Origin of the sequence: Mycobacterium sp. MAA66 (assembly GCF_041261665.1) — a bacterium.
Taxonomy (GTDB): Bacteria; Actinomycetota; Actinomycetes; order Mycobacteriales; family Mycobacteriaceae; genus Mycobacterium.
On sequence record NZ_JBGCCC010000001.1, the window covers coordinates 1,248,082 to 1,345,249 of the forward strand.

At 62.9% G+C, this 97,168-nt stretch carries 84 protein-coding genes, 1 tRNA gene, 1 rRNA gene and 3 pseudogenes (1 of these 89 cut by a window edge); 31 read left to right on the plus strand and 58 right to left on the minus strand.

Translation table 11 applies throughout. The features are described 5' to 3' along the window. Together ABIA30_RS06105 and ABIA30_RS06110 are read left to right on the plus strand one after the other, a co-directional pair. Nucleotides 1–88, plus strand: the 3' end of a protein-coding gene (locus ABIA30_RS06105; RefSeq protein WP_370063018.1) for a hypothetical protein. 206 nt of this gene lie to the left of the window's left edge; only the last 88 of its 294 coding nucleotides appear in the window; its start codon lies beyond the left edge, outside the window; it ends in the stop codon at nucleotides 86–88. Nucleotides 89–364: 276 nt separating this feature from the next. Continuing rightward, a complete protein-coding gene (locus ABIA30_RS06110; protein ID WP_370063020.1) occupies nucleotides 365–2,197 on the plus strand; it encodes a sulfatase-like hydrolase/transferase in 1,833 nt (610 codons plus the stop codon). A 37-nt stretch (nucleotides 2,198–2,234) separates the two neighbouring features. Here the strand turns inward: ABIA30_RS06110 and ABIA30_RS06115 are convergent, their stop codons facing one another. Then, on the minus strand, nucleotides 2,235–2,882 hold the full coding sequence (locus ABIA30_RS06115) for a TetR/AcrR family transcriptional regulator (RefSeq protein ID WP_370063022.1): 648 nt from the start codon (nucleotides 2,880–2,882) through the stop codon (nucleotides 2,235–2,237). Between the two features lie 139 nt (nucleotides 2,883–3,021). Between ABIA30_RS06115 and ABIA30_RS06120 the strand changes: the two genes are divergently transcribed. The 3 genes and pseudogenes from ABIA30_RS06120 to ABIA30_RS06130 all read left to right on the plus strand — a co-directional run bounded on the left by ABIA30_RS06120 (nucleotide 3,022) and on the right by ABIA30_RS06130 (nucleotide 5,046). Beyond that, entirely contained in the window at nucleotides 3,022–4,236 is a 1,215-nt protein-coding gene (locus ABIA30_RS06120) for an alpha/beta hydrolase family protein (RefSeq protein WP_370063024.1), read from the plus strand. A gap of 31 nt (nucleotides 4,237–4,267) precedes the next feature. After that, nucleotides 4,268–4,488 (plus strand): annotated as a pseudogene (locus ABIA30_RS06125) (nitroreductase/quinone reductase family protein); the annotation flags it as partial. Nucleotides 4,489–4,905: 417 nt separating this feature from the next. Continuing rightward, nucleotides 4,906–5,046 carry a hypothetical protein gene (locus ABIA30_RS06130; protein ID WP_370063026.1) on the plus strand — a complete coding sequence of 47 codons (141 nt, stop codon included), beginning with the start codon at nucleotides 4,906–4,908 and terminating at the stop codon, nucleotides 5,044–5,046. Here ABIA30_RS06130 and ABIA30_RS06135 read toward each other — a convergent pair. The 5 genes and pseudogenes from ABIA30_RS06135 to ABIA30_RS06155 form a co-directional block, all read right to left on the minus strand. Then, a complete protein-coding gene (locus ABIA30_RS06135) occupies nucleotides 5,043–6,071 on the minus strand; it encodes a hypothetical protein (protein WP_370063028.1) in 1,029 nt (342 codons plus the stop codon). The genes ABIA30_RS06130 and ABIA30_RS06135 overlap by 4 nt on opposite strands. Nucleotides 6,072–6,432: 361 nt before the next feature. Next, nucleotides 6,433–8,811: a sulfatase-like hydrolase/transferase gene (locus tag ABIA30_RS06140; RefSeq protein ID WP_370063030.1), complete on the minus strand. Its 2,379-nt coding sequence runs from the start codon at nucleotides 8,809–8,811 to the stop codon at nucleotides 6,433–6,435. Between the two features lie 383 nt (nucleotides 8,812–9,194). Beyond that, entirely contained in the window at nucleotides 9,195–9,836 is a 642-nt protein-coding gene (locus ABIA30_RS06145; protein ID WP_370063032.1) for a TetR/AcrR family transcriptional regulator, read from the minus strand. 67 nt (nucleotides 9,837–9,903) lie between these two features. Beyond that, nucleotides 9,904–11,834: pseudogene (locus ABIA30_RS06150) on the minus strand (fumarylacetoacetate hydrolase family protein). Between the two features lie 145 nt (nucleotides 11,835–11,979). Continuing rightward, nucleotides 11,980–12,951, minus strand: coding sequence for an NAD-dependent epimerase/dehydratase family protein (locus ABIA30_RS06155; protein WP_370063034.1), 972 nt, complete (start codon nucleotides 12,949–12,951; stop codon nucleotides 11,980–11,982). A 109-nt stretch (nucleotides 12,952–13,060) separates the two neighbouring features. On the opposite strand from ABIA30_RS06155, the gene ABIA30_RS06160 reads away from it, so the two are divergent. From ABIA30_RS06160 to ABIA30_RS06170, 3 genes are all read left to right on the plus strand, one after another. Continuing rightward, nucleotides 13,061–14,335, plus strand: coding sequence for a TetR/AcrR family transcriptional regulator C-terminal ligand-binding domain-containing protein (locus ABIA30_RS06160; RefSeq protein WP_370063035.1), 1,275 nt, complete (start codon nucleotides 13,061–13,063; stop codon nucleotides 14,333–14,335). A gap of 33 nt (nucleotides 14,336–14,368) precedes the next feature. After that, nucleotides 14,369–14,998 carry a TetR/AcrR family transcriptional regulator gene (locus ABIA30_RS06165; protein WP_370063037.1) on the plus strand — a complete coding sequence of 210 codons (630 nt, stop codon included), beginning with the start codon at nucleotides 14,369–14,371 and terminating at the stop codon, nucleotides 14,996–14,998. A 151-nt stretch (nucleotides 14,999–15,149) separates the two neighbouring features. After that, a complete protein-coding gene (locus tag ABIA30_RS06170) occupies nucleotides 15,150–16,313 on the plus strand; it encodes a lipase family protein (protein ID WP_370063039.1) in 1,164 nt (387 codons plus the stop codon). A gap of 93 nt (nucleotides 16,314–16,406) precedes the next feature. On the opposite strand, the gene ABIA30_RS06175 is transcribed toward ABIA30_RS06170, so the two are convergent. From ABIA30_RS06175 to ABIA30_RS06185, 3 genes are all read right to left on the minus strand, one after another. Beyond that, nucleotides 16,407–17,180: an SDR family NAD(P)-dependent oxidoreductase gene (locus ABIA30_RS06175; protein ID WP_370063041.1), complete on the minus strand. Its 774-nt coding sequence runs from the start codon at nucleotides 17,178–17,180 to the stop codon at nucleotides 16,407–16,409. A gap of 117 nt (nucleotides 17,181–17,297) precedes the next feature. Beyond that, complete coding sequence (locus ABIA30_RS06180; RefSeq protein ID WP_370063043.1) at nucleotides 17,298–18,092, minus strand: enoyl-CoA hydratase/isomerase family protein; 795 nt, start codon at nucleotides 18,090–18,092, stop codon at nucleotides 17,298–17,300. Then, complete coding sequence (locus ABIA30_RS06185) at nucleotides 18,089–18,568, minus strand: MaoC/PaaZ C-terminal domain-containing protein (protein ID WP_370063045.1); 480 nt, start codon at nucleotides 18,566–18,568, stop codon at nucleotides 18,089–18,091. Before ABIA30_RS06185 ends, ABIA30_RS06180 begins: the two co-directional genes overlap by 4 nt. Nucleotides 18,569–18,718: 150 nt before the next feature. On the opposite strand from ABIA30_RS06185, the gene ABIA30_RS06190 reads away from it, so the two are divergent. The 3 genes from ABIA30_RS06190 (at nucleotide 18,719) to ABIA30_RS06200 (ending at nucleotide 21,860) form a co-directional block, all read left to right on the plus strand. Next, nucleotides 18,719–19,903 (plus strand): acyl-CoA dehydrogenase family protein, encoded by a 1,185-nt coding sequence (locus tag ABIA30_RS06190; RefSeq protein WP_370063047.1) that lies wholly within the window; start codon nucleotides 18,719–18,721, stop codon nucleotides 19,901–19,903. A 170-nt stretch (nucleotides 19,904–20,073) separates the two neighbouring features. Further along, nucleotides 20,074–20,931: a TIGR03084 family metal-binding protein gene (locus ABIA30_RS06195; RefSeq protein WP_370063049.1), complete on the plus strand. Its 858-nt coding sequence runs from the start codon at nucleotides 20,074–20,076 to the stop codon at nucleotides 20,929–20,931. A 167-nt stretch (nucleotides 20,932–21,098) separates the two neighbouring features. Then, nucleotides 21,099–21,860: an SDR family NAD(P)-dependent oxidoreductase gene (locus ABIA30_RS06200; RefSeq protein WP_370063051.1), complete on the plus strand. Its 762-nt coding sequence runs from the start codon at nucleotides 21,099–21,101 to the stop codon at nucleotides 21,858–21,860. 8 nt (nucleotides 21,861–21,868) lie between these two features. Here the strand turns inward: ABIA30_RS06200 and ABIA30_RS06205 are convergent, their stop codons facing one another. The 6 genes from ABIA30_RS06205 to ABIA30_RS06230 all read right to left on the minus strand — a co-directional run bounded on the left by ABIA30_RS06205 (nucleotide 21,869) and on the right by ABIA30_RS06230 (nucleotide 29,903). Further along, nucleotides 21,869–22,729 (minus strand): SDR family oxidoreductase, encoded by an 861-nt coding sequence (locus tag ABIA30_RS06205; protein WP_370063053.1) that lies wholly within the window; start codon nucleotides 22,727–22,729, stop codon nucleotides 21,869–21,871. A gap of 91 nt (nucleotides 22,730–22,820) precedes the next feature. Continuing rightward, nucleotides 22,821–26,321 carry a carboxylic acid reductase gene (car, locus tag ABIA30_RS06210; RefSeq protein ID WP_370063055.1) on the minus strand — a complete coding sequence of 1,167 codons (3,501 nt, stop codon included), beginning with the start codon at nucleotides 26,319–26,321 and terminating at the stop codon, nucleotides 22,821–22,823. A 78-nt stretch (nucleotides 26,322–26,399) separates the two neighbouring features. Next, on the minus strand, nucleotides 26,400–27,413 hold the full coding sequence (locus tag ABIA30_RS06215) for an aldo/keto reductase (RefSeq protein WP_370063057.1): 1,014 nt from the start codon (nucleotides 27,411–27,413) through the stop codon (nucleotides 26,400–26,402). A gap of 34 nt (nucleotides 27,414–27,447) precedes the next feature. Further along, entirely contained in the window at nucleotides 27,448–28,086 is a 639-nt protein-coding gene (locus ABIA30_RS06220; protein WP_370063059.1) for a carboxymuconolactone decarboxylase family protein, read from the minus strand. Nucleotides 28,087–28,094: 8 nt separating this feature from the next. Then, a complete protein-coding gene (locus tag ABIA30_RS06225) occupies nucleotides 28,095–28,664 on the minus strand; it encodes a VOC family protein (protein ID WP_370063061.1) in 570 nt (189 codons plus the stop codon). Between the two features lie 24 nt (nucleotides 28,665–28,688). Beyond that, entirely contained in the window at nucleotides 28,689–29,903 is a 1,215-nt protein-coding gene (locus ABIA30_RS06230; RefSeq protein WP_370063063.1) for an acyl-CoA dehydrogenase family protein, read from the minus strand. Between the two features lie 652 nt (nucleotides 29,904–30,555). On the opposite strand from ABIA30_RS06230, the gene ABIA30_RS06235 reads away from it, so the two are divergent. Further along, complete coding sequence (locus ABIA30_RS06235) at nucleotides 30,556–31,752, plus strand: cytochrome P450 (RefSeq protein WP_370063065.1); 1,197 nt, start codon at nucleotides 30,556–30,558, stop codon at nucleotides 31,750–31,752. Nucleotides 31,753–32,138: 386 nt separating this feature from the next. Here the strand turns inward: ABIA30_RS06235 and ABIA30_RS06240 are convergent, their stop codons facing one another. Beyond that, nucleotides 32,139–33,428 (minus strand): PucR family transcriptional regulator, encoded by a 1,290-nt coding sequence (locus ABIA30_RS06240; RefSeq protein WP_370063067.1) that lies wholly within the window; start codon nucleotides 33,426–33,428, stop codon nucleotides 32,139–32,141. Nucleotides 33,429–33,708: 280 nt separating this feature from the next. Between ABIA30_RS06240 and ABIA30_RS06245 the strand changes: the two genes are divergently transcribed. The 4 genes from ABIA30_RS06245 (at nucleotide 33,709) to ABIA30_RS06260 (ending at nucleotide 36,107) form a co-directional block, all read left to right on the plus strand. Then, the gene (locus ABIA30_RS06245) at nucleotides 33,709–34,101 is read left to right on the plus strand and encodes a limonene-1,2-epoxide hydrolase family protein (protein WP_370063069.1); all 393 of its coding nucleotides are present in this window, start codon (nucleotides 33,709–33,711) and stop codon (nucleotides 34,099–34,101) included. A gap of 186 nt (nucleotides 34,102–34,287) precedes the next feature. Further along, nucleotides 34,288–34,782, plus strand: a complete 495-nt coding sequence (locus tag ABIA30_RS06250; protein WP_370063071.1) for a flavin reductase family protein — start codon at nucleotides 34,288–34,290, stop codon at nucleotides 34,780–34,782. 93 nt (nucleotides 34,783–34,875) lie between these two features. Beyond that, the gene (locus ABIA30_RS06255) at nucleotides 34,876–35,298 is read left to right on the plus strand and encodes a hypothetical protein (protein WP_370063073.1); all 423 of its coding nucleotides are present in this window, start codon (nucleotides 34,876–34,878) and stop codon (nucleotides 35,296–35,298) included. A gap of 125 nt (nucleotides 35,299–35,423) precedes the next feature. Continuing rightward, nucleotides 35,424–36,107: a TetR family transcriptional regulator gene (locus ABIA30_RS06260; protein WP_370063075.1), complete on the plus strand. Its 684-nt coding sequence runs from the start codon at nucleotides 35,424–35,426 to the stop codon at nucleotides 36,105–36,107. A 42-nt stretch (nucleotides 36,108–36,149) separates the two neighbouring features. Here ABIA30_RS06260 and ABIA30_RS06265 read toward each other — a convergent pair whose 3' ends face one another. Next, nucleotides 36,150–37,100, minus strand: coding sequence for a hydroxymethylglutaryl-CoA lyase (locus ABIA30_RS06265; protein ID WP_370063077.1), 951 nt, complete (start codon nucleotides 37,098–37,100; stop codon nucleotides 36,150–36,152). Nucleotides 37,101–37,552: 452 nt separating this feature from the next. Between ABIA30_RS06265 and ABIA30_RS06270 the strand changes: the two genes are divergently transcribed. The 3 genes from ABIA30_RS06270 (at nucleotide 37,553) to ABIA30_RS06280 (ending at nucleotide 39,938) form a co-directional block, all read left to right on the plus strand. Then, the gene (locus ABIA30_RS06270) at nucleotides 37,553–37,987 is read left to right on the plus strand and encodes a heme-binding protein (RefSeq protein ID WP_370063079.1); all 435 of its coding nucleotides are present in this window, start codon (nucleotides 37,553–37,555) and stop codon (nucleotides 37,985–37,987) included. 62 nt (nucleotides 37,988–38,049) lie between these two features. Continuing rightward, nucleotides 38,050–38,736 (plus strand): GntR family transcriptional regulator, encoded by a 687-nt coding sequence (locus ABIA30_RS06275; RefSeq protein WP_370063081.1) that lies wholly within the window; start codon nucleotides 38,050–38,052, stop codon nucleotides 38,734–38,736. Next, the gene (locus ABIA30_RS06280; RefSeq protein ID WP_370063083.1) at nucleotides 38,733–39,938 is read left to right on the plus strand and encodes a CaiB/BaiF CoA transferase family protein; all 1,206 of its coding nucleotides are present in this window, start codon (nucleotides 38,733–38,735) and stop codon (nucleotides 39,936–39,938) included. Before ABIA30_RS06275 ends, ABIA30_RS06280 begins: the two co-directional genes overlap by 4 nt. A 351-nt stretch (nucleotides 39,939–40,289) precedes the next feature. On the opposite strand, the gene ABIA30_RS06285 is transcribed toward ABIA30_RS06280, so the two are convergent. From ABIA30_RS06285 to ABIA30_RS06300, 4 genes are all read right to left on the minus strand, one after another. Then, complete coding sequence (locus ABIA30_RS06285; protein ID WP_370063085.1) at nucleotides 40,290–41,855, minus strand: AMP-binding protein; 1,566 nt, start codon at nucleotides 41,853–41,855, stop codon at nucleotides 40,290–40,292. Continuing rightward, nucleotides 41,852–42,721: an alpha/beta fold hydrolase gene (locus tag ABIA30_RS06290; RefSeq protein ID WP_370063087.1), complete on the minus strand. Its 870-nt coding sequence runs from the start codon at nucleotides 42,719–42,721 to the stop codon at nucleotides 41,852–41,854. The genes ABIA30_RS06285 and ABIA30_RS06290 overlap by 4 nt, the downstream gene beginning before the upstream one ends. A gap of 248 nt (nucleotides 42,722–42,969) precedes the next feature. Then, nucleotides 42,970–44,097 (minus strand): nitronate monooxygenase, encoded by a 1,128-nt coding sequence (locus ABIA30_RS06295; protein ID WP_370063089.1) that lies wholly within the window; start codon nucleotides 44,095–44,097, stop codon nucleotides 42,970–42,972. Continuing rightward, a complete protein-coding gene (locus ABIA30_RS06300) occupies nucleotides 44,094–44,633 on the minus strand; it encodes a MarR family winged helix-turn-helix transcriptional regulator (RefSeq protein WP_370063091.1) in 540 nt (179 codons plus the stop codon). The genes ABIA30_RS06295 and ABIA30_RS06300 overlap by 4 nt, the downstream gene beginning before the upstream one ends. A gap of 58 nt (nucleotides 44,634–44,691) precedes the next feature. On the opposite strand from ABIA30_RS06300, the gene ABIA30_RS06305 reads away from it, so the two are divergent. Further along, on the plus strand, nucleotides 44,692–45,315 hold the full coding sequence (locus ABIA30_RS06305) for a non-oxidative hydroxyarylic acid decarboxylases subunit B (protein ID WP_370063093.1): 624 nt from the start codon (nucleotides 44,692–44,694) through the stop codon (nucleotides 45,313–45,315). After that, nucleotides 45,312–46,784 carry a UbiD family decarboxylase gene (locus tag ABIA30_RS06310; RefSeq protein WP_370063095.1) on the plus strand — a complete coding sequence of 491 codons (1,473 nt, stop codon included), beginning with the start codon at nucleotides 45,312–45,314 and terminating at the stop codon, nucleotides 46,782–46,784. The genes ABIA30_RS06305 and ABIA30_RS06310 overlap by 4 nt, the downstream gene beginning before the upstream one ends. A 363-nt stretch (nucleotides 46,785–47,147) precedes the next feature. On the opposite strand, the gene ABIA30_RS06315 is transcribed toward ABIA30_RS06310, so the two are convergent. Together ABIA30_RS06315 and ABIA30_RS06320 are read right to left on the minus strand one after the other, a co-directional pair. Then, the gene (locus tag ABIA30_RS06315) at nucleotides 47,148–47,618 is read right to left on the minus strand and encodes a transposase (RefSeq protein WP_370063379.1); all 471 of its coding nucleotides are present in this window, start codon (nucleotides 47,616–47,618) and stop codon (nucleotides 47,148–47,150) included. Then, a pseudogene (locus ABIA30_RS06320) lies at nucleotides 47,592–48,251 on the minus strand (TetR/AcrR family transcriptional regulator); the annotation flags it as partial. The gene ABIA30_RS06315 and the pseudogene ABIA30_RS06320, both read right to left, overlap by 27 nt. A 281-nt stretch (nucleotides 48,252–48,532) precedes the next feature. Here ABIA30_RS06320 and ABIA30_RS06325 point away from each other — a divergent pair. Both ABIA30_RS06325 and ABIA30_RS06330 read left to right on the plus strand, forming a co-directional pair. Further along, nucleotides 48,533–49,543: an LLM class F420-dependent oxidoreductase gene (locus ABIA30_RS06325; protein WP_370063097.1), complete on the plus strand. Its 1,011-nt coding sequence runs from the start codon at nucleotides 48,533–48,535 to the stop codon at nucleotides 49,541–49,543. A gap of 99 nt (nucleotides 49,544–49,642) precedes the next feature. Continuing rightward, nucleotides 49,643–51,088 (plus strand): aldehyde dehydrogenase, encoded by a 1,446-nt coding sequence (locus tag ABIA30_RS06330; RefSeq protein ID WP_370063099.1) that lies wholly within the window; start codon nucleotides 49,643–49,645, stop codon nucleotides 51,086–51,088. A 179-nt stretch (nucleotides 51,089–51,267) separates the two neighbouring features. On the opposite strand, the gene ABIA30_RS06335 is transcribed toward ABIA30_RS06330, so the two are convergent. From ABIA30_RS06335 to ABIA30_RS06400, 14 genes are all read right to left on the minus strand, one after another. Next, nucleotides 51,268–52,101, minus strand: a complete 834-nt coding sequence (locus ABIA30_RS06335) for a class I SAM-dependent methyltransferase (RefSeq protein WP_370063101.1) — start codon at nucleotides 52,099–52,101, stop codon at nucleotides 51,268–51,270. Between the two features lie 197 nt (nucleotides 52,102–52,298). Next, nucleotides 52,299–53,780, minus strand: a complete 1,482-nt coding sequence (locus tag ABIA30_RS06340; RefSeq protein WP_370063103.1) for a diiron oxygenase — start codon at nucleotides 53,778–53,780, stop codon at nucleotides 52,299–52,301. Then, nucleotides 53,777–54,433 (minus strand): RsiV family protein, encoded by a 657-nt coding sequence (locus tag ABIA30_RS06345; RefSeq protein WP_370063105.1) that lies wholly within the window; start codon nucleotides 54,431–54,433, stop codon nucleotides 53,777–53,779. Before ABIA30_RS06345 ends, ABIA30_RS06340 begins: the two co-directional genes overlap by 4 nt. A 355-nt stretch (nucleotides 54,434–54,788) precedes the next feature. Next, on the minus strand, nucleotides 54,789–55,454 hold the full coding sequence (locus ABIA30_RS06350; protein WP_370063107.1) for a hypothetical protein: 666 nt from the start codon (nucleotides 55,452–55,454) through the stop codon (nucleotides 54,789–54,791). Nucleotides 55,455–55,551: 97 nt separating this feature from the next. Continuing rightward, nucleotides 55,552–56,823 (minus strand): MCE family protein, encoded by a 1,272-nt coding sequence (locus tag ABIA30_RS06355; protein WP_370063109.1) that lies wholly within the window; start codon nucleotides 56,821–56,823, stop codon nucleotides 55,552–55,554. After that, a complete protein-coding gene (locus tag ABIA30_RS06360; protein ID WP_370063111.1) occupies nucleotides 56,820–57,938 on the minus strand; it encodes an MCE family protein in 1,119 nt (372 codons plus the stop codon). Before ABIA30_RS06360 ends, ABIA30_RS06355 begins: the two co-directional genes overlap by 4 nt. Next, nucleotides 57,935–59,041: an MCE family protein gene (locus tag ABIA30_RS06365; RefSeq protein ID WP_370063113.1), complete on the minus strand. Its 1,107-nt coding sequence runs from the start codon at nucleotides 59,039–59,041 to the stop codon at nucleotides 57,935–57,937. The genes ABIA30_RS06360 and ABIA30_RS06365 overlap by 4 nt, the downstream gene beginning before the upstream one ends. Then, the gene (locus tag ABIA30_RS06370; RefSeq protein ID WP_370063115.1) at nucleotides 59,038–60,255 is read right to left on the minus strand and encodes an MCE family protein; all 1,218 of its coding nucleotides are present in this window, start codon (nucleotides 60,253–60,255) and stop codon (nucleotides 59,038–59,040) included. Before ABIA30_RS06370 ends, ABIA30_RS06365 begins: the two co-directional genes overlap by 4 nt. Before the next feature lie 15 nt (nucleotides 60,256–60,270). Next, nucleotides 60,271–61,305, minus strand: a complete 1,035-nt coding sequence (locus tag ABIA30_RS06375; RefSeq protein WP_370063117.1) for an MCE family protein — start codon at nucleotides 61,303–61,305, stop codon at nucleotides 60,271–60,273. Further along, on the minus strand, nucleotides 61,302–62,789 hold the full coding sequence (locus tag ABIA30_RS06380) for an MlaD family protein (RefSeq protein ID WP_370063119.1): 1,488 nt from the start codon (nucleotides 62,787–62,789) through the stop codon (nucleotides 61,302–61,304). The genes ABIA30_RS06375 and ABIA30_RS06380 overlap by 4 nt, the downstream gene beginning before the upstream one ends. 1 nt (nucleotide 62,790) lies before the next feature. Continuing rightward, a complete protein-coding gene (locus ABIA30_RS06385; protein ID WP_370063121.1) occupies nucleotides 62,791–63,609 on the minus strand; it encodes an ABC transporter permease in 819 nt (272 codons plus the stop codon). A gap of 39 nt (nucleotides 63,610–63,648) precedes the next feature. Continuing rightward, the gene (locus ABIA30_RS06390; protein ID WP_370063381.1) at nucleotides 63,649–64,518 is read right to left on the minus strand and encodes an MlaE family ABC transporter permease; all 870 of its coding nucleotides are present in this window, start codon (nucleotides 64,516–64,518) and stop codon (nucleotides 63,649–63,651) included. A gap of 47 nt (nucleotides 64,519–64,565) precedes the next feature. Beyond that, a complete protein-coding gene (locus ABIA30_RS06395; protein ID WP_370063123.1) occupies nucleotides 64,566–64,883 on the minus strand; it encodes a hypothetical protein in 318 nt (105 codons plus the stop codon). Between the two features lie 78 nt (nucleotides 64,884–64,961). Then, entirely contained in the window at nucleotides 64,962–65,315 is a 354-nt protein-coding gene (locus ABIA30_RS06400) for a hypothetical protein (RefSeq protein WP_370063125.1), read from the minus strand. Between the two features lie 101 nt (nucleotides 65,316–65,416). Here ABIA30_RS06400 and ABIA30_RS06405 point away from each other — a divergent pair, with 101 nt between their 5' ends. The 6 genes from ABIA30_RS06405 to ABIA30_RS06430 all read left to right on the plus strand — a co-directional run bounded on the left by ABIA30_RS06405 (nucleotide 65,417) and on the right by ABIA30_RS06430 (nucleotide 72,921). Then, nucleotides 65,417–67,012 (plus strand): acyl-CoA carboxylase subunit beta, encoded by a 1,596-nt coding sequence (locus tag ABIA30_RS06405; RefSeq protein WP_370063127.1) that lies wholly within the window; start codon nucleotides 65,417–65,419, stop codon nucleotides 67,010–67,012. A 5-nt stretch (nucleotides 67,013–67,017) separates the two neighbouring features. Further along, entirely contained in the window at nucleotides 67,018–68,973 is a 1,956-nt protein-coding gene (locus tag ABIA30_RS06410) for a biotin carboxylase N-terminal domain-containing protein (RefSeq protein ID WP_370063129.1), read from the plus strand. Between the two features lie 428 nt (nucleotides 68,974–69,401). After that, entirely contained in the window at nucleotides 69,402–70,226 is an 825-nt protein-coding gene (locus ABIA30_RS06415; protein ID WP_370063131.1) for an SDR family oxidoreductase, read from the plus strand. A 40-nt stretch (nucleotides 70,227–70,266) separates the two neighbouring features. Continuing rightward, complete coding sequence (locus ABIA30_RS06420; RefSeq protein ID WP_370063133.1) at nucleotides 70,267–70,458, plus strand: hypothetical protein; 192 nt, start codon at nucleotides 70,267–70,269, stop codon at nucleotides 70,456–70,458. Continuing rightward, nucleotides 70,458–72,257, plus strand: a complete 1,800-nt coding sequence (gene fadD11, locus ABIA30_RS06425; RefSeq protein WP_370063135.1) for a fatty acid--CoA ligase FadD11 — start codon at nucleotides 70,458–70,460, stop codon at nucleotides 72,255–72,257. The genes ABIA30_RS06420 and fadD11 overlap by 1 nt, the downstream gene beginning before the upstream one ends. Further along, nucleotides 72,238–72,921, plus strand: a complete 684-nt coding sequence (locus tag ABIA30_RS06430; RefSeq protein ID WP_370063137.1) for a TetR/AcrR family transcriptional regulator — start codon at nucleotides 72,238–72,240, stop codon at nucleotides 72,919–72,921. Before fadD11 ends, ABIA30_RS06430 begins: the two co-directional genes overlap by 20 nt. Before the next feature lie 216 nt (nucleotides 72,922–73,137). On the opposite strand, the gene ABIA30_RS06435 is transcribed toward ABIA30_RS06430, so the two are convergent. Both ABIA30_RS06435 and ABIA30_RS06440 read right to left on the minus strand, forming a co-directional pair. Beyond that, nucleotides 73,138–73,995, minus strand: a complete 858-nt coding sequence (locus ABIA30_RS06435) for an SDR family oxidoreductase (protein ID WP_370063139.1) — start codon at nucleotides 73,993–73,995, stop codon at nucleotides 73,138–73,140. A 102-nt stretch (nucleotides 73,996–74,097) separates the two neighbouring features. Then, on the minus strand, nucleotides 74,098–75,918 hold the full coding sequence (locus tag ABIA30_RS06440) for a DUF3556 domain-containing protein (RefSeq protein ID WP_370063141.1): 1,821 nt from the start codon (nucleotides 75,916–75,918) through the stop codon (nucleotides 74,098–74,100). 394 nt (nucleotides 75,919–76,312) lie between these two features. Between ABIA30_RS06440 and ABIA30_RS06445 the strand changes: the two genes are divergently transcribed. Beyond that, complete coding sequence (locus ABIA30_RS06445; protein WP_370063143.1) at nucleotides 76,313–77,599, plus strand: PucR family transcriptional regulator; 1,287 nt, start codon at nucleotides 76,313–76,315, stop codon at nucleotides 77,597–77,599. A gap of 1,644 nt (nucleotides 77,600–79,243) precedes the next feature. Here ABIA30_RS06445 and ABIA30_RS06450 read toward each other — a convergent pair. From ABIA30_RS06450 to ABIA30_RS06480, 7 genes are all read right to left on the minus strand, one after another. Further along, a tRNA-Pro gene (locus tag ABIA30_RS06450) sits at nucleotides 79,244–79,317 on the minus strand. A gap of 88 nt (nucleotides 79,318–79,405) precedes the next feature. Next, nucleotides 79,406–80,809, minus strand: a complete 1,404-nt coding sequence (der, locus tag ABIA30_RS06455) for a ribosome biogenesis GTPase Der (protein ID WP_370063145.1) — start codon at nucleotides 80,807–80,809, stop codon at nucleotides 79,406–79,408. After that, nucleotides 80,806–81,492: a (d)CMP kinase gene (cmk, locus tag ABIA30_RS06460; protein ID WP_370063147.1), complete on the minus strand. Its 687-nt coding sequence runs from the start codon at nucleotides 81,490–81,492 to the stop codon at nucleotides 80,806–80,808. The genes der and cmk overlap by 4 nt, the downstream gene beginning before the upstream one ends. Next, entirely contained in the window at nucleotides 81,489–82,232 is a 744-nt protein-coding gene (locus ABIA30_RS06465; RefSeq protein WP_370063149.1) for a pseudouridine synthase, read from the minus strand. The genes cmk and ABIA30_RS06465 overlap by 4 nt, the downstream gene beginning before the upstream one ends. A 1-nt stretch (nucleotide 82,233) precedes the next feature. Beyond that, nucleotides 82,234–83,028 carry an SMC-Scp complex subunit ScpB gene (gene scpB, locus ABIA30_RS06470; RefSeq protein ID WP_370063151.1) on the minus strand — a complete coding sequence of 265 codons (795 nt, stop codon included), beginning with the start codon at nucleotides 83,026–83,028 and terminating at the stop codon, nucleotides 82,234–82,236. Further along, nucleotides 83,025–83,864 (minus strand): segregation/condensation protein A, encoded by an 840-nt coding sequence (locus ABIA30_RS06475; protein WP_370063383.1) that lies wholly within the window; start codon nucleotides 83,862–83,864, stop codon nucleotides 83,025–83,027. Before ABIA30_RS06475 ends, scpB begins: the two co-directional genes overlap by 4 nt. 32 nt (nucleotides 83,865–83,896) lie before the next feature. Further along, entirely contained in the window at nucleotides 83,897–84,766 is an 870-nt protein-coding gene (locus ABIA30_RS06480; protein WP_370063385.1) for a ParA family protein, read from the minus strand. Between the two features lie 153 nt (nucleotides 84,767–84,919). Between ABIA30_RS06480 and ABIA30_RS06485 the strand changes: the two genes are divergently transcribed. Then, nucleotides 84,920–85,672 carry an O-methyltransferase gene (locus tag ABIA30_RS06485; protein ID WP_370063153.1) on the plus strand — a complete coding sequence of 251 codons (753 nt, stop codon included), beginning with the start codon at nucleotides 84,920–84,922 and terminating at the stop codon, nucleotides 85,670–85,672. Here ABIA30_RS06485 and xerD read toward each other — a convergent pair whose 3' ends face one another. From xerD to rrf, 12 genes are all read right to left on the minus strand, one after another. Further along, nucleotides 85,673–86,629, minus strand: a complete 957-nt coding sequence (xerD, locus tag ABIA30_RS06490) for a site-specific tyrosine recombinase XerD (RefSeq protein ID WP_370063155.1) — start codon at nucleotides 86,627–86,629, stop codon at nucleotides 85,673–85,675. After that, nucleotides 86,626–87,243 carry an NUDIX domain-containing protein gene (locus ABIA30_RS06495; protein ID WP_370063157.1) on the minus strand — a complete coding sequence of 206 codons (618 nt, stop codon included), beginning with the start codon at nucleotides 87,241–87,243 and terminating at the stop codon, nucleotides 86,626–86,628. Before ABIA30_RS06495 ends, xerD begins: the two co-directional genes overlap by 4 nt. Continuing rightward, nucleotides 87,236–88,987 carry a CTP synthase gene (locus ABIA30_RS06500; RefSeq protein ID WP_370063159.1) on the minus strand — a complete coding sequence of 584 codons (1,752 nt, stop codon included), beginning with the start codon at nucleotides 88,985–88,987 and terminating at the stop codon, nucleotides 87,236–87,238. The genes ABIA30_RS06495 and ABIA30_RS06500 overlap by 8 nt, the downstream gene beginning before the upstream one ends. Before the next feature lie 155 nt (nucleotides 88,988–89,142). Further along, nucleotides 89,143–90,084, minus strand: a complete 942-nt coding sequence (locus ABIA30_RS06505; protein ID WP_370063161.1) for a copper transporter — start codon at nucleotides 90,082–90,084, stop codon at nucleotides 89,143–89,145. Nucleotides 90,085–90,106: 22 nt separating this feature from the next. Next, complete coding sequence (gene steA, locus ABIA30_RS06510) at nucleotides 90,107–91,291, minus strand: putative cytokinetic ring protein SteA (protein ID WP_370063163.1); 1,185 nt, start codon at nucleotides 91,289–91,291, stop codon at nucleotides 90,107–90,109. A gap of 163 nt (nucleotides 91,292–91,454) precedes the next feature. After that, nucleotides 91,455–93,212, minus strand: coding sequence for a DNA repair protein RecN (gene recN / locus ABIA30_RS06515; RefSeq protein ID WP_370063387.1), 1,758 nt, complete (start codon nucleotides 93,210–93,212; stop codon nucleotides 91,455–91,457). Beyond that, nucleotides 93,212–94,135 carry an NAD kinase gene (locus tag ABIA30_RS06520; RefSeq protein WP_370063165.1) on the minus strand — a complete coding sequence of 308 codons (924 nt, stop codon included), beginning with the start codon at nucleotides 94,133–94,135 and terminating at the stop codon, nucleotides 93,212–93,214. The genes recN and ABIA30_RS06520 overlap by 1 nt, the downstream gene beginning before the upstream one ends. Then, nucleotides 94,132–94,941 (minus strand): TlyA family RNA methyltransferase, encoded by an 810-nt coding sequence (locus ABIA30_RS06525; protein WP_370063167.1) that lies wholly within the window; start codon nucleotides 94,939–94,941, stop codon nucleotides 94,132–94,134. The genes ABIA30_RS06520 and ABIA30_RS06525 overlap by 4 nt, the downstream gene beginning before the upstream one ends. Before the next feature lie 6 nt (nucleotides 94,942–94,947). Further along, nucleotides 94,948–95,109: a hypothetical protein gene (locus ABIA30_RS06530; protein WP_370063169.1), complete on the minus strand. Its 162-nt coding sequence runs from the start codon at nucleotides 95,107–95,109 to the stop codon at nucleotides 94,948–94,950. Nucleotides 95,110–95,117: 8 nt separating this feature from the next. Continuing rightward, nucleotides 95,118–96,137 (minus strand): HAD-IIA family hydrolase, encoded by a 1,020-nt coding sequence (locus ABIA30_RS06535; protein WP_370063171.1) that lies wholly within the window; start codon nucleotides 96,135–96,137, stop codon nucleotides 95,118–95,120. 1 nt (nucleotide 96,138) lies between these two features. After that, nucleotides 96,139–96,936, minus strand: a complete 798-nt coding sequence (locus tag ABIA30_RS06540; protein WP_370063173.1) for a tetratricopeptide repeat protein — start codon at nucleotides 96,934–96,936, stop codon at nucleotides 96,139–96,141. Nucleotides 96,937–97,076: 140 nt separating this feature from the next. Beyond that, nucleotides 97,077–97,168 (minus strand): 5S ribosomal RNA (gene rrf, locus ABIA30_RS06545); the annotation flags it as partial.

Below are 97,168 nucleotides of genomic sequence, written 5' to 3' on the forward strand. Positions count from 1 at the left end.
CCGGCGCTGGGCCGTCGCTCTCGATTCCGGGGAGCTGATATTCGCGGACTCCGACGATCTTCACGCGGTGGCCTCGACGCCGCAGTGATCGGCGCCGCAGCCCTGAACGAGAGGCTGTCTGTCTTCATTCGTGACATCGATGTGTGTGTTCGGGGACGCGGGGATCGTTCGGCATCGGGCACCACAGGTGATCCCACCCTGGTCCCGCACATTTTGCATTGACAACGACTCCGTCAAGGATGACGCGCGCAACACCACCACTTCGAACTAGGCTTCAGCACGACAGATCGGGGTTGCCTCGTCAGGAGGACGTCTCCATGTATGTGATCGCATCGACACGTCGCGGTACGACGATGGCCGTCAGATGACCGAAGGACCCGACGTTCCGGCGACGTCACCAGAGCCAACCGCGCGGCCCTCAGGGCAGGTGACTCGGCGGCACTTGCTCGGCGGCGCCGGACTACTCGGTCTGGGTGCCGCTGCGGGTGCCGCGGCCGCCACCGCAGTCCAGGGCTCTGATCGCGCAAATCGCAAGCAGCACTCCTCGCCCGACGTCAACGGTCCCGCGTCCCCGGCAACGCCTCGGCCGGCGAACCAGCCGCTGAACGTCATCCTGGTCATCCGCGACCAAACCCGGTTCGATTTGCCTGCGGCCGCCGGCTACAACACACCCGCACTGGATCGCCTTGCGCGGCAAGGGATCACCTTTCGTAACCACTACATCGCTTCGGCGATGTGCACCCCCTCCCGTGCGGCGTTCTACAGCGGGCATCCACCGCAAGTCAACGGGGTCTTCGATCAGATGGAGACGGGTTGGGTGCCGAACCTGTCCAAAGACCAGCCCAACATGGGTTCGATGATGAAGAAGCTCGGTTACCAGACCGCGTTCTTCGGCAAGTGGGAAATGGAAGCCGAGATCATCCCGCCCAAGCCGACGGTCAACTACAGCGAAGCGCTGCGGCCCTACGGTTTTGACATCTATCAGCCGGACGGCGATAAAGTCGGCGCGCCGAATCAGGGTTACGACACCGATGTGTATACCGCAGGCGAAGGAGTCCGCTGGCTTCGTCGCAACGTGCCCAAGTTTCGCGAATCCGGGCAACCATTCTTCTTGATCATGAGCTATCTGAATCCACACGACATCATGTATGCGGACGCCAACGTTCCCGGCACACCTCAAGTGCAGCAGGGTATCTCGAAAGAATCGATCGTCACGCCGCCGAAGAATTCGCTGTACAGCCAACGCTGGCGAACCGCCCCCTCGGCGACCTTGACCGAATCACTCTCTGCGCCAGGGATGCCTGCGGCCTTGGCCGAATACCACACCGGATGGGAAGGTGTTCTCGGCACCATTCCCACGAACCGTCCAGACATGTGGGAAGTCTTCAATGACTACTACCTGAACATGATTCGGGATACGGACCTTAGTCTGCAACAACTTGAGGATGCACTGGACGAACTTGCTCTCTGGGATGAGACCGTGGTGATCTTCACCGCGGATCACGGTGAGATGGCAGGCGATCATGGCGGTATTCGCGGCAAAGGTCCGATGGCTTACGAGGGCAACTCGCATGTGCCGTTGATCGTCGTGCATCCCGATTATCCCCAGGGCCAATCGTCCGATGTGGTGACCAGCCATCTGGACCTGATGCCGTCACTGCCCGGGCTCGCCAAGGTGCCGGAGAGTCAGCGCGTCGAGGCGGTGAAGGGTCTACCCGGCCACGACTTCTCCGGCGTGCTGGCCACGGCTGGGACAGCGGGTCCACAAGCCGTGCGCCGCGGCGCGTTGTTCAACTACGTCGGGCCCCTCACCATCGATTCCGACTACTGCGTGGCAGGGATGACTCAACTGCTTCAAGGTAAGCCGGCGCCCCCGTTGACCGAGCTGGGAAGCAAGCTCAACAAGCGCGGATTCTTGAGTTTCGCTTTTGACGGGCAGTACAAGTTCGCGCGTTACTACGCACCGAACAACTTCAATACGCCGATGACCCTCCAAGAGATTCTGCGCGACAACGACATCCAGCTATTCGACCTCAAAGTCGATCCGCAGGAGACGAACAATCTGGCGCTAGATCCGCGGAAGAACCGAGATCTCATACTGCGGATGAACGCATTACTGAACGAGCTGATGGCCACTGAAGTAGGCAAGAATGACGGCAGTTTCTTGCCGGAGCCGATTCGTCCGCGCCCTCGCTGAGTATCTCAAGACTGATGAGCCGTCGCTTGTACTGACATCACGCGCGGCGCGAGTTCGTCCGAGGTCGCGGTTGATCGGTTGCGCCGAAAGCTTTCAGGGTCCGCTGGACGGACCCCTCCAGTAGTTCGTCGTCAATCGGTCGGTCCAGCAGCAACAGGCGTACATAGGTTGGGGCGACGAGTAGTTCGATGACAGCGTAGGGATCGGTGTCGGCGGCCAGTTCGCCGCGTTCGATCGCGCGGTCAACGATGAGTGCTGCGCCGGTAAATCGATTCTGCCAGAAAGACTTTCGAGCCTCCGCGGATGCAGGGCTCCCGCCGTCCAGCGCCGCGGCCGCGCGCAGGATCCGCTCAACTTCCGGGCGGCGCACCAGCCTGATGATCTGCGAGAGCAGGGTGTGCAGATCGCCTTCCAGCGCGCCGGTGTCGGGCAGCGGATTGTCGACCTGGGCGAGATGAGCCAACGCGCCGCCGGCGAGGTCTGCCGGGGTTGGCCAGCGCCGGTACACGGTGGTCTCGGCAACCCCGGCCTCGCGGGCCACGTTTGCGACCGTCAGGCCGTCGTAACCGTGTGTGATCAGTTGATTCAATGCTGCGTCCAGCACAGCGATGCGCGCGCGCTCGGAGCGGCCCCCGGGGCGAGTCCTGACAGTTGCGGCATCGGACACGGCCTCGTCCTTGCGCATGGGCATACGCGCCTCCTTCATCATCCACAATCCGCCTCGGTAAGCCTGCACCTTAGGCGGTCACAAGGAGCCCTTGACGGCCCAACCCCCTAGAGCTATCCTCGTCTTAACGATATTTTTCTAGCGTTTAGGGTAAATCATGACATTCCTCATCAAGGACGAGGCCTACGCCTTCGAGACGCTGCGCGCTGCCGGCGCCGGTGTCTACTCGGGTGGCGACATCGGGGAAATCGTGGCGACGATGCGCGGTGTGCGTGCCGGACAGGACGCGTCGTGGTTGCGGGAGTGGTCTGCGACGGCCGACCGCGTCGCGGATATCGCCCACTCGGCCAGCAGCGCCGGTCACCGGGTCAGTGCCCGCGAAGCGTTCCTGCGGGCCTCCAACTACTACCGAAACGCCGAGTTCTTCCAGCGGGCCGCACCGGCGAACGACCCAGACGTGCAACGGCTTTCCAGGCTGTCACGCCAGATGTTCACGCACGCAATCGAACTCTTCGACACCCCGGCCACACCGGTCTCGATCCCCTACGAAGGCACCGAGCTTCCCGGCTATCTCTTTCTTGTCGACGACCGGCCCGTGCCGCGTCCCACCGTGATCTACACCAACGGCTACGACTCCACGGCCGAGGAGTCCTGGTTTGCCGTCGCTGGTGCTGCGATACGGCGTGGGTACAACGTCCTTGCCTACGACGGCCCGGGACAGGGCGCCGTCATCCGCGAGCAGGGACTCAGGTTCCGGCCCGATTGGGAGGCCGTCCTAGGGCCGGTCATCGACTACGCCGTCGCGCATTCCGCGGTGGATGCGACGGCGATCGTCCACTTCGGTTACAGCTTCGGGGCCTATCTCGTCGCTCGGACCGCCGTCAAAGATGACCGCGCTGCGGCGCTGATCCTCGACGACGGTTTACTCGACTGGCACCAGGTCTACGACAAGGCGATCCCGGGGCCGCTCATGCACCTCATCGACCGTGAGCGAGACCGCATTCCGAATCTGCTGATCGGGCTCATGACCCGGTTCAATACGCAGGCACGCTGGGGCTTGAACCACGGGCGATGGGCGGTGGGCGGGGCGAGTTACGCCGACTTCATAAGGCGCACCAGCGCGTACTCCCTCACCGATCTGGCACATCTGATCAAAACCCCCAGCCTCATCCTCGATGCCGCGGAAGACCAATTCTCAGCAGGTCAGCCTGATGCACTTGCCAAGGTCATGACCGCGCCGACCACCATCGCCCGATTCACCAGAAACGAAGGCGCAGCTGAACATTGCCACGTCGGCGCGCTCTCCCTCGCACACCAACGGATGTTCGACTGGCTCGATCGAACCCTGGCGCGGGACACGATTACCCGATGAACCCTGTCAAAGAGAACGAAGGATCAATCTGATTGCCCCGATAACACCGCCGCAGTGGTTTCTGAACTCGCCGTTGTTCCGTTACCTCACCAAGTGGCAGGCACGTATCAACACCTTCATGTACCACCGTGGCGGCGGAGAGGGTCTCGGCGGAACATTCCAGAACATTCCGGTCGCCCTGGTCACTAACACCGGACACAAGAGCGGCAAGGAGCGGTCAACCCGCTGTACTTCCTACGCGACGGTGGTCGCTGGGTCAGGTCCACGAATTCAGCGTGTCGATGGAATCGATACTCGTAACCCACATTTTTGATACGGAATCCCAATACGACGGTTATAACGTCTCGCACTGCGAGGGTGGGACAGTCTCGCTGAAGTTGATCGCCCCCGGTTCCCCCGACCGGGGGCGATCTTCAGCGTTACCTCGTCATCCACTGAGCCGCAACGGTCACCACAAACGGATTTCCACACGGGTCCGCTATGGACTGGATGCTCCCCCACACCCCAGCCGCGGGTTCCGCCTGCGTTCGAGCGGATTACTGAACCAGGTCTGAACAGTGCGCCGAACTTCCGGTAAGAATTGTCGAATTCGTTAATTTCTGGCAGGGGTGTGCTTACCCTCATCGTTGCCGCGGTTCGAGCGCGGATTTGTGTTCTACCGAGGCGCAGATGACCCAGCGCGGCGATGATGTCGTGCTGTTGGGCTTCTTCGACACACCGTTGAAACTGTCGCTGAACGCTGCCGTGTTGACCGGCATCACCATTGGATGCCGTTGGCGTTGCTATCCACCGCCGCTGGACCTTCACTAGCGTCCCGCCAAAGCCTCCCGGAACTGATCCGAGATGTAGAACGGGATGAGCCGACGCCGCAGTACCGACTCCAGATAGCCCCGCTCGTCGAGCAAGGCGATCACCGGAGGGCCGAAACGTAAGGCTTCCTCGAGCATGTCTTCACGCCCCACCCCGAGATCGAGCAGCAAATCGTAAAGGCTGACATCGCCATACTTTTCGAAGACCTGGTCAATGCCCTCATCGAGGAGAGCCCGGAAGTAGTCGGTGTCTCGGAAGGTGCGCCAGAACTCGTAGACCGGCACAACAGCGTCCTCGACGTCGTTGACCGAAATCACCGAAAGCGCCGACGACAACGGGCTGTCGAGGTTACGGCGCCACAGCTCGTTGACCGCCTCGACGAGCACGTTTTCGTCTGCATGAGTGCGGGCGAGTAGGAACCGGGCACCACGGCGCGCCAAACCCTCCGCACGAAGCTCCAACCGTTCGACCGAACCCTGTGGCATTCGGGCGCCGAGTCCGCCGAAAATGCGGCCCAGTCGACCACGGGTCAACGACTTGCCACCCTGCATGACAGATTCCGCCAACGCGTGTTGAACCAACATCACAAAGAAGTCAGCGAACGCCTCGCTGCTCAGAATTCGCTCCAGCACTCGCTGGGTGACGCCCAACTCGACCACCATCGCGCTGAGCTCACCGAAACGCCGCCCGTCGATAACCTCGCCGAAACTGATGTCAGTGGTCGCGGTGAGCGCAAACAGCCGCGAAGCAACCTCGCTGACTAGTTCCGCGATGCCACCTTCCACCGGCACCTGCACGGCGTACTTCGCGGCGGTGTTCTTGATCATCGCGGGTGTCACCGCCTCAGCCAGCGTGATCTGCGACGCCTCCGCCAACGCATGCTCAATCTCATCGAGCACCAAGCTGTTGTAGTTCTCGCCGCGCAGCTGTTGCATTGCGAACCTCACTTGCGCATCGAGGAGGCGAGCCGCGACCGGTTCGAGCGGCGGCTCAGGGCTGTTCGCCGGCTCAGGGGTGTGGGTCATTGGCAGCACCTTACTCAGCTCAAACTCATCGGCCACGCCATCGGAATGCAGCGCGATAGCTCGCCATGCTCGCCTGAAGTGCCACCCCTGCCGATGTTCCATAGCGAGCTTCGGAATGCGGTCCTCCAGAAACAGGAAAACCACCCGCACCAGGCGCGGGGCTCAGATGCGCTCGGCGGGGACGCAGCCCGAGATGCTGTTCGCCATCACGGACAGGCGTGGAACGCGGCAGCCTGTGTCAGAAGATCAGGCTGACGTTGAGACAGAGTCGACCAAGCACCGGTAGGCCGCCAACACAGAATCAGGCGTTGGCTCCGTCTCAAATGTGGTCTATTGCGAGACGGCGGTATCGCGACCGTGATTACTGGCGCGCCATTGCCACCCGGAAGCGTTCGTCGGGATCGATGTAGTGGTCGGCATTCTTGGCGTCCTCACCGAGGTCGATCCGCACCCAGTCGATCTTGCCGGTGAACCTGCTGCTGTGGGCGGTGTAGTCCGGGCTGACGGTGGTGCCGGATTCGTAGCCGACGTCGGTGGTTTCGTCGGCGGAGAAGATGAAGCCCTGGGTCTGCTCGACACGGCCCCGACCAACCTCGGTCCCGTTGTAATAAAGCGTGACCTCACCGCCCTTGCCCATGCCGCCGCCGTCATAGGTGAACTCCATGCGCACTTGAGTGGTGCCCGCCGGGATGGGGGCGACAGCGTCAACGCTGAATGACTTGATGCCCAGGACGTTGTAGTGGAACTTGGCCCGACCGTCCTTGGCATACAGGCTCCAGCCGCCGAATCGACCGCCCTGGGCGATGATTACCCCGTCTACCCCGTTCTCGGGCACCTGGACCTCCGAGGTGACGGCGAACGACTTGTTCTTGATGTCGACGACGCTGTTCTCCGACAACCGCCCCATGCCCGCGAACAGCAACTGACTGTTGCCTTTGATCAACGACGGTCGTCCGGCGGTGGCGGGGTTGATGCGTTCGATCTGGCGATCATCAAGCGGGAGCACGTTGTACTTGACCGCCTCGATCAGCCAGAGTCGTTGCAGCTCATGCAATTTGTCCGGATTCTCCTTCGATAGGTCGTTGGCCTGCGTCCAATCCACGTTGCCGTCGTAGAGTTCCCACACGTCATCATCGAAGGCAGGCATCACCTGACCGCCCATCGCCCACGGCGTGCGGTGCTTGGTCACCGCGCTCCACCCCTTGTGGTAGATGCCCCTGTTACAGAACATTTCGAAGTACTGCGTCGTGTGCCGCTCAGGCGCGTCGGCGTCATTGAAGCTATAGAACATGCTGGTGCCCTCGTACGGGCTTTGCAGGACGCCGTTGACCATCGTCGGCGCTGGAATGCCCGCCGCTTCGAGCACCGTGGGCGCGACGTCGATGACATGGCTGAACTGATTGCGGTGCCCACCCTTGTCCTCAATCCCTTTGGGCCAATGCACGATAGTGCCGTTGCGGGTGCCGCCCCAATGCGACGCCACCTGCTTAGTCCACTGATACGGGGAGTCCATCGCCCACGCCCAACCGACCGCGTAGTGGCCGTAGGAACCTTCCCCACCGAACTCATCGATCTTGGACGCCAGGAACTCGGGGGTCTCGATGTCGGCCATGCCGTTGAAATTGGCCATCTCGTTGAAGCAGCCCTGCAACGTGCCTTCTGCGGACGCACCGTTGTCACCGATGATCAAGTACACAAGCGTGTCGTCGAGCACCGGCCCGAGCGAGTCCAGCAGCCGACCGACGTGGTGGTCGGTGTGCTCCAAAAACGCCGCGTAGACCTCCATCTCGCGCTCCAGCACCGGGCGCAGCGCCGGGTCCATGTCGTCCCAGGCCGGGATCTCCGCATCGCGTGGGGTGAGCACGGCGTCCTCAGCGATGACTCCGAGCGCCTTCTGCCGCCCGAAGGTGATCTCGCGCTGGCGATCCCAGCCATGGGCGAACTTGCCCTTGTACTTCTCGATCCACTCCTGGGGCACCTGATGCGGGGCGTGCGTGGCACCCGGCGCGAAATACATGAAGAACGGCTTGTCGGGCAGCAACGCCTTCTGCTGACGCGCCCAGTTGATCGCCTTATCGGTCAGATCTTCGGTCAGGTGGTAGCCCTCGGCGGGTGTCTTCGGCGGCTCGATCGGCGTCGTGCCCTCGTACAGTGCAGGGTCCCACTGATTGTTCTCCCCACCGATGAAGCCGTAAAAGTACTCGAACCCGCCGCCGCCGGTCGGCCATGCAGTGAAAGGTCCCGCCGGGCTGGTCTGCCACACCGGAACCTCATGACACTTACCGAACTGAGCGGTGGCGTACCCATTGAGTTTCAACGTCAACGGCAGCGGGGCCTTGGTATTGGGCAGTACAGAAGTGTAACCCGGTGCAGCGGTGGCAGTTTCGGTGATGTTACCCATACCGACCGAGTGATGGTTGCGGCCCGTCAACAGCGCCTGGCGCGTCGGCGAGCACAGCGCCGTGGTGTGGAAACGGTTGTACTTCAACCCGCCCGAGGCCAGCCTCTCGAAGTTGGGGGTCTGGCACGGCCCGCCGAACGCGCTGCTAGCACCGAACCCCACGTCATCAATCAGGATGACCACGACGTTGGGCGCGCCATCGGGCGGACGGACATCCCTGATCGGCGGATAGCTAGTGTCCGGGTCCTTGGCGTCGTAGGTCGTCAACCCCACATGCGCCACATCAGGGACCGGCAGGATGTCGCGGCGAACAGGGTCTCGATGCTGTGCTTCTGCCATCGTGGGCGGACCTTCCGTTATCAGGAGGCCCCACACCGAACGGTTGAGCGCCGCCTCCTGGACGCACGCTCCCGATCGTAGACAGACCGCCACCTCACCACCCGCTTACCGATATGTCATTGACCCGAAGGAACGCGCCCCCTTCGTCAACCACCAAGCAGACATCGACGCGGGACACTGCTCGACGCTCGCCGCACCCGTCGAACATCGCGTGGACGAGCTAGTCAACGCTGGCCGCCCCTCGTTGACACAAAGTTGCGAGACTCTCGAATACGGTCGCATTCGAGACAACCCGCCAGCGGGATTGGTGACCAAGCCAGGACCGGGCCGGAAGCGGATCAGTCCTGATGCGCGCCGGCTCGTCTAACGACTGCCTCGGCAGGCTAATGCGCATCACCGCACTGAGGCTTTGAGCCTGACAGCGCGCGCAGCCACAACCCTTTGACGACCCGTAGTAGCCGTTCTAGATCGCGATCCCGCTCGTGACCAACGAACAACCCATAGCCGGCAGCTGTGGCCGCTGTGACGGCAGTCAACGTCGCGATCAACGCCTTACGGTCATCGTGGGCCGTCCATGTTCGGTCGACGCGGTCGTGCTCAATTACGCCTTCCACCTTGGCTACCACCGTCGCATGCAATTCATCGAGACCGTGGGCGATCCGACTATCGAGGTGCTGGTTGGCGCGGCAAGTTACCAGCGTCGGATCATTGCTGGCGAGGACGGCTGTGATCGCCGCTACGACCCGATCGACCACGATCGCATCGCTTTCGTCGCTGCGACGTGGGGCGAACGCGGCGTCGTACCGATCAAGTGCCGTGATCGACTCATTGAGCAGTTCAGCTAACACGTCGAACTTAGAATCGAAGTAGCAGTAGAACGACGATCTGGTGATACTGGCCCGGCGCGTGATGTCGCATACCAACACGTCGGTAAAAGCCTGCTGAGTGAGCACCTGGCGGAGCGCATTGACAATCGCCGCCCTATTCTTGTCACCTCGGTCCTGCGAGCGCTTTGGGTGGGTCATCGCGTTGTGGGCTGAAGCCGTTGTTGTAGTTGCCTTTTGAGCAGTGCGCGGCACGGGTCGGCAGAGCTCACCGTGTGGCGTCCCATTGCGCCATCGCGGTGAACAGTTCCGCTATGTCGGCGGGTGGGGTTGCCGGATCGAGGGCACGGAATTCGTGGTACACCGTGATCGCAATCCGTTCTGCGTCAGGCAATGTCGCGAAGCGGCCTAGATCAATGTCGGTCGCTGTCTGTTGCCAGGTCTTCCCAGCTTCGACGCCGGCGCGGACCGCCTGGCCGACATGGACCATGTAGTCCCGGACCGCGCGTATGCCCGACGCATCGGTCACGGGACCGTGCCCGGGAACGACCACCGACGGATTCAGCTCGAGCATCGTGTCGCACGCCGCGATCCAGCTCGCCGTCGGACCCGCCCACATGATGGGACTTCCGTCTATGAACAAGAGATCGCCCGTGAACAGTACCGAGGCGTCCGGTACCCACACTGCGACGTCACCGTGTGTGTGGGCTGGGCCCAACGGCAGTACCTGCACTACCCGTCCGCTGACGTCGATTGTGGTCGTGCCGCTCACGGTCGTGTCCGGTACCCGGACGGTGATGTCGTCGAATCGGAACTGCCCGAAGATGCGGCGGAGGTAAGGGGTCAGTGTCGGTCCGAGATCCGTGCCCAACATTGTGTCGAGGACCTGTGGGGGCACTTCGTGCATTTCGTGGATGGCTTCGGGTGCGGCGTGGATGCGCACTGCGTTGTCGAGCAGCTGGTTCCCGTAGCAATGGTCGCCGTTTGCGTGGGTATTGACCAGGTCGGCGATGGGCCGGACTCCGGTGATCGCGCTCATGGCAGCGAGCATTTCTCTGGTGAGCTCGAGGTCAAAGAGCGTGTCTACCAGCAGGGTTGAGCTTTCACCGGCGATGAGACCGGCGTTGCTCAAGCCCCAACTGCCATCCGGGGCCAGCCAGGCCCAGACGCCGTCGCCGACCTGATGCAGTCCTTTGGTGTATGGCAGTGTCACTGGTGGACCTCCACGCGATTCGCCACCGCGTAGATGGGGTTGGCCGCTCGGTCCGGTAGCGAATGGACCGGGTTGGCCGCTCGTACCGTTTGGCGGGTCGAACCGAGGCCGTCGCCCTGTAGCCGCACCACGTCGCCGACAGCGAGCCAGCTGGCGGGGTCCTCGCGGGTATCGATACGGGTGTGCTCGAACAGGCAGCCCCCGGGCACCGTGCCGGATCCGATGACGTCCCCGGGAACCAGGTCGACGCCGCGAGAGACGTAGGACAGTATCTCTCCGAACGTCCAGTCCGCCTGATCCAAAGTGCCGCAGGTGATCTCGCGATCATTGACGAAAGCGCGCAGCTCGATCGACAGTCGCCCGTCTCGGCGGAAAGGTTCCAGTTCATCTGGGGTCACCAGCCACGGACCCAGAGTCGTGGCACTGTCCTTGCCCTTCCCCATCCCGATCCCCAGTTCCATGTCGATGGCCTGCAGATCGCGAGCAGTCCAGTCGTTGAACAAGGTGTATCCGATGATGTGGGCTTCGGCTAGCTTGGGATGCAGGTCCCGGCCACCACGGCCGATCACCGCACCGACCTCGAGCTCGAAATCGAACAGCGACGATCCTGGCGAGATCGCGACATCATCGAACGGCCCTACCACCGAGGCGGGATTACCGAAGTAGAACGCCGGCACGGAATTCCACACCGCAGGTAGCTCGGCGGGTGCACCCATGGCTTGCCGACACCCGCGGAGATGATCCAGAAAACACAGCGAGTCGCGGATCGACGGCGGTCTGGAGATCGGTGCGTGCAGGTGGACATCGGTCAACTCGACGACCTCCGCCGGGTGTCGGTGCGCTGCTCGCGCTGCATCGCGCAATGTCTGCCCGTCATCGCCGAGCAACGCCACCAGATCGGTGACTCCGTCCACCGCACGCACGGTTTCTTGATCCAACAGGCCGACGTGTCGTCCCGAGTTGCTGCTGTAACTTACCCAACGCATTCCATCACCTTCGGTCTGTGGTTGTTATTTATGCGGAAGACGCGGTGCGTCGAGGTCGATCGACGCGATGGGGCAGGTGCATCCGTGGCCCCAAGTCGCGGGGCCGCCGGATGGGTGCCGATAATCATTCTGCCTACCCGTCGGTCTAGAAGGACACTCGCGCGGCGGCGGCTTGACGCTTGGGTTCGGGGTAAACACTGTTCGGGTCAAGCGGTTTCGGTAATCCGGCTAGATCCTCGATGACGCCGGGCCGGTGAGGTTGCCAGCCCAGTTCGTTCTGCGCTTTGGCGCTGGTGGCACGGACGTTGCCGAAGAAGTCGAGTTCGTTGAACCTGCCGTTGAGTGCTCGCATCGTCAGGTAGTCGACCATCTCAAGCTCACCGCCCAGTCCGGCGGCGGCGCTGACCGCCTTGGCCACCTGCAGAACCGGAACGGTATCGGTCGCCGCGAAATACAGTCCACGGGCCGAAGGGTTCTGCAGCGCAAGGGCATAGAGGTCAGCCAGGTCATCGACGTGGACGAACGTGACGGCGTTGTCGTAGTTGACCGCGTGCACCACGCCGTGCTTGCGCAGGCCGTTGAACATCCGGGCGATGGGCCCGATGTAGCCGCCTCGGCGACCATACAGTTGCCCGGGCGAGATGACGATGGCCCGAACACTGTCGGTCGCGAGGATCTTCTTGGTGATCTCGGCCAGATGCACGTAGAAGTAGGGCGGGGTCATCGGGTCCGCCTCGGTGACCACCCGCTCCGGGTTGACCAGGCCGGTATCCATCCAGGCGCCGGTGCCGCCGGTGACGATATAAGGCTTACCGGTACCCATGAGCGCCGCCAGGATCGCGTCGGTGGTCACCACCGTTTCGCTGACCGTCTCCAGCGCCTGGCTCAGAAATCCGCCGGTGGCGATCTGCACCACCCCGTCAGCTGCTGCCGCCTCCGCGCCGATGATCTCGCCATCACCCATCGACCCTCGCACCGGGTCGATTCCTGCCTCGGCGAGCTGCGCGGCGGATTCATCGCTACGAGCCAGACCCCGCAGGGTGTGGCCGTCGGCGAGCAACCGCTCGCACACCACCGACCCGATGTATCCCGTTCCGCCGATAACGAAGAGCTTCATTGCCATCCCCACTGGTTCTCTCGATCCCAAACGCACCGTTTTGTGCATTAGCCCACTTTAAGCACTGCCGAACCGTAAACGCAAGTGTTTGTGCTTTAGAATTTGAGGCATGGCATTACCAGCACGGCGCACCAGCGGCCGCAGCGCCCGCGTCCGCAGTGACGTCCTGGCAGCAACGACCGAAATCCTGCTCGAAGACGGCCTTGACGCGGCAACCATCACCGCCATCGCCGAACGCTCAGGCGTGCACCACACCTCCATCTACCGCCGGTGGGGCGATCGGTCGGCATTGATCTGCGATGCTCTGCGCGACGCGGTCGACACCGCGGTGCCCGTCCGGGACATCGGTGACCTTCGCGAAGAACTCACGCACGTGCTCGAGGATGTGCTCTCGATGTACCGGTCCCCCCTCGGACCGGTTCTCATGGACGCATTGCGATCGAGAGACCCAGCGCTAGAAGAACTGCGGCACGGCTACTTCGCCGCGCGACTCGAGTCCTGCGCCGTGATCGCCCAACGCGCCAAGGCACGCGGCGAACTACCCGAAGACGCCGACCACCGACTCGTATTTGAACAGTTGATGGGCCCCATTCTTGCCAGCGCACTACTCGGCGGCGACAGTGTGACATCCCTGCATCCGGGCACCGTCGTACACATGGTCCTCGACGGTGCAACACATCCCTATCCCCCGTCGGCGTCACGAGCACCATCGATCACCCAGCCGATCGCCGACATCTCGCCATCGCGTTCTCCAGCCGGATTCAACCCACGATCGCTTCGGTCAACCATCCAGCGGCAGAACAGCTCTCAGTTGCCCCAATTACACATTGATATCGCCACATACGAACCAGAAAGAGATCCGATGCTCGTCCCTCCCGCACTCCAGGCGCTCACCGACGATCAGAGAGCGGTCTACGACCGTTTTCCCGCCAACCTGACGCAATACCTTTTGCTCGCCGAGGCATCCGCGCAGCCTTACCTGAATCTCGGAATGTCGTTCCGATACGCAACGCTGGCGCCGAAAGACCGCGAAACCATCATCCTGCGGGTCGCGGGACTGCTCGACAACTCCTATGAGGCAATGCAGCACAAAGGAATAGCAACGTCCGTGGGGATCGATGAATCCGTCATCGATCAACTGCTCACCAAACACGCCAGCTTCCACGATCCCCGACTGGCCAAGATCGTCGCCTACGTCGACGCCGCAGTCTCCAACACCATCGACCCACTGACTGTCGAGACGCTCACGGCCGACTTCACCAACCGACAGATTGCCGAAATCGCCCTTCTCACTGGTCATTACGTGATGACATCGATATTCCTAAGGTCGCTGAACGTACCGCTGGATTCACAACCGACAGCATGGGGCGATGCACCGCAATGAAAACGCAAGGATCTGAGCATTAGAATCGAGGACATGGCACAACCAGTACGGCGCGCCGGTGGCCGCAGCGCCCGAGTTCGCAGCGATGTCCTGGCAGCAACGACCGCAATCCTTCTCGAAGAGGGCATCGATTCGGCGACCATCACTGCCATCGCCGAACGCTCCGGTGTGCACCACACCTCCATCTACCGACGTTGGGGCGATCGGGGGACGCTGATCTGCGAGGCATTGTTGGATGCTGTCGACACCGCGGTGCCTGTCCCACACACCGGCGACCTTCACGACGAGCTCACCCAGATGCTCGACGACGTACTGGCGCTCTATCAATCGCCACTGGGAACCGCCCTCATGGGCGCCATCCGTTCGTCTGATCCGGCCCTGGCCCAACTGGGAGGCGTGTATTTCAGTGCCCGCCTGGAACATTGCGCTTCGATCGCCGAGCGCGCCAAAGATCGCGGCGAGCTGCCCGCCACCGCGGATTACCGGCTCATCTTCGAACTTCTGATGGGTCCGTTCCTTGCCCGTGCGCTATTGAGCAGTAAGGACATCAAGACGCTGGACTCCGCGGCGATCGTCCATGCGGTACTCCAGGGAGTGACGACAGCTACTGCACCGAAATCAAGCCCGAAAGTTCGGTCGGGAAAGTCTCGTCGGCGTCAATGAGCCCTAAGGCACGGCATCTTGCGTTTAGATCGCACCGTGGCTACGGTGAGTCATTGCTCAGAACAGTGCGTTTGGGATCACGTGGACCAGGTACTGAGCAGTTCCGTCGCCATCCGCCGGACGTGCTGAAATCGATTGGAGCACTTACGTTATGAACGCGCTGCCGCGAATCGCCGCCGCGCTGCTCGCGGCCAGCGTCACGCTAGTAAGCGTCGCGTGCGGTACCGTCCCGCCGCCGGTATCCGGCCACCCATCGGCGCCCGTGGACCGTGCCGGTGCACTCGTGCACGCAGGACCAATGGACTCGGACCCGCAGTACACCGCCACCGACGTGCGGGCGCAGAGCTACCGCTACCGATCGGTGACGCCCGCCGGCGATCTCATTGACGTCGAAGCGCGCCTGTACCTGCCGCAAGGACATGCGCCGCCGGGCGGGTGGCCGCTCGCCGCCTACGCTCACGGCACCACAGGTGTCATACAGTCCTGCGCACCAACAGGATCCGATCCGTTGATAGCCGAGCTGCTCAGCCGCGGAGTCGCCGTGGCGGCGACCAACTACCAAGGACTTGGCGGCCCCGGCCGCCACCCATACCTTGACTCGGGCAGCCAGGCGCGCGATGTGCTGTACGCAGCCCGGGCTGCACGCGCGGCACGCGATGACCTATCGAACAGGATTGTGCTAGTGGGTCTTTCGCAAGGTGGGCGGGCGAGTGAAGCGGCCGCGTCCCTGACCGAGCTGACGCCGGAGTTGCACATCCTCGGCAATGCCATGGCCTCGCCGGCCCTGCGGCTAGATTTCGTCGCAGGGATCGAGAACAAAACCTTGACGGCAGTCCAGCTTGGGATCCTGCCGTTCATTGTGTACGGCGCGCAGCAGCACTACCCGGCGTTCCAGTACTCGTCAGTATTGCGGGGTGAGCTTCTCAAAGATGCGCCGGCGATCGCCAACACGTGCGCCTCTGAGATCGTCACCAAGTTCGCCTCGCTGCTCGGCCAGGTGACTGCTGCCGACACCCAGTTCGTCTCCGAGGCCGCCAAGACTGACCTGGCGAAGTACCTGGCCGACGGGAACCTGCCGTGGCGTGCACACACCAGCATCCCGGTGATGATTACTCGCGGTGACCACGACTCGTTGGTCTCCACACAGTGGACCGATGTTGCTGTGAAAGCCATGTGCGCTGCGCACACCACGCTTTACGATCAACTCCGGCCTGGAGACCACACCGATCACCCCGAGATCGACATCGCACGGGTGGGCAGCTGGGTAGCCGACCGATTTGCGCGCAAGCTCGCCCCGGATAACTGTCCGCGCTGATCCGGTTCTGCGTGTGATCCGGACAGTAACGCAGATGCGCTACCCGGCAGAGCATCTGGCGCGGTGGCGAGCAGCCAGGGAATTCATTCGCGGTCAGGGTCCCGTGCGTGGCGCACGGCGGCGTGCGAAGGGCACTCCGGCCAGGTGTGCTGTCGCCCCACCATCGACCGGGATGATCGCCCCGGACAGGTACGAGGGCGCCGACGAGGCAAGGAAGGCAATGACTTCGGCGACCTCGTCGGCGGTGGCCGTCCGTTGTTGGGGTGTCTGTCCCCGGCGCTCGTCGGGGATGCCGGCCAGGATACCATCGAGTAGCGGGGTGTCGGTGTTACCTGGGCAGACACAGTTGACTCGGATGCCGAAGCGCGCGAAGTCAGAGGCCCAGACGCGGGTCAGCGCGATGATGGCGCCTTTCGACGCGGTGTACGCGTCAACCCCCGGTGTGGCGGCGAGTCCCGCAGTGCTACCGACCGTGACCACAGCACCACCGTCGGTGAGCGTGGGGAGAAATGCCCGAACAGTGAGCATGGTGCCGGTGAGGTTCACATCGAGGGTCCGATGCCACGCGTCCAGGGAGAGGCGATCGACTGGACCGTCGTCGGGTCGAAGGTTCACCCCAGCCGCCGTCACGAGAGCGTCGATCGGTCCGATCGAGGCGGCAATGTCACTGAGGGTAGCCAAGTCGGTGATGTCCACGGGATGGGTGAATCGCGCGGGACCGGCACCATCGGCGGGACCATCGCTGGTCGCGATGACATTGCGGTCAAGGACGTGGATCGTCCAGCCGGCCGTTCGCATGCGGGCGGCGGTGGCGGCCCCGATGCCCGAAGCACCTCCGGTCACAACCGCCGCAGGACGGAACGTCATCGATTGTTGCTCTTCTCATCCGTGGGTGACTGGGCGAGGTCAGCGCGGGTTGCCCGACCTCGTGTGCGGCACGGTGACCCCTGGACCCAGATCAGTTGTGCCGTCGAGGCTTGATTGTCATCGTCCGGTGAACCGGGGTGGCCGCTTTCCGAAGAACGCGTCGACCGCCTCAACGTGGTCTTCACTCATGAAGGTGGTCAGTTCGTGGGCTGTCGCGATGTCGAAGGCCACGCCCAGCGACTGCTTGATCAGCTTGTTGACTGCCATCTTGGTGTAGCGGATGGCCAGGGGCGCTCCGGCGGCGAGCCTGCGGGCGAAGGCCATCGCTTGTTCATCGAGTTGGTCGTCGGGCACGACCCGGTTGATCAAGCCCAGGCGTTCGGCCTCGGCAGCGGTCAACGCGTCACCGGTCATGAGGTATTCCTTGGCTCGCGCCGGGCCGACCGCCATCGGCCACGCCACGGTGCCACCGTCGCCGGCGACGATCCCGGCGCGCACGTGCGGGTCGGCAATGCGGGCGCTTTCGGCCATGAAGATCACATCGCTGAAGAGGGCAATGCTTGTACCCAGACCCATCGCGTAGCCGTGGACGGCAGTCACGATTGGCACCTCGACGTCGAGCAGATCCCAGATCAGTTGTTTGGCGTCTCTGTTGAGGTCGGCCAACCGACTCGGGGTGCGCAGAGTCTGGAACCAGTGGAAGCTGCCCCCGGCTGAGAATGCCTTACCCCGCCCGTTCAGCAGGACCGCGCGGGCGACGTTTTCTTGCTTGAGTTCGCGGAACAGTGCCGTGAGCTCGTGGTGTAGGGGGTCGTCGACGGTGTTGAGGTCGTTGTCTGGGTGATCGATGGTGACTCGTAGGACGTCCTCGTCGAGCTTGATGTCCAGGCAGGTATAGCCGTCGTAGTTCACGCGCGTACCCCGTTGCGCTTTGCAGTCACGGGCTGAGCGAGTTCGGCACGCATCAAGAACGTGAGCTGGGCGGTCATCAGCGTTAGGTCGTCGCTGTCGAGGACGACGTATTCGAGCACGCACAAGCCACGGTCCGCGTGCCGGCCGGGCCGTGTGGAAATCACGCCGACGCGCACCCGGATGGTCGTGTCAATCGGGCACGGGCGCAGATGACGGATATCCGAGGCACCCAGGTAGGCCAGCACCGCACCGCCGAACACCTCTGACTGCGACACGAGGCCGACGGCGATCGAGAAGATCAACGGTCCCTGCGCGATTCGGGTTCCGAACTCGGTAGTCCGCGCGTAGTCCTCGTCGGTGTGCAGCGGGTAGAAGTCGCCGGTGAGGCCCGAGAATCCCACGATGTGAGCCTCGGTCACAGTGCGACCGACTGTGGTCCACCGGTCTCCAGCGTGAAAATCGCTCAGTACCTTCATCGGCGCCTCCCCTCAAGTCAGGTGCAGCGGTACGACCGCTGTGCCATCCATATCTCGCTAACCGTACGGATAGTCAGTTAGAGTGTCAACGAGACGCCCGCGTCAGGATCACCTGCCGCGGGTTCCGAGAAGCGAGAGGGTGTGAAACCGATGTTCACCGAGGAGCACGAATCACTGCGCAAATCGATCCGGCGTTGGGTCAGTCAGGAACTCGAGCCGCACGTCGACGAGTGGGAGGCGACCGGGCACTTTCCCGATTCAGTGTTCCGCCGCGCCGGCGAGCTCGGCCTGTTGGGTCTGCATTATCCCGAGGAGTACGGCGGAGCCGGTGGCGACTACCTGGCCGCTGTCATCCTTGCCGAGGAGCTTTCGCGGTGCGGATGCGGGGCCATTCCGATGGCGCTGGCCGTACAGACTGATATGGCAACGCCCGCCATCGCTCGCTTTGGCACCGAGTGGCAGAAGCACGCCTATCTAGCTCCCGCGATCTCTGGCGAGAAGATCGCCGCGATCGCGATCACCGAACCGGGTGCCGGCTCGGATGTGGCGGCGATCCGAACCCGGGCCCGTCGCGACAACGACAGCTACGTGATCACGGGCAGCAAAACCTACATCACGAACGGCACTCGAGCTGACTTCTGCACCCTGGTTGCCACGACCGATCCTTCCGCTCGCCACCGCGGTATCGGACTTTTCCTGGTCGACACCGATCTGCCCGGCTTCTCGGTGGCGCGCAAACTCAGCAAGGTGGGGATGCGATCCTCGGATACTGCAGAGCTGTTTCTCGACGAAGTACGCGTGCCGGCCCGCAACCTCATCGGCGAGGTGGAAGGCCAGGGATTCGCACAGCTGATGTCGCAATTACAGATGGAACGACTGATCAACGCTGTGCTGTCGGTCTCACAGGCCAGCGTCGCGCTGGAAGAGACGATCGAATACGTCAAGAACAGGCACGCGTTCGGCGCGCCGCTGGCCACCCAGCAGGTCGTGGCCCACAAGCTCGCCGATGCCGCGACCGAACTCGCGGCGGCCAAGGCATTCGTGTACTCCGCAGCGATAAAGGTCGGCCAGGGGGTGCCCGAGGACCTCGAAATTTCCATGGTCAAGAAATACGCCGCCCAAGTTCAGTGCCGCATCGCGGACGTCTGCGTGCAGTTGCACGGGGGCGCGGGATACATGGATGAGTACCGCGTCAGCCGACAGTGGAGAGACAGCCGCCTTCAGCGCATCGGAGCCGGCGCGGACGAGGTGATGAACGACATCATCGCCAAGCGGCTGGGCCTGGGAGTCGCCGCGGCAAGCAAGCCGGTCGACGCGCTCACCACACGCGCCTGAGCAACCTCATGCGCTCCATCGCCGACAACCCCCAGCGCCGACGTGCCTTCGATGTGACGTCAGGCGACGCGATTGCCATGAATCATCGCAGCCAATCACCGAGGTTAGTCAGACGTATCTCACCAGTCGCACGCCGCGACGACCGCTCGGCCTGGAAGGGACACTGACCTGTGAACCGCGACGCCTATCTGCAGCTGGTGAGCGACTTGCGCCGCGAGTCCGATCACCTGATCGAAGACCTATCGGGATTGACCAACCAGATGTGGACGATCCCCACCCCGGCGGCCGGGTGGGCCATCCAGGACCAGGTCACCCATTTAGCATACTTTGACGACGCGACGCTGACGGCGCTGCGCGACCCCGCGGAGTTCCGCATGTTCGCTGACACGTTGTTGGCCGCTGATACCAATATCCCGGAGCGGGTCGCGGAGAATAATCGGGATCTGACTCCGGAAGCGTGTCTGAGTTGGCTTATTTCCTCGCGCGCCGAACTTATCGACGCGTTGTCGGACCAGGACCCGAAAGCGCGCCTACCTTGGTTCGGCCCGGAGATGAGTGCGGCGTCATGCGCCACGGCTCGGCTGATGGAGACGTGGGCGCACGGACGCGACATCTACGACGCACTCGGCGTGGTGCCTCCGCCCAGCAGCGGCCTGCGCAGCATCGCCCATCTCGGTGTTTCGACGTTCGCGTTCACCCACACCATCCACGACCTCGCGGTTCCAGAGGAGCCCGTATTCGTCGAATTGCGTGCGGCCACAGGAGAACTGTGGACGTGGGGACCCGGCGACGCGCTTAACCGCGTCGCCGGACCGGCTGAGGATTTCGCGCTGGTCGCCACCCAGCGCCGTCACTGGACCGAGACCGCGCTGGTGGCTGAAGGGCGGGTGGCAACCGGCTGGCTCGAGATCGCTCAAGCCTTCGCCGGCGCCCCGACACGTCGGGCAAAGTCTCGCTCGGGTGTTGCTACGGTGCAGCACTCGGGGAAACCTATGGGCGCTCAACGGGACTCCACCCTTCAGCCGTAGTTTGCCGAGGGACGGGACCAGGTTCCCATGATGGGGATCAGCCCTGTCGGACGGTGCGCGGTGCCAGAGGTTGGCCCCAGCCACACCGAAGTTCTTCGTCGCAGTACGCGCATGTTGTGCCTGAAATGACCTGGTGCAAGCCATGACTCGATCAAAGGTGACCAACTATGGGTATTGCCGACAGATTCCAGATGAACGACCGCGTGGTCATCGTGACCGGCGCATCGTCCGGGCTCGGCGTCGCCTTCGCCCGCGGATTCGCCGAGGCAGGCGCAGACGTGGTGCTGGCCGCCCGCCGCCGCGGCAAGCTCGACGACACCGCCGGCCTGGTCGCAGGTGCCGGCCGGCGGGCCCTGTGTGTCGAGACGGACGTCGTCGACCCCGAACAGGTCCAGGCGATGGTCGATGCGGCGATGACCGAATTCGGACGGGTCGACATATTGATCAACAACGCGGGCATCGGCACCGCCGTCCCGGCGACCCGGGAGACTGCGCAGCAATTCCGCGATGTCGTCGACATCAACCTCAACGGCTCGTTCTGGGCCGCCCAGTCCTGCGCACGAGTGATGCTGCCCGGCTCCTCGATCATCAACATCGGCAGCATCCTGGGCATCACCACCGCATCATTGCCCCAAGCCGCCTACTCCGCCAGCAAAGCCGCGATCATCGGACTGACCCGCGACCTCGCCCAGCAGTGGAGCGCCCGCAAGGGAATTCGGGTCAACGCGATCGCACCCGGGTTCTTCGCCTCGGAGATGACCGACCAGCTCCTGCCCGGCTACCTGGACAGCATGGCACCGCGAATGCTTCTCGGCCGCAAAGGCGATCCCGAAGAACTCGCCGCCACCGCGGTCTGGCTGGCCTCCCCCGCCGCCGGCTACGTCACCGGGCAGACGATCGTGGTCGACGGCGGCGTATCCATCACCTAGTGACCGGGCTACTTGTCGGCGTACGCCGCGGTCGCGAACTGTTCGAACGTGGTCGGTCTACGGCCCAACAGCCACTGCAGCACGTTGGGATTGCCGACGAAGTCAAACTTCGAATACCACCGCTGGATCGAGAACACGATTTCACCCTCGTGCGGCAACTTGTCACCGAGATCAGCTGAGCCATAGAACAATTCGATCATCTTGTCCGGAGTCAAGGACAGGACCTCGATGTCCTTGCCGACAACACGCGACAGGATGCGCGCCATTTCCGGGGCGTCGAGCTTATCGGGGCCCGCGAGCTCATAGGAAGCGCAGTAATGGGCCGAACCCTCCAACAGAACCTTGGCTGCCACGTCGGTGAGGTCCTCCATGGCTATGTAGGAGTGTTTGCGCGACAAGTCGGTCCAGAAGCAAGGCAAGACGCCTCGGTCCACGGGCGCGACATGCAATTCTCGCATCATGAAATCGCAGGGCTTGAGGATGGTGAAGTTCAACCCGGATTCGATGAGCGCTTCTTCTACGTCGCGCTTGTAGCGATGCTGCTTGATGTCGATGATCGTGTGCATCACCGAACTGAGGACGAAATGGCGAACACCGACCCGTTTGGCGGCTTCAATTGCCGCGAAACCCATTTCGAGCTCTTTGGGATGTGCGCTCGGGCCGACGTGATAGACAGCATCGCATCCGTCCGCAGCTTCGCTGTAGACGTCGGGGTCACTGATGTCGCCGACAAATACTTCGCTGGCCCCCAGTGCCAATAGTTCATCGTCCCGACCCGGTTTGCCGCGCGCCGCGCGGACCTTTACCCCCGACGCGGCGAGCTTGGGTAGGAGCAACTTGCCTTGATGGCCGAAAGCGGCCGTGACCAAGATCATTACCATTCCCTTTGTAGTAGCAATACGAACGTCGTTGCCGGCATCGGCGAAAATTCGCCGCGAACAGCGGTGAGTTCGGATGGACTCACAGCAGCCCCAACAACTGCAGATCTGTGATGTACTTGACGATCACCGGTGCACCGATGTGCGGAATGTCCTTGTCCACACCGATTTTCGCTTCCCGCACGGCTCTACGGAACACGTCGGTCGGCGCCAACCCGTGATTCATCGGAATCCCCGGCCGCTGGTAGTTGTGCAACAACGGCAGCAGCGAAGCCTGGCGCTGCCGCTCCGGTAGAGCCCGCAGCGCCGTCTCGAACCGCGACAACCACTCGGCGTAATCGGGGACCCGCGTGATGAGGTATCCGGCCTCTATCAGCCAGTCGACGTAAGTATCCATACCGATGCCATCGTCATGTGGGTTCATCACGTGAAAGGTCCGGAACCTGTGCTCGACGTGTGCACCCAGGGTGGAGATGGCTTCGGCGATGAACTCGACGGGCAAGCCGTCGTAGTGGGAGCGTTGGCGGTGTCCGTCGGCATCGAGCTCATTGAACGACAACGGCGCGATCCCTGTGGCCGCCAGGCTCAGCATCATCCGGGTGAACATGTCGGGAAGGTTGAGCTGGCCCGCGTAGCTGGTGTCGGCCATGATCATGTCGCAACGGAAAACCGCTACCGGCAGGCCACACAGATCGTTGGCCTCCCGTAGCAGCACCTCGCCGGCCCACTTGCTCGTGCCGTATCCGTTGGCGTAGTTATCGTCGATCTTGCGGGTCGCGCTGATTGTGCGGATATCGGCGTCCTCCACAAACGCGCCCGCCTCGATCCCATCATCGACACTGATCGTCGAGATGTAGGCGAACGGCTTGATCCTTGTAGTCAACGCAATTCGGATCAGTTCAGCGGTACCGAGGGCGTTGGGCCCGAACAATTCGCGATATGGCAGTACGTGATTGACGAGCGCAGCCGGATCTACGATGAAATCCACGGTGTCGGCAAGCCGCTGCCAGGTCGTCCCATCCAGACCCAGATTCCGCTCTCCCTTATCGCCAGCAATGACTTCGAGATGATCGGCGGCCAGTTCGCGATAGTGCGCCAACAGCTTTGGATCACCGCTATCGAAAGTCTTGTCCAGGCGCGCGCGGGCATCGTCGTCAGACCTGGCCCGCACAAGGCAAATCACTTTGCCATCCACCAATTCCATGCGCTCCAGCCACTCCAGCGCCAGATAGCGGCCCAGGAATCCGGTCGCACCGGTGAGCAACACCGTGCGGATCTCGCCAGCCGGTCCCGGCAGGCTCGGCGCGGCGACCAATGTCTCCGCATCGACGAACTTGTCCAGGGTGAGGTCGGCGGCACGCACCTCCGTCGCGTCGCGGCCGTGCACCGAAGCGAACGTCGGGCGGGACCCCGCACCGGCGCGCTCGGTCTCGACGTATCGCGCCAGTGCGGCGAGATCCGTTGCGGGGCTGACGATCACACCGACCGGGACGTCGACATCGAAGATCTCGTGGAGCAGATTGGCAAATGTCAACGCGGACAACGAATCCCCACCGAGATCGGTGAAGTGGACGTCAGGCGCCACGTCGGCGCTGGACGCGCCCAGCAGCGCGACCGCGGCCCGGCTTACGGTTTCGAGCACCGGGGCATCGGCACCACTGTGGCGTAGTGCCTGCAGTTCGTCGGCCTGACCCTGAGCTAGGTCGGCATAGATCTGTTCGAGCTGCGGCCCGTAATGCGCCTTCAACTTCGGCCACGCCAGTTTGCGGATACCCGTCAGCAGACCGTTTTCCAGGGTGAAAGGTGTTGTCTCGACCAGGAAGTCGCGCGGAACCTCATACGACTGCAAATCACCGCGTTTGGCCGTCTCTTTGATCGACTCGGCGATCGCTGCCTTGAGCTCGGCACCCGAGTACGAGGCCTCGGCTTCCTCGCTTGGCACCACCACGGCGAGCAGATAAGGCTGAGCACTGTTGCCGTACACGAAGATCTGGCGGATCAGTGGGCTGGCGGTGAAAACGGCTTCCAACTTGGTCAAGGTGACGAATTCACCCTGCGAGAGCTTGAGCACGTTGTTACGCCGATCCACGTAGGCAACGCGGTCGGGGCCGAGTTCGGCAACGATGTCGCCGGTCTTGTAAAAGCCATCGGCGTCGAACATCTCCGCGGTGATCTCGGGGCGTTTGTAGTAGCCGGGGAACATCTGCTCGGACTTGACAAGCAGTTCACCCCGTGGATGTGGCCGATCGGTGAGAAAGTAGCCCAGATCGGGGACATCGATCAGCTTGTACTCCAGTACTGGCGGCCGCGCGATCCGACCGTCGAGAAGCACCGAGCCCGCCTCGGTGGAGCCGTAAGCCTCCAGCAGATGCATTTCCAACAGCGACTCGACCCAGGCCCTGAGCTGATCAGACATGGGGGCCGCGCCGGTGAGCGCCGTGAAGCAGCGTCCGCCGAGTACGTTCTCCCGCATCTCGGCGAGCAGTTCGTCCTCATTGCCTGGTCGGCTGGCAAGGCGGTTCTGGTACTCCTGGAACAGCATGTCCCAGATCCGCGGGACAAAGGTCACCTGTGTCGGCTTTGTCAGCGCGAGATCTTCCAGCAAGGTGGACAGATCGGCTCGGGCGACGAAGTTCACGGTACCGCCGCGGGCGAGCGCGCCGTACAGAGCGTTGCGGCCCATGATGTGACTCATCGGCATGTAGCCCAATCCAATTGAGGGCACCACAGCCTGCTTTTCGTCCCCGTCCCCGTCCCCGTTCGCGTTCACGACAGGACGCCAAGCTTCGGCGACCCTGCTCTCGGGGTACATCGCTCCCTTGGGAGCTCCAGTACTGCCCGAGGTGTAGATGAGCAGAGCAAGGGGATCCTCGCCGGGGACGACCACACCTTCGACATCGGGCAGGGTCGCGCCGCGCGCCAGAAGATCGCCAAACGCTTCGACTGCAGCCTGCTCCCCCACACTTTCGACGGCCGCGGCGAAAGCCTCGCGTTGATCATCGACCTCGGGGTGATAATCGAACACGATCAGCCCAATGGTGCTTTGGGACTCCAACGCCAGCTGCACCGCATCGTCGAGATAGTCGATGCTGGCGGCGATCAGCACGGGCTCCGTCTCGGCGATGATGGGCTGCAATGTGGTGAGCGGGGCACTGTTCTGTAGCGGTACCGAGACTGCGCCGAGCACACCGAGAGCGACGTCGACAATGGTGTAGTCAACGCTGGTGAAGCCGAGGATCGCTACCCGGTCGCCGGCCTGTACCTGGCCGTGCCACGCGTTGGCAACTGCCTGCACTCGATCCGCCAGCTGCCCATAGGTGATGGTCTCGAAGTAAGGCTGCAGCGTCACTGCGGTGCGGCCGGTTACCGGATCAGATGCATATCGGATGGCGCGCTGGCCGAGCGCCGGCCTGTCGGCGTACCCGGCCAGTACGGTCTTGATCAATGCAGGCAGTCGAAGGCCCGGCTCGGTAAGAGCGACGCTGACCTCGGCATCGGGGGCCGCCGCAGCGAATTGGGCATCGGTGGCGTAGAGGTCGGCGAGGCGGCGCTTGAAGTGCTCCTCGCGAAAATCCGCTGGCATGGTTGATCCCGTCTATCGATACATTCGGGCGAGGGCTGGGTCCCAGCGTGACGACGCTTTGGCTCCACGCCCTGCTGGCTATTGGAAGAACGTGGGCTGGCGGGCGAAGTAGTGCTCCTCCAAGGCTCTGATCTCCTCGGTGGTGAGCGTTAGATCGACTGCCGCGGCGGCGTCCGTGAGGTGATCGGTCTTCGTCGGACCGATGATCGGGGCATTCACGGCGGGATGCCTCAGTACCCAGGCCATCGCCACCTGCGCCATCGAGACACCACGGTCGCCTGCAACGCGTTCGACTGCACCCACGATTTTCTCGTCTCCGTCCAATAGCGTTGGTCTGCCATGGTTGTCGCGATGACTCTGTGCGACCTTGGACCCTCGAGCGGTGGTGTGAACGCCCCACGGGCGCGTCAGATATCCGCCGCCCAAAGGGCTCCATGGAATGGCACCGACCCCTTGGTCGGCCAGGAGTGGGAACATCTCGCGTTCCTCTTCTCTCTGCAGCAGGTGGTATTGATCCTGCATGGAGACGAACGGAGTCCAGCCGTGAAGTTGTGCGGAGTGTTGCATCTTCCCGAACTGCCAGGCCCACATCGACGACGCACCGAGGTATCGCGCCTTGCCGGCCTTGACAACGTCGTGAAGTGCCTCCATCGTCTCCTCGACCGGTGTGTTCGGGTCGAAGCGATGGATCTGATAGAGGTCGATGTAGTCGGTGCCGAGGCGACGCAGCGAGGCGTCGACTTGTTCGAAGATGGCCCTACGCGACAACCCTTGTCCGCCAGGCCCTTCACCCATGCGGGCCCAAACCTTGGTGGCGAGCACGATCTGGTCGCGGCGGGTGTAGGTGTTGATCGCGGCGCCGGTGATCTCTTCACTGCTGCCCGCACCGTACATATTGGCGGTATCCCAGAACGTGATACCCAACTCGACCGCTGACCGGAAGATCGCCGCGGCCTGGCCCTCGTCCAGCGCCCAGTCCATGCCGCTGCCCGGCCTGCCGAAACTCATACATCCCAGCGCAATTCTGCTGACCTGAAGCCCCGAATTGCCAAGTCGCGTGTATTCCACACCGATCCTTTGTCCGTGTCCCATACAAGACGCCGACGACGCCGCGCCCCGAAAACCCTCACGACCTGTCGAGGACCGCCGTCATGTCTCGATTTCCGAAACCCTCCGGAGCGGCGACCTCTACGACACGGTCGGCCACATCGTCATATTCGAGCCGAAGCGCCCGGCTGATTGTTGCGTGCATGTCGTACATCGAGATGATGTAGGTGAACAGAAGTATCTGTTCGTCGTCGAGCTCGGAACGCAGTTCAGCAAAGAGTGCGTCTGGTACCCGCCCGCTGGCGAGTACCAGACAGTCGGTATAGGCAAGGACCGTTCGTTCGATCGGCGAGTAGCAGTCGGCCACTGGCCAATGCGGAACCGCCGCGATCCGTTCTTCGGAGGTACCCAGCGCACGTAGTTGCTTGCAGTGTTGGGAGTACACGAACTGACTGCCGCGCGCCCAGCCTGCTCGACTCTGCCCGAGTTCGCGCAGCACGGGATCCAGCCGCGCGTTGCGATAAAGCGCGAACCCCGATGTGACGTGGCGGAAGACTTCCGGGGACAGGGCGTGCACGGTCCACCAGTTGCCCGACGTTCCCGATTCGGTGCCGTGCTCGACGACCGGATCCCGTTCCTTACCGAATACTGCGTCGTAGTAGAACGTTATCCGTTCGTCGGTCACTTCTGCTCGTGATACCTCACGCAGCCGGGGCACGGGTGGTCCTAACCGCTGATCGTCGAGGGCACTCGACGTTCTGCGGCGGTGCGCGGCTCGTGTTGCACGTCGGCTTCAGTGAAAGCCTTTGTCCAGCAAGCGAACTCCAGCAGCTCTTCGTCCGGTCCCTTGAAGTAGAAGGACCGAATGAAGACACCGTCATAGAAGTGCTTCGCTACCCCCGCAGGGCTCTCATCGTGGTCCATGATGTTGCTGACTTCGACGCCGTCCGCCTTGAGGCGCTCGCGGTAGTTCTCGAACTCCTCCACCGGAACGTGGAACGCAAGATGATTCATCGATCCGGTCGCGCTCACGATGTCACCGATGCCGGGAATCGCGCACGGTCCAGAGACTCCCGGTACACCGTCAGGGGCGGTCGGGAACCAGAAGAACGCGATACAGTTGCCTCCGCCGCAGTCGAAGAAGAAGTGCTGTCCAGAACCTCCGGGCAGATCCAACGTCTTTATTAGCGGCATTCCCAGTGTGCCAGAATAGAATTCAACGGTGCGTTTCATATCCGCGCACACCAGCGCCAGGTGATTGACTCCACCAAGTTTGAACTTCGCGTTCTCGGTCATTGTTATTCCTTTGCCTTGTAATCGTCAGCCGATAGAGGAGATCGGAGTCGCTCCGAACACTGCTCGGCCGTAGATGTCGGCGTTGAGCGCGGGAACCAACATCCCGTGGCGGGTGATGACTTCGAGGTCGCGCCACATCCGCTGTAGCGGATTGGCCGACGCGAAGCTGCCGGCTCCGCTTGCATCAAGCAGGACGTTGACGGCCTCACGGGTCAGGCGGCAGGCGAAGCCGACGTCGCGCCTAATTCGGGCGCGTTCCATCGGGGGCATCGGTTTGCGCGCCGTCGCCCACTCATCGATCTGCACCGCATTGCGGTAGCCGATCAGGTAGGCAGCATCCACTTTGGCCGTTGCCTCGGCCAGAGCGGCTTGAACTGTCGGAGCGTCTGAGGCACGCGCATAGTTCGTGTACGAGATGCTGCGCTTGGGCAGGGTCTCTAATGCGTGCTGGATAGCTCCGGTTGCGATACCCAAGCAGGGACCGATGCCGGTGGTCACCAAAAACGGAAGGAAAGAGCTGCGGTAGGGGGCCTCGACGCCCGAATCAGGCGCCATACGCACCTCATCCGTGCGGCGGTCCTCAGCCTTTGAGATCCGGTAGTCCGGAATGAAGACCGAGTCCACGACCGTGGTGTTGCTGCCGGTGGCCTTCATGCCGGCTACGTGCCAGGTGTCGGCGATCTGTACTTCACTGATGGGTATTAGGCCATCCAGGATTTCCATTTCGCCGTCAGCATTGAGGACGCCGAAACCCACAATCACCCACTGCGCGTGCAGACTTCCCGTCGTGAAGGGCCAGCTGCCCGATACGATCACGCCTCCGTCGACCCTCGTCGCCGTACATTGTTTGCCGATAATCGACCCACAAGCTCGAGCCTTGTTGGTTTCGCCCCAGACATCATCTTGAGCCTGTTCGGGAAATTGGGCGACGATCCACCCCATGGTGCTCATGATCATCGACGCCCACCCCGTAGAACCGCAGCCCCTGCCGAGTTCTGCGCTTACCCGCGTGAGTGTCGCCAGACCCGCCTGGGGGCCGCCGAACCGCTGCGGGACGAATAGTGACAGCAGTTCTTCGTCTTCAAGTCGAGTGACGGCTTCATCGGTGAGGCGTCGTTCCTGCTCCGCCTTATCGGCATTGTCACGCAGGAGCGGCACGAGCTCGGCGGCCCGACGTACGAGCTCATTCTCCCGATCGGTCGAAGCAGCGGTAAAACTTGGTGGGTTCCATCCAGTCATATTCGAAGCGTAAGCAGCGCAACACATCACGGTCCTGCGCAATTGATACAGAATCGTCGGCATACGTTGGATGAACTAGCCAGCCGTGAGAAGGGCGGCAGATTGGTTCTGCACCCGCTTGTGCGGTCACACCGCCAAACCCCGCTCGCCTGATGACTGGAACGGTGACCGTCAGAACTCGTCGACGTGCAAATTGCCATCAGCCACGGTGATGAACGGAGATCGTGGCTGGACGGCCAAGCCGTCGCTCAACGGACGCAATGGGTGTGGATCGGGCGTTCGGGCCCGGTCGATTCAACCGAGCTCGATCTGCTCATGACCGAATCGCCGGAACTCGACGGGTGGCAGGCGGCAATGGGCCGGGTTGCGAAGGGTGAGGTCGGGTTTCGGATCAGCCACCGCACAGCCGACTACGCGCGACGATTTGCCGCGAAGGCGTCCCGGCAGGCCGCTGTTACCGACTCCCGAACGGTCGGCCTGGCCGCACACGTCGTGTTCCGGGGCCGGCCGATCAATCACCGGGCACTGGAATTTCACGGAGCTCTGCGTGCCCTGTCCCTGCTCGATCCTGGCACTGCCTTGACACTTAGACTGACTGTTCGTACGGTTAGCCAATTTGGACACTAGTCGAGGAAATGCGGGGAGGTAGGCGGTGGCGATTGGCATGAAGCCAGACTTGGCGTCGGTAGGTGCCTTGATCAGTGACCCGTTGACGTACCAACGAGACGAATGGGAACATCTGTTTGCATTTCTGCGTCAAGATGACCCCGTTCATCGGGTGGAGGACAGTGCATTCGGCGCGAATTGGGCCATCACCCGATTCGACGACATCCGCGAGATCGAAACCAATTGCGGCGTCTTCTCGTCCGACGCGAACTCGGGCGGGGTCCACCCGCTGGCTCCACCGCTGCGAAGTCTTCTCATGATGGACCCGCCAGAGCACACCAGGCATCGAGATGTAGTGAAGGGGCTGGCACTCCCCCGGACGGTCGCGTCATTAGAAGACCTTGTTCGCACGACGACGCGCGAGGTGCTCGCCGACCTGCCGCGGGGCGAGATTTTCGACTGGGTGGACCGTGTCTCCATCGAGATCACCGCGGTCACGCTCGCGGCGATGATGGGGTACCCGATGGAGGAAAGGCGACAACTCGTCCGATGGTCGGACACCATCACGAGTGGCGCTCGGGGTTCCGAAAACGAGGCGGAGGTACTCCGTTTCGCGGAATCGATGGCCTCCTGGTTGGAACGACATGGCGCACAGCCACCTTCAACCACACTGTTGTCGATTGTCGCCCACAGCGATCTCATGAGTTCAAAGTCGCTTGAGGAGCGCTTGGACACCCTCATCACCTTCCTCATTGGCGGAAATGACACCACTCGGAACACGATGAGCGGAGGGCTGTGGGCGCTGTGGTCGCATCCGGGAGAACTCGAGAAGCTCCGCGAAAACCCAGGGTACCTACCATCCTTTGTGCAAGAGTCGCTGCGTTGGCAGACACCGTCGATGTGCATGCGGCGGAATGCACTCGCCGACATCGACTTTCACGGTCGTACAATCCATAAGGGAGACAAGGTCGTTTTGTGGTGGCTGTCGGGTAACCGCGACGAGCAGGCCATCGACCGCGCCAACGAGTTCATCGTGGATCGCGAACGCCCCGGACGCCACCTCTCGTATGGCCACGGAATCCACCGCTGCCTCGGTGCTCGGCTCGCAGAGCTGCAACTACGCATTCTCTGGGAGGAATTCTTCGCTCAAAAATTTGAATTCGAAGTGATGGCGAAGCCCGAGTATGCGCCCTCGGCCATTCTCAGGACGATCCGTAGCCTTCCGGTCCGCATCACAAACTAGCAAGGTCACGATCAGCGAATAGCTACTGACGAATCAGGCGGCCGCGCCGGCCGCTCAGAGGACGACGACATTTCGAAGTTCCGTGCCCTGGCCCGCTCTCGTTGTCCCAGAAGGTGATTCGGCGAACACCTCGTCATCGGGGCGATACTCGTGCAGCCGCTAATTGGTCAATTGGATTTGATGGAGCTCAGTCGGACTGTTCGTCAAGCCCAGCATGTAGGCGTGTAGGCGTGAGGCAACGCATCCACCGCGGGCACGCTAATTGACAGGTTGAGCACGCCGTTCGACCTATGCCACCGCGCGATATTCGGTTTGCAGGTGGGCATTGGTCGGGGACCCGGTCAAGCCACCGGACCCACCGAGCCTGGCGACCCGAACAGTTATAGTCAGCGACCGAGCAGCGACAGGGCACGCAGAGCTGCGTGAAATTCCAGTGCCCGGTGATTGATCGGCCGGCCTCGGAGCTCCTCGGCACGCTTGAGCCGATACACCACCGTGTTGCGCGCGACGTGCAGCTCACGCGCCGTGGCTGCCAAGCTGTGCCCGCTGTCGAAGAAGGCGAGGACAGTTTCGCGGATGACGGCGTTGTGTTCCGTCTCATCGCTCAGCGCGCCCAGCTCGTCCACCAAATACCAATGGGCCAAGTCCATGTCACCTATGACGTGTGCGGCAAGGCCGACCGTTCGGGAGTCGGTAACAGCGGCCTGCCGGGACGCCTTCGCGGCAAATCGTCGCGCGTAGTCCGCTGTGCGGTGGCTGATCCGAAACCCGACCTCACCCTTCGCAACCCGGCCTATTGCCGCCTGCCACCCGTCGAGTTCCGGCGATTCGGTCATGAGCAGATCGAGCTCGGTTGAATCGACCGGGCCCGAACGCCCGATCCACACCCATTGCGTCAACGCGTCCACATCGACGATCAATGGTTCGGAACAATTAACACGGCGAGCCCATTGCATGGCGAAATGATGCGACGGTGGATAGTCAGGCGCCACCGACCGGCTCGGTACCGACCACAGCACGAGCGCCACATGATGCCCGGTGAGGTCGTATTGCAGTACCCGACTCGCCTCGCGCACATCGACCTCCGTGCCGGCGAGCAATTCGTCAACGACCTTCCGTTGAGCGACTGCTCGGCCGTCCAGCCACGACCTCCGTTCATCAGCGTGGCTCTGCGCAATCTGAACGTCCACAAGATCGTGATATTTGAACAGAATCTCGGTGACTTCCACGGTCAGCGCGTGCTGCCGACCTCGATCCGGCTGACGCTCGATGACCTCCAAGAACGCGCGACTGAGAAAGTGGTGGGCGAGATTGCTCCCCCTGATCGCCACCTCGGCTGACACACCCCGGCGAGCTTGATCCCTGATGAAGACCTCGCCCAGCGGATCTGCGACCATCGGCCTGGTGCCCAGCGCGAGGTGCTTCAGCACTGACATCGTCCGCGCTTCCAAACCGAGACGAAGCATGTGGCGCGCATTGGTGCTGGTAGCAACCTCCGGTACCCGACTCAAGACGTCTTCCATCATGCGATCGGCCGTCCACACCGCCCAGTCGAGCGACTCCTGCCCGATGACGGCCGCGACGGCGGCACACCTCGCCTGGGACGTCGCGGGCGGCGCTTCCGTCCCGGGATGCGCCGGCACCGACAACTCTCGCAACAACCATTGTTGCTCCACACAGTCCAAATTAGCCCATCGAAGGTCTGTCGTGGCAGCACCGCGGGCGTCGGGCAACGGGCACTTTCGCCTTCCCGAGTCCTACAGGCCGAACCGCTGATGAAAACCCTGGCTAGTTCATCCAAGTCGCCCGGCCGATTCTGTCTAAAGCGCGCAGGACCGCCGAGCTATCTCCTGCTTAAAGTGCTCGTATGAATTGATGGGGCCACAACGGCATCCAAACGGAGGTGAATATCCGAAGGCTCCGTTCCTGGTATTGCCGTGCTCGAAAGGATTCCCGATGTCCCAAAGCAATGAGCAGGTAATTCGAGATTTCTTGGGATTGTGGAAGATTGGCGCGAGGATCTCAGCGTTCGAGCAATACCTGGCTGACGACGTTGAGTGGATACATTCCGGATTGTCCGAAGGCGTAGGAAAGTCGGCATGCCTGGTGTTGGCTGAACAGCACGCCAGGCTGTTTCCGGTCGTCAAGGTCGACATCCGTTCCCTTGCCGCGAATGGAGACGTTGTTCTCACCGAACGCATCGATCGGCTCATGCCCTCGGATGGCTCGGCGTCAGTGGGCGTGGAGGTAGCCGGGTCTTTTCGACTGCAGGACGGAAAGATCTGTTACTGGCGCGATTACTTCGACCCTCGACCGTTCGTCGCGCCGATGCCTCGCCCGTCCGCATGAGACACAATTCCCGAGCATCGCAAATTGCTGGTTATTTATTCGACTAGGTCGCGGAAACTTTGGATGGCTCAACACCCGATCAGTCGGCGTCGCCGGTCAGTCGGGCCCGGTGAGGTGTTGGGAGCACCACGGGGACCGCGGTGGCGGTATGCCACGCGCAGAAAGCGCGCAGAAAGGAAGAGCACAGTGAGCGGCACGGTGAGCAACTTCCGCGAGGCAATGGCCGCGTTCCCCAGCGGTGTCACGATCGTGACCACCACCGACAGCGACGGCCGCTGGTGGGGCTTCACCGCCACAGCGTTCTGCTCGGTGTCCACAGAACCGCCACTGGTGCTCTCCTGCCTGGCTGGCACCGCCGAGTGCCATCCGGTGTTCGCGGTCGCCGACGCGTGGGCGGTGCACGTGCTGCGCCAGGACCACGCCGAACTCGCGCTGCAGTTCGCCACGCGCGGTGTCGACAAGTTCGCCGGTGGACAGTTCCGCGAGAGCGCTCAGGGTATGCCCATTCTCGACGGAGCGAGCGTCGTCCTGGAGTGTGCAGCCCACGCCCGCCTCGACGGGGGCGACCACACCATCCTCGTCGGCCAGGTCGTCGCCGCCCACGTCTCTCCCGACCCGCCGACCGTCTACTACCAGCGGGAGTTCCACGATCTCGCCACCCTCCGCGCCGAAACCCACTGAGTCACATCGTCGAGAGGCCCACACATCATGGAGACGGTCGTATTAGCAGCACCTGCAACCGCCGAACGAGTAGCGCCGATCACTGACCTCGCAGTGACATTCGCCGAGCTGCTCACCGGGGCCCAGCCGGCAGAGATACTGCCGCTCGAGCGGCCCACTGACACTTACGCGGCACTCGGCCGGGCCGACCTACTGATCGTTGCGGCCGAGATCGCCGACGGGGCTCTTCCGCCAAGCGTGCACACCGCATTCGAACTGGCCGGCACTCGTCCGGGCCGCATCGCCGGACCCTTCGCCTTCGCGCTAACCATAGGAGCCTGGCCGGCGCCGTGCGCGGCCAACCTGCTTCTCAAGCCGTTGCTGCAAGCCGCTGGCGCCGTCTGCCTTGCGCCCGGCCTACACGTGTCAGCAGCGCAGTCCGCTCGACCCCAGCTCGCGATATTCAGCCGGTACTGGCGGCCAGTGGTTTCCGCACTCGCCGCGCGTACAACTGCATTACGCACGCTCGGCGCATGACAGAGATACCGGCATGTTGTCCGCCTCTGCCGCGTGCCGATACGGTCTGGGACTGGCGATACTCATCAGCGCGAAGTTTCGCGTGGCTAACCGGACGGACGGTCGGCGAGCGGTAGACTCCCGACATGGGCAAGTTCCGGGTACCGCGGGCCAGTTCACGCGCCGCGATCCTGAGTGCATTCGCCGAGCGCGTGGCCGAGCGGGGCTACAGCGATACCAGCATCGCCGACGTCGCCGCCATGCTTGGTCTCAGTAAGGGCACGATCGTCCACCATTTCGGGAGCAAGGAGAAACTACTCTCGGAGGTTCACGCGGCATACTTCGAGCGCCGCTTCGCCGAAGCTGAGTTCGTATTGCGTGAGCTCGACGATCCGGTTTCACAGCTGGCCGCCATGATCTATGCCCTGCTTGCGGGGCACCGAGACGACCGCGCAGCGAGTCTGACTTTCCTTCGGGAGTTCGTCCGATACGTGGAGGGCGGGCTCAGCCAGCAGGTGCGCGATCAGAGACTCGAATACCGCCAGATGGTGATCCGCATCATCGAGGACGGAGTGAAGCAAGAAGTCTTCGTCAGTTCCGATCCAACCATGGCGGCAATGCAGATCTTCGGCATGTGTAACTACGCGTGGACGTGGTACCGCCCAGACGGCAGTCGGACAGTGGAGCAAATCGCCACCTACTTCGCCCGCACAATTCTGACCGGCCTCGCCTGTACATCCGACCCAGAGGCATTCGACGAGCTGATTGCGACCGCGATCGAAACGGTGCAGAGGGCGCCCGGACGTCTGCCTCCAAACGACACCAACTGATCGCAAATACCGTCGGTAGCAAGTTCGCCGAGCGGGCGATGTCTAGAGTCGAATCGGCCGCGGTATGCAGTTTCCGGCGTCGTTCGACGTGTTCTGCCTGGGCCACGTCCAGTCGCGCTTTGGGTAGGTGCCGACTCGATGAAGCAGGCCGGGCAGCGGACGTTTCAGGATTGTGCCAAGCCACTCGGCCACTCGGATCACGCCGTCGAGATCGATGCCTGTGTAGAGGCCTTCTTTCTCCAGCAGATAGAGCAGGTCCTCGGTGGCGATATTGCCCGTAGCGCCGGGCGCAAACGGGCAGCCACCGATTCCGGCGACGGAACTGTCCAGAACGGCCACGCCCGCTTCGAGGCCGGCATAGGCATTGGCGTAGCCCGTGTTGCGGGTGTTGTGCAGGTGCAGCCCCAACGGAACACCGAGGTGTGCCGCCCGGCTGATCAGCCGGTGCACCTGCCGCGGCACCCCCACGCCGATCGTGTCAGCGAAGACGATCTCGTCGGCTTCGGTCAGCTGCTCGGCCAGCCCGAGTACGCGCCCAGAGTCGATAGGGCCCTCGAACGGGCAACCGAAGGAAGCGGCCAGGGTTACAGTCGCTCGTCGCCCGTCGGCATGCGCCGCGCCGACGATCTGCCGAGCCTGCAGGAGTGAAGCGTCGACGGAGCAGCCTTGGTTGCGCTGGTTGAAAGTCTCGGTGACGCAGAACGCAACGTGGACTTCCTCGCACGCAGTAGTGCGCAGCCGCTCGTATCCACGCTGGTTCAGCACCAATGCCGCCTGAGTCACGCCAGGAAGTGTGGGAATGGCGGCCAACACGTCCTCGGCGCCGGCCATCTGCGGCACTCGATCCGGGTGAACGAAACTTGCAGCTTCAACGCGGGCTACGCCAGTGGCCGCCATCCGCACAGCGAGTTCGGCTCGAACTGCTGGCGCGAGGATCTCGGGTTCATTCTGCAATCCGTCGCGTGGGCTGACTTCGCAGATCGCCACGTCCATCAGCTCAGCGCCACAGTCCGGCCCGCTGTCGCCGGCACTCGAAAGCAGAAGTCGTCGATCTGCTGGTGGTTGTCGCGCACGCCGATGGCACTTCTGGCCATGCCCCGTCCGATTTGCCCATGTTCGCCCTCGAGCCTCTCCGTTCGGAATTCCGCGGGCTGACCAAACCGGCGACCCACGATCGGCTCCAGCCGAGCCAAAGCACTGTCTTGTATACAACAGTTGTCAGTCCCTCCTGTCAAGAGTAGTAGCGAATTGACAGACCCATGACGCTTACCAGCGGCAGGCGTGTGCCGACAACGTTGAACAATCAGTACTATCAAGAGCATTCATGCAGGTCGAAGCCGATGCACCGGGCTGTTCATCCACATGCGAGCTGACAAGTCCTTGCCATCTACGACACGTGTCGCGTTAAATTGCATGCAATAGCCGACCTTGAATCCGGAGAGCCGATGATCAAGACATTCACCAGACCGTCGATAACACTCGAGCTGGCTCAAGAGATTGTCAGCCGGGCCGTCGCTCAGGCCACACGTGACGGAGGCGCTTTCGTCGTGTCAGTGTTGGACGAGTCCGGCGTCGAAAAGGCGTTCGCACGCATGGACGGAGCCCCGCTCCTGTCGGTGCAGGTCGCACGCGATAAGGCATACACCGCTGCTGGCTTCGGCCTTCCGACCGACGGATGGTTCGACTTCATCAAGGACGACGAACCGCTACGAGTCGGAGCCCCGACCGGCATCGACCGACTGATTACTTTCGGCGGTGGCTATCCGATCAACGTAGACGGAGTTGTCATCGGCGCGATCGGTGTGAGTGGCGGCCACTACACCCAAGACATGGCGGTAGCCCAGGCCGGACTGACGGCTCTGGACCTGACCTCCACCTGACCGGAATCTGAAGCGACTCAACAGAGTTCGCAGCATACGTCGCGCGACGAAGGGATTCGTGGATGGCAGCCGCATCTGAGCAGGCCTTAATGGAGCTGCGTCAGTTGATCTTGACCGGTGACCTAGCGCCCGGCGCCCGCCTTGGCGAGGTCGAGCTAGCCGCCCAACTGGGGGTCAGTCGAACACCGGTCCGGGAAGCGCTACGCACACTGTCCTCTCAGGGACTCGTCGAGCTGTTGCCCAACAAAGGCGCTCGAGTTGTTCACTGGTCAGCGGCAGACCTGGACGAGATTTACGTGCTGCGTGCGATGTTGGAAAGTCACGCCGCCAGGCGCGCAACGAGCCGGATCGAACGCAACCAAATCGCAGAGCTCACCGGACTATGCGAGCAGATGGAGGCCTGCGCCAGCCGTGGCCGGACGGCCGATCTGGTCCGACTCAGTGAGTTCAACTCACGGTTCCACAGTGTGATTACCGAGGCCGCCGACAGCCCGCGACTAGAGACAATGCTCGCCAATGTCGTGCAGGTGCCGCTCGCCGTTCGCACCTTTGTCAGATACAACCCGGAAGCGCTGTCGCGCAGCATGAGCCATCACCGCGAACTCGTTGCGGCACTGGACGCTGGGGCGCCCGACTGGGCGGCCTCGATCATGCAATCCCACATCAATGCCGCTCGCACAGCGCTGCTCACTGTGGAGGCCCTAGCTGAGGACGCCGCTGTGACGAAACTAGAAGGAGAAGTTTCATGACCGACCCGATCTCACCCGGCGCCTTGGCAGGCATTCGAGTGGTCGAGATGGGCCAACTCATCGCTGCCCCGTTCTGCGGCCAACTGCTCGGCGACTACGGTGCCGAGGTCATCAAGATCGAGGCTCCCGGCGTCGGGGACCCGATGAGGGTCTGGGGCCAGGCAGGTCCCGACGGCGAGTTCCTCTCCTGGCCAGTAATCGCCCGCAACAAGAAATCTGTCACGCTCAATCTTCGGGTCGCCGAGGGCCAACGCCTCGCGCACCGCCTACTCGACGAGGCCGATGTTCTCATCGAGAATTTTCGTCCGGGCACTCTCGAACGTTGGAACCTTGGCCCCGAACGACTCTGGGCGTCCAATCCGGGACTCATCATCGTCCGGGTCACTGGCTTTGGACAGACCGGTCCCTACGCACCACGCGCCGGCTATGGCTCCATCGGCGAGGCGATGGGCGGACTCCGCTACATCACCGGCGAGCCTGATCAGCTGCCGTCCAGGGTCGGAGTCAGCATCGGCGACTCGCTTGCCGGAACCTTCGGCGCGCTCGGTGCGCTCGCGGCACTTCATGCCCGACGCACCACCGGACGCGGGCAAATCGTCGACTCGGCAATCTACGAAGCAGTGCTGGCCATGATGGAGTCCACGATCACCGAGTGGGACGCCATCGGCTACCAACGAGAACGCCACGGGACCATCCTGCCCGGCGTCGCGCCGAGCAATGTCTATCCGACCGCAGACGGCCAGACGATCCTCATCGCCGCCAATCAGGACACCGTCTTCCTCCGACTCGCCGCCGCGATGGAGCGACCCGCGCTGGTTACCGAGGACGGCTTCGAGACACATAAGCAACGGGGTGACCGACAACAGGAACTCGACGAGCTGATCTCGAAATGGTCGGTCGAGTACGACGCCGACACTCTGCTGGAGCGCCTACACGACGCCGGCGTTCCCGCCGGTCGCGTCTATCGGGCCAAGGACATGCTGTCCGACGAACACTTCACGGCCCGTGACGCGATCGTGCGAGTAGACGATGGACGGGGCCATGATTTGGCCATGCAGAACGTCGCTCCGAAACTCTCCGACACCCCCGGCAGCGTCCGCTGGGCCGGCCCGAGCCTCGGCGAGCACAACGCAGAAGTACTCACGCGTATCGGGTTGAACAGTGACGACCTCAGACGCCTGCGTGACGCGGAGATCGTGTAGCGCTGCGATTCAACAGCTCGGACACCACGCGCGACAGGCAAGAGGTCAAGGGACCGTCGCGCCGGATCATGCCGCCAACCCGGTGCCCGAATCAGCACCGAAGACGTTGCTGGACAGGTAGTTTTGTTTCATCAATTCGCTGATCCGACAATCCATCCAAAGCAGTACCCCACGGCCGTAGACCGCGAACTCGTCCACGCCATCGTTCCCGGTCAGCGCTCAACTGGTCACCGGCGTGGCCCGCCACCCCGAAGCCCCTGGCCCGCGGTGCCCGAAGGGCATCTGCAACGAGTCCGCAAAGGCAAACAACGATCCGCTGGTGAAGTCAATTACCCAGGGGCAATTGATGTTTCACCGTTGAATGGCATCGTCCAGCTCCGTGCCGGTCCGGCGATGAGCGTCGATCCAATCCGTCCGTAGTTGACGTTTCAGCACTTTGCCGGAATCCTCGCGAGGCAGCTCATCGACAAATTCAATGAATTTGGGAACCTTGTATCCGGCCAATTCTCGTCGAAGGTGAGCTCGGACCAGGTCAGCATCCTTGGGCGCGTCGCCTCGGAGCTGGATCGTAGCGACCACTGCTTCGCCGTACTCTTCGTCTGGAATCCCGAAGACTGCGCAGTCGACCACTGCCCGATTGGTGAACAGTGCCGCCTCGACTTCTGCTGGGTAAATGTTGACCCCACCAGAAATCACCATGTCGACTCGCCGATCGCAGATGTAGAGGTAGCCGTCATCGTCGAGATAGCCAACGTCGCCGCACGTCACGAATCCGTCGTGTTCGATCTTCCCCCGTGCGCCGGTGCGCCGGTGATAGGTGAAGTTGGTGAAGATGTTTCGTACATAGATCTCACCGATCTCACCTGCAGCCAACGTGTGGCCGGCCTCGTCGACGATCTTCACCACAGAGTTCTGCAGGGGCCGCCCGACGGACCCGCGACGGCTCAGCCACTCTTCAGAAGTCGACGCGGCAACGGGCCCCAATTCGGTACCGGCATAGAGTTCGTGAATAACCGGCCCCCACCAATCAATCATTGCTTCCTTGACGGCAGGAGGGCATGGCGCCGCGGTATGAACAACCTTCTCAAGGGTGGAAAGGTCGTATCGTCGACGAACCTCGTCTGGCAGACGGAGCAGTCGAGTGAACATCGTTGGCACCAGCTGCAGGTGCGTCAATCCGAACTGCTCGACAGCGCGCAACAATTGCTCGGCATCGAACTTCGACTGCAGCACCACCAGCCCATCCATCTTTATTGCGTTGATGCCAAAGGCATTTGGCGCGGCGTGATAGAGCGGGCCCGGAATGAGCGTCCGCATCCCAGGCGCTAAGCCCAGAGCGGCTGAACTCACCATTACATCGGCACTGGCAGCGGCGGGAAGCGGTGACCGGCGCACACCCTTGGGCCGTCCGGTGGTACCCGAGGTATAGACGGTTGTCGCAGGGCTGGCAGGCATGTCCCCCGTCCACATTTCGGCCCGCACCATGGCGTCATCCCAAATGCCCGGCGCCGTCGCCGATTTGATGCCATAGTCCGCCACGATCTCAGGGGGGTCGGCCACGGTCAGGAGCGGTAGCGAAGGGGGCAGGAACTCCGCGACGCCGGCGAGCAGACTTTCATGGATCACCAGAGCAGCGATGCCGGAGTCACGGATGATGAATTCAGACTCCCTCCCGGTGAAGTGCCAATTGATCGGTGTGAGCGAGGCGCCGAGGTACGCCGCGGCGAACGAGGCTTCCAGAAACGCCACGTCGTTGCGGAGCATCAATCCGACGCTGTCACCCGAGCGAACTCCATGGTCGGCCAACACCGTGGCGCCCTTGCGCGCCCGCACGTCGAACTCGTCGAAGCTGAAATGGCGATCGCCCGAGATGACTCCACGCATCTCGCGTGATGGCACTGATCGATTGCCGCTCATCGCAGTCCGCCTCCGACGGACGTGTCACCGGCCATTCGCTGCGGTTCGCTGGGCGGTCTCGGCGATTCCGGTGACAGAGATCGCACGCAATGGGCCACGAAGTCGGGGCGATCAAGGTGAATGGCGTGTCCTGCACCCGGCACGGTCAAGACATCGATGGCGTTGTCCGCCAATCGACTTCGGTGAGCGGCGTCAGCGAACGGCGCACATCCGTCGCCTCCGAGCAGCCAGATCACGGCTGCCTTCGACGTGTCGAGGGCAGCCGAGCCCAGCACACCTCCATCGTTGTGGGCACCCAGGCGAAGATCACCAAGTAGCGCTTGCGCCGACTCATCGATCGCCGCGTCGTCGAACCTGTCGATGTCGGTGGATCCGTCAGCGCGTTGCATCGCCCAGCGCAGGAAGTGTCGTGCGGCTTCCGGAGGGCTGGTCGGCAAAGCAGCAAATGCGGCGCCTACCGCCTCCAGCATGCTCGGTGGCGGGCTCTGGTCGAAATGCACCGGCGCCTCGATAAGAAGGAGACCGTTGACCAGCTCAGGACGGCGGGTCGCAAGGGCGAGGCTGATGACGCCACCCATACTCCAGCCAACAATCGTCGCGCGACCACCGAAACCCGTGATGATCTCGACAAGATCATCGACGTGGTCGTCAATGCTGGACGGCAACGGCGCGGTCGACGGCGAGAAGGATCTTCGCGCGTAGGTGATCACCCTGTGCGACGAAGCCAGGCGTGCAGGAAGTTCTCCCCAGCAGTTTGCCGGCGCCGATCCGTGCACCAAGACAACGGTGGGACCGCTTGAGCCGTGCGCCGTGACGGCGAGATCGGCCACGAGATCACTGCTGGTCGGAAATGCCTGATTCTTCATTCGAATCCATCTACGGTCGGCGCGGGCAGCTACGCCCACGTAATTCGATAACACCTTGTCATTGCTGTCGCCCGCACGTAGCGCGGGCCAACTCGGCCGACACCGACATCAGTGCCTCCCGTCACGTCAGGGGCAGCGGTGTCTGCTGCATCACCCTCGCTAACCGTACGGATAGTCAGTTTAGGTGTCAACGAGGCATTTGCGATGTCCGGACGAGTCCATTGCTGACCCACGCGCTGGTGCGGGGATCATTCCGCGAGCGAGTTGCCCAATCGCTCGGCGGCGACGAGGTAATCCTCGATGAACTCCAGTACCACATCGCGCGCCGGTCTGACTTTGTTCATCAAGCCAACGCCCTGACCCACGAAATAGGTCGCGAGCTGCCGCGCACCGGGATGTCCCTGATCGGCCAACACGTCGACCCGGCGCATCACCGGCTCGCTGAGCATGTTCTGTAGCGGCAGCGGCAGCGGCTGAGGCCCATTGGACTGCGGCAACCAAGCATTGGTCCAGTCCGAAATCAGTTGGCGTGACGGCTTTCCGGTGCGTGCTGCCGATCGCACGGTGTCCCGTGACGTTGCGGACAGCATTTTCTGCACTGTCGCAGGCGCGGTTTCGGCCTCCTCTGTGGTCAGCCAGACGGAACCGGTCCATGCGCCGACGGCGCCCAACGCGACGGCCGCGGCCATCTGCCGTCCCGTGACGATGCCGCCGGCCGCGAGCACCGGTACCGAGCTACCGACCGCCGCCAACGCCTCCAGCACCTCCGGTATCAACACCAGCGTCGATACCTCGCCGCAGTGTCCACCTGCTTCAGTGCCTTGCGCGACAATGATGTCCACCCCGGCCGCGACTTGCTTGACCGCGTGTTCCTTGGCGCCCACCAGTGCGGCCACCGGGACACCCTGCCTTCGTCCCGCCGCGATCATGTAGTCCGGGGGCACACCCAATGCATTGGCGATCAACTTGATCGGGTGGCTCATTGCTACCTCGAGGAGTTCGCGACCCGTGTTGCCGGAAAGCGCGGACCCACCGAGGCTGGGCTGCGCCTCCGGCTCGATACCGTGCTCAGCGAGCAGTTGAGCGACGAAATCGTGATATTCGCGCGGGATTCTGCCCACCAGCTGAGCATGAGAAAGGTTCTCCCCCTTCCCCTCGAACTTCGTCGGCACGATGATGTCGGCTCCGTAGGGCTTACCGCCCACGTGCTCATCGATCCAGGCCAGCTCGCGGTCAAGCTCCTCGGGGGTGTAGGCAGCCGCACCCAGCACCCCGAAGCCGCCGGCGTTCGTCACCGCGGCAACCACGTCGCGACAGTGGCTGAAGGCGAAGAGCGGAAAGTCGATCCCGAACTGCTCACAAACGACGGACTTCATACCGTCAACGCATTCTCGGGTGTGACTGCGGATTTTCGGTTGGATACGCGCTGACTCGATCGGCCGACCTCGGACAGGTCGGAAATGCCCAGCCCCGGAGAGGCGTCCGCGAAGGCACGCAACAGGGCCACGAGTTCGCCTGCTTTCTTCTCGCCGAGCACTTCGTCGATCCACAACTCGGTCTTGGCCACCTGGGCACGTGCGCGGCTGAGCTGTTGTCGTCCGGTCGCGGTGATAGTGATCTGCCGGCGGCGGCGGTTGGTCGGGTCGATGGTCTTGCCGATCAGCTTGCGGGCCTCAAGCCGGTCCAATAGCGGCGTAAGGGTCGAGCGGTCGATTGAAGTGAGCGCACCGAGCGCGGACTGATCCAACTCATCGTGCTCGGCGAGCACGTAGAGGACGGCGAACTGCGGTGGCGTCAGTTCGGCCAGATGCCGTTGCCAGACCATTGACAGTGCTTGGCTGGCTCGGCGCAGCTGATGCATCGCACTGTCGCTGAGCTGAGCCGCCCGTGGGGGTTTCGTAGTCTTCGTCATCCCGCGATGATACTCTGTACACTGATGTTCAGTACACGGAATAAGGAGCTGAACTTAGGTGCGCTTAGTCGTCGGCATAACCGGAGCAACCGGGGCGGTATTCGGGGTGCGCCTACTGCGCGAACTTCGAATCCATGACGAGGTGGAGACCCACCTGGTCCTCAGCCGTTGGGCGCGAGCCACTATCGAGGTCGAAACCGGCTTGTCCGCAAGGCAAGTCGCCGAGTTGGCCGATGTCAGCTACGCACCTGACGATCAAGGGGCTGCGATCTCGTCTGGGTCGTTTCGTACCGACGGCGCGGTGATCATCCCTTGCAGCATGAAAACCCTCGCCGGAATCCGGACCGGATACGCCGATGGTCTGGTCGCCCGGATGGCCGATGTCACGCTCAAGGAGCGACGCAAGCTGGTGCTAGTGCCCCGCGAGACACCGCTATCGGAAATACACCTGGACAACATGCTCGCCCTGTCTCGGATGGGCGCGGTAATCGTGCCGCCGATGCCCGCCTTCTACACCCATCCAAAGTCGGTCGAGGACATCGTCGATCACGTCGTTGCCCGGGTGCTCGACCAGTTCGGGATCGATATGGATGGTGCCAAACGCTGGTCGGGCATGCGGCAGAACGGCACCCATGCAACCCACGTCAACAACGGGCAATCCCCGGAAGGAATTACGCGATGAAACGCTATGCAGACCTTCGGTCCTATCTAGATGCATTGGAAGACCTCGGCGACCTCGCCCGAGTGACCAGACAGGTCAGCGCGGACCTCGAAGCCGCCGCGATCACCCGGTTGTCCTACGAGCGTCGAGCACCGGCACCACTATTCGAGAACGTGGCCAATGTGGACGGGGGGTTCCGACTGTTCGGCGCACCCGCCGCGTTGTCCTCGGTGCCTGACCGTCCGCTGGCCCGGGTCGCGCTGTCCATCGGCCTACCCGCCGAGATCACCGCGACCGAGCTGGTCGAGCATCTCGCCCGCACAAGGGATCTGCCGCCGATACCACCGAAACTAGTATCGGCACACGAGGCGGCGTGCAAGCAGAACATCCTGGTCGGCGCGGACGCCACGCTCGATAAGTTCCCGGTACCCAGGGTGCATCAATACGACGGCGGGAAGTACCCCAACACCTGGGGCGTCATCGTAGCCAAGACGCCCGACGGCAGATGGACGAACTGGTCGATCGCACGGATCATGCTCGTCGACGGGCGCCACATGACCGGTTTGGTTGGGCCGCCGCAGCAACTCGGGTTGATCTGGCAGGAATGGGTGGACATCGGCAAGCCGATGCCGTACGCCCTTGTGCAGGGCGGAGATCCGGCAATTCCATTCGCCGGCGGCCTCCCCCTCCCAGTCGGAGTCAACGAAGCCGGCTATGTTGGCGCGCTCTACGGCGAACCGATCGAAGTCGTCAGATGCGAGACGGTGGATCTGGAGGTTCCCGCCAGCGCAGAGATCGTCATCGAGGGGCACCTGTCGGTCAATCGCGAAGCGATGGAGGGCCCGTTCGGCGAGTTCGCCGGCTATGCCGTGCCAGACAGGTCGCTGCAGCCGGTGTATTCGGTGGAGGCGATCACGTACCGCAACGACCCTATCTGGCCGATCGTAGCCGAAGGGCGGCCGGTGGACGAATACCACACGGTCTCCGGCAGTGGCCACGCCGCGCAGGCGCTGAGCATCCTGCGTGCCGCGGGGTTGCCGATCACCACGGTGTGGTTACCGTTCCGAATGGCGTCACACTGGATGGTGGTCACCGTGCCGTCGAACTGGCGCGAATTGCTACCGGGCGTGGACACCACGGAATTCACCCACCGAATCGCCGAAGTCCTCGACACGTCGGGGCCCGCTCGCGTCGTGGCCCAGATCTTCGTGCTCGACGACGACATCGACCCCTCCAATGACGACGACTTGCTGTGGGCACTGGCGACCAGGACGCATCCGAGCAAGCGGCAGGAAGCATTGCCCGGCTTCATCTTCCCGCTTCTGGGCTGTTTCACCCACGAGGAAAAGGCCGAGGGCCAAGGCTCGGTCGTGGTGCACGATGCGCTGCAACCGGCCCCGGGACACGGTCGCCTGGCGCATGTCTCGTTTGCCCAAGCCTACCCAGCGGACATCCGCGAGCGCGTCCTCGCACACTGGAACGACTCCTAGATCGCGGACCGTTGAGCTATCCGCAACGGTTTGTTCTCGGAGGGCCGACACACTCTGGTGGAGCACCGTGATGAGGGATGGCCGGCACGTACAGCGCAGTGCACCGTCCAACGACCGACTGATCACCAATTCGCCACGCAAATCGATTTTGGAATCGGGACGAAACCAAACTCATGTCAGCAGAGCAGTCAACTAAGGTCTGTCTGACAAATACTTGCCCCCGAACCTGATGGTTCAAGGGACGGCGGCGCCGCGGTATACGACCGTTTGTCGCAGCGGATGAATCACCAACGGCAGTCCCGCACGATCGACCAGACGGTATATCTTGCCGGTCAATCCGCCGCGCGAGCGGCGGCACCTTGATCAGGCGGCTCGACGTGCAAATTGTTGTAATTCGACCCAGCCACCGTCGTGGCGGGTGACGTTCGCGGCATGCTGATGCGCCCGCGCGATCGTGGAATCGATCGACACCGCCCGATCGACCAACCCCGCGCCCGGTGCATCAGTCAGCAACAGCACGAGCACCGCATCCCAGGTGCCGTCCTCACTCATCCGCCGATGCCAGGTCCACACCGTTTGCCAAGGCCCGAACGCCTCCGGCACGTCACGCCACGCGATACCACACCGGTACCGGTAGATGATGCCCTCGACGATCTGACGCGCATCACGAAACGGCCTGCCCTTCTTACCTGTTCGCGCAGGAAGGAGATCTTCGATCAACAACCACTGAGCATCGGTGAGCAACTGAAACCGCGACGTGATCGAAGCCTCAGGCATCACGTCCGAAGCATTTGTCAGACATCCCTTGGCTCCGACTGGACGCCAGGTTTGCATCGCCGCGTTGAGCTGTTCTTCGTTGAGTGCACTGAATTCCAGCTGCGGCCGTTCACGGTGAACCCGCATACCCTCAACCAGAATCGCCACATATCTTCGCCACAGATCAGCCTCGATGTGGCCGGCGTATTCACCCACCGCACCGGCGAGCAGTCCAACGATAGGCAGGTCGGTGGGCGATAGCTCCGGGCGTAGATAGCCGTCATTTTGTGCGCGTTCAACAAGTTTGGACAACGGCGGCAGGAGTCGTCGACGCGCGGCTTCCACCCGCTCGCCACCCTCGACTTTACTGAACGCGATCTCGCGCATTCCTCGATCCGTCGCCGTGATCTCACACATCCGCATGACGAACCATTCGAAGCCCCGCCATGAATCATTTTGGCGCAGCGCCGATTCGGCGAGCCCCGCGAGCTCGATCAGTCCGTCTTCGAAGATCGCCTCAAACAGGGCCTCTTTGGTCGGAAATCGTCGATACACGGTTCCTACCCCAACGCCCGCGTGGTGCGCGACGTCGTTGAGAGTCGCTTCCAGCCCCCGGGAGGCGAACAGGTCTCGGGCGGCGTTGATCACCAGCTGTCGATTTTGTTCAGCGTCCTTCCGTAAGGAGCGACGCGGCATCTCACCAACACTCATCGAATGAGTGTAAGGGCAATCGTCGCCAACATATTGATTGACTCTATCCACTTCTGTGTTAGGTTGGCAACAGGTCTTCTGCGGTTACGGATCTCGGAGCGGTGGCCTGGCCGACGGAACGGGCTGCACCCTGGTTGCCGCGGCCGATACGCGCCGGACCCACGCAAAGCCCTTGTGCCACTGACCCGTTGGCGTGCGGTCGCAATCGCAACGCAGCATCTACAACCTTGGCCCACGCAATAGTCGGCAGGCAGTCAACACACACCAGGAAGGTCGGCAGTATGAAAGTCGATGGAACCATCTCGCTGGATTTGGATCAGGCGGGAGCCTCGGCCAGGGATGCTGAAGCCGCGGGCTACGACGGAGGGTGGTGTCCCGAAACGGCGCATGACCCGTTCATGCCCCTACTGCTGGCTGCCGAGCAGACCGAACGCATCAATGTCGGGACCAGCGTGGCCGTGGCATTCGCCCGCAACCCGATGACTCTTGCCAATATCGGCTACGACCTGAACAAATTTTCCAAAGGCAGGTTCATTCTCGGTCTCGGTTCGCAGGTCCAGGCGCACATCACCAGACGTTTCTCGATGCAGTGGTCCCATCCCGCGCTCCGGATGCGCGAAATGATCAGCGCGATCAAGGCGATCTGGGATGCCTGGAACAACGGCACCAAACTCGACTTTCGTGGTGACTTCTACCAGCACACATTGATGACGCCGTTTTTTGACCCCGGCCCCAATCCCTATGGAGATGCCCAGATCATGCTGGCCGGTGTTGGCCAGCTGATGACGGAAGTGGCCGGCGAGGTGGCTGATGGCTTCATCTGCCACGGGTTCACCACCGAACCGTACCTACGCGCCTTCACCCTCCCGGCCCTGCAGCGCGGCCTGGCTAAGTCGGGACGATCACTTGACAGCTTTGACATTTCAGCACCGGTGTTCATCGTGACCGGCTCCAATCAGGAAGAATTCGACATAGCCGCCGCAGCGGTGCGCCAGCAGATCGCCTTCTACGGGTCAACTCCGCCGTACCGAGGCGTGCTGGAACACCACGGTTGGGGAGATCTGCAGCGGGAGTTGAATCTGCTTTCACGGCAGGGCAAATGGCAGGAAATGGGCACTCTCATCGACGATGAGATGCTCAACGCGTTCGCCGTGGTCGGCGAGCCGGACACTATCGCCCCCACTCTGCTCGGGCGATACGGCGACATCATGGACCGGATTTCCTTCTACGCTCCCTACCAGGCTGAACCCGAACAGTGGACAGAGATGATGAAAACTCTGCAGGCGCTGTGACCGATCAGCGGACACACCGGCCCAGCACATCATCGAGATGGCAAAGCGACATCGTCACTGCGAGCGCTTATCAAGACGATCAGGCAAAGGAGTCGCACGATGAACGTTGTCTACCAATCGCTTTACATAGGTGGTGAGTGGGTCAGCCCGTCCTCGTCACGCACCATCAATGTCTTTTCGGCCAGCACCGAGGAGCTGATCGGAAGCGTCCCGGACGCCGTCGAAGCCGATGTCGACGTCGCCGTCGCCGCCGCGCGGCGCGCATTCGACGACCCACAGGGCTGGCGGAGTTGGCATCCGATCGAGCGTGCCGCGGGTATCGAACGCATTGCCGACGCCCTCGATACCCGAGCTGGTGAGATGGCACAACGGGTTTCGGCCCAAAACGGCATGCCGATCAGCACTGCCCGCCGCGTCGAGGGCGTGCTTCCACCGGCGGTGCTGCGGCTCTATGCGCAACTGATTCGGGATGCTGTGCTGGAGGACATCCGGCCGGGCAGCCTCGGCGGCCGGATCAAAGTCACCCGTTCTCCGATCGGTGTGGTCGCGAGCATTGTGCCCTGGAACTTCCCACAGACTCTCGCTGCCTTCAAGCTGGGTCCCGCTCTTGCCATGGGGTGCACGCTGGTGCTCAAACCGAGTCCAGAGACAGTGCTCGACGCGCAGCTGTTCGCAGAAGCCGTACACGAGGCCGGGCTTCCACCCGGGGTCATCAACATCGTGGCGGGCGACAGGGAGACCGGCCGCTACCTCGTCGAACATCCGCAGATCGACAAAGTGGCGTTCACTGGCTCCACTGCCGCCGGCCGCTCTATCGCCGAGGTGTGCGGCCGGCAGCTGCGCCCGGTGACCCTCGAGCTCGGCGGTAAGTCGGCCGCCATCGTGCTCGACGACGCTGATCTCGATGCCCATCTGGACAACCTGTACGACGCGGTTTTGCTGAACAGCGGTCAAACCTGTCACCTCAGTACGCGAATACTCGCTCCCGCCTCGCGCTACGGCGAAATAGTCGACACCATCACCGATTTCGTGAAGAGTCTCAAGGTGGGCGACGCTCTGGACGAGAGCACCCGGATCGGACCGATGGCATCGTCGCGGCATCGAGCCAGAGTTGAGAGCTACATCGCCAAGGGGAAGAGCGACGGTGCCCGGCTCACCACCGGCGGCAGCCGTCCGCCGGCCATGGAACGCGGCTGGTTCCTCGAGCCAACCGTATTCGCCGATGTCGACAACGGCACGACCATCGCCCAGGAGGAGATCTTCGGGCCCGTGCTGTCAGTCATCTCGTACACCGACGTCGACGACGCGGTGCGGATTGCCAACGCTTCGGATTACGGTCTGGGTGGCAGCGTGTGGACGGCGGATTCGCAACGTGGCGAGGCCGTCGCCGCACGGATCCACACCGGCTCCATCGGGATCAACTATTACGGGCCCGATCCGCTAGGGCCATTTGGCGGCGTCAAGGCTTCCGGCCTCGGTCGCGAGCTCGGTCCGGAAGGTCTCGCGGCCTACCAATCTCTCAAGTCAACTTACCTGCCGTATTGACGCGGGGGTGGGCTTAGCAGGCCGCCGGACAATGGCCAATCCCCCTCTGCGCCAGGGTTTCCAGATCCCACTCCCCCAGCGCAGCATCCGAATGAGGTTGCTCGGTTGTGGATACCCACGCACGTCGCTCAATCTCCGACTGCTCACCACATCGATAACCAGAAAAGTCGACGCAGTGGTCAAACGGGCTTGCGGAATGTGTAAACCCGATACTGAAGCACACCGACCTGGGTCAACCGCTTCATCCAGCGAGTACCCACAACCATGGTCTTCTGGGCATCGGCGGTCCCCTCCTCACGGAAGAATTTCAGCAGGAACCGGTACGTGGGCAGCGTGTTCTTGCGGATGTTGCGGTTTTCCACCAGCTCGAGTCCAGCGTGTTTGCCCATGGCTTGATATCCGCGCAGCGGGATATTTCCCAGGGTGCCATAGGATTTGGCCACCCGCGGACGGATCGCCATCCAGATCGGGGTCTTGCCGAAGAACGTCATCGTCGGGACGAAGTCCGACAGCGCCAGGTAACCGCCCGGCTTGAGCACACGAGCAGCTTCGGCCAGGAACTTCTCTCGCGACGGGAAATGGAAGATGCATTCCACGGCCAGAGCGCGGTCAAACGCATTGTCCTCGAACGGTAGTTGGCACGCATCGGCTTCAATCCAGCCGATCTTGTTGCCGTTGACAGGCTTGATCTGAGCATCGGCGGCGGCGAGCTGGCGCGGGTCGATATTGAGCCCGGTGATGTCCATGTCGGCATGCGCAGTATTTATCTGCCCGATGGTCCCGCCGAATCCGCATCCGGCGTCGAGCAGTTTTTGCCCGTCGGCAACCTTTGCGGCCTGCAGCAGCACACCGTTCATCCGCTCCATGGCAGCGATGTAGTCGGCCCGGGTGCCCTCGGCCGCCTTAGGATTCGCCCAATAGCCCCAATGCACCTGGCTCTGCCATAGCTGCCCTATCTCGCCGCCACCCTGGCGTTCGTCGATCAGTAGATCGAAGTAGGGCAGGTTCAGCACTGGCGAACGGTATACCGATGCTGTTGTGGTAGCTCCGGTGGCAGTCAGCTCGAGAGCGGAAATGGAACCGGCGATGTGGTCCTGATGGTGCATGGAATGTGCTGGATCCTTTGGAGTAGTGAGAGAGGCGGTGGCAACACGAGCAATGACGTTGCACCGCAGTGGGTTCGTGGGTTCAGTCATTCTTTCGCTGGGAATCATGGAGTGGGTAGCCATTCGGCAAGTGCAAGGATCATGAACACCACCACCGCGAGCCCGATGAGCCCGCCGACGGGAATCATGATCGCGCACACCGCCACCCAGACGAATAGTCGCGGCCATTCAAATGGCGGATTGCCTACCGAGGCGCCCCAACATCGTTGCAGGATATGGTAACTCGCCCACACGCCCGCTGCGGCCGCGGCTACTGTGATGATGCGCAATCCAACCGGCGTTGCTGTCAGGGCGAGGCTCGCCGTGAGTACGGCAGCCGCAACGCGCCACCACACCACGGTTCGACGCCCAGTCAGGCGCACGACTGAGGGGCTGCGATCGGGCTCACCGCGGTAACGCGGCAGGCGCCCTTCAATTCCCAACAGTTGCCACATCCAACGCGTGTAAGCCGGTCGGAGACCGAGATCTTCGGCGATACGGCGAACGTCAGCGGCGGATTCGGCCATCATCTGGCGGGATAGAGGGTTGCGCCAGTAGGCCGACTTGAAGACTCTTCGCGGAATGCCGAACTGTCGGGCAAAGGTACGCGGCGGACTGATCATTTCGCCGATCAACCACCGCAGAAGCAACGGGAGGGCGATGGCATACATTGTCCGCCGCACGCGTCCAACACGTTGCGTGCGCTCAGCTAGATGAGCGTCGGCGAACGTGATGTGGCGGGCTTCCTCCGCTAAATGAATAGCGGTGATCTTATTGAGCAGCGGCGGAACCTGAGCTGCACCACGGTGCTGCAGCGTCTGCTGGACGTGTAGCGGCTGTTCACCGCAGAGCACTCCGATGAAAAGGAAGATGTTGGCATAGCCGCCGACAAAAGCCAGCATAGGCCCGATGATTCGGGAGCCACGCCGCATCCCGGGAACATCCTCGCCCGTGCGATTGATGAACTCCTGGAACATTTGGATGTGATGACATTCGTCGGCCAGCTCATGAAGCAGGTACCGAAACACCGGGGAACCGTTCGGCAATGACCCGGCGTAATGCACCACCCCGCGGATCAACATCATCTCGAATTGGAGCGTGACCTTGAGAATGTTCGCGGTCATCCAGCGGCCCATGTCGATGCGCCGCTGTGGCGATTGCTCGAGATACCAATCGGTGGCCGCGAGCGGAGTGGTCTCTGGATCAAGCTGCCACCTCGGATCGTTCTGATCCACCGCGTTCTCTGGTGCGTCCCAGTCGATATCGACGTACGGATCAAAATGTCGACGGGCGCTGGCGCGACATAGCATCGCCACCTTCTCGGTATAGGGATCACACGAAGGGCCGCTGGCGTTGCAGGCCGGTGCCAGCGGCCCAATCCGCTGAGTAACGTTGCCGCCCAGAGATGTCTGTGGGTGCACGGCGTCGTCGCTTTCGGCACTGGTTACTGCGGTGATGAGGCTTTTCTTGAGCTCGGCGTCGATACGGGTGAACCCGTCGTGCATGACATTGCGCCAACGGGCGGTGCGGCTTTGTCCGGCGATCATGGCCGTAGCAGAGGTTTGAGAACAGCCAGAGGAATACGAACCGTCACCGTGCCGCCATCCATCGACCACCTGAATTCGCCTGGCTGGGGCGGATTTTCGTGGGACATCGGGGCATCAGGCATGTACAAGATCAGTTCGTCGGGGGTCAACGCGAACGCGCGGTAGTTGCCGGAAAATCCCGAACCGTCAAGGTGGGGCTCCCACTTGTCCAGAATGAAAGGATAGGTGTTGGGCTGATGCGGGGGCGACGCCTGGTCTAGTGCCTGGATCAAGTACGGACGGGCAAGCGGGGGTATAGCGGTCAGTGGATCGACTCCCGGGGCGAAGAGGTCAACAAGATCTAGTCGTTTGCCACGCGCGAGGTCGAACGTAAACGTGCGATACGCGTCATTCGGCAGCGTGCCCTGCGTCTGGAAAAGTTCGTGATACACAACCGATTTCACCGAAGACGTCGCGCTGTACAGCTGGTACTCAGCGCTTGCCGTGTTGTCACGGGTCACCAATTCACCGGTCTTGCGCCAACCGTCGACGAGGTCACGGCTGTAGGCCTGTAGTACCGGGCCGGCCGTCGGGTCATCCATCAGTTCATCGGGCAGCGCGACCGCAATATTCATTGTGGCACCTTGTTTCGAGGTCACCGATGCCGAACACATGTGCTGTTGGGCGTCCCAGGTTCCACCCAACCGCAGCGAGCACCATCCCTGCGCGGTGGCCCTCGCCGGTGCTGCCAACAGCGGGAGAAGGAGTATCGCGATAGTGGCTCCCGCACACCCACGGCGCCAGGCTGTTGGCTGCGGCCTGGTATCCGCTATGGGAGCCGGCCGGGTCGCATCAACAGAAACGCGCGACTGGCCGAAGGCCCGGTAATGACGGCTCATTTGCCTGCCCTAGATAGACGAAAGGTGGGAGATGAGTGCGGTCGAGAGGTACGGAGCTAGGTAGCGCACGCGTGTCGATGCGGCACTGAGGGCGATCCCGAGACCCGATTGGTCGTCGGCTGCGATCCGTCTATTCGATCGCCAGATCGCTCAACAGCCAACGGTGGTCAACAAGTTCCATCGTCATAACGACGCGTAATCTGTCGATCCGTGGGTTCGGGTTGACTGCGTTGGTGATCGACTGGTCAAGGAACAACAGGACTTTGACTCTGTCCTTCGTCGCAGATTTGATCCCAGCATCGACGACGACGCCATGCGATGCCGCCTTGTTGTCGATGAGCAGCTGACGCAACTGCGCGGATGCCTGGCTGTAGTTCGATTTGAAGTCGCCCGTCGCGCCGTCAAGGACCTGACTGATCCCCTTGTCTATGGCACCGCTGTCCATGCTGCTGAGGCTGACCGCAAAGGTACGTGCCGCCTCCAGCGCGGCGCTTTCAGCCGTAGCTGTGTCGACCCGCTGCTTGAGTTGCCAGCCGAAGAATACCGAAGAGCCAAGTAGGCCAACGACAATCACACCGACCGCGCTCAGCGCGGCGATCCGACCGATGCGGCGTAGTAGGGACCGCTCTGTCGGGGCATCGGCGCCATCGCCGGTGCCGCTGGCCTCTGCATTCGCTTCGTCCCGCGAGGTGTCCTCTTCGGTATCCTCGTCGAGCAACGTTCGGTCGGCCGCATCGACGCCGACGCCACGGTCACGTTCGAGTCCGCGCGTCTCATCGGGATCAGGCCCGGACACTTCTTCGTCGATTTCCTTGATGATCTGGTCGAAGACGTCCTGGGTCGTAGTTCGCTTGAACACTTGGCTCTCCTAGATGTTGGTTGTCACGCGGGCATCACTTCGGCGGCAGGGCGAACGGCATTGGCGGTCCTCCGTACGTCGTCGGGATGGTCCATGGACCCGCAGGCGTGGGATCAGTTGTCTTCAGCGGGTCGACATTCGGAGGTGGTCCGGCAGTGTCGTCCCCCGGCGGTCGCGGCGCATTGCGGGCGCCTCGGATCAACACAGCCGGGTCCGGGTTGGTGCAGTAGGTGTAGAGGTAGGGCTCGGGGAAATCCGGGACGGTGGGAGGCTTGGCCGGGAGTTGGTAATCGCAGCCATACCGCGGGTACGGATTTGTGAACACCCATAAGCCTCCGTCACGAAATGCTGTGCCGAGCGCTTCGATCGCGGAGCCTCGGTCGGTGGGAAAGAGCGCCTTCAGAGCGGGCACACGCACATAGGACAACTGAGCGACGGTCGTGAGACTGCCAAGAAGTTGAACCATCGTGTCCGAGTTGTCTGCCAGCAGGTCATCTACTGCACTCAACTGGCTGCTACCGCGATCGAGGAGAGTACGAAAGCCTCGATCCATTCGCGCGGCCCCGGCCAAGATATCCCGCAAGTTCTGTGACGTCCGGTTCGCACCGGGAGCGGTCTGAGCCACGGTGGTCAGAGCGATCCGGCTCTCGCGCAGCACACTGACGGTTTGCGGGAGTACAGAATCCAGGGTGGACACCATCAGTGACCCACCGTCGAAGATGGCTGACAACTTCTGCGGCCCTTGCGGTCCCACCCGAAGCTCATCAAAGATGGCCCCTAATTTGGTGGGATCGAGTTGTCCCAGTAACCCATCGGTGTCGGCTAGGAATTTTTCGATGGGGACCGGGACCGCCGTTTGATCCTTGCTGATCGTGCTGCCATCGACCAGGAATGGCCCATGGCTGTCGGCGGGACGGAAGTCCAGATACTGCTCGCCTGCCGCTGACAGACCCGAGACGCGCACCTCGGAATTCTGCGGGATCTGTACGTCGGCGCGGATGTTCACGTCCGCTTCCACGCCGTCAACAGAGGGGCGCACAGAACTGACGCGGCCAACCGGAATGCCGCGGTACGTGACATCTTGGCCGGGCAGAAGTCCGCCGGAGGTGGGTAGCTCGATCTTGATCGTTTTCGCGGTCCGGGTTGGATTGATTTGCAGCGCACCAAAGACCACGTACCCGCCGGCGATCGTCGCCGCAAGGATGAGCGCCGCGCAGGAGGTGATGAGTCTGGATCTGGACAGCGCGCGCACAGTATCGACTACCAGTCGAGCGACCAATTCCAGCGGACTCAGTAGCGCGTTCATCGGTTCGGTCCGTAGATCTTGTCCAGCAACAGATTCCATTCGTATCGCAGGCTGCCGACCATGCTGTGATAGTCGGTACCGTCGGGCCCATGCGATGCAGGATCGCCGGGATAGTTCTTGTCGGGGTGATTTCCGAAGGCCAACTGCACTAGATTGGCGTTCGCCGTTGTCGCCGTAGAGTGAGCGGATCTGAGGAATATCGGGATCAGCTGATTGAGCGGAACCATAGTGGCGTTGGGATCGGTGCCGACTTGAGTGAACGCATCGGAGATGCGGTTCATGTCCGCCACCAGACTGCGGGTGTCGGTGCCCTGCAGAGAGGGGAATCGGGACAGTTGGCCAGTGATGCGCCCGACCGCATCGGTCAGATCGGTGATCTTCGTAGTGTTCTCGGTCACCGCGGCAACCGCGGGGCTGGCCGCGACGAGCGCCTCGTTGATGGTGTTTTGGCGAGCAGTCAGGGTGGTGGCAAGTTCGGACGTGGTACGAAGCGCCGTCTGGAGTTCCTGGGATCGCGAATTGAGATGCGACAGAATGTCGTTGGATTGCTGCAATAGCGTGGCGATGTTCGCGCCCTTGCCGCCGACGGCTTTGCCGGTGCCGTTGACGATCGTGACGAGTTGGCGAATCGAGCCGCCGTTGACGAGCACCGCACCGGAGGAAAGCACTTCTTCAATGGTCGCCGCGGTACTGGTCGACGCCAACGGGATGGTGTCGCCGTCGTGCAACCGGGTAGCAGTAGGTGCTTGATTGGGATTGGGGTTGATTGCGACGAAGATGTCGCCAAGCGGTGTGGCTGAACGCAACTGTGCGGTCGAGCCGAGGAACAGCGGAACATCGGAGTCGACGCGCATCTGCACGAACGCCGTGAAGTCGCGAGCAGTGATCGAGCTGACCTCGCCGATGTCGGCACCGTTGAGCTTGACCTTCGCCTTGGTCGGCAAATTCAGTGCATTGGCGAACACCGCGTTCACGGTGATGGTGTGCTCGCCGGGGCCACCGGCCGGTAGTGGAACGCTCTCCAGTCCAACTCCACAGCCGGACAAGAGCGTGACGCTGGCTGCGGCCAAGAAGCCGCCCAACGGCCTGTAGGTGAGGTGGCGTGTGGTGGTCACGGTTTGTTGACTCCCATGAGGTCGAGCATCTGCGACAGCCCGAAATCGGGGGAATAGTCTTGGGATGTTCCGGTGGCGCAGCCCAATTGCTTCTTGTTGGTCAGGTTGCACAGCTCCTTGGTGACGCCGCTGTCCAAGAACGTCTTATCGAACAACGCTGTCGCACGCAGCGCCCCGGCGTTGGTGTCCACCGCGTTGTAGGTGTTGTCGGCCAAGAGCGGAAGTAGGTCGAATGTTTCTGCCAGTCCGCGCTGATTGTCGACGAGCGTGGTGGTCAACCCCTGCGAGTCCTTGACGACGCCTTTCAGCTTGTCGCGGTTTCTCTCCAGCAGATCTGTGGCGACCGCGAGGACATGGTTGGCATCCTTTCCAGTCGTTCCGCTGCCGAGCTGCTCGTCGGCGAGAATGTCGCTGACCTGGTGCAGGTCGGAGCCGAAGTCGCGTATCGCAGTGTCGTTATTGGTCGCCGCCTGGGTGAGCTCGTTGAGATTTTTGACGATTGACTGGATGTCTGCTGCGGTGTGTTCGCCGTGGTCATCGCTCAGTCTGAGCGCCTGTGACAGTTTGTCGAGGGTGGCTTTGAGGTTCGGGCCACTCTGGGAGGTCACCTGATCGCCGATCGCAATGAACTCGGCGAACGGTCCGTTGCCCTTACCGTCGCCAGACAGTGTGTGCGACAGGCGATCCAATGAGGCCAAGGTCCGGCCGATTTCCACCGGCGTTCGGGTGCGGGCCAGGCTGACAAGATCACCGTTCTTCAGTTTCGGCCCGCCTTGGTATACGGGTGTCAGCTCGACGTGCCGGTCGGTCAGCAGCGATGTGTTCACCGTGACCGCCTGAACGTCGGCGGGGATGTTGGTGCCTGCATCGATTTTCAGCGTCACATCGACATAGCTGCCCTTGGCCACGATGCTGACGACTTCGCCGACGCGCATTCCCAATACCGACACCGCGTTGCCCGTGTAAAGGCCGACGGCGTCTTCGAACTGCGCTGTCACGGTCAGTGCCTGTTCGCCTTCCGCGGGAACAAATGCAAACCCCGCGGTGGCGAGGGCAATCCCGACAACCATCGTGATCACCGCGATCTTCAGCTTCTTGTTCATGGGTTAGGTGCTCCCGGGTTCGATGGTGGTGGCGCCAGCTGCGCCGGCGGTGCAGGCTGCGGCGACGGCACGGGCGCGAGCGGGTTGGTAGCGGGTTCCGCCGGCACCGGAGGAGTGTCCGGAGTATCAGGAGCGGGGAAGCCGGGGAAGCCGTAGGCAAGTGGCTCCGGACCGGGCCACCCAGGCCAGGGGTCGACGGCCGGTGCACAGTCCTTGAAGTATTGGGGTAGCAGGAACTGGGTCCCGCGGGCACTGATAGCGCATAACCACGAGTCGATCAAGGGTCCCATGGGAAGGCTGAGATCGACTCCCATCGACGTGCCGGTGGCATTGGTCAGGTTGCGTAGCGCCGGCGGCATGACCTGAAACATGCTGCGCAGCAACGCATCATTCTTCCGGATCTTTCCCATCATGTTTGATAGGTCCGTCAGCATGGCGTTGATCTGGGGTTCGTCATCGAGAATCGACTTGGTCTTCTCAACCAGTGCGGTAGCTCCGGCGAAGAGTCTTTCGACCGCGGCACGGCGGCGTGCCACTGCAGCGAAGAGGTCGCGGCCCTGAAGCACCAATGCACCGAGCGCGGCCTTCTGATTTCGGATCATCGTGGTCACCTTGTCCGTGCTGGCCAGCAGGGTGCCGATCTGATCGCGCCGGTTGACGATGATCGAGGACAGCGAGTTGAGGTTGTCGAGTGCCTGCGGGAGAGCCTGCGGGACGCCGCGCAGACTCCCGGCCAGTGCAGTCAGCGAATCGCCGAGACGATTGACGTCAACCTCTTCGAAAGTGGTCGTCGCGTCGGCCAGCGTCTGCTGCAGATCGTAGGGTACCTGCGTATGGGGCAACGTGATTGTGCGATTTGGCAATTCACCGTCTGGACTCGGAGATAATTCCAGATAGCGCGATCCGAGCAGGGTGGTCAGTTTGATCGCGGCCCGAGATGCGCTGCCGAGGTGGATGTCGTTGTCCAACTTGAATTCGACGATCACGCGGTCTCCGGCGAGCTGTAGACCGCTGACCGCGCCGACTGGGATTCCAGCAATGGTCACCTGATCGCCGGCCCGTAGTGAGGCAGCCTGCGCGAATTCGCCACGATATTCCTTTTGGCCGGGCGATATCCCTTCGATCAGCAGGATCACCGCGACAAGCACGCTGACGACTGCCACCGCCACCACCGCCAAGAAGATGCGGTCGTAGCTTTCGATAGGACGTTTCATTCGGATATGCATCGTTTACCTACAAACCGCAGAGTTTTGAACGACGTTGCCCGGTGACGCGAGTCTGACGATTCCCCGCAGTATCCGGCTCTGAGACGCGAGAATGGTCGTGTTGAGGTTGCAGAAGTAGCCATCGGCATAGGCACCTCGTTGAGAAATGCGGGCAAGACTCTTGAGCATCAACGGCATGTTCTGCAGCATGTATGCCCACGGTTCGGGGTGACCGTTCATGATCGTGACCCAGCCCGGATCACGCCGGATCAGCGCTTGCAGATCGGGGAAGATGTTGTTGACGATCGCCGACAGACGTTGCACGGTTCCGGTAATCAAGCCGGTGGAGGCGATCAACGCGTCCCGACGGCCATTCAATGTGACCAGCGCAGTGCGCGTCTGCTGAATCACTTGCTCGAGGTTGTCGGTCTGTTTGGCGAGAATGCCCACCAGGTCGTTGAGGTTGGTGATGACTCCGCCCAGCATGTCGTCGGGTCCGACGAGCGACTGCGCGAAGGCTGAGGTTTGCGTGATGACCGAAAGTACCGAGCCGCTATCACCTTGGAACGCCTCGACAATGGCGTTGGAAAGGTTATCGGCCTGGTGCGGGTCGAGTACTGCAAAGAGCGGTTCGAAGCCATTGAGCACACGCGATATATCGAACGACGGGGTCGTTCGCTCGACTGGAATCTCGCCGCCGGGTGCGAGGAGGATGCGCTGACCGGGCGGGGTCAGCAGGGCGAGGTATCTCTGCCCGATGATGTTTTGATAGTTGACCGCAGCGTCGGTGTTGGTGAAGAGCTGTTGCTCCTTCTGTACGCGAAATGTCACCTGCGCGAGGGTGCCCCGAAGTTGCACCTTGTCGACGCGGCCGACGCGCACACCAGCAACCCGCACGTCGTCCCCCGCGTGCAGACCGGACACATCCGTGAACACCGCCGAATAAGTATTGGCCGGACCATTGACTGCGCGTATCAAGGTGACGAAGACCATCCACGACACAATCACGGCAAGCACCAGGAAGATGCTCAGACCGATCAACGGCTTGCGATAATTCATTGCTGCCCTTCGGTATCGGGAGTGATGTGCACTGTGGCTCCGCGCACCAACGGACCAAGCATCATCACCGTGGCGGCACTGGCCTGGCCGCCCACGATCCGGCTCAGCTGTGCCTTTTCTTCGGTCCCGCCGACCGGCCCGATGTCGCCTGGGATCTCTGCCGACTGTGGGGTAACTGCGCCCGCGGAGGGTGCACCTACCGACGCAGGAGCCTCGGCGGGAAGGGGCGGCGCGGTAGGACTGTCCGGTGGTGTGACCGCAGGTTGTTCGAGTCGTCCTATGGAGCCAACCGAGTCACGTGGTGGGGCAAAATTAGGCCGATTCTCGTTGAGGGAACCGGGCGGATGATCGAAACCACGCGAGGCCAATGCGGGTAGCAGGTCGGGTGCGGTGGGGGTCTCCGGCGCCGTAGCACAACTCGGACCCAGCAGCTCTCCGTAACGGGGGCAGTCGATGCGTACGTATTGACGTAGCGGTGACAGCGACAGGACGATCTTCAATTCGAGTGCGGCAGCGCCCCTTTCCGGATGGAAGACCGCGAGGCTGTTCTGTGCCAGTTGCGTGAAACGAGTCGAGATCGGGTGGAACTGTGCAGAGTTGTCGGCAAGCACCCCGATAACCGGTGTCAGCTCGGTGGTGATGTTGATCAGCCGGTCGGTTTGGTGATCGAACGCGTCGCGCAGCGTCCCCGTCGTGGTAAGTCCGTGTGCCAGGAACGCAGTCATGGCCACACGTTTCTCCGCCACCGTACGAGCCGGCTGGATTGCATTGTCAAGCGCGTCGAGCAATGCCGGGGTGGTCGCCTTCAACCCCTGTGCAGCCGCGCTGAGCGCCGAGATGGTGGTTGGTCCGTCATCGGTTCCGACAACGTTATGAACCTCCGCAACAATGGATTTCAAGTCGCTGGCTGCCTCGCGCAGACGCGGCCCACGCCCGTCTAGGGCCTCCCCCAGTGCAGTCAGCGGACCGACACTGTCTGGGGTGGGACTGCGTCCCACTGCGGCCAGCAACTGACGCAGCTTGTCCAATGTGGTTTGAAATAGCACCGTATCCAGGCTGGTGTCTTCCGGGATGGTCGCGCCCGCCCTCAGCGGGGCCGCCCTTCCGTTGTCCACCAATTGGACCGAGGACACCGCGAAGATGTTGGAGGGAACGACACGCGCGGTCACCGTGTTCGGAATGGTCGAGGCAAATTCCTGCTTGATGGCGATATCGACGAGATTGGGCTCACCACTGCGTGCCGGGGTCACGCTGGAGACCATTCCCACCAACACGCCCCGGAACTTCACGTCGGATTTCGCCGGAAGCCCGTCGCCGACATTCACCATCGCCGCAGTGACGGTGACGACGCGTTCAAACTCGCCTTTTGACTTCGCCACCAGCGAAACTGCTACCGCGCAGAGAATCGACACCAGGATCGCCCCGAGCACCAGCAGCCGCCGATTGGAGGGGCTGCGGGGTTCGAAATCGAACGAGTTCGGCACGCTAGCCCCCCAACCTGGCGCCGTTGTCGATGCCCCACAGGCCCATCGTCATGAACATGTTGAGCACGACAATGGCGACGATCGCCGCGCGCATGGCGTGCCCCGCTGCCACACCGACTCCGGCCGGGCCACCGGAGGCGAAATATCCGAAGTAACACTGGATAGTCGATGCGACCACGACAAACGACACGCCTTTGCTAATCGAGTAGAGGACGTCAGTGGGGTTGATGAACAGGCTGAAGTAGTGCATGTAGGTGCCCGGTGAGTTGTTTCCCGACAAAGCGACGACGAGTTGGCACGATAGGTACGTCACCGACAGACATACCAACAACAACGGAACAGCGGCGACCGCCGAGGCAACGACACGGGTGCTGGCCAAGTAGGGAATCGGCTTTATAGCAATGGCTTCCAACGCATCGACTTCCTCGTTGATGCGCATGGCCCCCAATTGCGCAGTGAAGCGGCAACCCGCCTGGGTGGCAAACGCAACCCCGAGCATGATTGGGGCTAGATCGCGCGTTGAGGCGAACGCCGACAGCAGACCGGTCACCGAACCGAGACCGAGGAGATTGAGTGCGTTGTAGCCTTCGACACCGATGAGGGCGCCCGCCGTTACTCCGAGAACCAAAGCGACGCCGACAGTTCCACCGCCGACCACGATGGATCCGTTTCCCCACGAGATGTCAGCCAGAAGGCGCAGGAACTCTTTACGGTACCGCCCGAGCGCAACAGGCACCGACGCGATGACGGCAACGAAGAAGTGCATGAAGTGGCCTGCTTTGGCCACCGGAAGAACCGCGGAGTCCGCAGCTTCCAGCATCAAGCGCCCACCTCGCGAGCGATATCGAATGGTCATGTGTCAGAGGGTCGCTCTCGGAAAGATCAGGATGTACAGCTGAGTCAGGACCACATTGACGGTCATCAAAAGCAGGATGGATTCGACGACGGCGGCATTCACTGAGTTGGCCACTCCGGCAGGGCCCCCGCGCGTGTTCAACCCTTTGTGTGAGGCCACGATGGCCACGATGGCACCGAAGATCACCGATTTGGCGAACGCCAGCACGAAGTCGCCGGGAATGACAAAAGCGGAATACGTGTCAAGAAACGAGCCCGGAGTCCCGTTCTGCATGTAGACGTTGAATATGTAGCCGGCGAGGAAACCGACGAAGCAGGTCCAGCCTGTCAGCGCCAGGCCGATGAGGATCACCGCGGCAAATCGAGGCACTACCAATCGGCGGATCGGCGACACACCCATCACTTCCATGGCGTCGATTTCTTCTCGCATGGTGCGTGCTCCGAGATCGGCACAGACCGCCGACCCCACCGCAGAGGCCAGCAAGAGTGCCGACGTGAGTGACGCGCCTTGACGAATCGTGAACATGCCGGTCGCTGCACCGGCCAACGACGTGGCGCCGATCTGACCGGCGATGACCGAGAACTGGATGGCCAGGGTCACTCCGAGCGGAATGGTGACGAAAACCGTTGGAATGAAAGATGTTCCCGCCATGAACGCGGCCTGGCGGACAAATTCTTGCCACTGAAACTTGCCGGTGAACAGGTCGACGAAAAAGTACTGGATGGTGCGTGCCGCGAGCTGCAGCTGGCCACCCACCGTGTCGAGTGACAGCAGTGGATGTGTGCGCAGGTACCGGCGACCCCAGCCGGCAATCTCACGCAACGCCGATCGACGGTCTTCAGGCTGACGATCGACGAGCCCGCTGTCCTCGATAGGTGGTGCCGCGCTCGCGTCCACCTCGAGGTCATCGATGTTTGTCGTCACCGCTGATCACCATTCACCGGCAGGCGCCCTCCACTCGATGCGAGTTCTGATGCACGGTCAGCGCCCGGACGCGCGGCCAGCAGGCTGTCACCGAAGCTGACAGCGAATTTGTGGTTGTTCTCGGCCGGATCGGTGAACGCCGCGCGCGGCCTGAAACCCCCAGTTGGGGCACGCCACGATTGCGTGAATTGATTGAGGATCAAGACTTTTGGATCCCCAGACATCAGCCCTTTGACGTCGCCATGTTCGCCGAGACGACACGACGTGACGGGCTGTCGCCCATCACCACGGCGAAACTCCTTGAGCACCATCATCAGTGTCTCCCATCACATCTGGTTATCCGGTGTGACTGTCACCACATCCGTGATTTGACTAACCGTACGGATAGTCAGTTAGAGTGTCAACGAGATATTCACAAACGCTCTGACCACCTGCGTATGCCCCAAGGGCGAGAGGATGCGCGGCCGATGTTCGCCGAGGAGCACGAATCGCAGCGCGGATCCGCGCTGCGGGCAACCCGCCGCTGCCGGCCAGTGGGCCTGCCAGAAACGAAGGGAGTCTCCGTGCCCGATCCCGTCGGCATAGCCGCTGAAGCGCACAGGAGTACGCAGCATCTGGACCCAGCAGCGATGCGGCGCGACAACAGCAAAACCTTTTGTAAACCAACGATTTCCCTTCCGCCAGTGCTGAATATGCTTGCCATGACAGCGCCCTGCATCGACGTAGCTCGGGTAGGCACGCGCCATCTGGCGCACCGACCACTCCAGTGCCGATCCAACTTGGTCGCCGACGCGAGCTCAGCCGAGGCGGCCATCGAAGGTGCCGCGAGAATCCGGGGATGCCAGCCATGACGGCACTTCGATCCACAGTCGATGTCGCTTCCCCTGGATACCGCGAGGCCGCCCAGGCGATGGCCGCCAAGCTCGCCGAGCTCGACACCGAGCACGCCAAAGCGCTGGCCGGTGGTGGCGCCAAGTACGTTGAGCGTCATCACGCTCGCGGCAAGCTCACCCCGCGCGAGCGCATCGAGTTGCTGCTCGATCCCGATGCACCGTTCTTGGAACTCAGCCCACTCGCAGCTTGGGGCAGCGACTTCACCGTCGGCGCCAGCATCGTGGTCGGCATCGGCGCAGTCAGCGGCGTCGAGTGTCTGGTTGTCGCCAACGATCCGACCGTCAAAGGCGGTACCAGTAACCCGTGGACACTGAAGAAACTCCTGCGCGCCAACCAAATTGCGATGCAGAACCGCTTGCCGCTCATCTCGATGGTCGAATCAGGTGGCGCTGACCTCCCTACCCAAAAGGAGATCTTCGTCCCGGGCGGGCAGATGTTCAGGGACCTGACCCGGCTCTCGGCCGCAGGCATCCCGACCATCGCGCTGGTGTTCGGCAACTCCACAGCAGGTGGCGCCTACATCCCCGGCATGTCCGACCACGTGGTGATGATCAAGGAACGCTCTAAAGTGTTCCTGGCGGGCCCACCGCTGGTCAAGATGGCCACCGGCGAAGAATCTGACGATGAATCCCTCGGCGGTGCCGAAATGCATGCCCGCATATCAGGTCTCGGCGACTACTTCGCCATCGACGAGCTCGACGCCATACGGATCGGGCGACGTATCGTAGCCCGGTTGAACTGGCACAAGCAGGGCCCGACTCCGGCGCCGGTGATCGAACCGTTGTTCGACACGGAAGAGCTGGTCGGCATTGTTCCAGCCGACCTGCGCATCCCGTTCGATCCGCGCGAGGTTGTCGCTCGGATCGTCGACGGCTCGGATTTCGACGAGTTCAAGCCGCTCTACGGCGGCTCGTTGATCACCGGGTGGGCCACGCTGTACGGCTATCCGATCGGCATCCTCGCCAACGCTCGCGGTGTGCTGTTCAGCGAGGAGGCGCAGAAAGCGACTCAGTTCATCCAGTTGGCCAACCGCTCCGACACACCATTGTTATTCCTGCACAACACGACTGGATACATGGTGGGCAAGGCGTACGAGGAGGGCGGGATGATCAAGCACGGCTCGATGATGATCAACGCCGTATCCAACTCGACGGTGCCACACATCTCGCTGCTGATGGGCGCCTCGTACGGCGCAGGCCACTACGGCATGTGCGGGCGCGCATACGACCCGCGGTTCCTATTCGCCTGGCCGAGCGCCAAGTCCGCGGTGATGGGTGGCGCGCAACTGGCCGGTGTGCTGTCCATCGTCAGCCGGGCCGCCTCCGAGGCTCGCGGACAACGTGTCGACGAGGATTCAGATGCCGCTTTGCGCGCCGCCGTCGAGGGCCAGATTGAGGCCGAATCGCTACCGACAGTGTTGTCCGGAATGCTCTACGACGATGGCGTCATCGACCCTCGTGACACCCGAACCGTTTTGGGAATGTGCTTGTCCGCCATAGCCAATGGCCCGATCAAGGGGACGTCGAACTTCGGCGCCTTCAGGATGTGAGCACCATGATCACCCGGGTCCTCGTTGCTAACCGCGGCGAGATCGCGCGGCGTGTATTCGCAACCTGCCGTCGGCTCGGGATCGGCACGGTCGCTGTATATACCGATGCCGACGCTGCCAGCCCCCACGTCGCCGAGGCAGACGTGCGCGTTCGGCTCGAAGGCCGCGACGGTTACCTCGACGTCGACCAACTCCTCGCCTCGGCGGTGCGGTCGGAGGCGGACGCGATCCATCCCGGCTACGGATTCCTCTCAGAGAACCCCGCATTCGCGGACGCGGTTCAGCAGGCCGGCCTGATATGGATCGGTCCGCCCGCGGCGGCGGTGCGGGCGATGGGTTCCAAAATCGAAGCCAAGAAGATGATGACGGCCGCCGGAGTGCCCGTGCTGGAGGAACTCCATCCCGACACCGTCACCGCCGACCAGTTCCCTGTGTTGATCAAGGCATCTGCGGGAGGCGGCGGCCGAGGCATGCGCGTAGTCAGCCAATTGTCCGATTTCCCAGTACAAGTGGAGGCCGCGCGCCGTGAGGCACAGTCAGCGTTCGGCGATCCGACCGTGTTCTGCGAGCACTACCTCGCCGCCGGCCACCACGTGGAGGTCCAAGTGCTCGCCGACGAGCACGGCACGGTGTGGGCCATCGGAGAACGGGAATGCTCCATCCAGCGGCGCCACCAGAAGATCATCGAAGAGGCGCCGTCCCCGCTGGTCGAGCGCAAACCGGGGATGCGGGCCAAGCTATTCGAGGCGGCCCGGCGTGCGGTGGCCGCGATCGGTTACACCAGTGCAGGCACCGTCGAGTTCATGGCCGACGAGCGAGGCGATTTCTTCTTCCTGGAGATGAACACCCGACTGCAGGTGGAACACCCCGTCACCGAGCAGACCACCGGCCTTGATTTGGTCGAGTTGCAATTGGAAGTCGCCGCCGGAGGTCGACTCGACCCAGATCCCCCACCGTCTCAAGGGCATTCGATCGAGGCGCGGCTATACGCCGAAGATCCGGCTCAAGGCTGGCAGCCCCAGGCCGGACGAATCCACCGGTTCGACGTACCCCGCCCGCGGACCGCATTCACCACACGGGGCGGTGCGGGCGTGCGCGTCGACTCGGGCGTCGACGACGGTTCGGTCGTGTCCGTGTTCTACGACTCAATGCTCGCCAAGGTCATCTCCTACGGGCGGACGCGGGAGCAGGCGGCGAGCATCCTCGCCGACGCCTTGGCGCGGACCCACCTGCACGGCATCAGGACCAACCGCGATCTGCTCGTCAACGTGCTCCGACACCCCGCATTCCTGCTCGGCGCCACCGACACTGCCTTCTTCGCCACCCACGGCCTGACCGAACTCGCCGCGCCGTTGGCCGCGCCATCGGCTTCGGGACTGTGCGCACTGGCGGCGGCACTGGCCGAAGCGGCCGAGAACCGCTCCACTGCAAACGTTTTCCGCGACGTGCCCAGCGGATGGCGTAACATACCAAGCGGATACCAAACCAAGCGCTACGTGGACGCCGCCGGTGACGAGCACGCGGTCTCATACCGGTTCCTGCGCGGCCGATTGGATCTCCCCGGCACCGCCGACGTAGCGCTGGTCTCAGCGACGATTGACCGTGTTGTGTTGACAGCTGACGGTGTCGAGCGCCCCTTCGACGTAGCCAAGTACGGAGACCAGATCTTCGTCGACGGCCCGCTCGGACCAGTGCGACTCGTTGCCTTGCCTCGGTTTTCCGATCCCGATGCCGCAGTCGCTCAGAGCGCATTGCTCGCGCCGATGCCGGGGTCGGTGATCCGGCTCGGTGCCGAGGCCGGCGACCAAGTCACCGCCGGCCAACCCCTCATCTGGCTGGAGGCCATGAAGATGGAGCACACCATCACCGCCCCGAGCAGCGGCGTGCTCGCCGAACTCAATGTCGTGGCCGGCCAGCAAGTCGAGGTCGGCGCAGTACTCGCCCACATAGGCGACGCATGACTCGACGGAGAAACCGAAGCCCTCAAATTCTGCCGCTGCACGTGCCGTTCCGCGCGACACCCTGCACCGCTGGTCCCGACCCACTGGCCGGACGGTAGTACCGAATGACCCTGTCAATCAACACTTCTGGGAGGGCCACGCGGTCGCCGGGCCGCCCACGACCGCGCCTCCCGCCGACCGTCTTCAAGGTCGAAATATTCCGCAGCTTCCCGAGCTGACTCATCATGAGGAACTGTCCGATTGACGACTTTCGCAGGCGATATTTCGCCCCGCGGTGAATGTTCGCGTGTGCGCACGAAGGGCCGTCAGCCGGCGCAAACACCGGTCACCTTCGATCGCGTTCGACATCGAATTCGCTTGCAAGAGAACTAAAATGAGCTATCTCAAAGCGCATCTTCACACGCCGAGCGGGACTACACTTTCCGAGCGTGACAAGTAAAATTTGGTTCATCACCGGGACATCACGCGGGTTCGGTAGGGAGTGGGCCATCGCGGCCCTCTCGCGCGGTGACAAGGTCGCGGCCACCGCCCGAGACACGTCGACACTCGACGATCTCATTGCGAAATACGGCGAGGCGTTGCTACCGATCCAGTTGGACGTCTGCGACCGCGACGCCGACTTCGCCGCGGTGCGCGCAGCGCACGACCACTTCGGACGTCTCGACGTCGTCGTCAACAATGCCGGCTACGGCCACTTCGGCTTTATCGAGGAACTGACAGAGGCCGAGGCGCGAGCCCAGATCGAAACGAATGTATTTGGCGCACTATGGGTTACGCAGGCCGCGTTGCCGCTGCTGCGAGCCCAGTGCAGCGGGCACATCATTCAAGTCTCCTCGATCGGCGGCATCATCGCATTCGGGAATATGGGGATTTACCACGCTTCAAAGTGGGCGATGGAAGGTCTTTCGGAGGCATTGGCCCAGGAGATGGCACCATTTGGTATCCACGTGACGTTGGTCGAACCCGGCGGGTTCTCGACCGACTGGGCAGGGTCCTCGTCCAAGCGCTCCGATCCGCTGCCCCATTACCGAGCGGCGCACGAAGAGTCCCTGCGCATGCACAACAGATACGCCTCCAATGGGGGTGATCCGCGGGCCACCGGTGCTGCGATCCTCAAGATTGTCGACGCGGATCAGCCGCCGCTACGAGTGTTTTTCGGCGTGATGCCATTGCAGCTCACCAAGGCCGACTACGAACGTCGGCTCAAGACCTGGGAAGAATGGCAGCCGCTCGCAGCTGAGGCGCACGGCTAAGGTGAACCGATCTGCCTTGCCAAGATCTTCTGTCCACCAAATGGTCACGATGACGAGCATTTCGTTCGCCAGTCATGCTGCACTGGAAGGTATCCAGGTATCGGCGTGGTGCGGACGTGCCTGTGCGTACACCATTGATGCGATGTTGCAGTCCGGCATCGTCGGCACCAATGTCGCTGCTGCCAATGAGATTCACCATGACATTATCGTCCGGCCTGGGGACGGTGACTGATGGTTGACGCTATTCCCGCGACACTGCCGGCAGCATTTCAGCGTACTGCGTCCATCGACCCTGAGGCGGTGGCGCTGCGCACGCCGGGTGACACGCGGACAATGACGTGGTGGCAGTATGCCGCGCAGGTGCGCGGGGCCGCCGCAGGGTTGGCGGCCCTAGGCGTCGGGCGCGGTGACACGGTGGCGCTGATGATGGCCAACCGCATCGACTTCTATCCGTTGGAGGTCGGTGCGCAGCATCTGGGTGCCACCTCGTTCTCGGTGTACAACACGCTGTCGCCCGAGCAACTACGCTACGTGTTGGGCAACGCTGGTGCGCGGGTGGTGATCTGCGAGCCACAGTATGTCGGGCGAATCAGAGCCAGTGACGCCCGTCTTGAACATATCGTGTGCCTCGACCACGCACCCGACGGCACGATATCGGTGGCGCAATTGATCGATGGTGGTGCCCACGATTTTGATTTCGAGGCGTCGTGGCGGGCCGTCCGACCAGAGGACGTCGCGACATTGATCTACACGTCCGGCACCACCGGCGACCCAAAGGGTGTGGAAACCACCCACGCCAATCTGCTGTTCCAGTTGAACGGTTTGGCAGACGTGTTAGGGGTCAGATTTGGTGACACGATTACGTCCTTCTTGCCGTCGGCGCACATCGCTGACCGGTTGACGGCGCTCTACATGGCCGAAGTCCTGGGTACCCAAGTGACCGCCGTTGCCGATGCCAGGCAGATCGCGTCCGCGCTTGCCGAGTTGCGCCCGACGGTCTGGGGTTCGGTACCGCGGGTATGGGAAAAGCTCAAGGCGGCAATCGAACTGCGCATTGACGACGAGCAGGATGAGACCCGACGGCAGCAGCTACGGTGGGCGATCACGGTGGCAGCCAAACGCGGCCGTGCCCAGTTGGCCGGGCAGCCCGTCCCTGCCGATGTTGCCGCCGAATGGGCACGCGCCGACGGACTGGTACTCGCGAAGCTCCGTGCCCAGGTCGGGTTGGACCGAGTGCGTTGGGCGTTGTCGGGGGCGGCTCCGATCCCGCCGGAGACGCTCGGGTTCTTCGCCGGGCTGGGTGTTCCGATTACTGAAGTCTGGGGTATGTCTGAGCTCACCTGCATCTGCAGCCTCAGCCACCCACGCGCGGCCAAACTGGGCACAGTCGGTACTGCGGTGCCGGGTATGCAGGCCCGCCTCGCCCAGGACGGCGAGTTGCTGGTCCGGGGCCCGTTGGTGATGAAGGGCTACCGGGGTGAACCCGACAAGACCGCTGAAGTTCTCGATGCCGATGGTTGGCTGCGGACCGGTGACGTGGCCACGATCGACGAAGAAGGCTATCTCAGGATCGTGGACCGCAAGAAGGAACTCATCATCAATGCGGCCGGCAAGAACATGTCGCCGTCGAACATCGAGAACACCATCAAGGCGGCAACCCCACTGATCGGCGCGATGGCAGTCATCGGTGACGGTCGTCCCTACAACACCGCCCTTGTTGTCCTGGACGCCGAAAGCGCGCCACTACACGCCGCGCACCACAACCTGGCCGACGCGTCAGCCGCCACACTCGCTGCTGATCCCGTTGTGATCAAACAGATTTGCGCCGGTGTAGCCGCAGGGAACGCCCGACTGGCGCGCGTCGAGCAGGTCAAACGGTTCCGTATCCTGCCGACGTTCTGGGAATTGGGCGGAGAGGAGCTGACCCTGACGATGAAGCTCAAACGCAAACTCGTTGCCGCGAAATACTCCAACGACATTGAGGAACTCTATCGTGTCGATCCTCCCAGCCATGTCCACCAGCCCGGATGAACCTGCCGACCCGCAGCGCCAAGAGGGCCGGAGCAACCATGATCGATACTCAGCGCGGTTCCACTCGCAGCGTGGAGAATTGCAACGCGAGGCGATCCTGGAATCCACACGGGAGCTGTTGAGGGATAACAGTTTCAATGACATTTCGGTGACATCGATCGCCAGCCGCGCGGGCATCGGTCGATCTGGGTTCTACTTCTACTTCGACTCCAAACACGCCGTGCTGGCGGCCATGTTGGAGGACCGTGTCGACGAACTCGACGAAATGACCGACCACTTCGCCGCCCGCGCCCCCGACGAGTCGCCAGAACAGTTCGTCTCACGCATGGTCAGTGCTGTAGCCACCGTGATTGCGCGAAATGACCCGGTCGTAGTCGCCTGCCACGCTGCCCGCCACGCCGACGGCCAGATCCGCACCATGATTGATGCACTCAACGATGCTGTCATCGCCGCGGTGCACAAGATCATCGCAGCCGAAATCGCTGTGAGAACCGCTGCGCCCATCGTCGACAACACCAGCACATTGGTACGCGTCCTCTCGGCCGCTACGCAATTCGTTGCCGCCGGCGACACCACGTTCGTACCTTCAGCCACCGATCGACCCCACGCACTGCGCGTTATCGAGCAGCTTTGGCTGCATGCGTTCTGGAACGAGCAGTACTAGGGCCTTGTCAGGACGACGTCAGATGCCGTGATCGACCAGTAGGCCAACGCTTTCCCTTCGGCGCGCCGCGCAGGTCAATGCCGACAGACCGCACTTTGCGGCCGCTGCGTTGGTCTGGGTGATCGCAGTCAAACCTGATACCTAAGCCACTTGATGTCGACACCGAGATCGCCGAAGAGAGGCCCGGGGTCGCCACCCGTCCCGATCACCCTGAGATCAGCTCTCGAGGTACAGATCCAACTCGAGTTCGCTGTTGCCCGGCGTCACTGCGTACTTGTCGAAGTCTATGGCACCGTGCTTCGTGAGAACCTCGTCATCGAGGAAGAAATTGCCACTCGTGCTAGCGGCCTGCGAGGTGAGAATCAGGTATGCCGCATCGGCCATGATCTCAGCGGTCCGCGACTTGGCCGCCATCGCTTCACCGGCTTGATGAATTTGCAGCGCCGCGGTCGCGATGGTCGTATGCGGCCACAGCGAGTTCACACCGATGCCGTCGTCTTTGAGCTCTTCGGCCAAACCCAGTGTAGTGAGCGACATTCCGTACTTGGCGATCGTATAGGCCAACATGCGGCCCGGCCACCGCGGATTGAGATTGAGCGGCGGGGACAGCGTCAGAATGTGCGGGTTGCGGCCCGCCTTCGACGATTCTCGCAACGCGGGCAGACACAACTTGGACAGCAAGAAGCTGCCCCGGCAGTTGATGTCTTGCATCAGGTCGTAGGACTTCATCGAAATCGCTTCGGTGCGAGCGAGATTGATCGCCGACGCATTGTTGACCACCATGTCGATGCCGCCGAACCGCTCGATGCTTTGCGCCACCGCCTCAGCGACGTGCTCATCGACGCGAACATCGCCGACGAACTTGAGCACTTTGGCGCCCGCTTCCTCCAGTTCCGCAGCGGCAGTGTGGATCGTGCCTGGCAGTTTGGGATGCGGTATGTCGGTTTTGGCGATCAGCGTAATGTTCGCGCCGTCTGCAGCAACTCGCTTGGCGATTGCCAGACCAATGCCACGGCTGCCGCCAGACATGATCAGAGTGCGGTCCGCCAACGGCGTTGCGGCGGTGGTGTTCATTGATACTCCCTTGATAATCGGTGATGGCACAACATTTTTGATAGCTAGGTGGCAGGGCCGCAGCGAGCCCATCGGGCCCACCACCGACCACAACCGACGCCCTCAGGTGGACACGCCGCGGCCGTACGGCCGATTGTTTTGCGCGACCGCCGGATCGGTTCGTTGCACTGTCGTCGTAGCCGACCAGCTCACGCGCAACGGGATCGGCCCGTTGGGTAGCCAGGGCTGCTCCTTGACCTCGTCAGAGACCTGAAAGGTGCCACGTTCGATCACGCCAGCGGCCGCGTCGATCAGCTGATAGCGCTGGCTGTCCCCAATCAAGGCTGAGGACTCGGCAACAACCACCAGGAGCTCACCGGGCTCGAATGCGGCCTGACATTGCACGGCTCGGATGAGGTCCTCCCCGTGCCAGTGGGCGTCCCCAAAGTTGAAGCCGACCAACGAGTTACACAAGAAGTCACCTTCGCGCACCGCACGGCTGTCGATATCGGGCACCCGCGAGAGCAGCACCGAAAAGGTGCCGCGAGCGTGGCTGTGCAAGGAGCGAAAACCGATGGCGCGCTGCATGGTGATCTCGGCCCACTTGGGCTCGTATCCGGAGGCGATCAATTGATCGACCTGGTTGCTTGCCGAGCGGGTCACCCAATTCAGCTTGGCCTCCGCGCCGGGCGCGAACGCCCACAACGAAGTGGCCCAGTTGCCCGAATACTGCCGCATGGCGGCTAGAAACGACACTTTGTCCGGTCGCACATTTCCCAGCACCGGGAAGAACAACAGACCGACCGCGATCACCACCGCCAACCACGGCGAGGACATGTCAGTGATGTAGTAGCCGTGCCAGGCTGGAAAACCCCAGAACAAAAACACCACGGCATAAATGAAGAGCACGTTCCACTCCAACGGCACCGCCAGCGGGAACGTCGAGATGATAAAGGCGTGGAAACCCACCATGAACAGTGCAGCCACCAGTGTCAGCCACTTGTTCGTCGAAAAAAACAGGACCAACGGTGCTGCGACCTCGACGAACGTGCCCTGCACGTGTGCCATGAAACCAGCGACCCGCGACGGCCTCAGGTCGCGTGGGAAGTCACGGTATTGCGCGCGCCTCAACCACTTGGGTGCCCAAATGGTGTTGCTGACCATCGGTGGCACCACGTAAGCGAAGTGCTTGGTGAGCTTGGAAACGCCGGCTCCCACCCACACCACCAGGATGAGCATCTTCAACGCGATGATCATGTCGGTGAACGGCAAGATTGCGAAAAAGAGCAGCGCCGGCAGGTACTGCTCGCTGCGTGCGGCCATGAACACGATCTTGTCCCGCAGCCCGATCACGATCAGCAGTCCGATCGGAGCAATCAGCAGTGCAGGGTTGATCACCCCGGACGTGTTATCTGCAAGCCGCCCCGACAACGAATTACTATGGACGCCAGGCATGATCAACGCGACGACTAAGCTCGCCAACAGCGCGATATACAGACCGACGTCCACCCACGTACGCCGATCGCCGCCGGTCATCGGTATCCACCGATAGGGTCGTTCGCGGATAGTGCCCGGCCGGGCCCAGAACATGACGCCTCCGGTCATCGGCTTGAACTTGCCGGCCAGCGGGCCCCAGGACCCGGCAAGATTCATCGATTCCAACAACACCGTCCACACAATCGCCTTCTGATAGACGACCGGCTGATTCCACCAGTCCAACACATGCCAAAACGCCGGCAAGCCCGACGTCGCCGTCGCCACCGAGATGCCACCGATCGCGTAGAAGACGAACAACTTGAGGATGTAGATGCAGTGCACCATCCGCGGTGCGCCGAACCCCTGTTCGGCCCAATCGAGATTGAGAATCCGAATCCGCTCCATCAGTGGCTTGCTCAGGAATTCGTCCGGATCGACGTCGGGCAAGTCTGGCGCGGTGAATCCCATTGGAATTGCCCCTCCCAGGAGTTTCAACAGTGGCTGCAAGCTGAGGTCAGGCAGACAGGGACCGGCGTCTACACGCCCACGCTCCGGCCTACCGGTTGTGCCGGTGCGCAGCCCGAGGTTCGGCTCAAACCGAATCGTCAGGCGAAGTACACACATTCACGAGCTGTTCCCTGATCACTAACCGACGTGTCGGTGCCAGACCACCATAGGAAACAGCACGCACCATCGCACTGTGTCGACGCCATAAATCTTCACCCGATAACTGTGTCCCGAACACAACACCATCTCCCCTCAGTGCAGCCCCAAACACGCTGACCTACCCACACAACCTCAGCAGCAAAGACTTTCAGCCAAAACGACCGCTGAGATTGACACGCCGAACTACTGTTGCTCCATGCTGCACCGAAACGCGGTCGACGAATCTGCGCTCGGTGAGAACACCGCGATGATCGTCAGTCGACTCAGCGCCGGACTGACCGAGATCTCGCGTTCAATCCAGCAGACACTCAACGACGAGATCGAAGAACTTCGGATCGACGCGCAGATGTTCCAACTATTGGGCGCAAGCGTCGAAGGCAACGTCGAAACCATCTTCGGCGCGCTCCAATACGAGATTCCGATCGAGCGCGTGGAACCACCGACCGCGGCATTTGAGTACGCACGCCGATTAGCCCAACGCGGTGTGCCCGTAAACGCGCTGATTCGCGCCTACCGCCTCGGTCAGCGGGCGTTGCTGAACATCATTGTGGCCGAGACCCGCAACGCCAATCTGGATCCGACGATCGAACTCGACGTCTTCGAACACATGATGCGTATTACCTCCGGTTACGTCGATTGGATCAGTCAACACGTGGTCGAGGTCTACGAAGCCGAGCGTGACCACTGGCTAGAAAATCAAAACGGCATGCGTGCCGTACGCGTCCGCGAACTACTCAACAGCACCACCGTGGAGGTCGACGCCTCCTCCGCGGCGATCCGCTACCCCTTACGCAGAACACACCTTGCCTTGATTGCGTGGTTTACCGACAGCGGAATCGTCGAGAACGACCTTCTCCGATTGGAGCAATTTTTCCGCGAACTCGCCGAATCGATGGTTAGCCAAGGAAATCCAATTTTCGTTGCCGCTGATCGAGTCAGCGGCTGGGGATGGATCCCGCTCGGCGACATCACCGCAGACGAAGCCGTCCGGCACATTCGCACCTTCACCGCCGCGTACCCGGACGCACCATACGTTGCTCTCGGTACCCCAAGGCCGGGCATCGAAGGTTTCCGACGATCACATCGACAAGCACACAGCGCCCGCACCATTGCCATCGCTTCCGCGCTGCCTGCCGGATCAGTGAGTGCCGCAGCAGATCCCGGACTCTGCGCCGCGGCACTGCTGTCCGAGAACCTGCCCGAGGCGATGATCTGGGTGCGCGAGACGCTTGGCCCACTGGCGGCCGACAACGAGAACGACGCCCGACTACGCGAAACATTGCGAGTCTTCCTTCAGGACGGCTCCAGCTACAAGGGAGCCGCAAAGGAACTCAATTTGCACTTCAACTCGGTGAAATATCGGATAGACCGCGCGATCGAACGGCGCGGGCGCCCGATCACCGACGACCGACTCGACGTTGAACTCGCCCTCTTGATCTGCCGATGGTTCGGTACCAGTGTGCTTGAACCGCAACATAACTAGACCAACGTGCCCGCGTACCATCCTCGTTCAGCTGGCGGCCTCGACGAGGCGGGCAACCGGGTGCTACACGGCGTTGGTACATGCCGCTCCTTCGCCTCATGTTGAAAAATCCGTGCTTGCAACTTCGGTCAGACAGTCCCGCGCGATACCCTTCTGCAGATACCGGATTAACCGTGCGGCAGCGGAAGTAAGCCTGCGTAGTTGCGCGGCAACCCGCGATTGGAAACCCGGCGGCGGCCCAGGCAGCCGAAGCGTTGATGCCCGGATGCTTGACCGATCGCAAGATCGCGCCAAAGCCCGCTCGACTCGCGGGCCATTCTGATCCGCGCCGAGCAACAGCGGTATCCGCAAGTCCGTCACCGAGTGACTCACCGGCTCCGAACACATTCGCCGACGTCCGTTCATTCGCCCGCATACGCCTCTGGTAGACGGCAGCGGCCAAAGCCTGTAGTCCAGGCCCCTTCTCCCGCCCAAATGCGTAATTGGGCGGGATCCGCGACACCAATGTTCGCAGAATAGTGAGTTCTCGAACTGTTGCGTCAATCTATGACAACAGGTGGGGAGTTCGAACAAAGGCACGATTACCACTGAAGGAAAAGACCAGCTCAGAGCTAGCGCCTAAAGCCGGGCTGCCAGTGTGGTGTTTCAGGACATGCAAATGGGCTGTCTTGAGACATTGGAATACGTGAATCGGCCAGTTTCCGCGGGTGTCGAAAGCTCGTCTGGTCATCACCGTGTGCTCGTCGAAGGCCGCTCACAGTCGCAGGTCGCCCGCGACTACGGGGTTCCCAAAGCTGGATATCCGAGTGATCAAGCGCTAAGCCCTCGACGGGGAAACCGCTTTCGGACCCCGATCACGACGCCCGATTACCAGCCCGACCCGACTGCCGCAAGCCACTGTCGACCTGATCATCGAGCTGCGAGATACCTTGGCGGGCAACGGGCTCGACGCCCGCCCGCACACCATCGCTTGACACCTGGAGCACCACTACAAACTGCATGTCTGGGCGGCCCCGATCAGTCAGCATCCACATGCCGCCGAACAACCCAACAACGCTGGCTCGACGACCACTCCCGCTGCGGCCTATCCGTTACCGCCCACCGCCGCATCACCGGACCCATAGTCCTGGCCGAATTCCATAAAGCCATTGACATACATGGCATTCCATACCCCACACTCACCGACAACGGCATGGTTTTCACCACCTGTTTCGACGCCGGGAAGGGCGGCCGCAACGCGGTCGAAGCTGCACTGCGCCGACCCGGCGTACGGTGCCAGGTCGTCGTTGCGTTGGCGTCCGCGTTCAAGTCACGAAACGGTGATTATCGGGCGCTGAAGTGGTTGGCGACTGTTGGGAGGTTAATGCCCTTGGCTTGCCGGGCAGGCCGACGGTCGGTGTAGTCGTCGACCATCCCTGTGCCCACGACGGGTTCGCCCACTCGCCGTGTTGTCTCCGGTCGCAGTCCTTGCCAGTCACGCTGGCAAGGTAGGCGACGAGCAGGGCCTCGTGCCGTAACACCGGTGACCGGCAGAAAATGAGTTTTCGACCAGCTGTGACACTCTGTGACAACGACGGGCGTGACCGAACGGAAGAGCGACCACAAAATTTTTGCAAAAGACCAGCTCAGAGCTAGTTCCTAAAGTCGGGCTGACAGGATTTGAACCTGCGACCACTTGACCCCCAGTCAAGTGCGCTACCAAGCTGCGCCACAGCCCGCGGCGCTACCGGATGAACCGGCAACGGATCGAAAGCCTACCTCAGACCCGCCGCCGGACTCTAAACGGGTCCGGCGGCGCGCCCTAACTCACTTCTTCACGCCGCGCTTCTCCCGCACCCGCACATTGATCTTGATCGGGCTGCCCTCGAAGCCGAACTCCTCACGCAGCCGACGCTCCAGGAAGCGTCGGTAGCCGGCCTCCAGGAACCCGGTGGTGAACAGCACGAAGGTCGGCGGTCGGGATGCCGCCTGGGTGGCGAACAGGATGCGTGGTTGCTTGCCACTGCGGACCGGCGGCGGCGTGGCTGCGACGATCTCCTTGAGGAAGGTGTTGAGCCGGCCGGTCGGGATCCGCTTGTCCCACGACGCGAGCGCGGTCTCCAGCGCAGGCTCCAACTTCTGCACGGCCCGACCGGTTTTCGCCGAGATGTTGACGCGCTGCGCCCACGGCACCTGCACCAGCTCACGTTCGATTTCCTTGTCGAGCAGATAGCGCCGGTCTTCGTCGACCAAGTCCCACTTGTTGAAGGCGATGACCAACGCGCGCCCCGCCTCGATCACCATCGAGAGCACCCGCAGGTCCTGCTCGGTCAGCGGCTTGGACGCATCGATCAGCATGATCGCCACTTCGGCGGCATCGATTGCACCGTGGGTACGCACAGAGGCATAGAACTCATGGCCGCTGGCCTGCCCGACCTTGCGACGCAGGCCCGCAGTATCGACGAAACGCCAAGTCTTGCCGCCCAATTCGATCAACGAGTCGACCGGGTCCACCGTCGTGCCGGCCACGTCGTGCACCACGGACCGCTCGTCGCCGGCCAGTTTGTTCAGCAGTGAACTCTTGCCGACGTTGGGCTTGCCCACCAACGCGACGCGGCGCGGGCCGCCGCTCCCGCCGGACGATTCGGCCACCGACGGCAGCTTCTCCAGGACCGCGTCGAGCAGATCGGCCACACCGCGTCCGTGCATGGCACTGATCGAGTGCGGCTGCCCCAGCCCCAACGACCACAGTGCCGCCGCTTCGGACTCGACCTTCTCGTTGTCAACTTTGTTGGCCGCCAAGAAAACTGGCTTACCCGAGCGCTGCAGCCGCTTGGCCGCCGCCTCGTCGGCCGACGTCGCCCCGACGACCGCGTCGACGACCATGATGATCGCGTCCGCGGTACGCATGGCCACCGACGCCTGTTCGGCGACCAGCATCTGCAGGCCCTTGGCGTCGGGTTCCCAACCGCCGGTGTCCTGCACGACGAATCGTCGCCCGACCCACTGCGCGTCATAGGACACGCGATCGCGGGTGACGCCGGGGATGTCTTGCACCACGGCTTCACGTCGGCCCAGGATCCGGTTGACCAACGTCGATTTGCCGACATTGGGACGTCCGACCACCGCAACCACGGGCGGCGGCGCCGAATACTCTTCCGTCTCGCCCTCGAAGCCTTCTGGGCTGATCTCCCAATCGGATTCGTCTTCCCAGGTACCGTCTTCACTCACTGGTGTACACCTGCCTTCTGCTGTGCGAGATCCAGCAGATGTGCCACCGTGCCAGCCTCTGTCATGTCACTGGAGTCGACGATCACCGCGTCGTCGGCGGCCCTCAGCGGCGACACCGCACGCGTCGAATCCAGATGGTCGCGGCGCTGCACGTCGGCCAGCACCGCTTCGTAGTTGTCGCCCAAGCCATTTGCGATGTTCTGGGCATTGCGTCGCCGGGCCCGTTCCTCGGCGGAGGCGGTCAAGAATATCTTGAGATCGGCGTGCGGCAGCACCACGGTGCCGATGTCCCGACCCTCGACCACCACCGAACCGGCAGCGGCGACCAGTTCCCGCTGACGCTGTACCAACCGCGCCCGCACCTCGGGCACCGCCGACACCGCCGATACCGCGAGAGTCACCGACTCGCCACGGATCTCGCCCGAAACATCTTCGCCCGCAAGGTAAGAAGTATCGTGGTCCGGGTCGAAGCTGACCGAGAACTCGGTGCGCTCGCACACCGAGATGACCGCATCGGTATCGGATGGATCGACGCCGGCACGCAGCACGGCCAACGTCACGATCCGGTACATGGCGCCGGTGTTGATGTGGTTGGCACCCAATGCTCGCGCCAAACCCGTTGACACCGAGGACTTTCCAGTACCCGCCGGACCATCGACCGCGATCACCAACGACCCGTTCACAGTCCCACCGCCTGGTACAGCTCGCCGATCTCCTTGCGCGTCAACACCCGCAGGCTTCCGGTCCGCTGCTCCCCCAACGCCACCGAACCGATGTTGATCCGCACCAGTTCCTTGACGGGGAATCCGACCTCGGCCAGCAGGCGCCGGACGATGCGCTTACGCCCCTCGTGCAGGGTCACCCGAAGCAACGCCTTACCCGGCACCGCATCGACCACCGCGAAATCGTCGACGCGCGCGGGGCCGTCATCGAGCTCGATACCCTCGCGCAGCTTCTTGCCCAGCCCGCGCGGCACCGTGCCCTGCACCGTGGCCAGATAAGTCTTGGGCACCTCGAACGACGGATGCATCAGGCGGTGCGCCAACTCGCCATCGTTGGTCAGCAGAATCAGGCCCTCGGTTTCGGCATCCAGGCGGCCCACATGGAACAGCTTCTTGTTGCCGCGCACCCGATGTTCCACCAGATCGCCGATACACGGCCGGCCCAAATCATCAGACATGGTGGAGTGCATGCCTTTTGGCTTGTTCAGAGCCAAATACACCATCTCGTCGTCGATCACGATACGAGCACCGTCCACCCGGATCACCTGCGCCGCCGGATCGACCCGGGTGCCCAGTTCCGTGACGATCCGGCCGTCCACCTCAACGCGGCCGTCCAGAATCATCCGCTCAGCCACCCGGCGGGAGGCAACTCCCGCCTGCGACAGCACCTTCTGCAGGCGCACACCTTCTTCGTCAGCCACGTCAGTCCCGATCTACATCGAATTTCGCCGACCCGGCCACAGCCGAAGTCGTATGTGCACCACCGAGTTTGGCGAAACGCGGTTCCTCGGAAAGCGTTTCGGCGATGTCGTCGATCACGTCGACATCCGGCAGCAGCGGCGCGATATCGGGCAGCTCGGCCAGCGAGGTCAGCCCCAATCGTTCCAAAAACAGCTCCGTGGTGGCGAAAGTTGTTGCACCACTGTCGGAATCATTACCGGCCTCGATGATCAAGCCACGCGCCGCCAGGGTTCGTATCACGGCGTCGACATTGACGCCGCGCACCGCGCTCACCCGGGCCCGGGTCACCGGCTGCCGATACGCCACCACCGCCAGCGTCTCCAACGCCGCCCGGGTCAGCTTGGACCGGGCGCCGTCCAGAATCAGACGCTCCACGTACGGCGCATACCTCGCGCGGGTGTACATCCGCCAGCCGCCGCCGGCCTCTCGCAGGTCGATACCGCTGCCCCGCTCGGCGAACTCGGACGCCATCCGGCGCAGCTTGTCGCCGACCCGATCGACCGGCTCGTCCAGCGCGGTCGACAGGGAATCCACCGAAGTTGGGGTGTCGACCACCAGTAACAGCGCCTCCAATGCCGAACCGAGCTCGTCGTCGGTGATCTCGGTATCGATCTCGCCTTCAGCACCAGTATCGAATTCGCCGGTGTCGGACTCGTCACCTTCGGCGGCCCCGGTCTCGTCGGTCACATCGGCGACAGGCTCGGCGGCCTCGTCCACGCGGGTTTCGGCGGTCATCACCGCATCGTCTTCACTCATGAGTCTTCTTCCACTGCTGCTGCCAGATGCTCGTTCGTCGGCCGCTCTCCGGTCCACGAAACTTGCAGCACTCCAAGCGGATCTAATTGCTCAAATGCTACCGCCCGAGCCCGATACAGCTCGAGCAGCGCCAGGAAACGCCCCACGATCTCAATGCCGCTCTCGCAGTCGGCCACCAAGGCGGTGAACGACGCCCACTGCCCGATCCCGCGAATCTGCAAGAGCCCCATCAGTTTCATTGCCTGCTCGGGCACCGAGACCGCCTGCACGTGCAGGTGATCCATTCGCACCGACGGCACCGGACGCGGGGTGAACGCCGCGGCTGCAATCTGCGCGAATCGATCGGCGTCCACGCCGAGCATGACCTCCGGCAGCAATTCGGTGTAACGCTCCTCCAACGCCACTGCGCGCGGATAACTACGCATCGCCGCGGCCTCGAGCTCGGCGAACATCAGAGCCACGTGTTTGAACGCCCGGTACTGCAGCAGTCGCGCGAACAGCAGGTCACGGACTTCCAGCAGGGCCAGATCGTCCTCGTCGTGCACATCACCGGATGGCAGCAGTCGCGCGGCCTTCAGATCCAGCAAGGTGGCCGCGACCACCAGGAACGCCGTGGTCTCGTCGAGCTCGAGCTGGCTGCCGATCTCTTTGGTGTAGGCGATGAATTCGTCGGTGACCTTGTGCAACGCCACCTCGGTGACGTCGAGGCGGTGCGCGAAGATCAGCTGCAGCAGCAGATCGAACGGGCCCTCGAAGTTGGTGAGCCGTACCTGAAAACCGGGCTTCTTGGGTGGACCGTCGCCCGTCGGCTCCGCTTCAACTTCAGCCGGGGCCACGGTCACTTTCTCCTCGGCCTCGGCCTCGGAGATCACGCGCCGAACCGGTCTATGACCTCGCACGCCAAGGACCGATACGCCAGGGCACCAGTGGATTTCGGCGCCCACGTGGTGATGGGTTCGCCGGCCACGCTGGTCTCCGGGAAGCGCACGGTGCGGCTGATCACGGTGTCGAACACCAGGTCGCCGAATCGCTCCACGACGCGCGCCATGACCTCGCGGGCGTTGACCGTTCGGTTGTCGTACCGGGTGATCAGGATGCCGCTGATGTCGAGCTTCGGGTTCAGCCGGTCGCGCACCTTGTCGACCGTGTCGGTGAGCAACGCCAGGCCGCGCAGCGAGAAGAACTCACATTCGGTCGGGATGATCACACCGTCGGCACAGGCCAGCCCGTTGACGGTCAACAACCCCAGCGACGGCTGGCAGTCGATCAGGACGTAGTCATAGCGGTCGAGCACGGGATAGAGCGCGCGAGCCAGAGACTGCTCTCGACCGACCTCGTTGACCAACTGAATCTCGGCGGCCGACAGATCGATATTGCTGGGCACCAGGTCCAGTCCTTTGACCCGGGTGCTGATCAGCACGTCATCGATCGACACGCGCGGCTCGATCAACAGGTTGTGCACGGTGTGCTCGAGCTCGTAGTGCGGCACCCCGAGACCGGCCGACAACGCACCCTGCGGGTCGAGGTCCACCAACAACACCCGGCGGCCGTACTCGGCGAGGCTGGCCCCCAGATTGATGGTGGACGTGGTCTTGCCGACGCCACCCTTCTGGTTGCACATCGCGACGACCTTGGCCGGACCATGCGTGGTGCGGGGCAAGGGCTCCGGGATGTGCCGCGCGGGACGCCCGGTCAGCCCGACCACCTGTTCGGCTTGCTCGCCGGCGTCCTCGGTCATGCGCCCACCGATCTCCGGGTCCGGACTCCCAACGAAGTCGGTCATGCCAGACCATCGCTGGTCAGCGGCCACATTCCGATAGCGAACATCCGGGCAAGTTTAACGGTGTCTGGACCTCCCCGACGGCAGACCCGCTGGCCTAGTGTTGCGGCAATGAGCTGGAAGCAACGGATGCCGTTCCTTCGATGGTCGATACTGCGGATGGCGGCAGGCATGCCGAACTTCCTGCGGACCGGTCAGATCGGCGACGGCCGGGAGGCCGCTGCGGCCGCGTACGTCGAATCGAACGCCCGCCGCGGCGACGTCGACGACGTGCTTAACACCGTCGATCGGTTCGCCCGGGAAGAGTCCATGCTGGTCAACGTGGGTGACGAGAAGGGCGAGCTGCTCGATACCGCCGTCCGCCGCGCCAACCCCTCACGGGTGTTGGAGCTGGGCACCTACTGCGGCTACAGCGCGTTGCGGATCGCCCGCAACGCCCCGAACGCGCACATCTTCTCCGTCGAGTTCTCCGCGGCCAACGCGGAGGTGGCACGTCGCATCTGGACTCACGCCGGCGTCGCTGACCGGATCACGTGCGTCGTGGGCACTATCGGTGACGGCGGAACCACCCTCGACGCGCTCGCAGGGCGCGGCTTCGCGGCCGGAAACCTGGACTTCGTCTTCGTCGACCACGACAAGAACGCCTACTTGACCGACCTGCAGTCCATTCTGGAACGCGGCTGGCTGCACGCGGGCGCAATCGTGGTCGCCGACAACGTCAAGGTTCCGGGCGCACCCGCGTACCGGGCCTACATGCGGGAGCAGGAAGGCCGCACCTGGCACACCGTCGAGCACAAGACGCACGTCGAGTACCAGTCGCTGCTGACCGATCTGGTACTCGAGTCCGATTTTCTCGGCGGCTAGTCACCGAGCCCGCGGGTGCGCCCCGGCCCACACCTCGCGCAGCGCGCTGACCGTCACCAGCGTGTAGATCTGCGTGGTGGTGACCGAGGCATGGCCGAGCAATTCCTGCACGACGCGCACGTCGGCGCCCCCTTCGAGCAGGTGGGTGGCAAACGAATGCCGCAGGGTGTGCGGTGACACTGCCGCGGTGATGCCGGCCCGCTCGGCCGAGTCCTGCAACACCTGCCACGCGCTCTGCCGGGACAACCGGCCACCGCGGGCATTGAGGAAGATGGCCGGCGTGCCCTTGCCGCGCAGGGCCAGCTCCTGACGGCCACGCACCAGGTAGGCCTCCAACGCACCGACCGCGGGCCGCCCGATCGGCACCAACCGCTCCTTGCCGCCCTTGCCGTGCAACAGCACCGAGCGCGACTCGACGTCGATGTCATCGAGGTCGAGTCCAACGGCCTCGGAGATCCGGGAGCCGGTGGAATACAGCAGCTCCAGCAGTGCCCGGTTGCGCAGCGTCAGCGGAGTGTCGGCATCGCTGTCGCCACCGGCGCCCTCCAGCAGCGCCAGCACGTCGTCGACGGACAGACTCTTGGGCAGCCGACGCCCGGGCGTCGGCGGCTTGACGCCGCGTGCCACATCCACTTCGGCGACACCTTCGGCCGCAGCGAACTTGTGCAGCCCTCGCACCGCGACCAATGCGCGTGCCGCTGACACCGCAGACAACGGGACCACACCGTTGTCCGGGTCGCCCTGGCGCAGGGCGACCAGGAATTCACTGACATCGGCTTCTGTGGTGGCACCCAGGTCGGCGATGCCGCGACCGGCCAGATGGCCGACGTAGCGGCGCAGGTCCCGCCGATAGGAGCTGAGCGTGTTGGCGGCCACGCCTCGCTCGATGGTCAGGTGATCCAGGTAGGCCTGGACCTGATTCTTCACATTCGAGCGAATCGCGGCAGCCGACGTCATCGTTGGTTGCCTCGCCGGGCACGCAGGGCCGTGGGCCGGTCCGGCCACGGCGCGTCCAGCTGTCGCAGTCCGGCCGGCCGGTTCGATGCCGCCAGAATGCCTGCGACCGCAAGCGAATTCACGATCTCGCCGGAGAACACCATCCGCACCGCGTCGTCGAGCGGCACCCGCTCGACCTTCAGGTCCGCCTCTTCGTCGTGGGCCTCTGGACGACCGACTTCGGTCAATCCGGTGGCGAGGAAGATGCGGACGCTCTCGTCGCTGAATCCCGGCGCCGAGTCGACGTCGATCAGCGTCTGCCAGTGCGCTGCGGCCAGGCCGACCTCTTCTTCCAGCTCCCGCGCGGCGGTCACGTGCGGTGGTTCATCACCCATGTCGAGCAGCCCGGCGGGCAGCTCCCACAGCCGCCGTCCGATCGGGTGACGGTACTGGTAGACCAGCACGATGTTGCCTTCGTCGTCGAGCGCCACCACGGCCACGGCACCGTAGTGTTCGACGACCTCGCGCCGCGCCGACTTACCGCCTGGCATCGCAACCTCATCGGCCCGCAGCGCGAAAATCTTTCCGACGTAGACGGTTTCGCTGTCCAGCGTGGCGAAATCGTGTTCAGTCACGAGATTCTTGCAGCTGCTCGGCATCGTGAGAGTCGGCGGCGTGTTGCGCCGACATCGACAGGTCCTCCAGCGGAAGCCGCTCAGCCGCCTTGTATTCCAGCGCAGCCCCCACGAACGAGGAGAACAGCGGGTGCGGCCGGGTCGGGCGGCTCTTCAACTCCGGATGGGCCTGAGTGCCCACCAGGAACGGGTGCAGGTCGGCGTCGTATTCGACGAACTCGACCAGGTGTCCGTCGGGGGATGTTCCGGAGAACTTCAACCCGCTCTTGGCGATCCGGTCCCGGTACTCGTTGTTGACCTCGTAGCGGTGCCGGTGCCGCTCAGACACCTCGGTGGCCTGGTATGCCTGCGCCACAATCGATCCCGCTTCCAACACGGCCGGGTAGGCACCCAGTCGCATGGTGCCGCCCAGGTCCGCCTCACCGGAAACCGCATCGATCTGATCGGCCATGGTGGAGATCACCGGATCCGGCGTGTGCTCATCGAACTCGGCCGAGTTGGCGCCGGTGATGCCGACCGAGCGCGCCGCCTCGATCACGATGCACTGCAGACCCAGACAGAGGCCCAGCAGCGGCAGTTTGTTCTTGCGCGCGTAGCGGATGGCGCCGACCTTGCCCTCGATCCCGCGGATACCGAACCCGCCCGGGATCAACACGCCGTGCACATCGCCGAGCGCGGCCGCCGCATTCAGTTCGTTCTCACAGTCATCGGAGGCAACCCAGCGGATCTCCACCTTGGCGTGGTGGGCGAACCCACCGGCGCGCAGCGCCTCGGCGACCGAGAGGTAAGCGTCGGACAGGTCAATGTACTTGCCTACCAGAGCAATTCGGACGGTCTCCTGCGGCTCGTGCACCCGGCGCAGCAGGTCGTCCCATTCGCGCCAGTCGACGTCGCGGAACGGCAGGCTCAGCCGGCGCACCACGAACGCGTCGAGCTCCTCGCGGTGTAGCACCTTGGGGATGTCATAGATGGACGGCGCATCGGGAGTGGAGATGACGCCGTCGATATCGACGTCACACATCAGGGCGATCTTGTTCTTCAGCGGCTCGGGCACATCCCGATCGCACCGCAGGATCAGCGCATCCGGGCTGATACCGATGCTCCGCAGGGCCGCCACCGAGTGCTGCGTCGGCTTGGTCTTGAGTTCGCCGGACGGCGCCAGGTACGGCACCAGCGACACGTGCAGGAAGAAGCAGTTGTCGCGGCCCACCTCATGGCGCACCTGACGCGCGGCCTCCAGGAACGGCAGCGACTCGATGTCACCGACGGTGCCACCGATCTCGGTGATGACGACGTCGGGCCGCTTACCTTTGGCGTCGGGCCGGGCCATCTCCAGGATCCTGGTCTTGATCTCATCGGTGATGTGCGGGATCACCTGGACGGTGTCGCCCAGGTACTCGCCCCGGCGCTCCTTGGCGATGACCTCCGAATACACCTGGCCGGTGGTCACATTCGCCGACTGGGACAGATTGCGGTCCAGGAACCGCTCGTAGTGGCCGATGTCCAGGTCGGTCTCGGCGCCGTCCTCTGTGACGAAGACCTCGCCGTGCTGGAACGGGTTCATGGTGCCCGGGTCGACGTTGAGATACGGGTCGAGTTTCTGCATCGTGACGTGCAGCCCGCGCGCGGTGAGCAACTGCCCCAGGCTGCTGGCTGTCAGGCCTTTACCCAGCGACGACGCGACGCCACCACTGACGAAAATGTGCTTGGTCTCGGTGTGCGGATGCCTGCGTAGCGATGGCAAGAACTACCTCCGTGGTACTGGGGCAGGACGGGTACAAGCTGAATTCAGCTCTGGGCCAAACCCAGGTCGGGGCCTGCCGACCCACGGAATCTCACCTTAACACCGACCCCCGTCACCTGTCGTTGGCGCGCCGGTGACCTATGCGATGCCGGCGACTATTGCGGCACCGTCACCGCCGCCGCGCCATGCCCGATGCCGTACTGCGCGGGCCGCCCACCACTTGCGAGTTGCTGCAGCGCCAGGACCGAGGTGACCCGTCCGGACTGACTGTCGATGTCGTCCACGGTGCTGACCGCACCGCCCAAGCCGGCGTCGGAGCGCACCACCGCAACGGCCGCGGTGCCCGATGCGGAGCCGTCCCGGCCCGCCAACACGGTGCCCAAGCTGTGCGGGGCCAGTCCCGCGGCGAACCGGGCGACGGTCGAGCCCCGGTTGCCCGCGTCTTCTCCGAGCGCTCCGCCGGTGACGATCACCGCGCTGTCCGCGACGCCGATGTGCTGGTTACCGATCGTGACGAACCCGGTGTCACGCAACGTGGCCAGGACGGTGTCGCGCTGATTGTCGTCGACCGGCGGAACCGCCGGGTCGCGTCCGCGCAACAGAGAAATACCGAGCAGATCGCCGGCCTGCGAGCCTTGGTCCACCAACTTCGTGCTCAGCTGCCGGCCGGCCGGCAGGACCGGCGAATTGACCACTGACAGCAGCTTTTCCGCGGCATTGGCGTCAACGAATTCATCGGTGAGGGTGATGGTGCCCGATACGGCTCCACCAGCCGCGGCAACGGTTTTCGAGACCGCATCGACGTCGTCGTTCACCGCATCGGGGGTCCGGAAGATCACCACGGCCTTGCCGGCCAACGCGTCCCGCACCATGCGCGGCGTCATCTGCGTGTCGAATGCACCTGCTGCACTGAGCTTTTCGTTCAGGCCGTTCTTGTCGTCGGTGAGCTTGTTGATCTGGTTCTGCAACTCGTGCTTGTCGTCACGCAGCCCCGAGAGCAGCGTGTTGGACAGCAGGCCAGATCCCAGCATCACCCCCACGGCTAGTGCCAAGAAGACCGCGGCAAGCGAGATCACATGCGAGCGTAGGGTAATCACGACAAAATCCCCGGTCCGTCGCCTAGCTGACCAGGTTCTGGGCCCACAGCAGGAACTGGTTCCAGTAGTTGGTAACCCATTGCAGGACGGCGGCATCGGCGCGGGACACCCACAGCGCCACGATCACCGCGACCATCACGGCGAGCACCAGCAGTGCGATGGCGCCGCCGGAGACCCGGCTGCGGTACAGCGTCGACACGGCCTTGGCGTCGACGAGCTTCTCGCCCACCTTGAGCCGCGTCATGAAGGTCGACGGGGCACTGGTCTGCCGGGACCGATCGAAGAACTCCTCGATATTGGCCCGGTGTCCGGCGGTGACGATCAACGACGCACCGTGGTGGTCGACCAACAGCAGCGCCAGATCGGTGGCCGAGCCTGCCGCCGGGAACGTCATGGCACCGATACCCAGATCCTGAATCCGCTCAAGGCCTTTGGCGTGCCCGTCGGCGTCTGCCGGCAGCACCACCTGAGCGCCCGAGCGCAGCACGTCCGAACTCATGTCTTCGGGGTCACCGACGATCAGCGCCGGGCGGTATCCGGCCTTGCGCAAGGTGTCCGCGCCGGTACCCACACCGACCAGCACGGGCTGGTACTCCTTGATGAACGGCTTGATGGCCTTGAGATCCTCGGCCGCGTCGACGTCATCGGTGACCACCACGACGTGCCGACGGTTCACGTCGACATCGATGTCCGGGATGCCCATGCCGTCGATCAGCAGCGGGCTCTCACTGCGGATGAACTCGATCGTGTTGCCGGCGAACGCTTCCAGATGTGCGACCAGTCCGCTCTTGGCGTCGTGCATCATCTCGTGGATCTGCTGGTCATTGCGTTCGGTGCCCAAGACCAGACGGCGGTCACCGGAATACACCCCGCCGTTGTGCAACCGAACCTTGGCGCCGTCCTTGATTTTCTTGAAGACGTCGGGGCCGGTCTCGTCGATCAGCGTCACACCGTTGGCCACCAGAACTTCCGGCCCCAGGTTCGGATACCGGCCGGAGATCGACGCCGACGCATTGACCACCGCGGCGACCTCGGCCTCCACCAGGGCGTCGGCCGTGATGCGGTCCAGATCCAGCGCGTCGAGCACCACGATGTCACCCGGACCGACCCGACGCAGCAGCCTGTCGATGTCGCGATCAACGCGGGCAGTTCCAGCCACGCCCGGCTTCGGTTCGGCATTTCGCGAAAGCAGCGCTGACATCTTCATGGCGCCGATTCTGTCGACCGACGGCACTTATCACGTGGAGGCGCGCCGTAACACCAGCCTCATAAGTTAAATTGCGTCACAACTGTCACACGGATGGGTAACGCCCATCGCGATTCAGACCTGTGTTGTGACGCTGGGCGAGACGACACGCCCCAAATCCCGACTACGCCTGGCGGTCGCGCCGGGCCGCTTCCAACAGCTCACGCGCATGCGCCCGACCACTGTCGGATTCGCCGAGCCCGGCCAGCATGCGGGCCAACTCCGCCACGCGGTCGTCCTCACCGAGGGTGCGCACCTCGCTGGCCTTGCTGCGCTCGCCGCTGTCGACCACCAGGTGCACGTCCGCGTAAGCCGCCACCTGAGGCAGGTGGGTCACGACGATCACCTGATGGGTTCTGGCCAGCCGAGCCAAGCGCTTGCCGATCTGCACCGCGGCGCGTCCGCCGACGCCGGCGTCCACTTCGTCGAACACCATCGTGGTGCCCTCGGCCGATGCCGACAGCACCACCTCAAGGGCCAACATCACCCGAGACAGCTCGCCCCCGGAGGCACTCTTGGCCAGCGGAAGCACATCGGATCCGCTGTGCGGGGTGAAGCCGAACTCGACCGCGTCGACGCCGTCATGGCCGGCATGCACCGCGGTGCCGTCCGCCAACTTCAGCGGAGCGGAGTCGTCGGCACGCGCCTCCAACGGCAGAACCGCGATACTGAAGCCGGCGCCACCCATTGCCAGGCCACCCAGTTCTTCGGTGACCGCCTTGGCCAACGACTTGGCCGCCTTGGCTCGCACCTTGGTCAACGCTGCCCCTGCAGTCACCACGTTGTCGTGCAGCTCGTCGACCCGCTGCTGCAACCCGGCCAACGCCTCTTCGGAAACGTCGAGCTGCGCCAGGCGCTGCCGGGCATCGGTGGCCCATTGCAACACCCCGTCGACATCCGCGGCGTATTTGCGGGTCAAGTTGCGCAATTCGGATTGCCGGGCCAGCTTTGATTCCAAAGTGCTTGCATCACTGGGTAATTCGGCAAGATAGTCACCGAGTTCTCCGGCCACGTCGCCGATCACCGCCAGCGCTTCGACCAGCCGTTCCCCCAACGCTCGCAGCGCGTTGTCATCGGTGGCCAACAGCGCCGACTTGGCCTGCGCGGCGGCATCCAGCGCCGAGCCCGCGTCGTCGGGTCCGTCGTCGAGCTGGCCGGCCAACGCGGCGCGTGCGGTCTGCGCAGCTTCGCGTAGCGCATCGAGTTCGGAAAGCCGACGAATATCACCGACCAGTGCCTCGTCTTCGCCCGCCTCTGGCGATACCGCCTCGATCTCACCGAGCCCGAACTGCAGCCGATCGGCTTCCAAGGCCAGTTCCCGCGCTCGCTGCCGACGGTCTATCAGGTCACGCCGCGCCGTCAGCCACTGCTCGCGCAACGTGCGGTACTTGGCCAACAATGACGTCACGTCGACGTACCGGTCCAGCGCCCCACGCTGCTCGTCCGGACGCATCAGCCGCAGCTGGTCGTTCTGCCCGTGCAACGCCAACAACTCCGTGGTGAAGGTCGCCAACGATTTGGCCGGGACGCTGCGCCCACCCAGATACGCCCGCGACGGCCCGTCCTTGCTCACCGAACGCGCCGCGATGACGCTACCGTCGTCATCCCGGTCGGCACCGGAAGCCTCCAGGATCCCGTCGACCCGATCAACCACCACATTGCCGAGTTCGGTTGTGGTGAAACGACCTTCGACGACGGCCCGCGGCGAACCCGACCGGACCCGGCTGGCGTCGGCGCGGGCACCGCCGAGCAGATGCAAGCCGGTGACCACCATGGTCTTGCCGGTACCGGTCTCGCCGGTCAGCACGGTCAGGCCACGTCCGAACTCGGCGGTGGCCGCACTGATGGCGCCGAGCGCCTCGATGCGAATCTCGGTCAGCATTACTGGCCGCGCCACCCTTTCACCGGCAGACGGAACTTACGTACCAGGCGGTCGGTGAACGGGGCACTGTCGAGACGCACCCATTTGAGCGAGATCCCGCAGCGCGTGACCTCCAGACGCCCTCCGGCCGGCACCACCATCTGGCGGCGGCCGTCGCAGAACACCACCGCATCGTTGCCACCCGCCTCGACCTCGACGGCGATCAAGGCAGTCGGGCTGGTCACCATAGGCCCGGCGAACAGCGCGTGCGCATTATTGGGCACCACCAGGATCGCCTCCAGGTCCGGCCACAGGATCGGGCCGCCTGCGGAGAACGCATAGGCCGTGGAACCGGTAGGGGCGGAGACCAGCACCCCGTCGCAGCCGAATGCCGACACCGGACGCCCATCGACCTCCAGCACCACGTTCAACACGCCGTATCGGGTGCTCTTCTCCAGACTGGCCTCGTTCAGCGCCCAACCGCGCTGCACGACCTGCCCTCCGACCCGCACCCCGATGTCGAGCGTCATGCGCTCCTCGACCCGATAGTCCCGGGTGATGACGCGGTCGAGCACCTGATCGATGGCTTCGGCCTCAGCTTCGGCCAGAAACCCGATGTGCCCCAGGTTCACCCCGAGGACCGGGATCTCGGCGTTGCGGGCCAACTCGGCCGCCCGAAGGAAGGTGCCGTCACCGCCGAGCACCAGCACCAGCTCGCACCCCTGGGCCGCGTACTCGTCGGCATCGACGACATCGATGTCGACACCGAGGGCACGCATATGATCCGGAGCCAGGTGCGATGGTCCGCGATCGACCGCCTCGGCGGCCAGCACTCGCAGCCCAATACCGTTGTCGCTCAATACTTTTTCCACCCGACGGGCGGTGTCGGTGGCTTCGTCGCGGCCGGTGTGGATGACCAGCAGCACGGTGCGCTCGCGGGTCACTGTGGCCCCTCGGCTACCGCACGCTGCACCGCCGCGATCAACTCTTCGCCGACCAGCGGCCGATCCGTCGATGCCCGCAGGTGCAGAAAGTATTCGACGTTTCCAGACGGTCCCGGCAGCGGGCTGGCGGTCACGTTCACGGCCTGCCAATTCAGTTCGGCGGCTCGATTGGCCACGGTCAGCACGGCGTCGGCGCGCAACGCCGGATCAGAGACGACGCCACCAGCGCCGACCCGCTCCTTGCCCACTTCGAACTGCGGCTTCACCATGGGAACGATATCGGCTTGCTGTGACGCGCAGGCGGTCAGTGCCGGTAGCACCGTCGACAACGAGATAAATGACAGATCCGCCACCACCAGGTCGACCGGACCGTCGATGTCGTCTGCGGTGAGCTCCCGCACGTTGGTGCGCTCCAGGACGACCACTCGCTCATCGGAGCGCAACGACCACGCCAGCTGGCCGTATCCCACGTCTGCCGCGACGATCTGCCGGGCACCGCGGTCCAGCAGGACCTCGGTGAACCCTCCGGTTGACGCGCCGGCATCCAGGCAGCGCAGTCCATCGGGCGACACCCCGAATGCGTCCAGGGCACCGATCAGTTTGTGTGCACCGCGGGATACCCAAGTACGTTCCGCCGACCCGGTGACAATCAGATTGGACGCGGTCGACACCGCGGTCGACGGTTTGGAAGCCCGCATGCCGTCGATGGTCACCCGCCCGGCATCGATCAGCTCGGCGGCCTGTTGGCGGGAGCGTGCGAGCCCGCGCCGGACGAGTTCAGCGTCTACACGTGCGCGTCGCGTCACGTGAGCTCAGCCCTTCTCGACCGATTCCAGCGCACGCACCAGCAGGTTGTGTGCCTGATCCAGACCTGCGGCGATAGCGTCCATGTCGATCCCCTCGGCCTCGACGTCAGGCAGGTGGGACATCAGCACTGCGATGTCGTTGCGAATCTGATCGGGATCGGTACTCATAGCGATAGTCACGCTAGCCGATCTCCGCCGTCGAGCAGCGACCAGCGAGCCAGCGCGTCCGATGCCGCCGCATCACCGGCCGCGATCACCACCGGTCGCTCCTCCGGCAGCGACCACACGGCCGCGGCAGTGGCGCGCACGACCGATAACGGGTCATCGCTGGGGGTGATGCCGGAATGCACCGTCACGGTGTCGCCATCGATCTCGATCCGCCACGCAGAGTGTGGCCCGATCCGAAGATCTGCCGCGGGCTCGGTCAGCGAGCGCAGATCAGCAGCCAGGTAGTCGGGGCGTTCGGCGGAACACGCATGGACCATGTCCGCGGCTGTGCTGACTCCGGTCAAGACCATCAGGCTCGGCAGCTCGGCCGCCGCGGCCCCTGCGATATCGGTATCCAAGCGGTCACCCACCACCAGCGGAGCCATGAATGTGCCCCGCGCCAGCGCGTCATTCATCAGCGTGGGTTGCGGTTTGCCTGCGACCTGCGGCACCTGTTCGGTGGCGGTCTGCAGCGCCGCGACCATCGAACCGTTGCCGGGCAGCAGTCCGCGCTCGGACGGCAGCGTCTTGTCGACATTCGCCGCAATCCACAGACCGCCGGCGCGAATCGTCAACGCAGCCTCTGCCAGCTCGGACCAGCCTGTCTCCGGTGAGTGGCCCTGGACCACTGCAACCGGCCCTTCGTCGAACAGACGCACCGGCCGTAGCCCGGCATTGCCGACCTCGGCTGCCAGAGCCTCGGTGCCGATGATCAAAACCTTTGCACCCGAGGGCAATTGTTCGGCCAGTAACCGAGCCGCGCTCTGCGCGCTGGTCACAACGTCGTCAGCGACGGCCGCGAATCCGAGATCGTTCAAATGCTTCGCGACGTCCGCCGGGGCCCGCGACGCATTGTTGGTGACATACAGCTTGCGCGCTGTCACCTGGCTCAGCGCCTCAACAGCACCCTCGGTCGGCTCGTGACCGCGGAACACCGTGCCATCGAGATCCAGCAGCAGGCAGTCATGCCGCTGCGCGAGGCTGGTCACCTCAGTCCAGCTCGGTCACGCGGTCTTCGGCGTCGGTGACGCCTTCCACATCGGCAGCTGCCGCATGCAGGAACCACCGCACCGCGTCGTCGCGACGACCGAGGGCCAACAGAACATCGGCGTAAACGTAGAAGAGTCGGGCCGCGGTTTCGCCGGTCCTGGCGGGATCCAGCGGCGGAGTCGAAAGCAGAGCCAATGCCTGCTCGGTCTGGCCCAGATCGCAACGAGCGCCGGCCACGACGATCCGAAGTTCATCGGCATCGTCGCCGGTGAGCTGCTCGGCTTCGGGGCTGCGGGCCAGCTCGATGGCGCGTTCGGGCCGACCGACACCGCGTTCGCAATCGGCGATCAACGGCAGCAACGGGGATTTGCTCCCCATCCGCCGAGCGGCACGCAGTTCAGACAACGCCTGTGCCCAGTCGCCGCAGTGATATGCCGCAATACCGACGGCTTCCCGAACCGCAGCGATGCGACTGGCCCGGCTACGGGCGGCACGCGCATGTTCGAGGGCAGCTTCGGGGTCTTCATCGAGCAGATCCCCGGCCACCACCAGGTGCTTGGCCACATAGTCGGCGGTGGCCTTGTCCAGCGTGGTCAGTTCCCGACGTACCTCGGGCGCAAGCTGTTTGGCCTCGACGTCATCAGGCAACCGTGGACCGACACGCTGCGGCTCCGCAGAATCGGAGTTGGACCGAGGCGGTACGCGCGGACGGGTCGGCGGGCCGCCCTGTCGGCGCGGTCGGTGATCGTTCCGGGGACTCTGACGACGATCTTCGCCGCCTTGTCTGTCTTGGACCACGCTTGCCTTCCTGCACCTGTGAGCTCGCCAAGCAAAGGATACGGCGCAATTACACAATCCGCGAGAATGGCTTGAATTTCATTCTTCGCGCTGAATATAGAATTACCCCCCACAAATTGTGGGGGGTAATTCTAATGTGTGTTCGGCGGTGTCCTACTCTTCCACCCGATAGGGTAGTACCATCGGCGCTGGCAGGCTTAGCTTCCGGGTTCGGGATGGGTCCGGGCGTTTC

Excerpts from the sequence above, each read along its gene's own strand:
- ABIA30_RS06260 (WP_370063075.1), top strand. The coding sequence starts at position 35,424 with ATGGGCAAGTTCCGGGTACCGCGGGCCAGTTCACGCGCCGCGATCCTG.
- ABIA30_RS06230 (WP_370063063.1), bottom strand. The coding sequence starts at position 29,903 with ATGACTGGATGGAACCCACCAAGTTTTACCGCTGCTTCGACCGATCGG.
- fadD11 (WP_370063135.1), top strand. The coding sequence starts at position 70,458 with ATGGTTGACGCTATTCCCGCGACACTGCCGGCAGCATTTCAGCGTACT.
- ABIA30_RS06175 (WP_370063041.1), bottom strand. The coding sequence starts at position 17,180 with ATGACGTTCCGTCCTGCGGCGGTTGTGACCGGAGGTGCTTCGGGCATC.
- ABIA30_RS06400 (WP_370063125.1), bottom strand. The coding sequence starts at position 65,315 with ATGGCGCGTGCCTACCCGAGCTACGTCGATGCAGGGCGCTGTCATGGC.
- ABIA30_RS06265 (WP_370063077.1), bottom strand. The coding sequence starts at position 37,100 with ATGGACGTGGCGATCTGCGAAGTCAGCCCACGCGACGGATTGCAGAAT.
- ABIA30_RS06375 (WP_370063117.1), bottom strand. The coding sequence starts at position 61,305 with ATGAATTATCGCAAGCCGTTGATCGGTCTGAGCATCTTCCTGGTGCTT.
- ABIA30_RS06145 (WP_370063032.1), bottom strand. The coding sequence starts at position 9,836 with ATGACCCACCCAAAGCGCTCGCAGGACCGAGGTGACAAGAATAGGGCG.
- ABIA30_RS06295 (WP_370063089.1), bottom strand. The coding sequence starts at position 44,097 with ATGAAGTCCGTCGTTTGTGAGCAGTTCGGGATCGACTTTCCGCTCTTC.
- ABIA30_RS06445 (WP_370063143.1), top strand. The coding sequence starts at position 76,313 with ATGCTGCACCGAAACGCGGTCGACGAATCTGCGCTCGGTGAGAACACC.
- recN (WP_370063387.1), bottom strand. The coding sequence starts at position 93,212 with ATGCTGACCGAGATTCGCATCGAGGCGCTCGGCGCCATCAGTGCGGCC.
- ABIA30_RS06200 (WP_370063051.1), top strand. The coding sequence starts at position 21,099 with ATGGGTATTGCCGACAGATTCCAGATGAACGACCGCGTGGTCATCGTG.
- ABIA30_RS06280 (WP_370063083.1), top strand. The coding sequence starts at position 38,733 with ATGACCGACCCGATCTCACCCGGCGCCTTGGCAGGCATTCGAGTGGTC.
- ABIA30_RS06435 (WP_370063139.1), bottom strand. The coding sequence starts at position 73,995 with ATGAACACCACCGCCGCAACGCCGTTGGCGGACCGCACTCTGATCATG.
- ABIA30_RS06355 (WP_370063109.1), bottom strand. The coding sequence starts at position 56,823 with ATGAACGCGCTACTGAGTCCGCTGGAATTGGTCGCTCGACTGGTAGTC.
- ABIA30_RS06480 (WP_370063385.1), bottom strand. The coding sequence starts at position 84,766 with ATGACCGAGGACGCCGGCGAGCAAGCCGAACAGGTGGTCGGGCTGACC.
- ABIA30_RS06325 (WP_370063097.1), top strand. The coding sequence starts at position 48,533 with ATGAAAGTCGATGGAACCATCTCGCTGGATTTGGATCAGGCGGGAGCC.
- ABIA30_RS06410 (WP_370063129.1), top strand. The coding sequence starts at position 67,018 with ATGATCACCCGGGTCCTCGTTGCTAACCGCGGCGAGATCGCGCGGCGT.
- ABIA30_RS06315 (WP_370063379.1), bottom strand. The coding sequence starts at position 47,618 with ATGCAAACCTGGCGTCCAGTCGGAGCCAAGGGATGTCTGACAAATGCT.
- ABIA30_RS06290 (WP_370063087.1), bottom strand. The coding sequence starts at position 42,721 with ATGAAGAATCAGGCATTTCCGACCAGCAGTGATCTCGTGGCCGATCTC.
- ABIA30_RS06120 (WP_370063024.1), top strand. The coding sequence starts at position 3,022 with ATGACATTCCTCATCAAGGACGAGGCCTACGCCTTCGAGACGCTGCGC.
- scpB (WP_370063151.1), bottom strand. The coding sequence starts at position 83,028 with ATGAGTGAAGACGATGCGGTGATGACCGCCGAAACCCGCGTGGACGAG.
- ABIA30_RS06285 (WP_370063085.1), bottom strand. The coding sequence starts at position 41,855 with ATGAGCGGCAATCGATCAGTGCCATCACGCGAGATGCGTGGAGTCATC.
- ABIA30_RS06110 (WP_370063020.1), top strand. The coding sequence starts at position 365 with ATGACCGAAGGACCCGACGTTCCGGCGACGTCACCAGAGCCAACCGCG.
- ABIA30_RS06370 (WP_370063115.1), bottom strand. The coding sequence starts at position 60,255 with ATGAAACGTCCTATCGAAAGCTACGACCGCATCTTCTTGGCGGTGGTG.
- ABIA30_RS06430 (WP_370063137.1), top strand. The coding sequence starts at position 72,238 with ATGTCCACCAGCCCGGATGAACCTGCCGACCCGCAGCGCCAAGAGGGC.
- ABIA30_RS06215 (WP_370063057.1), bottom strand. The coding sequence starts at position 27,413 with ATGGGACACGGACAAAGGATCGGTGTGGAATACACGCGACTTGGCAAT.
- ABIA30_RS06140 (WP_370063030.1), bottom strand. The coding sequence starts at position 8,811 with ATGGCAGAAGCACAGCATCGAGACCCTGTTCGCCGCGACATCCTGCCG.
- xerD (WP_370063155.1), bottom strand. The coding sequence starts at position 86,629 with ATGACGTCGGCTGCCGCGATTCGCTCGAATGTGAAGAATCAGGTCCAG.
- ABIA30_RS06165 (WP_370063037.1), top strand. The coding sequence starts at position 14,369 with ATGGCACAACCAGTACGGCGCGCCGGTGGCCGCAGCGCCCGAGTTCGC.
- ABIA30_RS06115 (WP_370063022.1), bottom strand. The coding sequence starts at position 2,882 with ATGCGCAAGGACGAGGCCGTGTCCGATGCCGCAACTGTCAGGACTCGC.
- ABIA30_RS06420 (WP_370063133.1), top strand. The coding sequence starts at position 70,267 with ATGGTCACGATGACGAGCATTTCGTTCGCCAGTCATGCTGCACTGGAA.
- ABIA30_RS06310 (WP_370063095.1), top strand. The coding sequence starts at position 45,312 with ATGAAACGCTATGCAGACCTTCGGTCCTATCTAGATGCATTGGAAGAC.
- ABIA30_RS06530 (WP_370063169.1), bottom strand. The coding sequence starts at position 95,109 with ATGAGTACCGATCCCGATCAGATTCGCAACGACATCGCAGTGCTGATG.
- ABIA30_RS06340 (WP_370063103.1), bottom strand. The coding sequence starts at position 53,780 with ATGATCGCCGGACAAAGCCGCACCGCCCGTTGGCGCAATGTCATGCAC.
- ABIA30_RS06225 (WP_370063061.1), bottom strand. The coding sequence starts at position 28,664 with ATGACCGAGAACGCGAAGTTCAAACTTGGTGGAGTCAATCACCTGGCG.
- ABIA30_RS06185 (WP_370063045.1), bottom strand. The coding sequence starts at position 18,568 with ATGAAGGTACTGAGCGATTTTCACGCTGGAGACCGGTGGACCACAGTC.
- ABIA30_RS06170 (WP_370063039.1), top strand. The coding sequence starts at position 15,150 with ATGAACGCGCTGCCGCGAATCGCCGCCGCGCTGCTCGCGGCCAGCGTC.
- ABIA30_RS06300 (WP_370063091.1), bottom strand. The coding sequence starts at position 44,633 with ATGACGAAGACTACGAAACCCCCACGGGCGGCTCAGCTCAGCGACAGT.
- ABIA30_RS06130 (WP_370063026.1), top strand. The coding sequence starts at position 4,906 with ATGACCCAGCGCGGCGATGATGTCGTGCTGTTGGGCTTCTTCGACACA.
- ABIA30_RS06395 (WP_370063123.1), bottom strand. The coding sequence starts at position 64,883 with ATGATGGTGCTCAAGGAGTTTCGCCGTGGTGATGGGCGACAGCCCGTC.
- ABIA30_RS06365 (WP_370063113.1), bottom strand. The coding sequence starts at position 59,041 with ATGAACAAGAAGCTGAAGATCGCGGTGATCACGATGGTTGTCGGGATT.
- ABIA30_RS06155 (WP_370063034.1), bottom strand. The coding sequence starts at position 12,951 with ATGAAGCTCTTCGTTATCGGCGGAACGGGATACATCGGGTCGGTGGTG.
- ABIA30_RS06190 (WP_370063047.1), top strand. The coding sequence starts at position 18,719 with ATGTTCACCGAGGAGCACGAATCACTGCGCAAATCGATCCGGCGTTGG.
- ABIA30_RS06275 (WP_370063081.1), top strand. The coding sequence starts at position 38,050 with ATGGCAGCCGCATCTGAGCAGGCCTTAATGGAGCTGCGTCAGTTGATC.
- ABIA30_RS06245 (WP_370063069.1), top strand. The coding sequence starts at position 33,709 with ATGTCCCAAAGCAATGAGCAGGTAATTCGAGATTTCTTGGGATTGTGG.
- car (WP_370063055.1), bottom strand. The coding sequence starts at position 26,321 with ATGCCAGCGGATTTTCGCGAGGAGCACTTCAAGCGCCGCCTCGCCGAC.
- ABIA30_RS06405 (WP_370063127.1), top strand. The coding sequence starts at position 65,417 with ATGACGGCACTTCGATCCACAGTCGATGTCGCTTCCCCTGGATACCGC.
- ABIA30_RS06160 (WP_370063035.1), top strand. The coding sequence starts at position 13,061 with ATGGCATTACCAGCACGGCGCACCAGCGGCCGCAGCGCCCGCGTCCGC.
- ABIA30_RS06270 (WP_370063079.1), top strand. The coding sequence starts at position 37,553 with ATGATCAAGACATTCACCAGACCGTCGATAACACTCGAGCTGGCTCAA.
- ABIA30_RS06440 (WP_370063141.1), bottom strand. The coding sequence starts at position 75,918 with ATGGGATTCACCGCGCCAGACTTGCCCGACGTCGATCCGGACGAATTC.
- ABIA30_RS06345 (WP_370063105.1), bottom strand. The coding sequence starts at position 54,433 with ATGTGTTCGGCATCGGTGACCTCGAAACAAGGTGCCACAATGAATATT.
- ABIA30_RS06330 (WP_370063099.1), top strand. The coding sequence starts at position 49,643 with ATGAACGTTGTCTACCAATCGCTTTACATAGGTGGTGAGTGGGTCAGC.
- ABIA30_RS06135 (WP_370063028.1), bottom strand. The coding sequence starts at position 6,071 with ATGACCCACACCCCTGAGCCGGCGAACAGCCCTGAGCCGCCGCTCGAA.
- ABIA30_RS06385 (WP_370063121.1), bottom strand. The coding sequence starts at position 63,609 with ATGCTGGAAGCTGCGGACTCCGCGGTTCTTCCGGTGGCCAAAGCAGGC.
- ABIA30_RS06485 (WP_370063153.1), top strand. The coding sequence starts at position 84,920 with ATGAGCTGGAAGCAACGGATGCCGTTCCTTCGATGGTCGATACTGCGG.
- steA (WP_370063163.1), bottom strand. The coding sequence starts at position 91,291 with ATGAAGATGTCAGCGCTGCTTTCGCGAAATGCCGAACCGAAGCCGGGC.